General features: G+C 61.1%; 102 protein-coding genes and 1 pseudogene (2 of these 103 only partly in view). 60 read left to right on the top strand and 43 right to left on the bottom strand.

Features of this window, described 5'->3' with window-relative positions; translation table 11 throughout:
* The 6 genes from V1280_RS17770 to V1280_RS17745 all read left to right on the top strand — a co-directional run.
* On the top strand, nucleotides 1–1,523 hold the 3' portion of the coding sequence (locus V1280_RS17770) for an ABC transporter substrate-binding protein (RefSeq protein ID WP_334526526.1). It extends 79 nt beyond the left edge of the window; the window shows 1,523 of its 1,602 coding nt (coding positions 80–1,602); its start codon lies off the left edge, out of view; the stop codon is at nucleotides 1,521–1,523.
* Nucleotides 1,524–1,607: 84 nt separating this feature from the next.
* On the top strand, nucleotides 1,608–2,618 hold the full coding sequence (locus V1280_RS17765; protein WP_271576358.1) for an ABC transporter permease subunit: 1,011 nt from the start codon (nucleotides 1,608–1,610) through the stop codon (nucleotides 2,616–2,618).
* The gene (locus V1280_RS17760; protein WP_334526520.1) at nucleotides 2,615–3,523 is read left to right on the top strand and encodes an ABC transporter permease subunit; all 909 of its coding nucleotides are present in this window, start codon (nucleotides 2,615–2,617) and stop codon (nucleotides 3,521–3,523) included. Before V1280_RS17765 ends, V1280_RS17760 begins: the two co-directional genes overlap by 4 nt.
* A gap of 18 nt (nucleotides 3,524–3,541) precedes the next feature.
* Complete coding sequence (locus V1280_RS17755; RefSeq protein ID WP_334526517.1) at nucleotides 3,542–4,570, top strand: ABC transporter ATP-binding protein; 1,029 nt, start codon at nucleotides 3,542–3,544, stop codon at nucleotides 4,568–4,570.
* On the top strand, nucleotides 4,567–5,544 hold the full coding sequence (locus tag V1280_RS17750; RefSeq protein ID WP_334526514.1) for a peptide ABC transporter ATP-binding protein: 978 nt from the start codon (nucleotides 4,567–4,569) through the stop codon (nucleotides 5,542–5,544). The genes V1280_RS17755 and V1280_RS17750 overlap by 4 nt, the downstream gene beginning before the upstream one ends.
* A 1,083-nt stretch (nucleotides 5,545–6,627) precedes the next feature.
* Nucleotides 6,628–6,948, top strand: coding sequence for a hypothetical protein (locus V1280_RS17745; protein ID WP_334526511.1), 321 nt, complete (start codon nucleotides 6,628–6,630; stop codon nucleotides 6,946–6,948).
* Nucleotides 6,949–7,036: 88 nt separating this feature from the next.
* Here the strand turns inward: V1280_RS17745 and V1280_RS17740 are convergent, their stop codons facing one another.
* Together V1280_RS17740 and V1280_RS17735 are read right to left on the bottom strand one after the other, a co-directional pair.
* Nucleotides 7,037–7,219 (bottom strand): hypothetical protein, encoded by a 183-nt coding sequence (locus tag V1280_RS17740; RefSeq protein ID WP_135178334.1) that lies wholly within the window; start codon nucleotides 7,217–7,219, stop codon nucleotides 7,037–7,039.
* A gap of 425 nt (nucleotides 7,220–7,644) precedes the next feature.
* Nucleotides 7,645–8,079 (bottom strand): hypothetical protein, encoded by a 435-nt coding sequence (locus V1280_RS17735; protein ID WP_027548302.1) that lies wholly within the window; start codon nucleotides 8,077–8,079, stop codon nucleotides 7,645–7,647.
* 188 nt (nucleotides 8,080–8,267) lie between these two features.
* Here V1280_RS17735 and V1280_RS17730 point away from each other — a divergent pair, with 188 nt between their 5' ends.
* From V1280_RS17730 to V1280_RS17720, 3 genes are all read left to right on the top strand, one after another.
* Nucleotides 8,268–8,867, top strand: a complete 600-nt coding sequence (locus V1280_RS17730; protein ID WP_334526506.1) for a hypothetical protein — start codon at nucleotides 8,268–8,270, stop codon at nucleotides 8,865–8,867.
* Between the two features lie 113 nt (nucleotides 8,868–8,980).
* The gene (locus tag V1280_RS17725; RefSeq protein WP_334526503.1) at nucleotides 8,981–9,667 is read left to right on the top strand and encodes a glycerophosphodiester phosphodiesterase; all 687 of its coding nucleotides are present in this window, start codon (nucleotides 8,981–8,983) and stop codon (nucleotides 9,665–9,667) included.
* Between the two features lie 338 nt (nucleotides 9,668–10,005).
* On the top strand, nucleotides 10,006–10,299 hold the full coding sequence (locus tag V1280_RS17720) for a GYD domain-containing protein (protein WP_027548304.1): 294 nt from the start codon (nucleotides 10,006–10,008) through the stop codon (nucleotides 10,297–10,299).
* A gap of 204 nt (nucleotides 10,300–10,503) precedes the next feature.
* Here V1280_RS17720 and V1280_RS17715 read toward each other — a convergent pair whose 3' ends face one another.
* Nucleotides 10,504–10,704: a DUF6494 family protein gene (locus V1280_RS17715; RefSeq protein ID WP_027548237.1), complete on the bottom strand. Its 201-nt coding sequence runs from the start codon at nucleotides 10,702–10,704 to the stop codon at nucleotides 10,504–10,506.
* A 298-nt stretch (nucleotides 10,705–11,002) separates the two neighbouring features.
* A complete protein-coding gene (locus tag V1280_RS17710; protein WP_334526496.1) occupies nucleotides 11,003–11,818 on the bottom strand; it encodes a DUF3658 domain-containing protein in 816 nt (271 codons plus the stop codon).
* A gap of 569 nt (nucleotides 11,819–12,387) precedes the next feature.
* Here V1280_RS17710 and V1280_RS17705 point away from each other — a divergent pair.
* The 4 genes from V1280_RS17705 (at nucleotide 12,388) to V1280_RS17690 (ending at nucleotide 16,142) form a co-directional block, all read left to right on the top strand.
* Entirely contained in the window at nucleotides 12,388–12,699 is a 312-nt protein-coding gene (locus V1280_RS17705; protein WP_334526493.1) for a PilZ domain-containing protein, read from the top strand.
* A 346-nt stretch (nucleotides 12,700–13,045) separates the two neighbouring features.
* Nucleotides 13,046–14,386 carry an adenylate/guanylate cyclase domain-containing protein gene (locus V1280_RS17700; RefSeq protein WP_334526490.1) on the top strand — a complete coding sequence of 447 codons (1,341 nt, stop codon included), beginning with the start codon at nucleotides 13,046–13,048 and terminating at the stop codon, nucleotides 14,384–14,386.
* Between the two features lie 569 nt (nucleotides 14,387–14,955).
* Nucleotides 14,956–15,630 (top strand): thiaminase II, encoded by a 675-nt coding sequence (gene tenA / locus V1280_RS17695; RefSeq protein ID WP_334526487.1) that lies wholly within the window; start codon nucleotides 14,956–14,958, stop codon nucleotides 15,628–15,630.
* Between the two features lie 311 nt (nucleotides 15,631–15,941).
* Entirely contained in the window at nucleotides 15,942–16,142 is a 201-nt protein-coding gene (locus V1280_RS17690) for a hypothetical protein (protein WP_057848204.1), read from the top strand.
* 476 nt (nucleotides 16,143–16,618) lie between these two features.
* On the opposite strand, the gene V1280_RS17685 is transcribed toward V1280_RS17690, so the two are convergent.
* Together V1280_RS17685 and V1280_RS17680 are read right to left on the bottom strand one after the other, a co-directional pair.
* Nucleotides 16,619–19,906, bottom strand: a complete 3,288-nt coding sequence (locus V1280_RS17685; protein WP_334526482.1) for a UvrD-helicase domain-containing protein — start codon at nucleotides 19,904–19,906, stop codon at nucleotides 16,619–16,621.
* Entirely contained in the window at nucleotides 19,903–21,102 is a 1,200-nt protein-coding gene (locus V1280_RS17680) for a PD-(D/E)XK nuclease family protein (protein ID WP_334526479.1), read from the bottom strand. Before V1280_RS17680 ends, V1280_RS17685 begins: the two co-directional genes overlap by 4 nt.
* Nucleotides 21,103–22,123: 1,021 nt before the next feature.
* On the opposite strand from V1280_RS17680, the gene V1280_RS17675 reads away from it, so the two are divergent.
* The 3 genes and pseudogenes from V1280_RS17675 (at nucleotide 22,124) to V1280_RS17665 (ending at nucleotide 24,066) form a co-directional block, all read left to right on the top strand.
* Nucleotides 22,124–22,759: a hypothetical protein gene (locus V1280_RS17675; RefSeq protein WP_334526476.1), complete on the top strand. Its 636-nt coding sequence runs from the start codon at nucleotides 22,124–22,126 to the stop codon at nucleotides 22,757–22,759.
* Nucleotides 22,760–23,007: 248 nt separating this feature from the next.
* Nucleotides 23,008–23,775, top strand: a pseudogene (gene opgC, locus V1280_RS17670) (OpgC domain-containing protein); the annotation flags it as partial.
* A gap of 69 nt (nucleotides 23,776–23,844) precedes the next feature.
* Nucleotides 23,845–24,066 (top strand): hypothetical protein, encoded by a 222-nt coding sequence (locus V1280_RS17665; RefSeq protein ID WP_334526473.1) that lies wholly within the window; start codon nucleotides 23,845–23,847, stop codon nucleotides 24,064–24,066.
* Nucleotides 24,067–24,916: 850 nt separating this feature from the next.
* Here the strand turns inward: V1280_RS17665 and V1280_RS17660 are convergent.
* Nucleotides 24,917–25,660, bottom strand: coding sequence for a Crp/Fnr family transcriptional regulator (locus V1280_RS17660; RefSeq protein ID WP_334526470.1), 744 nt, complete (start codon nucleotides 25,658–25,660; stop codon nucleotides 24,917–24,919).
* Nucleotides 25,661–26,013: 353 nt separating this feature from the next.
* Here V1280_RS17660 and V1280_RS17655 point away from each other — a divergent pair, with 353 nt between their 5' ends.
* Nucleotides 26,014–26,916: a hypothetical protein gene (locus tag V1280_RS17655; protein WP_334526467.1), complete on the top strand. Its 903-nt coding sequence runs from the start codon at nucleotides 26,014–26,016 to the stop codon at nucleotides 26,914–26,916.
* A 496-nt stretch (nucleotides 26,917–27,412) separates the two neighbouring features.
* Nucleotides 27,413–27,844 (top strand): YybH family protein, encoded by a 432-nt coding sequence (locus V1280_RS17650; RefSeq protein WP_334526464.1) that lies wholly within the window; start codon nucleotides 27,413–27,415, stop codon nucleotides 27,842–27,844.
* 467 nt (nucleotides 27,845–28,311) lie between these two features.
* Here the strand turns inward: V1280_RS17650 and V1280_RS17645 are convergent, their stop codons facing one another.
* Nucleotides 28,312–28,551 (bottom strand): hypothetical protein, encoded by a 240-nt coding sequence (locus tag V1280_RS17645; protein ID WP_334526461.1) that lies wholly within the window; start codon nucleotides 28,549–28,551, stop codon nucleotides 28,312–28,314.
* Nucleotides 28,552–29,063: 512 nt separating this feature from the next.
* On the opposite strand from V1280_RS17645, the gene V1280_RS17640 reads away from it, so the two are divergent.
* A complete protein-coding gene (locus tag V1280_RS17640) occupies nucleotides 29,064–30,326 on the top strand; it encodes a c-type cytochrome (protein ID WP_334526458.1) in 1,263 nt (420 codons plus the stop codon).
* 21 nt (nucleotides 30,327–30,347) lie between these two features.
* On the opposite strand, the gene V1280_RS17635 is transcribed toward V1280_RS17640, so the two are convergent.
* On the bottom strand, nucleotides 30,348–32,318 hold the full coding sequence (locus V1280_RS17635; RefSeq protein ID WP_334526455.1) for a 4Fe-4S binding protein: 1,971 nt from the start codon (nucleotides 32,316–32,318) through the stop codon (nucleotides 30,348–30,350).
* Nucleotides 32,319–32,470: 152 nt separating this feature from the next.
* Here V1280_RS17635 and V1280_RS17630 point away from each other — a divergent pair, with 152 nt between their 5' ends.
* From V1280_RS17630 to V1280_RS17585, 10 genes are all read left to right on the top strand, one after another.
* The gene (locus V1280_RS17630; RefSeq protein ID WP_334526452.1) at nucleotides 32,471–33,226 is read left to right on the top strand and encodes a biotin/lipoate--protein ligase family protein; all 756 of its coding nucleotides are present in this window, start codon (nucleotides 32,471–32,473) and stop codon (nucleotides 33,224–33,226) included.
* Nucleotides 33,223–33,762, top strand: a complete 540-nt coding sequence (locus V1280_RS17625; protein ID WP_334526449.1) for a DUF6505 family protein — start codon at nucleotides 33,223–33,225, stop codon at nucleotides 33,760–33,762. The genes V1280_RS17630 and V1280_RS17625 overlap by 4 nt, the downstream gene beginning before the upstream one ends.
* On the top strand, nucleotides 33,759–34,766 hold the full coding sequence (locus V1280_RS17620) for a DUF6352 family protein (protein ID WP_334526446.1): 1,008 nt from the start codon (nucleotides 33,759–33,761) through the stop codon (nucleotides 34,764–34,766). Before V1280_RS17625 ends, V1280_RS17620 begins: the two co-directional genes overlap by 4 nt.
* Nucleotides 34,763–35,278 (top strand): DUF3305 domain-containing protein, encoded by a 516-nt coding sequence (locus V1280_RS17615; protein WP_334526443.1) that lies wholly within the window; start codon nucleotides 34,763–34,765, stop codon nucleotides 35,276–35,278. Before V1280_RS17620 ends, V1280_RS17615 begins: the two co-directional genes overlap by 4 nt.
* Nucleotides 35,275–35,907: a DUF3306 domain-containing protein gene (locus V1280_RS17610; RefSeq protein WP_334526440.1), complete on the top strand. Its 633-nt coding sequence runs from the start codon at nucleotides 35,275–35,277 to the stop codon at nucleotides 35,905–35,907. The genes V1280_RS17615 and V1280_RS17610 overlap by 4 nt, the downstream gene beginning before the upstream one ends.
* A gap of 126 nt (nucleotides 35,908–36,033) precedes the next feature.
* Nucleotides 36,034–36,813 (top strand): molecular chaperone TorD family protein, encoded by a 780-nt coding sequence (locus V1280_RS17605; protein ID WP_334526437.1) that lies wholly within the window; start codon nucleotides 36,034–36,036, stop codon nucleotides 36,811–36,813.
* 29 nt (nucleotides 36,814–36,842) lie between these two features.
* Nucleotides 36,843–37,061: a twin-arginine translocation signal domain-containing protein gene (locus V1280_RS17600; protein ID WP_334526434.1), complete on the top strand. Its 219-nt coding sequence runs from the start codon at nucleotides 36,843–36,845 to the stop codon at nucleotides 37,059–37,061.
* A gap of 2 nt (nucleotides 37,062–37,063) precedes the next feature.
* Nucleotides 37,064–40,006 carry a formate dehydrogenase subunit alpha gene (locus V1280_RS17595; RefSeq protein ID WP_334526431.1) on the top strand — a complete coding sequence of 981 codons (2,943 nt, stop codon included), beginning with the start codon at nucleotides 37,064–37,066 and terminating at the stop codon, nucleotides 40,004–40,006.
* Nucleotides 40,007–40,018: 12 nt separating this feature from the next.
* Nucleotides 40,019–40,615 (top strand): formate dehydrogenase FDH3 subunit beta, encoded by a 597-nt coding sequence (gene fdh3B / locus V1280_RS17590; protein WP_284260360.1) that lies wholly within the window; start codon nucleotides 40,019–40,021, stop codon nucleotides 40,613–40,615.
* Nucleotides 40,616–40,656: 41 nt separating this feature from the next.
* Nucleotides 40,657–41,670 carry a formate dehydrogenase subunit gamma gene (locus tag V1280_RS17585; RefSeq protein WP_334526421.1) on the top strand — a complete coding sequence of 338 codons (1,014 nt, stop codon included), beginning with the start codon at nucleotides 40,657–40,659 and terminating at the stop codon, nucleotides 41,668–41,670.
* A gap of 26 nt (nucleotides 41,671–41,696) precedes the next feature.
* On the opposite strand, the gene V1280_RS17580 is transcribed toward V1280_RS17585, so the two are convergent.
* On the bottom strand, nucleotides 41,697–41,819 hold the full coding sequence (locus V1280_RS17580; RefSeq protein ID WP_334526418.1) for a hypothetical protein: 123 nt from the start codon (nucleotides 41,817–41,819) through the stop codon (nucleotides 41,697–41,699).
* A gap of 387 nt (nucleotides 41,820–42,206) precedes the next feature.
* On the opposite strand from V1280_RS17580, the gene V1280_RS17575 reads away from it, so the two are divergent.
* Nucleotides 42,207–42,362, top strand: a complete 156-nt coding sequence (locus V1280_RS17575) for a hypothetical protein (RefSeq protein WP_279659340.1) — start codon at nucleotides 42,207–42,209, stop codon at nucleotides 42,360–42,362.
* A gap of 667 nt (nucleotides 42,363–43,029) precedes the next feature.
* Here V1280_RS17575 and V1280_RS17570 read toward each other — a convergent pair.
* Nucleotides 43,030–44,049 carry a hypothetical protein gene (locus V1280_RS17570; protein WP_334526412.1) on the bottom strand — a complete coding sequence of 340 codons (1,020 nt, stop codon included), beginning with the start codon at nucleotides 44,047–44,049 and terminating at the stop codon, nucleotides 43,030–43,032.
* Nucleotides 44,050–44,311: 262 nt separating this feature from the next.
* On the opposite strand from V1280_RS17570, the gene V1280_RS17565 reads away from it, so the two are divergent.
* The 4 genes from V1280_RS17565 (at nucleotide 44,312) to V1280_RS17550 (ending at nucleotide 49,931) form a co-directional block, all read left to right on the top strand.
* Nucleotides 44,312–46,984: a PAS domain-containing protein gene (locus V1280_RS17565; RefSeq protein ID WP_334526409.1), complete on the top strand. Its 2,673-nt coding sequence runs from the start codon at nucleotides 44,312–44,314 to the stop codon at nucleotides 46,982–46,984.
* Entirely contained in the window at nucleotides 46,981–47,640 is a 660-nt protein-coding gene (locus tag V1280_RS17560) for a response regulator transcription factor (protein ID WP_334526406.1), read from the top strand. The genes V1280_RS17565 and V1280_RS17560 overlap by 4 nt, the downstream gene beginning before the upstream one ends.
* Nucleotides 47,641–47,838: 198 nt before the next feature.
* Nucleotides 47,839–48,213 (top strand): response regulator transcription factor, encoded by a 375-nt coding sequence (locus tag V1280_RS17555; RefSeq protein ID WP_442895238.1) that lies wholly within the window; start codon nucleotides 47,839–47,841, stop codon nucleotides 48,211–48,213.
* 398 nt (nucleotides 48,214–48,611) lie between these two features.
* On the top strand, nucleotides 48,612–49,931 hold the full coding sequence (locus tag V1280_RS17550) for a sensor histidine kinase (RefSeq protein WP_334526401.1): 1,320 nt from the start codon (nucleotides 48,612–48,614) through the stop codon (nucleotides 49,929–49,931).
* 539 nt (nucleotides 49,932–50,470) lie between these two features.
* Here V1280_RS17550 and V1280_RS17545 read toward each other — a convergent pair.
* Together V1280_RS17545 and V1280_RS17540 are read right to left on the bottom strand one after the other, a co-directional pair.
* Nucleotides 50,471–51,928 (bottom strand): cytochrome-c peroxidase, encoded by a 1,458-nt coding sequence (locus V1280_RS17545; protein WP_334526398.1) that lies wholly within the window; start codon nucleotides 51,926–51,928, stop codon nucleotides 50,471–50,473.
* A gap of 123 nt (nucleotides 51,929–52,051) precedes the next feature.
* The gene (locus V1280_RS17540) at nucleotides 52,052–52,666 is read right to left on the bottom strand and encodes an NADPH-dependent FMN reductase (protein WP_334526395.1); all 615 of its coding nucleotides are present in this window, start codon (nucleotides 52,664–52,666) and stop codon (nucleotides 52,052–52,054) included.
* Between the two features lie 195 nt (nucleotides 52,667–52,861).
* On the opposite strand from V1280_RS17540, the gene V1280_RS17535 reads away from it, so the two are divergent.
* From V1280_RS17535 to V1280_RS17525, 3 genes are all read left to right on the top strand, one after another.
* Entirely contained in the window at nucleotides 52,862–53,413 is a 552-nt protein-coding gene (locus V1280_RS17535) for a cytochrome b (protein ID WP_334526392.1), read from the top strand.
* 1,128 nt (nucleotides 53,414–54,541) lie between these two features.
* A complete protein-coding gene (locus V1280_RS17530; RefSeq protein WP_334526389.1) occupies nucleotides 54,542–56,005 on the top strand; it encodes a catalase in 1,464 nt (487 codons plus the stop codon).
* A 122-nt stretch (nucleotides 56,006–56,127) separates the two neighbouring features.
* Nucleotides 56,128–56,865, top strand: a complete 738-nt coding sequence (locus tag V1280_RS17525) for an MIP/aquaporin family protein (protein WP_334526386.1) — start codon at nucleotides 56,128–56,130, stop codon at nucleotides 56,863–56,865.
* Between the two features lie 161 nt (nucleotides 56,866–57,026).
* On the opposite strand, the gene V1280_RS17520 is transcribed toward V1280_RS17525, so the two are convergent.
* Nucleotides 57,027–58,001 carry an AraC family transcriptional regulator gene (locus V1280_RS17520; protein WP_334526383.1) on the bottom strand — a complete coding sequence of 325 codons (975 nt, stop codon included), beginning with the start codon at nucleotides 57,999–58,001 and terminating at the stop codon, nucleotides 57,027–57,029.
* A gap of 430 nt (nucleotides 58,002–58,431) precedes the next feature.
* Here V1280_RS17520 and fdhA point away from each other — a divergent pair, with 430 nt between their 5' ends.
* The 3 genes from fdhA to V1280_RS17505 all read left to right on the top strand — a co-directional run bounded on the left by fdhA (nucleotide 58,432) and on the right by V1280_RS17505 (nucleotide 61,405).
* Complete coding sequence (fdhA, locus tag V1280_RS17515) at nucleotides 58,432–59,640, top strand: formaldehyde dehydrogenase, glutathione-independent (RefSeq protein WP_334526379.1); 1,209 nt, start codon at nucleotides 58,432–58,434, stop codon at nucleotides 59,638–59,640.
* Between the two features lie 117 nt (nucleotides 59,641–59,757).
* Nucleotides 59,758–60,144 (top strand): GlcG/HbpS family heme-binding protein, encoded by a 387-nt coding sequence (locus tag V1280_RS17510; protein WP_334526376.1) that lies wholly within the window; start codon nucleotides 59,758–59,760, stop codon nucleotides 60,142–60,144.
* Nucleotides 60,145–60,418: 274 nt separating this feature from the next.
* On the top strand, nucleotides 60,419–61,405 hold the full coding sequence (locus V1280_RS17505; protein ID WP_334526374.1) for an integrase core domain-containing protein: 987 nt from the start codon (nucleotides 60,419–60,421) through the stop codon (nucleotides 61,403–61,405).
* Nucleotides 61,406–61,453: 48 nt separating this feature from the next.
* Here the strand turns inward: V1280_RS17505 and tetH are convergent, their stop codons facing one another.
* The 3 genes from tetH to V1280_RS17490 all read right to left on the bottom strand — a co-directional run bounded on the left by tetH (nucleotide 61,454) and on the right by V1280_RS17490 (nucleotide 66,695).
* The gene (gene tetH / locus V1280_RS17500; protein WP_334526371.1) at nucleotides 61,454–62,236 is read right to left on the bottom strand and encodes a thiosulfate dehydrogenase; all 783 of its coding nucleotides are present in this window, start codon (nucleotides 62,234–62,236) and stop codon (nucleotides 61,454–61,456) included.
* 164 nt (nucleotides 62,237–62,400) lie between these two features.
* The gene (locus V1280_RS17495) at nucleotides 62,401–65,514 is read right to left on the bottom strand and encodes an efflux RND transporter permease subunit (protein WP_334526368.1); all 3,114 of its coding nucleotides are present in this window, start codon (nucleotides 65,512–65,514) and stop codon (nucleotides 62,401–62,403) included.
* Complete coding sequence (locus V1280_RS17490; RefSeq protein WP_334526365.1) at nucleotides 65,511–66,695, bottom strand: efflux RND transporter periplasmic adaptor subunit; 1,185 nt, start codon at nucleotides 66,693–66,695, stop codon at nucleotides 65,511–65,513. The genes V1280_RS17495 and V1280_RS17490 overlap by 4 nt, the downstream gene beginning before the upstream one ends.
* A 209-nt stretch (nucleotides 66,696–66,904) precedes the next feature.
* Between V1280_RS17490 and V1280_RS17485 the strand changes: the two genes are divergently transcribed.
* Nucleotides 66,905–67,165 (top strand): hypothetical protein, encoded by a 261-nt coding sequence (locus V1280_RS17485; RefSeq protein ID WP_334526362.1) that lies wholly within the window; start codon nucleotides 66,905–66,907, stop codon nucleotides 67,163–67,165.
* Nucleotides 67,166–67,654: 489 nt separating this feature from the next.
* On the opposite strand, the gene V1280_RS17480 is transcribed toward V1280_RS17485, so the two are convergent.
* Genes V1280_RS17480 through V1280_RS17460 form a run of 5 tightly spaced genes read right to left on the bottom strand, consistent with a single transcriptional unit; the run spans nucleotide 67,655 to nucleotide 72,971 of the window.
* A complete protein-coding gene (locus tag V1280_RS17480) occupies nucleotides 67,655–69,856 on the bottom strand; it encodes a xanthine dehydrogenase family protein molybdopterin-binding subunit (protein WP_334526359.1) in 2,202 nt (733 codons plus the stop codon).
* A 12-nt stretch (nucleotides 69,857–69,868) separates the two neighbouring features.
* Complete coding sequence (locus V1280_RS17475) at nucleotides 69,869–70,849, bottom strand: FAD binding domain-containing protein (protein WP_334526356.1); 981 nt, start codon at nucleotides 70,847–70,849, stop codon at nucleotides 69,869–69,871.
* Complete coding sequence (locus tag V1280_RS17470; RefSeq protein ID WP_334526354.1) at nucleotides 70,846–71,496, bottom strand: 2Fe-2S iron-sulfur cluster-binding protein; 651 nt, start codon at nucleotides 71,494–71,496, stop codon at nucleotides 70,846–70,848. Before V1280_RS17470 ends, V1280_RS17475 begins: the two co-directional genes overlap by 4 nt.
* Nucleotides 71,497–71,550: 54 nt before the next feature.
* The gene (locus tag V1280_RS17465) at nucleotides 71,551–71,958 is read right to left on the bottom strand and encodes a cupin domain-containing protein (RefSeq protein WP_334526351.1); all 408 of its coding nucleotides are present in this window, start codon (nucleotides 71,956–71,958) and stop codon (nucleotides 71,551–71,553) included.
* Entirely contained in the window at nucleotides 71,955–72,971 is a 1,017-nt protein-coding gene (locus tag V1280_RS17460) for an aldo/keto reductase (RefSeq protein ID WP_334526348.1), read from the bottom strand. The genes V1280_RS17465 and V1280_RS17460 overlap by 4 nt, the downstream gene beginning before the upstream one ends.
* Before the next feature lie 401 nt (nucleotides 72,972–73,372).
* Between V1280_RS17460 and V1280_RS46815 the strand changes: the two genes are divergently transcribed.
* A complete protein-coding gene (locus tag V1280_RS46815) occupies nucleotides 73,373–73,702 on the top strand; it encodes a hypothetical protein (protein WP_442895138.1) in 330 nt (109 codons plus the stop codon).
* 343 nt (nucleotides 73,703–74,045) lie between these two features.
* Here V1280_RS46815 and V1280_RS17450 read toward each other — a convergent pair whose 3' ends face one another.
* Nucleotides 74,046–74,291 (bottom strand): hypothetical protein, encoded by a 246-nt coding sequence (locus tag V1280_RS17450; protein WP_334526342.1) that lies wholly within the window; start codon nucleotides 74,289–74,291, stop codon nucleotides 74,046–74,048.
* 232 nt (nucleotides 74,292–74,523) lie between these two features.
* On the bottom strand, nucleotides 74,524–75,456 hold the full coding sequence (locus V1280_RS17445) for an NAD(P)-dependent oxidoreductase (RefSeq protein WP_334526339.1): 933 nt from the start codon (nucleotides 75,454–75,456) through the stop codon (nucleotides 74,524–74,526).
* A 395-nt stretch (nucleotides 75,457–75,851) separates the two neighbouring features.
* Here V1280_RS17445 and V1280_RS17440 point away from each other — a divergent pair, with 395 nt between their 5' ends.
* Both V1280_RS17440 and V1280_RS17435 read left to right on the top strand, forming a co-directional pair.
* Nucleotides 75,852–76,532: a response regulator transcription factor gene (locus tag V1280_RS17440; RefSeq protein ID WP_334538344.1), complete on the top strand. Its 681-nt coding sequence runs from the start codon at nucleotides 75,852–75,854 to the stop codon at nucleotides 76,530–76,532.
* 29 nt (nucleotides 76,533–76,561) lie between these two features.
* Nucleotides 76,562–77,977, top strand: coding sequence for a sensor histidine kinase (locus V1280_RS17435; protein ID WP_334526337.1), 1,416 nt, complete (start codon nucleotides 76,562–76,564; stop codon nucleotides 77,975–77,977).
* A gap of 23 nt (nucleotides 77,978–78,000) precedes the next feature.
* On the opposite strand, the gene V1280_RS17430 is transcribed toward V1280_RS17435, so the two are convergent.
* Nucleotides 78,001–78,540, bottom strand: a complete 540-nt coding sequence (locus V1280_RS17430; RefSeq protein ID WP_334526334.1) for a cytochrome family protein — start codon at nucleotides 78,538–78,540, stop codon at nucleotides 78,001–78,003.
* A gap of 363 nt (nucleotides 78,541–78,903) precedes the next feature.
* The gene (locus tag V1280_RS17425; protein WP_334526331.1) at nucleotides 78,904–79,641 is read right to left on the bottom strand and encodes a winged helix-turn-helix domain-containing protein; all 738 of its coding nucleotides are present in this window, start codon (nucleotides 79,639–79,641) and stop codon (nucleotides 78,904–78,906) included.
* Nucleotides 79,642–80,875: 1,234 nt separating this feature from the next.
* Here V1280_RS17425 and V1280_RS17420 point away from each other — a divergent pair.
* From V1280_RS17420 to V1280_RS17405, 4 genes are all read left to right on the top strand, one after another.
* Nucleotides 80,876–83,590: a PAS domain-containing protein gene (locus V1280_RS17420; RefSeq protein WP_334526328.1), complete on the top strand. Its 2,715-nt coding sequence runs from the start codon at nucleotides 80,876–80,878 to the stop codon at nucleotides 83,588–83,590.
* Entirely contained in the window at nucleotides 83,587–84,246 is a 660-nt protein-coding gene (locus tag V1280_RS17415) for a response regulator transcription factor (RefSeq protein ID WP_334526325.1), read from the top strand. Before V1280_RS17420 ends, V1280_RS17415 begins: the two co-directional genes overlap by 4 nt.
* A 112-nt stretch (nucleotides 84,247–84,358) precedes the next feature.
* The gene (locus V1280_RS17410; RefSeq protein ID WP_334526323.1) at nucleotides 84,359–84,748 is read left to right on the top strand and encodes a response regulator transcription factor; all 390 of its coding nucleotides are present in this window, start codon (nucleotides 84,359–84,361) and stop codon (nucleotides 84,746–84,748) included.
* Nucleotides 84,749–85,075: 327 nt separating this feature from the next.
* Nucleotides 85,076–85,267 (top strand): hypothetical protein, encoded by a 192-nt coding sequence (locus V1280_RS17405; protein ID WP_334526320.1) that lies wholly within the window; start codon nucleotides 85,076–85,078, stop codon nucleotides 85,265–85,267.
* A 5-nt stretch (nucleotides 85,268–85,272) separates the two neighbouring features.
* Here the strand turns inward: V1280_RS17405 and V1280_RS17400 are convergent, their stop codons facing one another.
* The 6 genes from V1280_RS17400 to V1280_RS17375 all read right to left on the bottom strand — a co-directional run bounded on the left by V1280_RS17400 (nucleotide 85,273) and on the right by V1280_RS17375 (nucleotide 89,291).
* The gene (locus V1280_RS17400) at nucleotides 85,273–86,106 is read right to left on the bottom strand and encodes an ABC transporter permease (protein ID WP_334526317.1); all 834 of its coding nucleotides are present in this window, start codon (nucleotides 86,104–86,106) and stop codon (nucleotides 85,273–85,275) included.
* Nucleotides 86,096–86,797, bottom strand: coding sequence for an ABC transporter ATP-binding protein (locus V1280_RS17395; protein WP_334526315.1), 702 nt, complete (start codon nucleotides 86,795–86,797; stop codon nucleotides 86,096–86,098). Before V1280_RS17395 ends, V1280_RS17400 begins: the two co-directional genes overlap by 11 nt.
* Nucleotides 86,798–86,805: 8 nt before the next feature.
* Nucleotides 86,806–87,021, bottom strand: a complete 216-nt coding sequence (locus V1280_RS17390; protein WP_334526312.1) for a hypothetical protein — start codon at nucleotides 87,019–87,021, stop codon at nucleotides 86,806–86,808.
* A gap of 33 nt (nucleotides 87,022–87,054) precedes the next feature.
* Nucleotides 87,055–87,339, bottom strand: a complete 285-nt coding sequence (locus V1280_RS17385; protein WP_334526309.1) for a DUF2158 domain-containing protein — start codon at nucleotides 87,337–87,339, stop codon at nucleotides 87,055–87,057.
* Nucleotides 87,340–87,495: 156 nt separating this feature from the next.
* The gene (locus V1280_RS17380) at nucleotides 87,496–88,845 is read right to left on the bottom strand and encodes a PQQ-dependent sugar dehydrogenase (RefSeq protein ID WP_334526306.1); all 1,350 of its coding nucleotides are present in this window, start codon (nucleotides 88,843–88,845) and stop codon (nucleotides 87,496–87,498) included.
* The gene (locus V1280_RS17375; protein WP_334526303.1) at nucleotides 88,842–89,291 is read right to left on the bottom strand and encodes a DUF2231 domain-containing protein; all 450 of its coding nucleotides are present in this window, start codon (nucleotides 89,289–89,291) and stop codon (nucleotides 88,842–88,844) included. The genes V1280_RS17380 and V1280_RS17375 overlap by 4 nt, the downstream gene beginning before the upstream one ends.
* 33 nt (nucleotides 89,292–89,324) lie before the next feature.
* Here V1280_RS17375 and fdhD point away from each other — a divergent pair, with 33 nt between their 5' ends.
* From fdhD to cydB, 3 genes are all read left to right on the top strand, one after another.
* On the top strand, nucleotides 89,325–90,368 hold the full coding sequence (gene fdhD, locus V1280_RS17370) for a formate dehydrogenase accessory sulfurtransferase FdhD (RefSeq protein WP_334526300.1): 1,044 nt from the start codon (nucleotides 89,325–89,327) through the stop codon (nucleotides 90,366–90,368).
* Between the two features lie 159 nt (nucleotides 90,369–90,527).
* Nucleotides 90,528–91,937 carry a cytochrome ubiquinol oxidase subunit I gene (locus V1280_RS17365; protein WP_334526297.1) on the top strand — a complete coding sequence of 470 codons (1,410 nt, stop codon included), beginning with the start codon at nucleotides 90,528–90,530 and terminating at the stop codon, nucleotides 91,935–91,937.
* Between the two features lie 2 nt (nucleotides 91,938–91,939).
* Nucleotides 91,940–92,926: a cytochrome d ubiquinol oxidase subunit II gene (gene cydB / locus V1280_RS17360; protein WP_334526294.1), complete on the top strand. Its 987-nt coding sequence runs from the start codon at nucleotides 91,940–91,942 to the stop codon at nucleotides 92,924–92,926.
* Between the two features lie 12 nt (nucleotides 92,927–92,938).
* Here cydB and V1280_RS17355 read toward each other — a convergent pair whose 3' ends face one another.
* From V1280_RS17355 to V1280_RS17325, 7 genes are all read right to left on the bottom strand, one after another.
* A complete protein-coding gene (locus V1280_RS17355; RefSeq protein ID WP_334526292.1) occupies nucleotides 92,939–93,901 on the bottom strand; it encodes a GlxA family transcriptional regulator in 963 nt (320 codons plus the stop codon).
* A 57-nt stretch (nucleotides 93,902–93,958) separates the two neighbouring features.
* The gene (hemH, locus tag V1280_RS17350) at nucleotides 93,959–95,002 is read right to left on the bottom strand and encodes a ferrochelatase (RefSeq protein ID WP_334526291.1); all 1,044 of its coding nucleotides are present in this window, start codon (nucleotides 95,000–95,002) and stop codon (nucleotides 93,959–93,961) included.
* A gap of 56 nt (nucleotides 95,003–95,058) precedes the next feature.
* Entirely contained in the window at nucleotides 95,059–96,360 is a 1,302-nt protein-coding gene (hemA, locus tag V1280_RS17345) for a 5-aminolevulinate synthase (RefSeq protein WP_334526288.1), read from the bottom strand.
* A gap of 124 nt (nucleotides 96,361–96,484) precedes the next feature.
* A complete protein-coding gene (locus tag V1280_RS17340; protein WP_334526285.1) occupies nucleotides 96,485–97,948 on the bottom strand; it encodes a catalase in 1,464 nt (487 codons plus the stop codon).
* Between the two features lie 154 nt (nucleotides 97,949–98,102).
* Nucleotides 98,103–99,056 carry an agmatinase gene (locus V1280_RS17335; protein WP_334526282.1) on the bottom strand — a complete coding sequence of 318 codons (954 nt, stop codon included), beginning with the start codon at nucleotides 99,054–99,056 and terminating at the stop codon, nucleotides 98,103–98,105.
* 88 nt (nucleotides 99,057–99,144) lie between these two features.
* The gene (locus tag V1280_RS17330; RefSeq protein WP_334526279.1) at nucleotides 99,145–99,786 is read right to left on the bottom strand and encodes a glutathione S-transferase family protein; all 642 of its coding nucleotides are present in this window, start codon (nucleotides 99,784–99,786) and stop codon (nucleotides 99,145–99,147) included.
* A gap of 195 nt (nucleotides 99,787–99,981) precedes the next feature.
* Nucleotides 99,982–101,229 (bottom strand): oxalate decarboxylase family bicupin, encoded by a 1,248-nt coding sequence (locus V1280_RS17325; protein ID WP_334526276.1) that lies wholly within the window; start codon nucleotides 101,227–101,229, stop codon nucleotides 99,982–99,984.
* A gap of 238 nt (nucleotides 101,230–101,467) precedes the next feature.
* On the opposite strand from V1280_RS17325, the gene V1280_RS17320 reads away from it, so the two are divergent.
* On the top strand, nucleotides 101,468–103,801 hold the full coding sequence (locus tag V1280_RS17320) for an FdhF/YdeP family oxidoreductase (protein ID WP_334526273.1): 2,334 nt from the start codon (nucleotides 101,468–101,470) through the stop codon (nucleotides 103,799–103,801).
* A 5-nt stretch (nucleotides 103,802–103,806) separates the two neighbouring features.
* A complete protein-coding gene (locus tag V1280_RS17315; RefSeq protein ID WP_334526270.1) occupies nucleotides 103,807–104,214 on the top strand; it encodes a thioesterase family protein in 408 nt (135 codons plus the stop codon).
* Between the two features lie 123 nt (nucleotides 104,215–104,337).
* Here V1280_RS17315 and V1280_RS17310 read toward each other — a convergent pair whose 3' ends face one another.
* The gene (locus V1280_RS17310; protein WP_334526267.1) at nucleotides 104,338–105,021 is read right to left on the bottom strand and encodes an AraC family transcriptional regulator; all 684 of its coding nucleotides are present in this window, start codon (nucleotides 105,019–105,021) and stop codon (nucleotides 104,338–104,340) included.
* A 58-nt stretch (nucleotides 105,022–105,079) separates the two neighbouring features.
* On the bottom strand, nucleotides 105,080–105,454 hold the full coding sequence (locus V1280_RS17305) for a DUF305 domain-containing protein (RefSeq protein WP_334526264.1): 375 nt from the start codon (nucleotides 105,452–105,454) through the stop codon (nucleotides 105,080–105,082).
* A gap of 303 nt (nucleotides 105,455–105,757) precedes the next feature.
* On the opposite strand from V1280_RS17305, the gene rpoH reads away from it, so the two are divergent.
* From rpoH to V1280_RS17285, 4 genes are all read left to right on the top strand, one after another.
* Nucleotides 105,758–106,660 (top strand): RNA polymerase sigma factor RpoH, encoded by a 903-nt coding sequence (gene rpoH, locus V1280_RS17300; RefSeq protein ID WP_334526262.1) that lies wholly within the window; start codon nucleotides 105,758–105,760, stop codon nucleotides 106,658–106,660.
* Nucleotides 106,661–106,881: 221 nt separating this feature from the next.
* Complete coding sequence (locus V1280_RS17295; RefSeq protein ID WP_334526260.1) at nucleotides 106,882–110,064, top strand: efflux RND transporter permease subunit; 3,183 nt, start codon at nucleotides 106,882–106,884, stop codon at nucleotides 110,062–110,064.
* The gene (locus V1280_RS17290; RefSeq protein ID WP_334526257.1) at nucleotides 110,061–111,326 is read left to right on the top strand and encodes an efflux RND transporter periplasmic adaptor subunit; all 1,266 of its coding nucleotides are present in this window, start codon (nucleotides 110,061–110,063) and stop codon (nucleotides 111,324–111,326) included. The genes V1280_RS17295 and V1280_RS17290 overlap by 4 nt, the downstream gene beginning before the upstream one ends.
* Nucleotides 111,327–111,628: 302 nt before the next feature.
* Nucleotides 111,629–111,853 carry a hypothetical protein gene (locus V1280_RS17285; protein WP_334526255.1) on the top strand — a complete coding sequence of 75 codons (225 nt, stop codon included), beginning with the start codon at nucleotides 111,629–111,631 and terminating at the stop codon, nucleotides 111,851–111,853.
* Between the two features lie 215 nt (nucleotides 111,854–112,068).
* Here V1280_RS17285 and V1280_RS17280 read toward each other — a convergent pair whose 3' ends face one another.
* Nucleotides 112,069–112,878: a hypothetical protein gene (locus V1280_RS17280; RefSeq protein WP_334526253.1), complete on the bottom strand. Its 810-nt coding sequence runs from the start codon at nucleotides 112,876–112,878 to the stop codon at nucleotides 112,069–112,071.
* Between the two features lie 748 nt (nucleotides 112,879–113,626).
* On the bottom strand, nucleotides 113,627–113,869 hold the full coding sequence (locus V1280_RS17275; RefSeq protein WP_334526250.1) for a hypothetical protein: 243 nt from the start codon (nucleotides 113,867–113,869) through the stop codon (nucleotides 113,627–113,629).
* A gap of 285 nt (nucleotides 113,870–114,154) precedes the next feature.
* Here V1280_RS17275 and V1280_RS17270 point away from each other — a divergent pair, with 285 nt between their 5' ends.
* The 3 genes in view from V1280_RS17270 to V1280_RS17260 are tightly spaced (at most 22 nt apart) and all read left to right on the top strand, a layout consistent with a single transcriptional unit that may run on beyond the window.
* On the top strand, nucleotides 114,155–114,442 hold the full coding sequence (locus V1280_RS17270) for a hypothetical protein (protein WP_334526247.1): 288 nt from the start codon (nucleotides 114,155–114,157) through the stop codon (nucleotides 114,440–114,442).
* 22 nt (nucleotides 114,443–114,464) lie between these two features.
* Complete coding sequence (locus V1280_RS17265; RefSeq protein WP_334526244.1) at nucleotides 114,465–114,872, top strand: CidA/LrgA family protein; 408 nt, start codon at nucleotides 114,465–114,467, stop codon at nucleotides 114,870–114,872.
* 20 nt (nucleotides 114,873–114,892) lie between these two features.
* A protein-coding gene (locus tag V1280_RS17260) for an LrgB family protein (protein ID WP_334526242.1) crosses the window boundary here: on the top strand, nucleotides 114,893–115,343 show its 5' portion. The gene runs 269 nt beyond the window's last position; 451 of the gene's 720 nt are visible here — the first part of the coding sequence; it begins with the start codon at nucleotides 114,893–114,895; the stop codon falls past the right edge of the window.

Genomic DNA, 115,343 nt, shown 5'->3' with positions numbered 1-115,343 from the left:
TTTACTGCTCGGAAGGCAGCCCGGAGAACTTCTATCCCGGCGTCAACACTACCGGCACGTCGTTCGACGGCAATGAGCCGATCTACAACCGCATTGTCGAATTCGAGCGCGGCGGCACGAAAGTGGTGCCGGGCCTCGCGGAAAAATGGACGATCTCGCCGGACGGCACCACCTATACGTTCAACCTGCGCAAGGGCGTGAAGTGGCACGCGATGTCCAAGGCGTTCAAGCCGACGCGGGAGTTCAATGCCGACGACGTCATCTTCTCGATCGAGCGGCAATGGAAGGACGACAATCCGTATTTCAAGGTGACGAGTCCGAACCATTCCTATTTCGGCGACATGGGCATGCCGAAATTGTTGAAGTCGGTCGAGAAGCTCGACGACTACACCATCAAGATAACGCTCAACCAGCCGGAAGCGCCTTTCCTCGCCGATCTCGCGATGCCCTACGCAGCCATCCAGTCGAAGGAGTATGCGGATGCCATGCTGAAGGCCGGTACGCCTGAGAAGATCGACCAGGATCCGATCGGCACAGGCCCATTCTATCTGGTGCAATACCAGAAGGACGCCGTGATTCGTTACAAGGCATTCCCTGAATTCTGGGGCGGCAAGGCCAAGATCGACGACCTCGTCTACGCGATCACGCCGGATGCATCCGTTCGCTGGGCCAAACTTCAGAAGGGCGAATGCGACGTGATGCCCTATCCGAACCCGGCCGACATCGACGCGATCAAGAAGGATCCGAACGTCACGATCCTGGAGCAGCCCGGCCTCAACATCGGTTATCTCGCGTTCCAGACACAGAAGAAGCCCTTCGACGACGTGCGCGTGCGCAAGGCCATCAGCATGGCGATCGACAGGAAGGCGATCATCGATGCCGTCTATCTGTCGACCGGCATCGCGGCCAAGAACCCGATCCCGCCCACCATGTGGTCGTACAACGACAGCATCAAAGACGATCCCTTTGATCCGGAGCAAGCCAAGAAGCTTCTGGCCGACGCCGGATACCCGAACGGCCTCGAAACCGATCTGTGGGCGATGCCGGTGCAGCGGCCCTACAATCCGAACGCCAAGCGCATTGCCGAACTGATGCAGGCCGACCTCGCCAAGATCGGCATCAAGGCCGAGATCAAGTCCTTTGAATGGGGCGAATACCGCAAGCGCTTGCAGACCGGCGAGCATCAGATGGGCATGTTCGGCTGGACCGGCGACAACGGCGACCCCGACAACTTCCTGCACACATTGCTGGGCTGCGCCTCGGCACAAACGGCGTCGGGTTCGAACATCGCCAAATTTTGCTACAAGCCATTCGACGACCTGGTCGTGAAGGCCAAGACGGTCAGCAATCAGGCCGAGCGGACCAAGCTGTACGAGCAGGCGCAGGTGATCTTCAAGGAGCAGGCGCCGTGGTTCACCATCGCGCACGCGGTGCAGCTGAAGCCCGTCAGCAAGAGGGTGATCGACTTCAAGCTGTCGCCGTTCGGACGGCACAACTTCTACGGCGTCGACGTCAAGGAATAGCAGGAGACAGGGGCGGAGTGGCTTGGCAGGCTCCGCCCATTTTTCTTTACCCTTTCCCTTCCGGGGAGGGTGGCAGGGAACGGCATGCTCCGGTTCATCTTTACCCGACTGAGCCTCGTGGTTCCGACCTTTATCGGGATTACGTTGCTTGTGTTCGTGCTTATCCGCCTGATCCCCGGCGATCCCATTGAGACGATGGCGGGCGAACGCGGCATCGATCCGGCCCGGCACGCGCAACTGCTCAAGGAGTACGGCTTCGATCAGCCGGTTCTGGTGCAATATGGCCTCTATCTGGCGCGGCTGGCGCATGGCGACCTCGGCCGCTCGATCGTCACCCATGAGCCGGTGATCTCCGAATTTGGGACGTTGTTCCCGGCGACGATCGAACTATCGGTCTGCGCGATCCTGTTTGCGTTAGGCCTCGGCTTACCAGCCGGGATCATCGCGGCGGTCCGGCGCAACTCCATCTTCGATCACGGCGTGATGGGCATCTCACTCACCGGATATTCGATGCCGATCTTCTGGTGGGGATTGTTGCTGATCCTGCTTTTTTCCGTGCAGCTCGGATGGACGCCGGTGTCGGGCCGGATCGCCGTGCAATACTACATCGAACCGGTGACCGGTTTCCTGACGATCGATGCACTGCTGGCCGGTGATTTCGGCGCGTTTCGCTCGGCCCTGTCGCATCTCGTGCTTCCGATGATCGTGCTCGGCACGGTGCCGCTTGCCGTCATCGCCCGCATGACGCGGTCCGCCATGCTGGAAGTGCTGGGCGAAGATTATATCCGCACCGCCCGCGCCAAAGGGGTGCCGCGTTGGCGGGTGATCGCGATCCACGCGTTGCGTAACGCTCTGATCCCGGTGGTGACGGTGATCGGGCTGCAGGTCGGCGTTCTCTTTACTGGCGCAATCCTCACCGAGACCATCTTCTCCTGGCCGGGTGTGGGCAAATGGCTGATCGAGGGCATCAACCGCCGCGACTATCCGGTGCTGCAGGGCGGCACGCTCTTGATCGGCGCGATCGTCATGATCGTCAATCTGCTGGTTGACGTCGCCTATGGGCTGATCAATCCCCGCATCCGGTACACAAGATGACCGCCGAAGTCCTCAACACTCCCGTCGTGGCGCAGCCGGGCGCGCCGCCGCATCCGCTGTTGCAGTTCTGGTCCGACTTCAAGGCGAATTTCGGCGCCGTGGCGGGCCTCGCCGTGATCGTGGTTCTGGTTCTGCTCGCGCTCCTTGCCGATGTCGTCGCGCCACATTCTCCGATCCTCACCAACAATGCGGTCTTTCTCAAGCCCCCGTTCTGGCAGCAGGGCGGATCGATGGCCTATCCGCTTGGTACCGATGCGATCGGCCGCGATATTCTATCCCGTCTCATCCATGGCGCGCGGCTGTCGCTTCTGATCGGCATCGCGGTGGTGACGTTGTCGGTGGTCGCCGGGACGATTCTCGGTCTGGTCGCGGGTTTTTTCCGCGGCGTGATCGAGATCACGATCATGCGGCTGATGGACGTCACGCTGACGCTGCCGAGCCTTTTGCTTGCGATCGTGATCGTTGCGATCCTGGGACCAGGCCTGATGAATGCGATGCTGGCGGTCGCGATCGTGCTGCTGCCGCACTATGTGCGGATTGCGCGCGCCGCCGTGATCAGCGAAGTATCGAAGGATTACGTCGTCGCGGCCAAGGTCGCAGGTGCCGGCCGGCTTCGGCTGATGTTCAAGGAGGTGTTGCCGAACTGTGCAGCCCCCCTGATCGTGCAGGCGTCGCTCGGCATATCGACCGCGATCCTCGACGCGGCCGCGCTCGGCTTCCTCGGTCTCGGTGCGCAACCGCCGCTGCCGGAATGGGGCACCATGCTGGCGGACGCGCGCGAATTCGTGCTGCGGGCCTGGTGGGTCGTCACGCTTCCGGGCCTGGCGATCCTCGTGACCGTGCTTGCCTTCAACCTTCTGGGCGACGGGCTGCGCGATGCGCTCGATCCCAAGCTCAAGCGATAGCATAGTGAAGTCGATCTGATGCCGCTGCTCGAGATTGAAAATCTATCGGTTGAGTTTCCATCCCAGAACGGGATGGTGCGCGCCGTGGATGGCGTCAACATCACGCTCGAAAAAGGCGAGGTACTGGGAATCGTCGGCGAATCCGGCTCCGGCAAGAGCGTCGGCATGTTGGCCCTGATGGGACTCGTGCCCTATCCGGGGCGTGTCCGAGCCGACAAGCTGCTGTTCGAGGGGCGGAATCTGCAGACTTTGTCCGACCGCGAGCGGCGCGCGCTCACCGGCAAGGACGTCGCGATGATCTTCCAGGAGCCGACGACATCGCTCAATCCCTCTTTCACGATCGGCTATCAGTTGGCCGAGACGTTGCACGTCCATGAAGGGATGGATCGCAAGGCCGCGCGGCGCCGCGTAATCGAGCTCTTGGAGCAAGTCGGCATTCCGGCCCCGGAGAGCCGGCTGTCGGCCTACCCGCACCAGCTCTCGGGCGGCATGAATCAACGCGTCATGATTGCGATGGCGATCGCCTGCAATCCGAAGCTCCTGATCGCGGATGAGCCGACGACGGCGCTCGATGTCACCATTCAGGCGCAGATCCTCGATCTTCTGCTGTCTCTGCAAGGCGATCGTGGCATGGCGCTGATCCTCATCACGCATAACATGGGTGTGGTTTCGGACACGACTGAGCGAGTCGCCGTCATGTATGCGGGACAGATCATGGAACAGCGCCCGACGCAGAGCCTGTTTGCGTCGCCGCAGCATCCCTATACAGCCGCGTTGCTGGCGGCACGCCCGGAGGCGAGTGATGGCGGACGGCTCGCCACCATTCCTGGCGTGGTGCCGGGGCTCCATGATCGACCGCCGGGGTGCCTGTTTAGTCCGCGTTGCATCCATGCAACGCCGCTGGCCGACAAGGTGCGTCCCGATCTGCGCCCCTGGATGGACGGCCTGATCCGTTGTCATTATCCGCTCGGCGATCCGACACGGGATGAGCGCATCGCGGCCGATGGGGGCGGCGCGTCGATCCTCAAGCGCGAGTCCGTGTCATGACGGCGCTTGTCACCGCCACCGATCTGAGGCGCAGTTACGAGATCAAGCAGGGCTGGTTTCGCCCACCGGCGCATCTGCAGGCCGTGGGCGGAGTATCGTTCGCGCTTGAAGCCGGCAAGACGCTGGCGGTCGTCGGCGAATCCGGTTGCGGCAAGTCGACGCTCGCAAGGCTTGTGACTCTCATCGAGAAACCGAGCGCCGGCACGCTGATGCTCGACGGCGTCGATGCGGTCAATCCTCCGGCCAGCGCTGTGAAGACATTGCGCCGCACCGTGCAGATCGTGTTTCAAAACCCCTATGGGTCGCTCAACCCCCGCAAGCGCGTTGGCCACATACTCGAAGAGCCGCTGATCATCAACACCAGACTTTCCAAGCAAGACCGGCGGGCGCAGGCCCTCGACATGATGGCGAAGGTCGGGCTGCGACCGGAGCAATATGGCCGCTATCCGCACATGTTCTCGGGTGGCCAGCGTCAGCGCATCGCAATCGCGCGCGCCTTGATGCTGCGGCCGAAGCTGCTCGTTGCCGATGAGCCTGTGTCCGCGCTCGACATGTCGGTGCAGGCGCAGGTTCTCAACCTCCTGGTCGATCTGCAGCGCGAACTGGGGCTGGCTTATCTCTTCATCTCGCACGATCTCGCCGTGGTGCGTCACATTGCCGAAGACGTGATGATCATGTATCTGGGGATCGCAGTGGAGCATGGGCCGAAAGAGCGCATCTTTGCGCGGTCGTTGCATCCCTATACACAGGCCTTGCTTGACGCGACGCCGGGCCTCGGTCGCAAACGCCAGCGCATCGTTCCGAAGGGCGAGTTGCCTTCGCCGCTCGATCCGCCGAAAGGCTGCGTGTTCTCGACCCGCTGTCCCTATGTGACGGATCTCTGCCGCACGCAGCGTCCGCTCTTGCGCCCGCTCGACGGCCGCCTCGTCGCCTGCCACTACGCCGAGCGTTTCCTGGAAGTACAGGCGGCTTAGAGCCGATTGGCCGTGCCAAGCGATGAACTGAGCGTCCGGTTTCGCAAGCCGCTACGCCGGACAAGCTACGCTGCTTCGTGCGAGAGAACGAAGACGGTTGCGCTGCGCCGCTATGACGTGGCGAGCAGGATGCCCAAAGAATGCGTCTGGCGATGTCCGTTCGCGAGGATAAAGCAGACGTAGGAGCCGGACGGCCTGACTTCCGAGTTTGGCCCGCTGCTGACCTCAGCTTAGGGTGCCGCGAGGTCCGCTTCCTGAAGGTGACCCGAACAGCGCCATGTGTGCCGCCCAAGGCAGCCGTTGACGCGTGTGAGACATGCCGGGGCGGTCTGACGATGTCCGTTCACAGGGGTAGACCGGAAGAGAACGGCACGCGGCCAAAGTGACGATTGGACCCATTGCGGACGCGTTCCCGCCCATTGACCCGAGGTTGTCTGATGACCCATATGCAGGTCGAGGGGGCAGCACATGGTCACTCGCGCATAACCCATCGAGACCGCAGCCTTCGGGTTCTCCAGATGGTTGGCGACTATCTCTCCATGGTGTCAATGATCGCATCAAGCTGGCGAACTAACGTCGATCTATCTCGCCCTTAAGGGGCTTCCCTTTCCACTGTGCTCTCGCTTCCCCCTGATACTGCTCTGAGAGCTTTGCCCTCGGGCGTTGTGGTGGATCAGTTGTGATCTTGATCGCTAATGATCATCGAAAGGGCGCTCAATTGAAAACCTGCTTTTGCCATTTTATCGAATGGGACAGCATCGCTGGCTTGAAGAGCATCGCCGCCAGTCACATGTGATTAAAGATCGGGGATCGTTGACCCGACACAGTGGCAACGCACCCACCGACCTCATTGAAGGTCGTGTGCGTCCAAATAAGAGCGAGCACGGGCTGCGTTCGAGCACCGCTCGACGCAGTACCTCTACGCAAACGCAACGGCACGAGCCGTCGAGGGAAACCTTGGCGGCTTTTTGCGTGTGGCCAGAGTAACCGGAGCGAGTTTGGAAATGGTGATATCGTTGGGGTGTTGAAAGCGTGTGAGGCCGCCCAAGTGAGGCTGGTCTAGCTGGGAGGAAGGGCCATGGAATGGTTTGGCCGGAAAACATCGATAGTGGGTATCCAAATTTCCAATTGGATAGTCGTTCTGGTGGCTCTCGTCGTAATTTGGATTATCTATCGCTCTGCAACGTGATGGTGGCTGCTTCCCCTACGCCGTTGCTCACGGCGCTCCAGCCATTTTGCGATTTCGCCATCGATGCAATGGATCACGCTGGCAAGGTGCGTGTCGGCGGGCTTGACGTTGCCGTAGCAGACGATGACGTCGACAGTCGGCAGCGTAGCCGACCGATGTCTGCCTTCGGGGGTAATACAGACATCCCATTTCAGGGGCGCCACGACCGTTTTTGACCCATCTGCGACATTGGGCAGCACTCAAGAAAGTGTACGACCTCACTTGATCGGCGGAATGGTTCGCCCAGGCGGCGATGTCCTGAGCTTACCCGCTAATGTTCAACTGCCGCTGCACGTCAGCGATGAGTTGCTTCACGTCCTGATGGCCACCGTTGTTGAGGGTGATGCGCGTGCCTTGTCCGTCGGGCAGTGGCGTGGCGGTCACGATCCTATCCGTGTTGATGACGATGGGCTGATCGTCCGGTTGCGTGAACTGCACGAATGCCATGAAAGATGGATCCTGTCTGGTGGGCGCGAGCCGCGCGCGGCGCCCCGAAACCTGCGACGCGCGGGCGTCAAGGTCAAGCCCGTGTAACCGAAAACGTAAAGGCGAGGCGCTTCAAATAGCTTGCGGCGTTTATGCCCGCTCCACCCGACGCGCCGCCTCGCTTCCCGTTGAGGGCAGCACTCATCTACGGGGTTGCGGAATGACCGCTGTTGGCACAGATGCGAAGTGCGCGATGTCCGCTATTTGGTCGCTGTCAGGAAAAGCGGACGTCGCGGACATCGCGTTTTTGTAGATGCGGAGGTCATACGAGGCGGGTCGCTGCTAGAGGTGGCGTGGCGGGCGCGGTAGAGAAGCTTGGCGAGCCGCCCAGGTTCCGCGCGGTTGCTGTGAGCGCATTTCGTCCCGCACACAATCCGCGGGCGATTTTACTGCGTCAGATATCTATATGCGACAATCAGAGCCACCATGCTCGCGAAAATCAGCAGTGCCGAGAGGGATTTTCGGATCATTGGCCTCGTCGAATGGCGCGCAGCCGATGGAGCGGGCTGAGGTTTAGGCCGTCTCTGGAAGCGCACGACTTTGCCCTCTGTCGTTGGTGTGCGGGCCTTTGGTTCCGGGGCCGCGCCCACGCCTCCCATCTCGCTGTAATAAGCGCTGTAGACCTCGCGAACGGCCAGGGCCGTGGACTCGGCCTCGCTCATCGTCTCGAGTCGGGTTCGATAGTTAGTCAGAAAGCCCTGTGCGTTTGACGGAAGGTCATCGAAACCACCGAGCTTGGCCATCATGAGCCAAGTGGCAAAATCCGCCTCGGCCTTCGTGCGAGCTTTCTTGGCGATACTGGCGTTGGAGCTAGAGGACATGGTGGTCCGATTGGTTCGCCCGCCCAAACTTGCCGGCGTTCATGGCTATCGTTGGACAGTTCGCTTAGGTATCTCGGTTGACGTCAAGTGTCCCGCCTCGCGCCTGGTTTGGCGCGCCAGTGATTTGCCCTGACGCCGAAGCCGCCAAGCGCGCTGGACCAAATTAAGGGGCTTGCCCGCCGGCATCGTTGATCCGACCAATCTACTCCTTTGCCGAAGTCGTGTATCTTGAACGAGCCGAAAAGCTCGCTCATAAAACCGTCATTGAAAGGTTGGTGGCCGTGGTCCGAAGCAAAAATGCCTCGCCAACTTGGAACGATGTTAGGACCGTGCTCTTAGACTTCGATCGCGCAGGCCTTCGGGGACTGGTGCAAGACCTCTACACTGCGAGCAAAGAGAACCGAGCATTCTTGCACGCCCGCTTGGGCTTGGGTCATGATCAGCTCCAGCCCTTCAAAGCAAATATTTCTACCTGGATATGCCCAGTCTTAATGAACAACCAGGCCGTGTCGGTTTCAAAAGCCAAGAAGGCGATTGCGGACTACAAGAAAGCGATTGGTCGCCCGGAGGGGATGGCGGAGCTGTCGATATTTTATTGCGAAGAGCCATTCGGCTTTCTAGAATCCTGCAGCATGGAAGATGAAAGCTACTTTGCCGCTCTGATCCCCATGTATGGACGGTCCCTCGAATTTGTATCGAGCTTACCTGCTGCCCAGCGCGCCACCTACCTCGAGCGTCTCGACAAGCTTAGATCACGCGGGAGCCACGTCGGGTGGGGGTCAGGATGACTCAATAGCCTTTGGCACGCTGCCGCTCTGGACGAGCAACAGAGTGAATGACGGCTCCTTCTGTTGGATGAGGTAATCGACGAAGCGCCGCGAACATTCTACGGGGAGATTGCATGGCGCGCGAAGCTTGGCTTTACGGACTCGTCATGAAGCTTATTGCGCATCGTGGATGGTCCGCGGGTCCGGGTGAAAACTCGCTCGCCGCGTTCGCACGTGCCGCCCATGACGGCAGAATATCTGGTGTCGAATTCGACGTCTGCCTTGCAGCGGATTCCGACACATTGGTGGTGTCACACGACCCGCCGCGTCCTGTCGAGAATGCGCTTACCCTTGATGCGGCACTGTCGCTTCTTTCACCAACTGACTTTGAACTGTTTGTGGAGGTGAAGGAGACGGGACTTGTCTCTAGAGTCATCGAGAGGCTGGTTGCGCGCAACGTGGCCGGTCGCTCAGTCGTATTTGCCTTTGCCGCCGTCGCAAGATCCTTTCCGTGGGAGGCTGCGCGACCGGTGCGCCTGAGCATCATCGTCATGTACCCGTCGAACCTGAATCGTGCAGTGCGCAGGTATGCGCCGGATGTCCTCCTGCTCGGCTGGGACGCGCGCGCTTGGACGCGAGTCGCTTTTCGCGCCTGGTGGTCCGTTTTCTCGCTTGAGCAGCTTGCGCGACGCCACCACGTGCCGGTTCTGGTAGGAATCGTGCAACGCATGGACGACCTTCATTGGCTCTCGCGGCAGCGCCTCTACGGGGCGGTTGCCGACGTCGACCGCACTATCGGCCGCAGCGCCAGACCTGATTAGGCCGGCGCAAACCCGTTCTTCGCCCGTGAAATATTCGAAAGCGGCTGACAGATCGGCCTGATCTGGCGTGGTCGGCTTTTTCGGTGACGTCGCCTTTTGGCCCTAAACGACGGTTTGCGCGACGCCTGAATATTTCCGAAGTTGAGGGTAGTCCGCACTTTGGCTGCTAACGGCGCTAAACCGGACGCCACGCGGATAGCCCAATTCGGTCGAGAATGACCCCGCCACTTCGAGGCGCCCTGAGGGGATCTTGGTGGTTGGGCGGGGTCAGGCAGTGTGGCATAATCCACGACGTGGACCCGTTAAGTCCATTGCTTCTTTGTCAAAGGAGAATCGCCATGTCCACGTACATGCTTCTCTGCAATTTCACCGAGCAAGGTGTTCGGACCATCAAGGAAATGCCGCAGCGTCGAGCGGCCGCCAGGGAGTTGGGCAAAAAGTTTGGCGTTGACATCAAGGCCGGCTATCTCGCCATGGGAACATATGACCTCATCATCCACACCGAGGCCACCGACGATGAGGCCATGGCCAAGTTTCTCTTGTCGCTGGCCGCCATCGGGAACGTACGGACGACGTCGGTCAAGGTGTTCCCGGAAGCGGACGTTGACAAGATCATCGCGGGACTTGCGTAAGCTTAACGCAAATCAAAACGAAGGTCAGCTGTTGGCACATAACGTCGGCCAGCGCAGCGACATGTCTGAAGTTGACGGTAGACCGGAAATGACAAGCCGACCTTCAAAACAACGCTAATGACCCGAAGGCGACGTTCGGCCGGCGCCCGCAATGATAGCCTTCGTGAGGATCAGGGCCATGACTTCCCACAGCCGGGACAATCGTCAGAGCGCGACTGTTTCCTCGACCACATGTTTCAGCGGCGTCCCCTCAGCTGACAGGGTCATTCGCAGTTTGAGCTTGCCACCCTTCACCTCCCCGCTACGCACTAGGTTCTCAATTTCACGCTGCGATGTAACTCCGACATGCTTCAGAAATTTACGGATAGCCATATTGAAGCGGTCTTCATCGAACTCGGCGGTCATGGCTGTTCTCCCTGGTCGGGCAGGCAAAGTCTAACACGAGGCGAGCAATGACGAAACATCGAGGCCCCGCTCGCGTCGCCGCCGACTTCCTCCTCAACCTGATTGCCTGCAACCTCGGCCCGAAGCTGAAGACTACACCTGGAAGCGAAAGTCTCACTCAGTGGAGTGCTTCCGCTCGTGGCCCATCAGCGAAGTGGCGGCACGCCTCCTTGAGGTCCGTTCAACAGGGCATAGCGGACGGAATTTGCTCAGGTTGAGTTTTTCGCATTTTGACCCATCAGCGACATGAGCCCTTCAGTTATGAGGAGCCCGACTGATCGGATAACCGCAGTTCGCTATTCTGAATGTTAGATAGGTCTCCCCGAAATTCTAGACGGCCAGCGCCAGCAAGTGCGCGGGCACGCGCGCACAAGACTAGATCGCCGGTCTGTAGCACTGACGTCTCCCAGAACTCTGAGAGCGCTTTTCCTATGACCCTTGCCGCCTTTTGCCATTCGGGCGTTGAGCACGACAACAGGAGCGGGTCAAAGAATGAAAGCGGCGCGGACACAAGTTCACCTTCGCTGAGGATGCGCAGTGGTGCATTTTCGGTCCTAAGGCGTCCCCATAATTCTCGATACTGAGCGCGTAGGACCGCCGTGAGTGTTTCAGTGCGATCAAGCAGTTCGTATTGGAGGATCTTGTGTGGAGGCAATGTCCCGAGGCTAATTGCGAAGTGTCGCTCGGTCAGCCCAGCGCCATTTCCTGCCACCGTGACGTCGGTGAGATCGACAACTTCGATTGGCTCTTCGTCAAGCCGCCACAGCCACTCGAGGAAACCCGCATATTCTTGCGCTGATCGTCTCGACAGCCACGCGACCCTTCGACTGCTGGTCGACAGCGCCGCGGACCAGAAGGAAGTTGCTTCGCTGACAACGTTCTCCCAGCCCGCATAGTCGAGTTCCGTTTCAACCCACTCCCTGCGCAACTCGGGATCGGGTGGGTTGATCGGGCCGAAACTGAGGCAGTCGGAAAGGCCGACCACGCGTTCGTCGCGGCCTGCCCGTCGTAGTGCGTCGCGCAGGCCAGCCGCCGCGGACGAATTGAACACGATATGAAGCGTTGAGGCAGCCATTGCGAGCCTCTCCCGAATGATGGGGTTCTGACATTCTAGAATAGTGCATTGTTACGTGTGCTCTTTTGTCACAATTTAAAATTGGTAAAGAGAAACAAAAAGCTCATGTCTGCCTTTGGCCCATCGCTACCGTTGAAGCCTTGCCATTACATGTCGGTTCAGAGGGGTAAACCGGAAGTTTGCCGCTGGGCGCCAAATCGACGCTTGTGACCCGAAGGCTGACCTTTTGGTCGTTCTGGTCTATCGGCCTGTCAGACGAACCGGCCCAGCAAGATTGCTAACTGTGCATTTCCGAGCCAAAGGTGCTCTCGGTGGCGTGCTTCCCCCCGCTTCGGAGGCAGGACCGTCGCTTGTAAGGTCGGCGGCGAGCCGCCCGAATTGACCACCAATTCCGATCCAATTTTAACAAGACAACAGCGCTGCTTGTTAGCGTAAGCCGCGCAGATCAACGTGCAGGAATTGCCGTTTTCCGGACGTCGGCGGGACCGGGAAACTGACTTCGTAAGTGCGATCGCGGCTGCTGCGATCGTTCGGTTGGGAAGTTACCATTTCATTTGGAGCACCTCGCCATGATCGAACGTCGTGCAACGAAGCGCATACCGCTTAACCTGGCGGCCCGGCTTTCGTTTGGTGAAATTCGCGGGACTCGTCCATGCATGGTGCGCGATATAAGCGCCTTGGGCGCCTGCATCTCCACGCCGTACTACATATTTGCCAAAGAGTTTGTGCTGTCGTTCGACGGCCATTCCGGAATTTTCATCTGCCGCGTCGTGTGGAGAAAGGAGACGCTATGCGGGGTCTCCTTCCTCTTGCGCCGTCGTTCGCCAACATCGGGAACGATCCCGGCGCGCCCACAAATATGGTGCGACTTGATTGCATGATCGGGCGCCGCGACCGGCGTCTCTAGCTTGGAGTTGTCGGCCAAACTCCTTGCGCGCCGACGGGGCTATCTGAAGGCGGCCCATCAGCGAAGTGGCGGCACTTTCAATGAGGTCCGCTCCGTGGGCTATTGCGGACTTGATTTGCCTAGGTTGACTTCTTCTCATTTTGACCCGAAGCAGGCGTCGCGGTCGTACGCGGCGTCACCATCGATTCCCCCAATCGCTGCGGATACCTACCGGCCGTGCGGCGGTCGAGCGCATCAAACTTTCGACTGAATTTCGCTGGCCTGGCGCGGAACGAGGTGCGACACTCGCGCCGCGCGGTCTTGTCACGCAGTAGGCCAACATGGCTGACATCCCGGCCACTCGCTACGTTAAAAGTGACGACGTCCATATTGCCTATCAGGTGGTTGGCGACGGTCCGCGCGACTTGCTGTTCGTCCCGGGTTTTGTCTCCAATGTTGAAGCGCTCTGGCAATCGCCGGCGCGCGCCGCCTTTTTCCGCAGGCTTGCAACGTTTGCGCGGGTCATCATGTTCGATAAGCGCGGCACCGGAATGTCCGATCGTGGCTCCCAGATCTTCACGCTTGAACAGCGGATGCACGACGTGCAGGCGGTGCTGGATCAGGTTGGCTCCCAACGGGCCACCTTGTTCGGAATATCTGAGGGCGGTCCGATGTCGTTGCTCTATGCAGCGACCTATCCCGAGCGCACGTCGGCTCTGGTGCTTTATGGCACCTATGCGCGACGCTCGTGGGCGCCTGACTATACATTCGCATGGACAGATGCGCAGTGGAGCACTTTCCTGGATGACATTGAGCACCACTGGGGCACGACTGATGCAATGAGTTTGCTGATGTGGGCACCCAGCGTTGCCGGGAACAAGCACGCAGTCGAGCAAATCGCTGCCTACTTCAGGGCCTCAGCAAGCCCAGGCGCGGCATCTGCAATCATGCGCATGAACCGGGACATCGATGTCAGAGATATCCTGCCTGTCACGCGCGTACCGACGTTGATTTTACATCGCACCGACGAGCGCGTCATTGACGTGAAGCATGCCCGCTACATGGCCCAGCGGATTCCTGGCGCCAAACTGATTGAGCTCAACGGCGAGGACCATATGGTCTGGGTTGGCAATCAGGATGCAATTCTTGATGAGGTCGAAGAGTTCGTCACCGGGCATCGGCAAGCAGCGGAGCCCGACAGGGTGCTTGCGACTGTGCTGTTCGTCGACATTGCGGGATCGACGGAACGCGCCGCCGCACTCGGCGACGGCGCCTGGCGCGTGCTGCTCGATGCGTTCTATGCCAAAGCTCGGGGCGTCCTCGGCCAGTATCGAGGGCGCGAAATCAACACCGCCGGCGACGGTTTTCTTGCCACGTTCGACGGCCCAGCGCGCGCCGTGCGTTGCGCCAGCGCAATCGGTGATGCGGTGCGCCCGCTCGATCTGAAGGTCCGTTGCGGTTTGCATACTGGCGAGTGCGAATTCGTCGCACACGATATTGTCGGCATTGCCGTACATATTGGCGCGCGTGTAGCGGCACTAGCTGCCCCGGGTGAAGTTTTGGTCTCACAGACGGTTCGCGATCTCGTAGCAGGCTCCGGCTTGACGTTTGAAGAGCGCGGCCGTCACGTTCTCAAAGGCGTGCCCGACGAATGGCGCCTGTTTCGTGCGGTAACGTCTTAGCACGCGTTCACCGCCATGCGGTCAGTGCGCTGAACGACCGCTTCTGGCCCATTGCCAACAACCTAGGCCCGAAAATCTATTTCCGAGATTGAACCCTTAGCGGACGTAGCATTTACCGCGAGGGAAACGCAGCAGTGGACGCGGAGCGCTAATCGTCTTCACGAACGAAAGTGAACGTATCTGGTGCGGTTTCTGGTGCGGCGGTCGCGCCGTGGGCGACGAGAACGAAGTAAGCTATTGATGACGCTGGTGGGCCCGGCAGGACTCGAACCTGCAACCAGACCGTTATGAGCGGCGGGATAATGGCCGCCGCCGTTGATTTTCCTGCGCTTTCCGTGAAATTCGACCACGTTCGTTGCGCTTCGTGCGGGTTGTTTCTGGAGTGAAACTGGTGCGCTTCGTCCGCAATCGAAACTTGGACTTAGAGCATGTGCCTTCTGTTGGTGATAACGTGAGTCGTGCCGGCTGATCGCGGCAGCATGTCAAGGTCAGCGTCCACCCGATTCGCAATGCGCTATCGGTAGTGAGCCAAAGACGGTTATGGAAAAGCAAGCCAGGCGAAAAAGATCGTGAGTTTCTTCGAGCTTTTAAAAACAGAAGCATCCGCTGAGTGGCGGGCCTACACCCAGCATCCCTTCACGAACGGATTGGCAGACGGCTCGCTCCCCGAAGCGGCGTTTCGTCACTACCTCGTTCAGGACTACCTGTTCCTCATCGAGTTTGCTCGCGCCTACGCGCTCTCGGTCTACAAGTCGCCCAAACTTGCCGAATTGCGTGAAGCAGCGGCCGGCCTTTCGGCCATCCTTGATGCCGAGATGAACTTGCATGTGAAGCTCTGTGCAGGTTGGGGTCTATCCCTGAGCGACCTTGAACAAACCCCTCCGGCGGTCGAGATGCTGGCCTATACACGCTACGTGCTCGACGCAGGAATGCGCGGCGATCTGCTGGCACTCAAGGTCGCGCTTGCCCCCTGCGTGATCGGGTACGCGGAGATCGCAACGCGGCTCGCCTCGCAACCCGATGCGGATGCTGCGACGAACTCCTATCGCGTTTGGATCGCCGAGTACGCCGGCGTACCGTACCAGGAGGTCGCGGCAAAAGCGCGGGCGCACATGGAACATCTCGCCGATCTCTACGCCACGCCGGCCCGCGAGGCGGAGCTGATTGCGATCTTCAAGGAAGCCACCCGACTCGAGGCAGACTTCTGGGAGATGGGCTGGCGCGCGGGCCAGCGTGTTGAATAAGTTCGCCAACGCGCCAGTAAGTCATTCGGAAGACGTTAAGCGGGGCTTACTTCAATTGACTTGTGGGCGTCCGGCAACGTTTTGAGCCATACTCTCAAATCGTCCGGCAGGATGATCACCGCTGCTGATCGCCTCGCGAATGGAGGTCAGCCCGATCCCGGTGAGGGCGCTTGCCTCCTCTGGTGAAACCGACAGCCGTTCCGAGAGCGGTACCTTTCACGGATCGGACCAGCATATTGAGTCAACTCATAGAGAGTTGCGCCTCAATGCGGCTGTGCTAGTACGCCCACTCTCGAATCGAGGAGCTAAAAGTGGCGAAGAAAGCAAAGAAGACGGCTACGAAGAAGAAACCTGTGCGTCGCGAATACACAAAGGCTGACGTGAAGGAGCTGCGCGCTCATTCGAAAGCGAAGACTCCGGTTGCAAAAATTGCGAAGCTCACAAAGCGCTCCGAAGGCTCTCTCCGCCAAAAGGCGCTCAAGCTTGGAATCCGGCTCGGTCACCAGCGCTAGAAGGCGGCATCATGACGCTCTTCAATAGAGTGTTCTCGACCAGAATGTTGTTGCAAATCATCTGCGTTCTCGTCGCTGTTGTCGCAATGAAGTTGTTGAGCGCTCATTATGACTTCAGCTGGGCAGCTGCAGTTGGCGGTTGAGTCAAAGAACACCCTGGAAGGTTGAGCAGAAAAGAAGCCCACCAAGTGCGAGCTATCACGCGGCGTTCAAGCGTACGAAGTAATGGCGCCCTTCAGAGCCGCAGGGTGAAGGAGACTACTCAAAAATCTAGCGCGGGCGATTTCCCCATATGTGCGGCAGGATTCGAATCTGCAACCAGACCGTTATGAGCGGCATGGTCTCCCTCACGGACGGCAGTTACCCAATCGGGAGGATCGCCGCTAGAAAGCCATTCTCCAGAAAAAACGGTTCGCCTCAGGCGTTAGCGCCGGGGGGCGCGTCGTGCTTGAGAGGCCGATGTGCGGTCGTGGTCGCTAAGTAAGGCCGATCCAATCGACCTGGCCGGTCGTCATGTACACAATGGCGCCTTTGTGCGCGCCGATGGCCCGAAGATACTGGCCGAGCTGGTTGCGGTAGGCGGCGAATTCGGCATCTTTTGGGGCGACATCGCTTTTCCAGTCGAACACGACGCTGCCTTCGTCGTCGCGCGTGACCGCATCGGCACGGCCCGAGATGAGATCGTCGGCGGATGCGGCCGCGTAGATTGGCACTTCCGCGACCAGCCGCCTGCGATACCTGACGATATCCGGAAGGCGCAGCGTCCTCAACGCGGTCGCGGCGATTTCACTCGCATCGATGGTGGCTCCGGTCGGCGACATTGATACCAATTGAGCGAGCAACTCCGCGGACCTGTTGGTGACGACAGCCGCGTCCTCCTCGATTTCCCCGGAGATCAGCTCCTCCATGACCTTGTGGAGAAGAATGCCGCGAATTCGGCCGCCTTCGATCGCGGCGGCAGGACGGAGCGGCTCGTCCTCGCCTGCGTCCGGCGAAAGGCGCGCGGTGATCACGTCCAGATCGCCGTCGCTGGGCTTGATCCAGCGCACGCGCGGCGCGCCTTCGATGCGCGAGCGTTCTTCCGCGAAGACCTTCGCACTCTGGAGGTTGACGGCCGGGGGCTGCAGCGCGATCGGCGAGCGCGCGAAGCGGCCGATGTCCAGATCCGGGATCGTGTCGAACTTGAAATCCAACAGTTTCGCCCAGGAGGCGTCGTTGCTCCATGTGAAGTCAGGTATCACCAGAAGCTCCATCGCACGCGTACACGCGACGTAGAGCAGCCGCACGTTCTCGTCCTTCTTTTCGGCTTCCTCGGTCCGAAGCGCTTCCCCCAACCCGGGCGGCGCGATCTGACCCAAAGCCCAGTGCAGGCTCTCGTCCCGCCGCCGATGGACGAACGCCTCCGCCCGCCGCGGCATGGAAGAACGGTTGATCGGGATGACGACCGGCCATTCCAATCCCTTCGAACTGTGCACCGTGACAATCTCGATCGATTGGCCGTCGGCCTCGATCATTCCTTCCGGAGACGAAGAACCGCTCGACCATTCGTCGTTGACCTCTCTGGCGAACTGAACGAAGCCGCGCACGTCGTAGCTCCGCGCCCGTTCGATTAGGTCGTCGACGTTTGCGAGAGAGCGTGCGGCCTGATCGGCGCTGCGAGCCGCGACGACGGCGCGAATCCGCAGGCGCTCGATTGCTTCAGCGAGAATCGTCGCCGGCGTCGTCCCGTTGATTCGTCGGCGGAGGTCTCCCAGGATCGACAGCACTTCGCTCGCCACGGGATTTCTGATCGCGGCCAAGTCGGTCCGCAGGGAAAGGCCGGGGACGCGGTCGTCCACCACGGGCAGGTCGACGGAGATATCCAGCAAGTCCTGTTCGGTTAGACCCACGAGCGGACCCCGCAGCAGCGCACCGAGGGCCAGCGTATCCCGCGTATCAGCCAAAGCGCGTATCAAAGCCACGAGATCCTGAGCTTCCTGGCGCTTGAAGAGGTTCTTGCCGGCCTGCGAGGCAAACGGCAGGCCGGCTTCTTCCAGCGCGCGTTCGTATCGCCACAGGTCCGTGGAGACCGGAGCGAGCAGAGCGATGTCGCCCGGTCGCAGGCGCCGTTTCTCGCCGTCGTTGAGCTCGATCTCGAGATTTCCGATCAGTCGCGCGCACACCTCCGCCACGACCTGGGCCTCCTCGTCGCGCGCGCCGTCGACGTTGGTCAGCGGCGGAAGCTGCACGGAGACTTTCGCCACGCACGGAACGCATCGGTCGGCGGCGGCTCTGGTATTGCGAAGCGCGACATACCCCGCGTCCTGGGACGACAGCCGCTCCTCGAAGCAGCGGTTGACGTGGTCCAGTATCTGCCCCCGAGACCTGAAGTTCGCGGTCACCCGCAGGATGTTATCCGGAAATTGCGCCGAGATCGCTTCGCGCACGAGGAGATAAGTCGCCAGATCGGCTCCCCGGAAGCGATAGATGGCTTGTTTCGGATCCCCGACGAGAAAGAGATTCCCGGGGACCAGCGCCCGTTCGTGCCAGGCGCGGTCGTCGTCGGCTTCTCCGCACAGCATGAAGATGATCTCGGCCTGGGTCGGATCCGTGTCCTGGAATTCGTCAACCAACAGATGCTTGAAGCGCAGCGCGGCGGTCGTCCGCACGATGGGATGGCCACGCAGCACGGCCCGGCACGTGAACACGAGATCGTCGAAATCGAGCACGGCCGCCCGCCGCTTGAACGCCTCGTATTCCGTCATGACTTCGTCGAGCTCTGCGGAGAACGTTCCGATGACAGCGGTTGCGATCCGCCCCATCAACGTGCCGTAGGCCTGCCGGCATCGCGCGAAGTGCTCGTCCGCCTCGTCGGCCAGCCGATCGCCGTTCTCCTTGCCGCCCGCCTTCTTCCACAACGTCCGCCGCTGGTATTCCCGGAGGTCGAAGGTTCCTTTTCGCATGATCGGAAGCCAGGCCGGATGCGCCAACTCCCACAGACCTTCGAAATCGGGTAGGGGCTCGAAGCGTCCGCGGAAATGCGTGCCCAAGGACTCTAGCGCGACGATGTCCGGATCGGCTTCGGGCGGCACGTCGACTTCGTCGCACCAGCGGCGGAATTCGCGCACGGATTCCGCGAACTCGAGGTCGGCGTCGGAATCGAGGTCGGCGGGGAGAGGGCGCCCCGACCGATAGCGCCGGCGGAATTTGGCGAAGGTCCGGAGCAATCCTTCGGCGCCGATCGGATCCCGGCGCGCGACGGATGCGATGGGATCGTTCGCCGACGTCGGCGCGTCGCGGTCCAACCTTCCGCGCCACCATCGGTCGAAGATCGCGTCGAAGACGAAATCGGCCTGATCCCCGTCGAGGATCTCCGCGCCGGGATCAATCGCGGCTTCTACCGAATAGGTGCGGAGAAGATCGTGGCAGAAGGAATGTATCGTTCCGCACGTAAGCTCGTCGAGCCGATCCGCCGCGGCGCGCAGCATGGCCTTCTGGCCGTCGCTCGGACCGGACGGCATGGCCGGCCTGAGTTCGTCGGGAATCCGCCCCTGAAGGATTCGCTCGAGGTAGGACGCGATGCGTTGGCGCAGTTCGCCCGCGGCGAGTTCGGTGAAGGTGATGGCCGCGATGGAGCCGGGATCCGTCCCCGCCGCGAGCAGCATCACGACGCGGCCCGCGAGCAGCGACGTCTTTCCGGTGCCGGCCGCGGCCTCTATCAGAAGACACGATTTCAGATCGGTCAGAGCCCTCAGGCGCTCGGCCTCGTCGGATATCTCCGTCACCGGGCGCTCCAGAACCGGGAGATGGCTTCGTTGGCCTTGTTGCTCGCGATCAGCTTGCGTCTTTCGTACCCGGGCGATGCGGGGAGCGCCAATCGTAGATCGTTGGATCTGTCGAACGACAGCCGGCCCGGCGTGACGGTACCGCTTCGGATCATGGCGACGGCAACGTTGATGAAGGCGGCGATTTGCTCGATAGCGGCGTCGAGATCGGGAAGCTTCCGCGGTATCGTTTCGCCGCGCAGGTAGAGCAGTCTGGCGACGATCGCGGGCTCGCCTTCGAGCAATTGCCGGCAGGCGAGACCGTACAGCGCCCGTTGCAGCTCGGAGCCGCCGTCGATCACGATGCGTCCGACGTGCCGCGGTTCTTCGCTGGTCTTATAATCGGTGACGCGGACTGCGTCGCCGGAACTTCGGAGATCCAGACGATCGATGGTACCACGCAAAGTGACAGGCGTGCCGGGCACAGTGACCGGGATCCTCGGGTCCCAAGGCAGCTCGCGCCCCGCGACGAAGGATTCGGGCTGTCCGAACGGCACCTCCGTCCAGCTACGGGTGCCGGCGTCCGATATTTCCTTCCGCATCAATCCCGCAAGGGCCAGAGTCGCGGCGAAGTCCACGGTATTGCGCCATAGCATTGCCGGGGGCACCTGCTGCCGGAGTGGCCATTCGTCCCGCACGGTCCCGACCGCTTCGGCGAGGGCGTTCTCAATCTCGATCTTGGAAGCCGCCGTGTATCCCGGGCCTGGTTCGAGCAGGTCGACTGTACAGCGGAGAAGCTCGTGTACGAGCCTTCCGAAGTCATCGGCTGATATCGTCATCGGCTGCTCGCGGTCGCGCGGCGCGTTCCATCCCAGCGCGTAGCGCCACACGAAACCCAAAGGATCGCGCAGCATTTGACGCAAAGACGTGGGAGACTGAACGCGCTCGATCGCCTTGACGATCGCGGGATGGTTCGCCTCGAACTTGCCGTCGTTGAGCGTAAGCTGCGCGACGTGCCAGTTGCGCCAGCACGTGTCCGCCGCCTTCAGCCGATTCACCTTGGCCGCGTCCTGCGGACGCGCCATGATGCGGTCGGCTTCGTTCCAAGCGTGCTCCGGAACGCGGGCGCGCGAAAGCTGCGTTTCCGACCGATCTTCCAGCAAAGGGCTGCGCCCGACGCGGCTGCCTTGCGCGCTCCGACGGCCGCGCGAGAGCATCGCTCCGCCGGTCGCCGCTTCGAGAACGATATGGAAGTGCCTCCGGTCTGCCTTTGCGACCGGATCGAAGTCCACGATCTCGGCCGACAGGACGTGCTCGGGTAGGATGGCATCGTTGCCCTGACGCCGAGGCCAATTGCGATTGGTCAGGCCGAGCAGCCGGACGAACGGGCGTGGTGCCGCCGCCAGGTCTTTCGCCGAGCACCAGACCACCGAGTCTGCGGCATCGTTCTCGGATTCGAACTTCGCGGACCGTAGCGAGAGCTCGATGGCTTCCGGCGGAGCGCTGCGCAAGGCGGCCTGCCAGAGCTGCAGCGCCCGTCCTTGCAGCAGAAGGCTGGCGGCGTCGGCCGCCGCCGATATTCCTCTTTCGAGCACCCTCGATGATCGGTAGCATCGCTTGCACGCCCGTCAACGCGGCATCGCCCGCTACGGCGGCAGAGATCGCACGCCGCCATTCGTCCGTGCGCGACAAGGTCGCGCCGCGGGGCAGTGCGGTCGGCCATCGTTCGGGCAAGGAATCGAGCGCATTGCGCTCGCCCCGGCAGAGCGAAACGAGGCGTCGCACGCGCTGCTGGTTGAGCCCGCGCTGCAGGACGTCGGCCAACGCCGCGCATCGCTGCCCGTCGCGAGTGGAGAGTGCCGGTATGCCGTGCGGAAAAGCGATCGGGAAACCGGCGTCGGCGGCGAGTGCCCGGAAATAGTCGTCCCAACTCGAGGTCGCGGCCGATACGATCGCGATCTGGCAGGCCCTGGCGGTCCCGGCCGCGATCAGCTGGCGCGCCCACCGTAGGCTCTCGACGACTTCGTGGCGCGGATCGGCGCAGGAAACGACGCTCGGCGCGGCCGGCTCGCCGTCCCTCGGACGGAGGATGTTGCCCCCGAACCATCCGGTTTCCGCGTGTTGGGACGCCAGCCATTCGACCCGGACCTCTCGCGCGAGCGCAAGTATCAGCGGACGCCACAGCGGCGGGATCATGGATAAACGTTCGATCGTCGTCGGGCCGATCAGGCGGCCGGCATGCCGGATCCTAGCGAGCGCCGCGTCGCGCAGATCGACGGGAGACGCCATGGCCATCGGAAGCGCGCGGCGCACGCGGGACTCGATCGTGGCCAGGTCGTCGAGGCGAGCGACCGAGGTCTCCGCCGACCGGATGTGTACGTCGGCGTCCCAGACCTTGCGCAGTGCCCGCGAAACCGCCCGTGTCATTCCCGGCAGGTCCCGAACCGCTTCGATCTCACGGAAACCGCCCTCTTCGAGAGCCGCCTGGACGGTACGGTCGAGGTGCTCGGAGGTGATGGGCGATCGGAAGCCTCCGGCGAGCCGCGCGGCGAGCTGGGGAAGCGTCAGGATCTGCAGCCCGCTTTCGCCGGAACGCGCGGCGTCGGCGCGCCGCATCTGAAACCCCAGCGGGCTTCCGACGATGGATGTGCGGATTTCGACCATATGGCTGCGCAGACCCTCGCGACTCGTACCGGCAGCGTCATCCTATCACTCCGGACTTTGCCGAAACCCGGAAACGGCACGGATTTCCGTCGATCCAGCGATCGCTTGCTTGCACGCGCGGGACCGGTACGAACAAAAAGCGCACGTGCTTGGTGCGGTGTCTGGTGCGGTCGTCGCGCAGCTAGCAACGAGAACGCAGCAAATCATTGATTCTCTGGGCCCGGCAGGAGTCGAACCTGCAACTAGGCCAACCTGACCTCGTACAGGGCAGGGCCCTTACTCAGCGGTTGAGCCAAAAGGCACTTTTGCGCACGAAATGCACCTCGACTCGTCTTTGACCTCTGTAACCCATTGAAATCGCGGAAAATGTGAACGCCCTCCGAGCGCACCAGAAACCCACGTTTGCCAGTCGACCGTATCCGCACAAGCGACACACAGAGCCGCGTGAGTTGATAGCCAACGGCCACTGGTTCTTCAATCCGCTGGCCTGGCAACTGCCGCTTGTGCTTGGCGCGTGGTGGATCATCGAGGGCAAGAGCTTCCGGCCGTGGGTGACCTCACGCGCCGCGCTTGCGCCTGCCGTTCTTTATCTGGTGTTCAGCCTCATCATCGCATTGAGCTGGAGCATCAAACCGCTGGAAGCGCTGGTCCCCCAGGCGCTGCTGACGCTGCTTTACCCGATCGACAAATCGAATCTAGCTCCATTGCGACTGCTGCATTTCTTGGCCCGTGCGGTTTTGGCCGTATGGCTCGTGCCTCGCGATTGGCGAGGGCTGACGACGGCGGTCATGCATGGCGCCATTCGCTGCGGCCAGAACTCGCTGCCTATCTACTGCCTCGGCGTTCTGCTGACGCTGGCCAGCCACCTGGCGCTGCTCGACATCTCGGATGGGCTGACGATGCAGATCGCGCTCAGTGTTGGTGGCGTCCTGGTGATGATCGTGGCGGCGACGCTGCTGAATTTGATCAAGATCAAACCCAGGCAGCAGCCGTACGCGAAGGCCGTCGAACGGCCAACCAGGTTTGAGCTGGTCATCAATCCCATGACAGCCCGGGCGCTCGGCGTTGACATTCCGCCCGCGCTACTCGCCTGTGCCGACGAGGTTGATCAACTAAAGATGCTGTTTGCTCCGGTGCGCGAGTCCGGCTGCGGCGCTGATCCAGTGCAAGCAATCGCGCACGCCTTCGGGCCACCAGCGAAAAATCTGGGTCAGGATGTGAATTAGATCACAAGGACCACAAGGACTGCGGAGCCTGCCCCTTAATCTTCCGGCCATCGTACAGGAGCCAAGGCCATGATTTCCCACCCCAGGACCCACAAGGGAGCGGTGCTGATCGCGGCGTGCGTGACGTTTGCCTGCGCAGCGGCAGCATTACTGTCGGTCAACCTGACGTCACCCACCAGCGCCGCGCTTGGCACTGACTCGCAGTGCAGCCGGTTTGCGCTCGTATTCACGACCTGCACGCCGGTGCGTGCACACGAGACCGTTTTCACTGGCCTGCGCAAGCGGACCTAGTACACCACAAACCGGACACCATGCTGCGAATGTCTGCTTAAATCAGCGGACACACCCTGCGAGGGCTCCGTTCCTAATTTGAGTCGGTCTGCCGAACGCTCGGCCAACTCCAACAGCTGCTTGGTCTGGCGCTCGGTTGGAAACTTCGGCGGATGAAATGATATGCCATCTTGGTCAGGAATTCCTGGAACCAACGATCCCATGCGTGGCCGCACCGATCATGAGAACGCAACGTTGGCGCGGTGCATGGCCGGCGACTCCGGGTTCTTCACCTTGGTTCAACGCGGTGATAAGCCAGCCCGATAAGGCCGATCCCGGTGCTTGGAGACCAAGTTCAATGCCTGCTACTGCTCGGGTCCAATTGCCCGAACGCATTATCCACCTGCCGCAACGCCTCGACTTGCTCGCAAAGTAACCTCAAACCTTGGCCTGCATTGCTGCACTCCGGCACGATAGCACCTTCGCGCTGGCACAACGGCCCGAACATCAGCTCCAGCCGCTTCCAGGCAAGTGTGCAAGACTTGCCTGGTTTCAATGATTATCCAAATGTCGTCTGTGTCGCTTCATGGCCCGAAGGTGAAGAGGTCCGGAAAGTCGCATCAGTCCGCCGGGTAGACAGGAAATCGGCGGTGTAGCCTTCGACCGGCGCTCCTGACCCTGAGCGGAAGTCCTTTCCCAAAAGTCTGAAAATGATCAGCTCTATCGACTCTCCTTCTCGCTGGCTCCGCGCTGCAACACGGGGGTGCAGCCTGATCGGCCCGAACCGCTATTCGGCGAAGCGGCGGAGATTTCAGCACCGTCTTCTCCGACTTCACCGGCCGCGCCGAAGCGGCTACTTCGCCCGTTTCATTTACTGCGTCGGCAGAACCAAAACGCGAGATAGGGCTGCATTCATTGAGAAGATCCCCTCAACCTCGAAACGCATGGTGTCGTGGCATTCGCACGCCACCGCTGCGAGCCGCGATGGGTCGATCTCGATTTCGCCTCGCCGTTCAGATCTGATCGCTCCGGAAGCGCGCAGATTGCGCATCAGGAGCGTCACTGTCGTTCGTCGTACACCCAGTATTTGCGAAAGCGCCTCCTGGGTGAGCGGGAGGACGTCGTGGTCGACGCGGTCGCGAAGATGGAGCAGCCAGCGTGCCATGCGGGCTTGGACCGGATGCAGCGCATTGCAGGCCCCGCCGATTTGTAGCTGTATCAGCATCGCCTTGAAGTGAATCTGGACTGCGTGGCGGATCGCGGGGCTCCGGCTAAAAGCGGCGTGGAATCGCGATGCGGGGATCCGCGAGGCGGTGACCGCGGCACGAACGATGGCGGTAACGGCCCCAGGGGACGGCCCCAGCACGGAAAGAGTGCCTACTGCGCCCTCGCGCCCTATTGCGGCGCTGGCGACCGTCTGCCCGTTGGCCATGTCGATCATCACAGAAATGGCGCCACTATGAGGGAAGAGGACGTGCTCGGTCTGGTCACCCGCCCGCGAGACGACAGCATCCCGATCGAGCGCAACCATCTCTAGCTCGGGTGCCAGCAGATCGAGGTCAGCCGCCGGTAGTGCTGCCAGAAGTCGGTTACCAATTCCGCTGGGAAGCGTCACTGCGGCCTGCCGCAAACCATCCGCCGCATCGCATTTCGAGCGGCATAGGGCGGCTCCCTCAAACTTTGTTTGAATCCGCCTACGCTTCGCGTTCCGAAATCCAATTCAGCTGCGGAAGCTCTCAATGTCAAAAATAGAACTCCAAAAACATGCGACTGCGAGGCGAATTTTTGTTCGCGGGATCATAGAGGAGTTAGATCCCAGCGCCACGCTGCACAATTGCAAAATGCGTATGGGTAATACCATAGGGAGTTCCAATTTCCTGGGCGCGGCAAACGCCGCGGCGATCTCGGAAGAGTGGTGCACGAATCGTCCCTCGCCGGGACCGGCTCGATCATGACCAGCGCGCGATAGTGGATGCCTTTCGCACTGCTGCAGGGGCTTGCTCACGGGCCTGGATCTCGTTTCCGGGCCAGAATGAATCCATCGCATTGCCGGATTTGAGCCGCATTGTGACCCAGGTCGCAGCCAAGGCTCGTGCCGGGGGGGCGCAACACCGGGTTTTCATGGCCGGTCCTTTGCGATTTTGCTTCGGCGCTTTTGTTCTTCTCGCAGGACTTTCAACGGCGCCCGCGTCTTCGAATCCGTTTGCAGACTTCTTCAATGTCGCGCCCCAGACAGCCGCTGCGACCGCTTCCGCGGAAAGGGAGTGCTTGCCGCGACCCGGCAAGTTGACGGCGGACGGTCAGCACTGGGTCTATCGTCTGGATGGCCAACGCAAGTGTTGGTTTCTGGCTGCCGAGGGGATCGCGACGGTGCGGAAGCGGGTTCATCATCACGCCGCAAAGGATCGTGTCGCCGCTCCCGCTGAGAACGAGTCCGCGTGGCGCAAGCAGGAGGCGCTCGTGGATACGCGTGCGGAGCAGCTGCGCTCCGCACCGGCGACGTCTGAAGCGATGCCGCCCGCGTCCAAGCTAAAGGTGGTTGATGCCGCTTCTGTGGTCGCTATCGGGGCCGCGGCCCCGGTGCTATCGGCACCCGTCGCCAACCGCGCGACCGATCAGCTCACGCCTGACCACCCCACGCGGCGCCATGTGGACGTGGAGGCGCTTCTCGCAGCCGCGCCGGCCGCCAGCGACGCGGTTGCCGTCTCTGTGGCTCCGGCCTCACTGGTCGCCTTTCCTATTGCCGAGGCGAGCGATCACGGGCGGGGCTGGACGGCAAACTGGCTTGGCCTGGTGCTGATGGCTCTGGGGCTCGTTTCCGTCTTAAGCTCGAGCCGAACCGTTCGGGAGGCGATGCTGTTGCGCGATTGATCCAACGAGCGGCCAGCGCGGACGACGCATTCCGGAACTGCCTTTGGCTTTTGGTCCAAATCTGCAACCTGCCGCTGGCCAAGCCGAAGATGATGGCGGCACAGCTTCGCGTAGACCGTGCTCTTGGCGAGACCGAGCGCAGACTGATCGCGACCACATTCTTTTTGCACGAACGTAGCATCCGCGCGATCGGGTCCCGCTTGGCGGACTCGGCCAGCGAAAGGTGCGGTATATGTTCTCGGGGGAGACGGGTCGTCTCAAGCAAATCTGATGGCGTCGATTGCACACCGACACTTGTCACCAAAAGACTTTCGATATCCGAGCGTGGTTCAACGATGTTTGGACCAAGTGCACCGGCAAGCTGGGCGAGGTACTGCGTTGCTCCGGTTCGTCAACGTTGCTGACGGTAATTTCCCGGAATTGCTGTGGCGCCAAACGCGGTCTGAGATGTGGCATTTCAACGCATCCACTTCGACGTCAAGATCCGGAATGGGAGATGATGATGCGCAGCACAGCACTGGTGATTGCATGCGTGATCTCATTGACCGCGCCGGCTTCGGCTCAGAAGGCCGAGATTGAAGCGATCAACACGAAATGGATTGAATTGTTCAACAAAGGGGACTTCTCTGGGGTTGCGTCACTCTACAGCACCGATGCGACCGCCTTCCCGCCCGGTTCTGCGATGGTACACGGCCGAGCGGCCATCGAGGCAATGTGGAAGGGCATGGCCGACCAAGTTGGCGATCCAAAGCTCACAACCGTTGACGTCAAGCCGCTCAGCCCTTCTGCGGCACGCGAAATCGGGACCTTCACTTTGAAAACCAAGGGACCGACACCGCAGGAGGTGACCGGAAAATATGTCGTCGTTTGGGAAAAGGTCGGAAACGACTGGAAGCTCACCACTGACATATGGAACGACGGCAAATAGGCACATCTCGTCCTTTCCGCTCGGCATCTTCAATCCGAAACGCTCAGGTGGAGGCAACTTGGCGCGAAGGAGTGGAACTCCGATCACTGATGCGAGAGATGTGAGGTAGCACACATCTGCCCCTCGTATGGGGCGCTAATCAGACCTCCGGCTCACGCATCAGCCAAGGAGTTACCATGAAGCGCCTAATGCTTTGCGGTCTGATTGCCGTCGCATCGCTCGTTGCGGCAACAACCCTGTCGCGATCGTATATATGGCCGATCAATGGGACCGTTGGAGCGACTCGACTAGCCGGCGTGCAAACGTCGCAGGCCGGAGTTCAGACAGACAAACTTCCGATCCAGGATTTCGATGATCGTTCGTTGGTGTTTCCACGCGAGACGATGCCACGCTAGCCGAGCAATAGAAGTGACCTTTGCTTGCGGAGCGGCGCTCCGATCGGTTGAATGGAAAGCATCCTTGACCCATCAGGGGCCCGTGAAATTGGGTTGCGTACCGGGTGGATCGCCGAGCAGTCCCAAAGACTGGAGCGCCGCACTGTGCTGATCGACTTCCAGTATCGCCAGCAGCAGGGCCAGCAAGACCGCGACGAAAATGAGCATCAATGAGGGCTCTTTGGTCGCCGGATCATCGGTCCACGAAAGCAAGGCACGCAGGCCTCGCAAGTGCGAAATCATCTGCAGATACGCTTTGGATCGTATTTGCATGACCGAGGCCCTCGCAGCCTCAAATACAAACTAGAACCCGGCGAGCCGTTGTTCAAGCTGGCGCGTCATTGTGCATCATGGAACTGAGCAGATCGTCATTCGTTGAGCTGCATCAAATCGAGCGGGTTTGCGTCATGCGGCAATTCGCAATCCTTGTAGGCGTGGCGGTGTGGTCCAGCTGCGGGTTGGCGCTCGCCCAAACGGATCAACGCATTGAGAAGCCGGCCACTGTTGGCGCGGGACGAACTGCTCCGGAGGATAAAGGCCAGTTGCAGCCGCAAGGCTGGACCGGCCCGGTCGACACCCGATCGGGTGGTGCGCCCGCCGAAAGCCCGCAAGGACAGAGCCCACCCGGCATGCAAGCCGCTCCGGACGGGTCGAACAAGGCTGTCGTCGCGCCGGACAAATGACTCGTTTGTTCGAAGCACGAATTAAGGCAGAATGAGAAGCGGTTCCAGTTCGTTCGGCGCTGCCCCGGATCGCTGATGAATTCCTCGCGTCTCGCCCCGCTGATGCTCGCCGCCTCGCTCCTCATCTCGGTGCAGACAGCTCGTGCGCAAATGATGGGACACGGCGGGCCGGTAAGGACCATTGCTGTTTCGGCCGATGGGACGAGCCTTTTGTCTGGCGGGTTCGACACCGCCGCCATCAGATGGTCGCTCGCAAGAGAATCCGCGGAACAGGTGTTGCGGTTTCATACGGACGCGGTGAACGCGGTTGGTTTCCTCACTGACCGACGGATGGTGACCGCCGGCGCGGACGCCCGCATCGCGATCTGGACGGCCGGTCAACAGCAGCCGGACACGGTGTTGCTGGGACATCAGGCGCCTGTCGTCGCATTGGCGGTTTCGCCCGACGGTGAGATGATCGCTTCTGGATCCTGGGATCACTCGGTGCGGCTCTGGTCACTCATCGACGGCGCGCAGCGTGTGTTGGAAGGTCATTCGCAAAACGTCAACGGCCTTGCTTTTGCGCCCGACGGCAAGTCGCTCGTCAGCGTCGGCTACGATCTCACGCTGCGGATCTGGCATTTGCCGAGCGCTATTGTCGAAACAATTGCGCTGCCGGCCCCGTTGAATGCCGTCGTCATCGCGGCGGACGGCGAGATCCTCGCCGGGGCGGCCGACGGCAAGCTGCGCATGCTGAGTGCTGAGGGCAAGGATCGTGGCGAGGTCGCCGCCGGGGCCACGCCGATCGTGGCTCTTGCCATCTCCAACAATGACGCATTGATCGCGGCCGCGAGGGTGGATGGCGCGGTGGCGATCATCGATCGCACAACTCGTGCTGTGTTGCGCACGCTGATGGGACTGGGCGGACCTGTCTGGTCGGTTGTATTCCTGCCTGATGGCGAAACCCTGCTGACCGGCGGTGCTGACGGAAAGATCCGGCGCTGGAATGCGCGTACCGGCGAGCCGATCGGCTCGAATTTGCTGGGCACGCCGGCCGATCCCATGGCGGCCTACGCCGGCGATCCCGGCGCCGAGGTGTTCCGCGCCTGTGTGGCCTGTCACACACTATCGGAGAAGGAAACGCAGCGCGCGGGGCCGACATTGGCGGGATTATACGGCCGAAAGATCGCGTCGCGGCCGGGCTATCGTTTTTCCGATGCACTCAGGGCGATGGACATCGTCTGGACGCCCGAGACGGTCGCAAGACTGTTCGAGATCGGTCCGAATGCCTATACGCCCGGCACTAAGATGCCGGAGCAGCGCATCGGCTCTGCCGAAGATCGCCGGGCGCTCACGGATTTTCTGGCCCGCGCGACCGTGAAATAGTCCATTGCGGAATATAGCAATCTAGTTCTTGTTGTCTCGCTGGCGCAAATAGTCGTCGGTCGTCCGTGGCGGTGCACGTTCGTGGGCGCCGACGAACGGATCGAACTGCTGCTCGCTCATGGTGATAACACGGCAGTCGGCACACATCCTGAGCGTGTCGAGTCGCTTGTCGCCGGCTGGATACATCCAGTGCCGGCCTTCGAGCTTCGCCGTGATACGATCGATCGTGCTCTTGACGCCAAACGGCTTGCCGCATCGGACGCATAGGGCGGGCTCTTCCTCTTTGATTACCCGGGCCGGGGCACGAGAGGCGCGGAAGTCGATCTGCGGATTCAGCGTGATCACCTTTTCGGGGCAAGTGCTTTGGCACAATCCGCATTGCACGCAGGCATCCTCGATGAATTTGAGGACGGGGCGCTCGGGATCATCGCGCAACGCGCCAGTCGGACAGACCGAAACGCAGGACAGGCACAACGTGCATCCATCCGTGTTGACGCTGATCGCGCCGACGGGTGCGCCTTGCGGCAGGGCGACTACGTCGACCTGCGTCGGCGCCAGGCGGTGCAATTCGCTCAAGGCAAATCGGAGCAGGTCACGCCGCTTGCCGACGGTCTTGAAGGTTGCGGGCGTCTCGACCGCCGCAAGCATCTCGATCCCACCCAGTTGCGTAGCCAGCGCGTCGGGATCGTCCGTTTCGATCGTGGCTACACGGCATCCGTCAAATCCGAGCCCGATCAGAATGGCATCGGCCATGGCGATCGTTTGCGATAGTCCGGTTACTTCATGCCGTGGTTTTGCGCGCAGCAGGAACCGCACGGCGGACGTGCCATAGGCGAATGCGCCGATGACCGCTTCCAGCCCGACCTGCGTCAGTTCGTTGACGGCGAGCGGAAGCACGTTGGCCGGAAGCCCGTCGCCGTGACGGGCGAGCGCGTCGATCAGCGGCGTGCCGTTCGGGCGGTCATGCAGCAGCAGCACCGGATGCATGCCACCGGCCTCGCGATAGGCGAGCAGCAAGGCGCGAAGGGTGTGCAACTGGGTGTCGGCGGGCGGCAGCGCGTAGGATGCTGCTCCCGTGGGGCATGCGGCCGCGCATTGCCCGCAACCGGCACACACTTCCGCGTTGATATCGACATGATCGCCAGCGGGCGTGATCGCCCCGGTCGGGCACAGATCGAGACAGCGATGGCATCCGGTCAGCTTCGAGCGCGAATGAGCGCACAGACCGGGCGTGAACTCGACATATCTCGGCTTGTCAAAACTGCCGACGAGATCGCGCGCGGAAAGCACCGCGCGCAGCACGGCGGCGGGATCCTTGGGATCCGCACGCAGATAGCCGTCGCGCAAGTCGTGCGCGGGAAACAGCGGCATCTCGCCGGAGAGGTCGAGCACGAGGTTGCAGCGCGAAGTTGCCCCGTTGCGCGGAGCTTCGAACAGGAAGCGATCGCGCGACGACGGGCGGGGCTGCGCGTAGTCGTCGATCGTGAGCTCGAAGGCGCCGAAATGTCCCCGCGCGCTGCGGATCGTGCCCTGCACGATCGGGAAGACTGTCGCTGCAGGCGGCGTGATATCCGTCGGCTGCTTGAGCATGACCGTGACATCGAGGTAGCCCGCGAGCATCCGGCCGGCTTCGATCGCCGCCTCATCGCGCCCATAGATCAGGATGATGCCGTCGCTTGTCAGCGTGACCAGCGGATAGTCCGGTGCGGAAATTGCAGCCGCTGCAAGCAGCGCCGCCATCTTCGCGCCCGCATTCGCGCCGTCGCGCGACCAGCCCGCGGTCTCGCGGACGTTGACGAAGCAGATTCCATCAGGACGTTCGCCGGCCTCCTCGGTAAACTGCGCCGCCTGCTGCGTGCAGGCGACCGTCAGCGCGCCGTCCGCCTTTGCGGCACTGCGAAAATGTTCGAGTTCCGCGCCGCAGAGATTACGAAAGGTCTTGATCTCACAGTTGGGGCATCCACGCCGGATCGCGGCCGCGTCGAGGCGCATCGTGTCTTCACACGAGCAGATCAGGACGGTCTTCGCTGGATGCTCCAGGTGAATCCCTCCGTCAGTGCGGCGCGGACTCAACGGACTCGCGCCGATCCTTTGCCTCGTATAGATATTCCCTATTGGGAAGAAAAGGAAAGTGGAGGACGGCCTTGCCGTCGACCCCTGCGACCCATGTTTCCCTGGCGGAACCGATCCATCTGCCGCCGCCATTCACGCTCGTCCGGCTGCGTGAGAGCGGAGACGCCTTTGCCCACGCTTGCCGCATTGCACCCAAAAGCGGTGCCGGCACGCTGGTGTATGTCGGGCGGTTCGACCTTGCAGAATTCGCCGTGGTGCTTGAGCCGGGCGAGCCCCTGGGCACCGCACGGCGCGCCTTCTATGCGGGCATGATCGCGCTCACTGACGCTCTTCGCGCCTATGCGCCGCCGAACAAGACGGTCGCGATCCGCTGGCCCGACGCCGTCGAGATTGACGGCGGGCTGGTCGGCGGCGGGCGGATGGGATGGCCGTCGCCCGCGCGCGAGGACGAGCCTCCCGCCTGGCTGGTGTTTGGCGCCATGATCCGGACGGTCGCAATGGCCGATCAGGGACCGGGCGTTCATCCGCTCGCGTCTGCGCTGGAGGAGGAGGGGTTTGGCGAAGCAGGGGCTGTGCAGGTGACCGAGAGCTTTGCGCGCCACCTGATGCGGGTGAGCGACGGTTGGCAGGTCGATGGCTTTGACGGCGTCGCGCGCGACTATCTCAGCCGCGTCACCCGCGAGAGGCAAACGCTCCTGCGGATTGACGATCGCGGCGATCTCCTCACGCGGCTACTCCGCACCGACACGACTGAGCGGGGTGGGCTCGTGAAGGCGCTCGCCGCGCCATCCTGGCTCGATCCAAAGCTCGGAGGGCCGCGGCTGTGAAACTGCTGCGCACCATAGCGCTCGATCCCTCCGACACCTTCGTATTCGATGCGGCGGCCGTACCAGGCGAATGGACCGTCTCCGGCGCCTTCCGCTTCTGCGATCAGGATCCGGCCAAACTCAGCGGCAAGGCGCGCGCGGCCTTCCGCAGCGGCTTCCTCGGCGTGCAATCCTGGGGCTGGTCGACGCTTGCGCAAATCGTTCCGGCGACGGAGAATGATCGTGAGGTGCTGGTCGATCTCCTTGCTAGGCAGCTCGTCGACCTCTTCGGCGCGCCGGACGCTGCAAGGGCACGGGCCGCCGCAGAAGACGAAGTCGCCTTCGTGCAATCGCTCTGCGCGCATCCGATCAGTTCGCTCATCGCGGTGCACCGCGCGGCCAATGACGGCGAGGTTCGCGAGACCTTCCGCAGGTTGCAACTGCGGAAAGGGCAGGGCCATGGCAAGGCGTTCTCGTTCATGGAGGTGGAGGACGACGTCGAGGCGGACAGCGATCTCAACCTTGCAGATATCGCCAGGGAGCCGCAACACCGATGAAGGATTTCTGGATCGCGTGTGGCCATCACTTGCTCGATCGCGATGCGAGCGGCGGGCTCCGTGCGACCGATGAATTCCTGAAGGCCTATTTTTCCCGTCCCGAACTGATGCCGCCGGACGATGCATGCCCGGTTGAACGAAGGCTGCACCGCGAGCTGCTCGCTGATCCGCGCCAGCCGGTGGGCGATGACGAGATCGCTGCGATCACCGATCAGGACGCACGCGAAAACTGGCGGTTCGTGCTCGCTTTTCGTGATCTCCTGCTGCGGCATCCGACGCTCGAGGCTGCCTACCTTGCAACCGTCCGGTCGCGGACCAACGATCTGCCGCCGGTGTTCGTGAATCAGCTCGTGCACGTGATCCTGCGCAACGCGCTCGATGGCTGCGATGATCCGTTCGCGCTGCGTGCAGCCGAGCTGTTCTTTCGCTCGCAGCGCATCCTGCCACATGAACAGGCCTTGCTTCTCGGCGATGAAGAGGTTGTCGGTGGGCAGAGCCCGACCCCGGTGCTCTCGTTGATATCGATGCTGGGGGTTGCGGCCGACGCCCGGCTGGACGTGTTGAGCGAGGCGAACGCCGAAGAGTATTGGCGACGCAGCGACGATTTCGACATGGCGTTCGACCTCACTCCGGGGGGCCGCGGACGAACGGCGCTGGCGCAGGCGATGGCGCGCTGGATCTCCCATCTGCTCGGGATCGACGTTGCCATTGAGCCGTTGCGCGAGCTCCATGATGCGCAGCTCACCTGGTATGTCGGGCTCGATGCCGACGCCACCAGTCTCGGCGACCGTCTCTGGCATGGCGAGCAGCTCGACGAACGCAGCGCCGGACGTGTGCTCGGGCTGTTCCGCCTGACGTTTGCGGACATCTGCGCGGCCAAAGTGGATATGCAGGGCGAGCCGGTCTATCTGCTCCTGGCGATGACATCCGATCGGAAGCTCAGGATGAAGCCACAGAATTTGCTGACGGGGCTGCCGATCAAACGCCTGGAGATGGTGACGTGAGCCCCGCCGCGCTGCCAGTCCTGAGCATTCCCGTCGGCATCGTGGTCGAGCGGTGCAGGGCGGATTCGCAATGGGCCGACTTCGTCTGGCGCGCTGTCGCCGTGCTGCCCGATGAACCCGAGACAAAGCCGTGGACCGTGCTTCGCGAAGAGCACGGCGCGACCCTGTTCTATGCAGGCAGCGCCACAGTCGATCTCTATCCGTCCGAGACGGCGCGCTATCGCGACAATCTCACCTCGGGCAGTGCAAGCATCTGGATCGTGTTGTCGCCAGCGGAAGGTGCCTGGCCCTATTCGGTGACGGCCGCTACCGCCGATCCCGCAGAAGGCGAGGCCTTCACAGAAGCCGGCGGCAATCTCGTCGAGGCTGTGGCCATGCCGGAGATGCTGCGCCAGGCGATTGAAAGTTTCGTCGCTGAGCACCACGTCGAGCGTGAGTTCTTCAAGCGCGCGCGGCGGCAAGCCGACCCGGAGGCGATGGCGCGCCGTCAGCATGAAGGCGGACATGAATGAGTGAGGACAAGTTCCTGAAACGGTGGTCCCGCCGCAAGCAGGAGGCAAGGGCGAATGCTACGCTGCCGGAGGCGGCATTGCGCGACGACGTGCAATCTGCGCCGCCGCCCGCCATCAAAGATGAGGAGTTCGAATTCGACCTGTCGAGTCTGCCGCCGATCGACTCGATCACGTCCGCGACCGACATCAAGGCATTTCTGCGCAGAGGGATTCCGCAGGAGCTGACGCGTGCGGCGCTTCGTCGCGCCTGGAACGCTGATCCTGCCATTTGCGAATTCGTCGGGCTCGCGGAGAACGCCTGGGACTTCAACGATCCGACCGCGATGCCGGGCTTCGGCCCGCTGGACTGCTCTGAGGCAGAATTGGCCGCGCTGGTTGATCGGATCGTCGGTGGCTTGGGCAAGGCGGCTCAATCCTTGCCGGATCTATCCGTCGAACCCGAGGATTCTTCACGAGAATTGCATCAGGAGGAAGAACCTGCCGCAGTCACGGACGCGGCTGACCGACCTGCCGCGGCCGAGCTCGCGTCCGCTCCTGTTGCAGCGCAACCGGCGGTGACTGAAGACACCAAAGGTGAAACCGATCCTGTGCGGCGATGCCGAACGCATGGTGGCGCGCTGCCATCCTAGATGCTCGACCAAAGGCTTATAGCCTCCGGCTATGGGCAAGCGTTGACCACCCGCGGAGCCAGGACTACGCTTCGCTGTTGCTTTGTTACAAAAGCAAAAAATCAAGCACCTGGATGGGAGGTCCACGTGCGTGATGATGGCCTTGATCGCGCCATTGACGCCGCTGGCGGCGTTGCCCAGCTTGCGCGCAAAAGCGGCATCAGCCAGCCCTCCGTTTCGAACTGGGGCAACGTGCCCGCACAACGGGTGATTGCAGTCGAAGCCGCGACCGGCATATCGCGCGGCGAATTGCGGCCTGATCTCTTTAGTAAGCAGCCTCTGTCCGTGGCGCCGGTGGATCCCGTCGACACGGCGCGCTCGCACGAATATTGGCTCCTGGCCACGCTCCTGTCCGCAGCGCCGTCAGGAAAGCTGCTTGATCAACTGGCTGCATTGACCGGCGATGCGACGCCGCTCGGGCGGGCGCATATTGCACTGGCCGCGGCCGCTGCCGGCGCGGTCGCAGCGAGGGTCGAGCGCGAATATTTCGATCTGTTCGTCGGCCTCGGACGTGGTGAGCTCTTGCCGTACGCCTCGTACTATCTGACCGGCTTTCTCAACGAGCGGCCACTGTCGCGCCTGCGCGCCGACCTCGCCGCGCTCGGGATCGAGCGTGTTGCGAACGGTTCCGAGCCGGAAGACCATGCGGCCATCCTCTGCGAGATCATGGCAGGTCTTGCCGGGGGCCGCTTCGAGGCATCGTCCGATGCACAGCGCGCCTTTTTCGAGAAACACGTCGCCCCCTGGATGGGGCGCCTGTTCGCCGACATCGAGGGCGCAGAGCACGCCACCTTCTATCGTGCGGTCGGTGCGCTCGGTCGCGCCTTTATCGAGATCGAGATGGAAGCATTCACATTCGCCAACTGACCTGCTCGCGTAGGTCCAGGAGAGATGCGATGAGTGAAGATGAGAAAGCCACAGTCGGGCGTCGCGGCTTCCTGCGCAAGGTCAGCATTGGCACGATCGGTGCCGGCGCGACACTCGCGACACCGCTGGTCGGGTCGGCACAGGCCGACAGCGAAACCAACGATGAGAAGCGAAGGGCACGCTACAAGGAGACCGATCACGTCAAGGCCTTTTACCGCGTCAATCGTTATCCGGCTAAGGGAGGCTGACCGTGTTGATCAAGCGAACAAACCAGCATTCCCTGCGCCACGGCTCCGTCGCGGAGTCCCTGGCGGGTCAGGGCGGCGGCCTCGACCGCCGCAGTTTTCTGCGCAAATCCGGCCTCGTGGGCGGCGCACTCGCAGCACTTGGCACCCTGCCGCTCGGCAGCGTGCGCAAGGCTGAGGCGGCGATGGCCGGCCCGCTCACCGTGGGCGCGACCGTCCGCAAGAGCGTCTGCACGCATTGCTCCGTCGGATGCACGGTCACAGCGGAGGTCTTGAATGGGGTCTGGATCGGCCAGGAGCCGAGCTGGGATTCCCCAATCAATCGCGGATCACACTGTGCCAAGGGCGCCTCCGTGCGCGAGCTCGTACATAGCGAGCGACGGCTGCGTTATCCGATGAAGCTTGTGGGTGGGCAGTGGACGCGTGTCTCCTGGGATACCGCGATCAACGAGATCGGCGACAAGCTTCTCGCCGTGCGTGAGAAGTCGGGCCCCGATTCCGTCTATTGGCTCGGCTCGGCAAAGATGACCAACGAAGGCGCCTATCTGTTCCGCAAGCTCGGCGCCTTCTGGGGAACCAACAACACCGACCATCAGGCGCGCATCTGCCATTCAACAACCGTCACCGGCGTCGCTAACACCTGGGGTTACGGCGCGATGACCAACAGCTTCAACGATATCCGCAATGCCAAGACCCAGGTCATCATGGGCGGCAATCCAGCCGAGGCGCACCCTGTATCGTTGCAGCATCTGCTCGAGGGCAAAGAGCTTCAAAGGGCCAACTTTGTCGTCATCGACCCGCGCCTGACGCGAACCGCGGCACACGCAACCGAATATGTGCGGATGCGGCCGGGCACCGATATCCCGGTGCTGTACGGCATGATGTGGCACATCCTCCAGAACGGGTGGGAAGACAAGGAGTTCATCCGACAGCGGGTCTATGGATTCGATGATCTCCGGAAAGAAGTGGAGAAGTGGAATCCGGAAGAAGTCGAGCGTGTCACCGGCATTCCCGGCGAGCAGCTCAAGCGCGTCGCCAAGTTGTTTGCCACCGAGAAGCCGGCAACACTGATCTGGGCCATGGGCCAGACCCAAAAGACCGTTGGCACCGCCAACGTGCGGGCCAGTTGCATCGCGCTGCTGATGACCGGCAATGTCGGCGGAGCGGGTATGGGCGCCAACATCTTCCGTGGCCATGACAACGTGCAAGGCGCGACCGATGTCGGGCTCGATATCGTCACGCTGCCGTTCTACTATGGGCTCGCCGAAGGCGCGTGGAAGCACTGGTCGCGGGTTTGGGACGTCGACTATGAGTTCCTGAAGTCGCGCTTCGACTCCAAGCAGATCATGGAAACGCCCGGCATCCCGCTGACCCGCTGGTTCGAAGCGGTGACGCTGCCGAAAGATCAGATCGCGCAGAAAGACAATGTGCGGGCGGTATTCGTGCAGGGACACGCTTCCAACAGCATTACCCGCATTCCTGAATCCCTGAACGGCCTGAAGGCGCTCGAACTGCTCGTCATCGCCGACCCGCATCCGACGACCTGGGCCTCGCTCTCGGTCGAGGCGGGACGCAAGGATGGAGTCTACATTCTCCCGGTCGCGACGCAATTCGAATGCAAGGGTTCACGCGTTGCCTCGAACCGCTCGCTGCAATGGGGCGAGCAGATCGTGAAGCCGATCTTCGAATCGAAGGATGATCTCGAGATCATCTATCTCTTAGCGAAGAAATTTGGCTTCGCCGACAAGATGTTCAAGAACATCAAGGTCGAGAACGATCTGCCGGAGGCGGAGGATGTGCTGCGTGAGATGAACCGCGGCAGTTGGTCGACCGGTTATTGCGGGCAATCGCCGGAGCGCCTCAAGGCGCACATGAAGAACCAGGCGAAGTTTGACATGCTGACGATGCGGGCGCCCAAGGACGATCCCGAGGTCGGCGGCGACTATTACGGTCTGCCCTGGCCTTGCTGGGGATCGCCGGAGGTCAAGCATCCGGGCACTCCTCTACTCTATAACACTAACCTGCATGTGATGGACGGCGGCGGCACGTTCCGGCCGCGTTTCGGCGTGGAGCGCGAAGAGAAGCTGCCGGACGGCACGACGCGGAAAGTAAGTCTGCTCGCGGACGGCTCGTACTCAAAAGGTTCGGCGATCGAGGACGGTTATCCGGAATTCACTCTGGCGGTCCTGAAGAAGCTCAGCTGGGACACGGAGCTCACGGAAGCCGAGATGGCGACAATCAATAAAATCAATCCGGCCGCTCCGGACACCGTATCGTGGTCGCTCGATCTCTCGGGCGGCATCCAGCGCGTTGCGCTGGCGCATGGCTGCGTGCCCTACGGCAACGGCAAGGCGCGCATGAATGCGTTCGGCCTGCCAGATCCCATTCCGGTTCACCGCGAGCCGATCTACACGCCGCGCGTCGACCTGATCTCCAAATATCCGACGCTGCCCGATGCCAAGCAGTTCCGAGTGCCCAATGTTGGCTTCTCGGTGCAAAAGGCGGCAGTGGAGAAGGGGATCGCCAAGCAGTTTCCGCTCGTCCTCTCGTCCGGCCGGTTGGTCGAGTACGAAGGCGGCGGCGAGGAGACGCGGACCAATCCCTGGCTCGCCGAATTGCAGCAGGACATGTTCGTCGAGATCAATCCCGCCGACGCCGTCGAGCGCGGCGTCAGGGACGGCGGCTGGGTCTGGGTCACGGGTGCCGAGAACAATTCCAGGGCGAGGATGAAGGCGCTTGTCACCGAGCGCGTCGGCAAGGGCGTGGCCTGGATGCCCTTCCATTTCGGCGGTTGGCTCGCAGGCAAGGACCTGCGTGGCAACTACCCCAAGGGCACCGATCCGATCGTGCTCGGCGAAAGCGCCAACACGATCACCACCTATGGATACGATCCCGCGACGAACATGCAGGAGACCAAGGTTACTCTCTGCCAGATCGCAGCGGCATAAGGAGCAACGACGATGGCACGTATGAAGTTTCTCTGCGACGCCGACCGTTGCATCGAGTGCAACGCCTGCGTGACAGCCTGCAAGAACGAGCATGAGGTACCCTGGGGCATCAACCGGCGCCGCGTCGTCACCATCAATGATGGCAAGCCTGGCGAACGCTCGGTCTCGATGGCGTGCATGCACTGCACCGATGCACCCTGCGCCGCCGTGTGCCCGGTGAATTGCTTCTACACCACCGCCGATGGCGTGGTGCTACATTCCAAGGATCTCTGCATCGGCTGCGGCTATTGCTTTTACGCCTGTCCGTTCGGCGCGCCGCAATACCCGAAGATCGGCAATTTCGGCTCGCGCGGAAAGATGGACAAATGCACGTATTGCGCCGGAGGGCCGGAGGCCGACGGCAGCAAGGAGGAATACGAGAAGTATGGCGCGAACCGGCTTGCCGAGGGCAAGCTGCCACTCTGCGCCGAGATGTGCTCGACCAAGTCGTTGTTGGCCGGAGACGGCGAGATCATTGCTCAAATCTACAAAGAGCGCGTCATGAAACGGGGCTACGGCTCAGGTGCATGGGGCTGGAAGACGGCTTATCGCGAGACGATCGAGTCCTGAGTTGCGGCTTCGGCAAGGGCGCGCACGACCAGGGAGGGTTTATGAGCTCATTTGCAAGAGTCATTCGTCTGATCGTCTGCGCGTGCGCTTTGCTCGTGTTGCTCATGGCTGTGCCGCCGCCGGCGAGCGCGCAGCAGATCAACCCAACGGCAAGCTCTGTCAATGAGCGGCAGTTGCTCCAGGAGATGGACCGGATCCAAGGCCGCGTCAGCATTCCCGACCAGCGCTCCAGTGTGCTCATGCAGCCGGCGGGGCGCGACTGGCGCGAATTTCGTAACGTCACACTACGCTGGATCGGCGGCGTTGCCATTCTCGGCATGCTTGCAGTGCTCGTGATCTTCTATTTGACGCGCGGCATGGTCCGACTCGAAGGTGGTCGGTCCGGTCGCACCATCGTGCGCTTCAATACGTTTGAGCGGTTCGTGCACTGGATGACCGCGACTTGCTTCATCATTCTGGCAATTTCCGGTCTGAACATAACCTTCGGCCGGCCGCTGCTGCTCCCGCTCGTCGGTTTTGAAGCATTCTCCGAATGGTCCCAATGGGCGAAATACGCTCACAACTACCTGAGCTTCCCCTTCACTATCGGCGTGGTGCTGATCTTTCTGACGTGGATCGCTGGCAACATCCCGAACAAGGTGGACATTGATTGGCTCAAACGGGGAGGCGGCATGGTTGGGCATGATCATCCGCCAGCCTATCGCTTCAATGCCGGCCAGAAGGCGATCTACTGGATCGTCGTGATCGGCGGCGTACTGGTTGCCGCGAGCGGCTACATCCTCATGTTTCCGTTCTACGCCACGGGGATTGAGGGCATGCAGACGGCTCAGATCGCTCATGCCATCGTCGGGGTTCTATTCATCGCCGCGATGCTGGCGCACATTTACATTGGCACGATCGGCATGGAGGGAGCGTTCGAGGCCATGGGCTCAGGCGAGGTCGACGTCAACTGGGCGCGCGAGCACCACAGCCTGTGGCTGGACGAGGAAATGGTGCGCACGGGGCCGAACGGCAATCAACCGCAGCCGCGCCACACAGCCTCCGCGGCGGAGTAGTGGCGGAGAGCGCCCTTTGCCGTTCCCTAGAGACGCACGCCGGTTGTTGCAAAGGCCTGTGCGACGGGCTCCTGAATGCTGCTAAGCACAGCGGCCGAGGCTGCCGCGATCGCGACGGCTGTCACGCAGGCGAGCAAGAAGGCTTTCATTCGGATCCTTTACAAATTAGGCCTGACGAACAGGATCCCGACAGATCGTTCGCACGCCTAGGGGACGATAGAGGGATGACAGTCATAGCGGCCGACCACTACTGGCTGGTTAGCAAAACAATCCGAAGGCTTGGAGACCGTAATCCCAAAAAGCAAAACGCTCTATTGAAACCATGCACTGACGCAAGCAAAACGGGCCGCACGATAAGCGCCGCATTGGCTTGATGATCGACTGCCGAGCGCCGGCTGGGAGATCGAGCTGAGGGCGAAGCCGAAGGGCTGATCTGCGCTCTAACCCGCGCCCGGGCGGCTTAGGCGCTTAGGAACGTTTTGGCTCTCCGGGCGTCCTAATGGCAACCTCGTCTGTGCTTTACGTGCGGGGCGCCAATGGAAAAAGCGATCGCCTTCGCGATCTCAGCCGGAATTGCCTGCTTCGGCGCTTGGATCCTTGTTGCCGCCCTCTACTCCAACACACCCGTTGTCGTTTGCCTCGCGCTCCTCCCCGTAGCCATCGGGCTTATGAGCGCTTTTGGCGACTACTGACGGACTGGGGAAAACGAGCGTTACGCCAGCGCCTCTGCGTTTTCCCAATCGGCGCGCGGTGTTCACCGTCCTCGCTCCAGAACGCCGCAATGAAATCGCAACGAATTGGCTGAAACGAGCGTGAACAAAACGGACGGAAGGGCCCGTCACAGCAAGAAAAATCAACAGCTTAGAAGATGCTCACCGCGTTCGGGACGCGGGGCCGGAGGTACGGGAAATGCAACCGGCCAATTTACATTTCCGCTGTAACCTATTGATCTACGGAGGCTCTCTGTGAGTATCTTTTACACGCAAGGCATTGAATTCATTAGTCAAAGAGTAGACTCTTAATCAGCGGGTCCCAGGTTCGAGCCCTGGTGCGCCCACCACCCTTAAGCGATTGGCCCGCAAGGGCTTTTTTCATTTCCCTGACAGAACAAATCGAGTCTGGTGCGACGCCTTTGGTAGTCGCACGTCGCACACCGTGCGACGTGTCCGATATTTGGGGCGTTATTCATCGCACCGGGCGCAGACGGTCATTGTTTGCGGACGGCGCGGGCAGAGATGGAGCGTACGCCTCGCCGTAGGAGGCGGAAAGCGTGGCGGGATTGATTGCGCGACACACCGCCTCCTGGCGACCTGCGAGCTTAAGGCGCAACCGGGCAAACGAAATTCTGCCGCTGTCCGTTCAGCCCTTCATCCCTTCCTTTCGAACCTGCAGTTCGAGCCTGTCGATGCCGGAGTCAGCACGAGCCGCATTTCGAGCCCGGTAGTGCTTCACGATGGTCTGCGCACTTCGATATGAATGCCCAGTGATGTCGCAGATCGTCAGTAAGTCGCAGCCAGCCCGATCGAGCAGCATGACGCAGGTATCCCGCAGGTCTTGGTCGTGCTTCTGGTCGAGGTCGCCGGCGCCATTGACGAACATCAGAGCGGGGCAAGGCTTTAGACGCCATGCGGTCTCATCGCCATTGCTGTCGCGCGCGGCCTGCGCATCCAGCCATTCTGACAAGACGCGCTTACGCTGATCAACCGTCCGAGCGCGCTGCGCCTTGTTCTCTTCATCGAGAGGAAATGGAGCGAATAGCTTGTCGGAGATCTTGATCAGTTCGGCATTCAGTCGCTCCGCGCGGACAATCGCTTGGCGCGCGCTATCGCGCGCGAGAAAGCCGAAGACCGCGACGGCTCGGGCGGTCGACACCCAATGCCGATAAGTGCTCTCGTCATAAGGCTCACCATTGTCCTCGTTGACCACGAGCTCGGGAGGCACCTTATCCAATTGAAGCCGGAGCTTGAGCTCCTTTACGCGTGCACGCGAGGAATTCAGCCGTGCGCTGAGTTGGGGCGCCTCCTTGATGTCGACAAGCTCGCCTGTCTTGCTCTGGCGGAACGTGTGGCGGCCTTCGATGTCGCTCTCATTCCGCATGATTAGACGGTCAGTCTGGCGCTGCCCAGTAAACAACGCCAGATGAAAGCTGTCGCCGATCGAAGGCCGATCAATCGCATCAGCTGCAGCGACCCAGGGAGAAAACGCGGCCGGGCTGCTTGTTTTAAAAACTAGTCCCGGCCGACCGGTGGCCCCATTAAACAGAGGTTTATTGGCACTAAATTGAAGTTTGGCCGGTTTGCCCTTAACGGCTACGTTCCGCAGCGCTTGGTCAACCCGGTCGAAATCAGAACGCACCGCCAGCCAGGATTGCTTACGCAAGGTTGTGGTGCCTGGTTCGATCTTGTGCCGATCTGACCTGTGTTTGCGCGGCCTCGACTCCGCGGAACGGCGCCCACCGGAAGCAATCGAATTGCCGAATTTGCTCAAAATGCTCTAATCTTCCCGGCCGGAATCCCGGGACGCTCCGCGATGATAGAACGCTAGTTCAAAGTCTCCGTAAATCCGCCGCGCATCGTCGGCGGGACGAGCACACAGAATGATAAGACTTGGTTTCACGGGACGGCTGACAACGTGTTCTGCGATGTCTCGCTACGCGGCAGCTGCCCTGTCGGTCGCGGTCGCGATCGTTGCTGCTGAGCAGATCACACGCTTACTGAGCGCCGAGGCCATCGCATCTTCAATGCTTTGCGCAGTTATTTTCGCTGCGTGGGTTGGCGGGCTTGGCCCGGGACTATTGTCGGTCACGCTCGCTCTCTTGGCCTTTCATTATTACCTGGTGCCTCCGAGCAGTTTATTTACCTGGAAGCGTGACCTTTTCGCTGTAGGCATTTCGGAGATGCCGCGTCTAATCCTGTTCTCCATTACATCTCTCGTGGTTGCATTCCTGATCTCGACGCAGAGGAAGGCAGCAGAAGAACTTCGGCGTTCGGCCCATGACCTGCAGATAGCGATGGCTGATCAGAAGCGGATTGATGCCGCGCTCCTGCACAGCGAAATGTATTTGACCGAAGCGCAGAGATTGAGCGGTACCGGAAGCTTTGGGTGGAACGTCGCCAGCGGAGATATTTTCTGGTCAGAACAAACTTTCCGAATCTTCGGGTGCGACCGGACCACGAAGCCGACCGTGGAATTTATTGTCCAGCGCACCCATCCGGAAGATCGCGCTGCAGTGCAAAACACTATCGATCGCGCGACCCGCGAGGGAAGGGAATTTGACGATGAATATCGACTGCTGATGCCGGATGGATCGGTTAAACATGTTCACGCCTTGGCGCGCCTCGCAAGAAATGCTCCAGGGGGCATCGAGTTTGTGGGCGCGGTAACGGATGTCACGGTAGCAAGGGAGACAGAGCGAAAACTGCGACGTAGCGAGGCTTATTTGGCCGAAGCCCAGCGCTTGAGTCACACAGGCAGTTGGGCCTGGGATGCGCGGCAGCGAGAGTTCGTGTTTCGGTCCCCGGAAACGCACCGCATGTTGGGACTCGATCCGAGTGAGGGCGCTGTACCACAGCAACCCCTGTGGGATCGCGTTCACCGCGAAGACCGAGACCGGGTTATCGAAATGGTGCGGCAGGCTCTCCGAGAGAAGACGGGCTTCGAAGGCGACTATCGCATCGTTCTTCCGGACGGTGCGACAAGATATGTGCATTCCGTGGGACATACCGTTGTCGGTCACGACGGTGAAGTGACCGAGCTGGTTGGTACGCATATCGATGTCACCGCGCAGCACCTGTCCAAGGAGGCGCTGCAAAAAGCCTTTGACGAAATCAGGAGATCCGAGGATCGGCTTCGACTGGTGATCGACACGATCCCGACGTTGGTTTGGCGCGCCGGACCGGACGGAGTCCCCGATTTCCTCAATCAACCGGCGCTCGATTACACCGGCCTCTCACCAGATCAAGTCGAAATTGGCTGGCCTCGCGCTTTTCATCCTGACGACAAGAAAGGCATGTTGGTGAAGTGGAGCGCAATACGGGCGTCCGGTATGCCCGGTGAGCTTGAAGCTCGCCTACGGCGTTTCGACGGTGAATACCGCTGGTTTTTGTTCCGGGGCGTGGCGCTGCGCGATGACCAGGGCAACATTGTCAAGTGGTATGGGTCGTCTACCGACATTGAGGACCGCAAGCGGGCCGAGGAAGAATTGCGGCGAAGCGAAGCCAAATTAATCGAAGCACAGCGAGTGAGCCAAACCGGCAGCTTCGTCTGGAATCTCTTCACTGGCGAACGCGTGGGCTCCAAGGAATTCTTCCGGATCCTCGGATACGACGAGCCGCGTTCTGTCACTTTTGAAATGGTTCTTGACCGCGCTCATCCGGAGGATCGTGCTCGCGTGGAGACGGCGATCGAACGCGCAGCCCGCAACGGAGAGGATCTCGACTACGAGCATCGATTGCTGATGCCGGATGGTTCTGTCAAATATGTCCATGTTGTCGCCCACTCTGTTAGAGACCAGGCGGACCAATTGGAGTTCATTGGGGCGGTGGTGGATGTCACCGCGACCAAACAGGCAGAGGAGAAGCTGCATAAGGCGCAGATGCAGCTCGCGCATGTTATGCGCGTGACTACGCTGGGCGAACTGACAGCCTCGATCGCGCACGAGGTGAACCAACCGCTCGCTGCCATCATCACTAACGCTGAGGCCTGTTTGCGCTGGCTCGACCGCGAAACTCCCGACCTGCCCGCTGCGCGCCGTTCGGTGGAATGGGTCATCAATGGTGGCAATCGGGCAAGTGAGGTGATCCGGCGTGTCCGGTCGCTCGCGAAAAAATCCGACATTGAGAAAGTGCCGCTCGACGTCAATGACGTCGTCAAGGAGGTTATCGTGCTGGTACAGCGTGAGTTGAGCAGTCACCTAGTCTCATTGCGAACCGAGTTGGCGCCTGCTCTCCCTACGATCCTTGGTGATCGGGTTCAGTTGCAGCAGGTGATCATCAACCTGGTGATGAACGGTATCGAAGCAATGCTGCCGATCACGGATCGGCCGCGCGAACTGGTAATCCGATCTGGCCGGGACGAGGCACACCGCCTATTCCTGAGTGTGACGGATTGCGGCGTCGGTATCTCCGCCGAGAATGCAAATCGGCTATTCGACGCCTTCTTCACCACCAAGTCCAGCGGCATGGGAATGGGGCTCTCGATCTGCCGTTCGATCGTGGAGGCCCACGAGGGGCGCCTATCGGCGTCGCCCAATGAGGGGCGGGGGGCGACGTTTCAATTCGCCCTGCCCTCGCAACCTCAGAAGGAGGCGTCGTGACCGAGCGCCCCAAAACACCGCGTGAGTCTATCAGCGCGAGAGAGCCGCTCGTCTTTATTGTCGAAGACGACGAATTGATGCGTGAAGCGCTCGGCAATCTCTTTGCATCGATCGGACTGGAGGTTGAGGTGTTCGGCTCGGCATCCGAAATGCTGCGAAGCAAGCTTCCAGATGTCGCCAGCTGCCTGGTCCTGGACATCAGATTGCCAGGAATGAGCGGCCTAGACTTCCAAGGTGAACTGGCCAAGGCGAACATTCATATTCCCGTTATCTTCATGACCGGCCATGGCGACATTCCGATGAGCGTGAGGGCCATGAAGGGCGGGGCGGTCGATTTTCTGACCAAACCGTTTCGCGATCAAGACATGCTGGACGCCGTGATGGTGGCGATTGAACGGGATCGCAAGCGGCGCGAGGCCGACAAGATCGTCGCGAACTTGCAAATCCTTTTTGAGAAATTAACTCCTCGCGAGCGTGAGATTCTGACTTTGGTATCGTCTGGCCTCATGAACAAGCAGATAGCTGCTGAACTCGGACTTGCCGAGATTACCGTCAAGATTCACCGCGGCCACATTATGAAGAAGATGGATGCGAAATCGCTGGCCGATCTGTTGCGAAAAGCAGGAATGCTCGGAATTCGTCCCGCCAAGCCTTAGCGCTTTGTCTCGCAAGTACCGAGCGAAGCAAACCTCCGCCTTCAGAGTTTCAGAAGGACGAATGCGCCTGATTGCGCACCCAGGTGCGCACGGACAAACCTAAGTATGATATCAGAATCCTGATTGACGGCTCATGTTTCGAACTAGGGCGGTGCTAAGGAGAGCGTCTTGCTCCCGCGCCTGGAGGCCGTCTTGTCAATGCTTCCGATGATTTCAGTTATTGACGACGATGAACTCGTCCGTGAAGCAACCGACAATCTCCTCAGCTCAGAAGGATATCTGGTCCGCACATTTGCGTCGGCCGAAGAGTTCCTGCAGTCACCCCAGTTGCACGGCTACGCATGTGTCGTTTCGGATGTGCAGATGCCCGGTATGAGCGGGGTGGACCTCCTCACCCATATGCGCGCGCAAGGACATAATACGCCGTTCATTTTCATTACGGCTTTCCCTGAAGACAGCGCGCGGAACAGGGCGCGGAAGGCCGGAGCCGTTGGCTTCCTGGCCAAGCCCTTTGCGGGACCCGACTTGATCAGATACGTCGAGGTCGCCATCCGCCGCGGGGATGCCAGCTAAGATCGCAAGAACCGGTTCATGACATTTGTGCGGCCTGCGCTAACTCGTCACGGTCCTCAGCATGCACGAGGCGTTTCGTACGCATAAACCAAAGGTATGGGGTCTCTCAAACCAAGACGACAGTCGGAACAACATCCGTAGGATCGTGCCGCTCGTGCTGTCCGGGTTAGGCTGGCGCCCGTAGCTGGAATCAAGGATGCGCCAGGCGGTGCGGGCAGGCGAGCGAAATGCGAAGAATGCATCCATGTCGACGAAGTCATGCGAGTTTTTTTTCGACGCTTCGCGACCATTCCCCAGGTCCCGCGGAAGAGTGGAGCAATTCTGCGATCTTTCGGCGAGACAACGTGATGCAGTGGCCTGAGTTCATGCGATCTAACAGGCTGCGGTGGACCGTATTGGTGACCTGCATCTTTGCGGCATTTACCGTTGCTCTACTCGGGTTCGTCTACTTGAAGACGAAACGTGACCTGACGTTGCGATCCGACCGCGCGATCGCTTCGGAGATGGAAAATCTTGTTGCCTTGCCGTCCGGTCAGAGGCTCGATGCGATCAACGAGGGACTGCAGTACGATCCAGGGCGTCATCGGATGGTGGGATTGTTTGGTGCGCACGGCGACAGGATCGCGGGCGACATGGAAGGGCAGCCAACCGATCTCCAGATCGATGGCATGGCACAAAACGCGGTGGCCGATAGAATAGACGGACTTGGTCGGGAGCAACAGGCCGTGCGGCTGATCGCGCGAACGTTGCCCGACGGCAATGTGTTGCTGGTCGGACGCAATGCGGATGAAATCGAGGAGATTGCACGGGTCGTTGGGGGAGCGCTCGCGATGGGACTATTTCCCGCGGTGTTCCTTTGCATTGCAGTCGGCGTGGCGCTGAGCGCGCGCGCCCGAGAGCGCATCGTGGAGGTCAACGAGCGAGTGCAGCGCATCGTCGCCGGCAGCCTGCGTGAACGGCTCCCGCTTGGGAACAGCGACGATCCCTTCTCGCAACTTGCGACGATAGTCAATGGCATGCTTGACGAGATGGAGACTCTCATCGAGTCTCTCGCAGGCGTCGGTCGGGACATCGCGCACGACTTGCGTACGCCTCTTACCCGTGCGCGTTTGATGCTCGAGCGCGGTCGCAGCAACGCCACGACACTGGAGCAATTGCAGGCAGTTGCGGACAAGACGACGGAGGCGCTCGATCAATCGCTATCCATCATCACCGCCATCTTGCGTCTTGCCGAAATAGAAGTAAGTCAGAGATCAGCCGGCTTCGGCCACGTCGCACTTGCAGATATTATAAGGGAAGTCGGCGACATGTACGAGCCGATAGCGGAAGATAAGGGAATCAGCCTTGTCGTCCAATCACCAAACGAACTTACCGTTCATGGTGACCGTGATCTTCTGATTGAGGCAGTCGCCAATCTGGTCGACAACGCCGTTAAATTTACGCCGACCGGCGGGCGGGTGGAGATCGGATTGGTACGCAGTCACGACGAGACCATCGTCCGCGTCAAGGATACCGGCTCGGGCATAAGCGAACAGGAGCGCGACGCTGTCTTGAGGCGCTTCTATCGGTCGGACAAGATAAGGCACACGCCAGGCTTGGGCCTCGGCCTGAACCTGGTTGCGGCAATCGTGAAGCTGCACGGATTCCGATTCACCATTCATCCAGGGGCTGGTTGCATCGTCGAGATCGCTTGCACTTATGCTCCGACGCTAACGTGATATAGGATCCGGCAAAAGCTGTCTGTCAGCTGATAGACCTGCTGAAGCAATACCTTCGTGTCAGCCGGAATACCCGCCCCGTATGCCAAACAGCAAGCCATCGCGGGCTCGGAAGTCACGCTGCGACGCAGCGTCTGCATGAGCTTGCACATCTCCCTCGCTGAATAAACTGTTAGTGGTGACGACTTTGTCGTGTCCTATCTGAGACATGTGCGCCCCAAAAGGAGACGGCCATGGAGTTGACCGTAACAGCATCACACACCGCGTTCCTGATCGATCACGATGAACGGATCAGCTGTCTCAGTGGGGCATGTTTCCGACGCGGCGAGAATCGCCGCACTCGTACGACGAGGCCCGAGAGGTTTCCCCAAGGAGCCTGCGCTGAAGTCAAGGTCTGGCGCCGATCCACATTCCAAGTTTCGTCATAGCCAGCGCATTTTCGTTTCGTATGGCCGCGCGAAGAATGCTATTGCAGCGAGCTTATGTGTCCCTACACAGAGATGAACAAGGCAATCAACGGCTGGCCCATCAAGACGCGACTAGTGCATAAACCCATCCGTCAGCGTCTGCATAAAGCGAACGAGCGCGTCCTCTTCTGCGTCGGACAGACCCAGATGACCAACTTTGCTCGAGTTCATATTGGCAGTCGACTCCGGCGCCGGCCAGCAGGTCGTACCTTCACCCGGATCAAGAGGCTCGCAGCGCGGCAGCACATCGCGCGTGTTGTAGAAATGCACGATCTGCTTCAGGCTGGTGAAATATCCATTGTGCCCGTAGGCCTTCACGAAGGCCGGATCGGGCCGCTTGTCCACGTTGCGCAGCGTTGGCACCTGTATTCGCGCCTGGTTGCCCGGCGCCAGCTTGAGCCATCGCGCGTCGACCGCCGAGGGCTGGCTGAGCAGATGTCCGTTGCTGAGAAAAGTACCGACACCCCCATCGACGAAGGACGATCCCAGCGGATTGGCGACATAGCCCAACGCGTCGGGCCGATCTTCGCCATAGTAGGGAAGCCTCGGGTTGGCGGGAGTGCCGATATTGCTGGCGGTGAAGTCCGTGAATAGCGGATCCTCTCCGGGCCCGCCGTCGCGGTGACATTCATTGCATCGCGCCTTGCCGCGGAACAGATCGTAGCCCTGCTGCTCCTGCGGCGTAAACTGCGCCTTCTTGGCGAGCACCGCGTCGAATTTCGAAGTGAACGACGTCACCTCGGCCGAGGCTTCATAGCCGGCGATGGACTGTGCCATCTGATCGAAGGTCGCGCCGACCCGGCCGCGATCGATCGGGCTCAGATGGACCGGCAGCGGATCGGCCGCCGCCGGCGGGCTGGGCCTGTTGCAGACCTGCTCGACGTTGACCGACCATGCGATCGCAAAACTCTGCGGTCCCCATACGCTCTCGAACAAGGCGCGATAGGGCCGCTGTGAGGCGCGATAGACCGCGCAGGCGATATCGGGCAGTGCCATTTCCACCGGATTGGTCGGCGGCCCTTGCGCCTGCTCGGCGGCCGGATTGCCGAGCCGTCGCCCGGTCGCGCGCATGTCCCAGAAATTGCCGCCGACGAGATCGCCCTGCGCGGCATTGTAATGCAGCACCGGCGACAGCGGCGCGTAGGCGTGCGACTGCGGCTTGCGATCGCTGAATCGCGTGCGCACCGACCCCGGATAAGCGCCCATGGTCCGGTTTAGCTCCGACACCGGACCGGTAAAGCCGGTCTCGGGCATGTGGCAGAAGGCGCAAGCCTCGTTGCGGTTTACCGACAATGCCTTGTCATACAGCATCAGCTTGCCGAGCAACTCGATCTGCTGGATCTGATTGTCCGGCGGCGCCGCAAGCCGTTCGATCGCCTGCGCCTCGGTGCGGTCAATCTCGGCCTCGACCTTCGCAATTTCCTGCAGCACCTGAGGCGGGAGATTTGAGCTTCTCTCCTGCGCGTCCGCGCCCATAGTGACTGCGAGTGCCGCCGCCGCGATCGACAAAATCGTGCGGTGTATCTCCATTTCGGATCGTCCTCAAGAGGGCGCCGTATAGCCTATGCGCCGACATTTTAGGAGTTTGCAACACTACGTGCCAATAGGCGACACGCACATCGCCACCGGGCAGCGGCGTAACGGCCGTCACATTCAGGCTGCCGCTCGAACAAAGTGCGCAGTCCGGATCTCCTCGAGGAGGTCATCGACGCCCGCCAGCGCAAAGCGCAGCGTGGCTTCGTCGACGAGGCGCCCGTCGCGGACCCTCTCATGCACGCTCCCGATCACGATCTGGGGCCGAAGCACAGGGCGTACCGGGATCGATGCGAGTGTCTCGTTCATCTGCTGCTGTGCACGCACGCCACCAGTGAAGGCGGGCGAGGCCGTCATCGTCAGTACCGGCTTGCCCCGCAGTACCGAACGTCCATAAGGCCGGGAGGCCCAGTCGAGCGCGTTCTTCAGGACGCCGGACATGCCGTGATTGTACTCGGGCGAGACCATGACCACGCCATCCGTTGTCTCGATTGCCGAACGCAGGGCGCGCACCGATTCCGGCGCGTGCTCGCCGTCTTCATCCTCGTTGTAGAGCGGCAACCCGTACAGGGAGAAAATGTCGAGCCGAGCCGTGGGCGCAAGCGCGTCCTGAAGACCGCGAAGCACCGCGGTGCTATTGGAAGCCCGGCGCAGGCTGCCGGAGAGGCCGAGAAGGCGGAGTTGGGTCATCGGGCGCAGTTCCTGATGGCTTGGATTTCGCGCCACGACGAACATCACCCAACCTCGGTCAGCTCAAGTAAATTCGAGTTTAATATTCGACTTATGGGCCCTCAGTCGCCGTCGTGCGAACGCCGACGATTTGCCCAATACGATTGCGCAATCTTAACGGACTTTGTGGCGCTCAGCTCTTGAGGTTTCGAAAGTGCCAAATAGCTTCCAAGGGGTGGGTGCAGTCGGAGTTGGATTGAAATGCAATTGCGCAATAGCAGCAGCCGGTATGGGGCATTGGCGCTTGCCGCACATTGGGTGACGGCCCTGCTCGTGCTTGCCTCCTGGCTGCTGGGAACCTACGGCGATTTGTTACCGCGGGGTACGCCTGGTGAGGTTGGGTTCATAGTTCACATGTGCATGGGTTTGACTGTTCTCATGATTTTGCTTCCGCGTCTGGCGTGGCGGCTAGTCGACCAACAACCAATTCCCGAGCGGACGCATCTCGGAGTATGGGGTGAGCGGGTATCGACAATCGTGCATTACACGCTCTATGCCTTGCTTTTCGCGGTGCCCATCCTCGGAGTTCTGACGCAATTTATGCGCGGGCACCCACTGCCGATCTTTGGACTGTTCGAAATTGCTTCCCCTTTATCGGCCGATCGAAGCCTTGCCCGAACTTTGAAGGACGTCCACGGATGGCTCGCAGATGGCATTCTGATTTTGGCAGCACTGCATGCGGGCGCTGCGATCCTACATCATTGGGTTCTTCGAGATAATACGCTGCGTCGAATGCTTCCTATGTCACGCTAGACGTCAACAGGAACATTGGCTCTGTTCATGCGACGAAGTTGCTGAACGAGCTTGCACTTTTCCCCATCGCTAAACAAAGTTTTAGTGGTGACGGTCTGGTCGTCTCTTACCAGAGAAATGCTCGCATCATAAAGGAGGCAACCATGAAGTCGACGATAAACGCATCACGCTCAGCGTTCACGGTCGATCACGATGAATGGATCAGCTATTCTCACTAGGGCCTATTTCCGGTGCGGCGGAAATCCTCGAACTCGCGCGGCCAGGCATGACCTCAATTTGGTTTCCCACGGAAAAGCGCGCTTGGTTGTGAAGGCCGGTCGAAATCCGCACTTAGACGGCGCATCCATCTAACGAGGGTAAAACGCCGTAACTCCCCGACCTCCGCCCCGATCGGCTCGAAAAGCTACAATGCGGTTGCTGCCAAGCGCGGAGACCGTACGGTCGTCGGCCGGGGTTTCTGTATTTGACATATGGCGCGGCCGTGACCTCCGGCGGGAGTTCATCGATACGCTAGGCCAACCATTCCCCCAAACGCTCCGGCCGAACTGCCACTGCAATCTTCAACCAGGGGAAAAATCGTCTCTGTGGGGAATTTATCCAAAATCAATTCCGGCCCAGCATACGGATCACGAACATATCCTGGATGTGCCAGTGATTGACGTGAGGCTCCATGGCAATCACCATTCCCTCTTCCAGGCAGCGCGGGTGATCGCGTGAGATAACGGGCTCCTGCTGGTGTCCACCAGGCGCCGAGGCTGTGACCGGCCAGCATCGACTTGTACTGCCGCGACACAAGATACCGTGCCCATCGGAAAAATCTGATAGGCACGCTACGCTATCAATCTGAAGCAACAGATATCCTCTGGCGAGCGCATCGCGACGTGATCGACTGGGATTCGTCCTTTCAGTTTTGACGCCGCCTCCGGCTTCCGAAGATTGGCGCAAGACCGCTACAATTGCAGCAATAGACCCTAAGTCGTTGCCAAGTAGACCCATACATTTCCGTTGTACCCGGCTTCTCGCGAACGCAATTCCGTCAACAACCGACGTTGCGAACGCAAGAGCGGTTGCCACAAAGAGCGGCGGCGCTGCTGGGGATCTCAATGTCTCGCGATACAGGAGCAATCCGTGGCCAAACACCCTACACTTACCACCGACAGCGGCATGCCAGTTTCCGACAACCAGAACAGCATCACGGCGGGGCCACGCGGCCCGTTGTTGATGCAGGACTTCGTTCTATTCGAGAAGCTTGCCCACCAGAACCGGGAGCGGATTCCCGAACGCGGCCAGCACGCCAAGGGCTCGGGTGCCTATGGCACGCTGACCATCACTCACGACATCTCGAAATACACCAAGGCCAAGGTATTGCAGAAGGGCGCAAAGACCGAAGCGTTCCTGCGCTTCTCGACGGTAGCGGGCGAGCGAGGCGCCGCGGACGCAGAGCGTGACGTGCGCGGCTTCGCGCTGCGCTTCTATACCGAGGAAGGCAATTGGGACATGGTCGGCAACAATACGCCGATATTCTTCGTGCGCGACGCCCTGAAGTTCCCGGACTTCATCCACACGCAGAAGCGGCACCCGAGGACCAACATGCGCTCGCCGACCGCGATGTGGGATTTCTGGTCCCTGTCGCCGGAGAGCCTGCACCAGGTGACCATCCTCATGTCGGATCGCGGCCTGCCGCAGAGCTATCGCAATATCGACGGCTTCGGCTCGCATACCTACTCGTTCATCAATGGCAGGAACGAGCGCCATTGGGTCAAATTCCACTTCAAGACCATGCAGGGCATCAAAAACTGGACGAACGCCGAAGCCGCCGAGAAGGTCGCCCACGATCGCGAGACCCATCAGCGCGACCTGTTCGAATCGATCGAAAAGGGCGATTTTCCGAAGTGGAGATTCTCCATCCAGATCATGCCGGAGAGCGATGTTGACAAGCCCTGGTACAACCCGTTCGACCTTACCAAGGTCTGGCCGCACAACGATTACCCGCTGATCGAAGTCGGCATCCTCGAGCTGAACCGCAATCCGCAGAACTATTTCGCCGAAGTCGAGCAGGCCGCGCTTTCACCCGCCAATATCGTGCCCGGCATCGGTCACTCACCGGACAAGATGCTGCAGGCGCGCATTTTCTCCTATGCCGACGCGCACCGCTATCGCGTGGGCGTCAATGCGGATCAGCTTCCGGTCAACAGGCCCCGCTGCCCCGTCTACACCTACAACGTCGATGGCACCATGCGGCTCGCAGGCAATCCGAATCCTGATGCCTATTACGAGCCGAATTCGTTCAACGGTCCGGTGCAGGACGAGCGTTTCCGCGAGCCGCCGCTGAAAATTTCCGGCGATGCCGACCGCTACAATCACCGCGACGGCAACGACGACTATCGTCAGCCCGGCGACCTGTTCCGGCTCATGACGGCCGCCCAGAAGGAGCAACTGTTCCAAAATTACAAGGCGGCGATGCAAGGCGTTCCGGTCGAGATCGTCAAGCGGCAGATCGCCCACTGCTACAAGGCCGACCCCGAATACGGCGCCGGCGTCGCGAAGGCGATGGGCATCGATTTCCAATCGCAGACGATCGCCGCGGAATAGGGGCGCTCGCTTCGCCTTCCGACGGCGCTCCCCGTGCCGTCGGCCATCCCCAAAGCCAACGGATCGCTTCCGGCGCAAACCTGATCGCCAGCCGGGCGGTCAACAACACACTGGAGTCAACGATGTCCAACCGGATTGCACCAAAACTCCTGGCGGAGTTCATCGGCACCTTCGCGTTAATATTCATCGGCGCCGGCGCCGGGGCCGTGGTCGGCGATGGTGTCGGCCTGCCTGGTCTCGCCGCGATTGCCTTTGCTCACGGCTTGACCGTCATGGTCTTCGCCTTCGCCTACGGCTCCGTGTCGGGCGGCCATTTCAACCCCTCCGTTACTGTGGGTGTGCTCGCCGCCGGCGCCATGCGTGTCGGCGAGGCGGCTGGTTATATCGTCAGTCAGCTCGTTGGCGGTATCGTCGGCGCACTCTTGCTGCGGGCCGTGTTGGGGGGTGCGGAGACCGGCCTTGGTGTGCCCGCGCTCGCGCACAACGTGGCTTTGGGTGCCACGACGCTCACGGTCACCGCTTGGGCCGGCTTCGTGACCGAGGCCGTCCTCGCCTTTTTCCTGGTCACTGTCGTGCTCAGCACCGCGGTGGCGGGCCGCGCCGGCATCCTCGCGCCGTTGGCGATCGGTATGACCCTGACCCTCAACATCATCATGGGTGGCGCGCTCACGGGCGCCGCCTTCAACCCGGCGCGGGCGCTTGGCCCGATGGTCGCGACCGGCAATTTCAACGATGCCTGGCTGTACCTGACGGCCCCGATCGTCGGCGCCATCGTCGCTGCCATTCTGCACACGGGCCTCGCCCGGCTCGTCCAGCAACGGATGCCGTCGCCCGGCGCCGCCCCGACGCCGGCCGAATAAGTCTCGTTACGAAACGCATGTTAAGATCAGAGGAAATCGCGCCTGCTGCCGATCGGCAGCAGGCAATGTCCTTCGACCATGTTGTCGTTTACGAGCTGCGTCGCGCGCCGGGGCGACCCGGTCGGTGCGTCGTATCGCGCGGCGTCCGCAATCCCGACCGCTTAATCGAGACGGCGACGGTAATAGCTCGGAGTTTCGCCGGTCAGCCTGTGAAACGCGCTGGTGAATGTGCTGGTATCGCTGAAGCCGACCTCAAGTGCAATCGCCGTGACCGACCGTTCGCGATTCGCCAATAGCTGCTTGGCCCGTTCGATGCGCCGGGTCGCGTGATATCGGTGTGGCGGCAGGCCGAAAGAACGTTTGAACGAGCGGGAGAAATGATATGGACTGAGCTGCGCCAACTCGGCCAGCGTCGCGAGCGGAATATCGTTGGCGACATGCTCCTCGACATACGCGGCCACCCGCTTCTGTTGCCAGGCGGCAAGGCCGCCACGACTGACCGGCTCGTGGGGGTCCGTGCCACCGTTGAGGCGAACGAGCTCATGGGTCAGCACGATGCCAAGCGCTTCGGCGTATTGCCGATGCGCCGTGTCCGCGTTCTCGATCACCGACTTGAGCTTGAGAGCGGTTTGCCAGAGATCCCGATCGTAAAAGAACAGGCGCGGCTTGAATTTGATCTCCTCAAACCGCAGCGCGGGATCGGCGAGAGGTCCGAGCGGATCAATGTAGAAGTAGGTTGTGTGCGTCAATGCGCGCGGTCTCTGCCATCCGCGGAAGTCGTGCCCGGCGGGAACGAAAGTCAGCTTGTGCGTGAAATCGCGCAAGGTCGACCGCGGCAGGCCTTCAACAAACGACTCCCCATCGTAGCGCTCGGCGACTTCTGCCGCAATGAGCAGGTGCCATGAAGCCCGGAATCCATACTCAAACGGCGCGTGCCGCATGATCTGGACCGTCTCCCCGCGAAACCCCGACCAGGTCGTGGAACGGCGCTTGGCGATCTCAGGCGGGGAGATATTGACGAGTGGGCGAGATTCAAAATGCGGTTGCGGCCGTGCCTGCGGGTGCTCGGCGATCTTACATGGGAGAAGTGGAAGGGCAGCGGGTTGATTCAAGGTCGATTTGGTGGAAGTGGCCATTATTCGATCTCACTCGCTTTGATACCCGTCCAACCTCAGACGTTATTAGTAAGGCGGTCGCGACGATCAACAAGATGTGGAGTCGGCCCCGCTCACGCCGAGTTGAGAATCGACCGTCACGATCGATTGAGTCTCGCGTGTTTCGCCCGCAATTTTCGGACGAAGCCGCGGAGCGCGAATTTGCCACAAGACCAAGGCGTCGAGACATTGGCGCGATGCGATCGAGAATTGACGCAAGAAAAAAGGCGCGATGAAAGACAGAATTTGCGCAAGATTGGGGTAATCGCAGCAAGACGACCAAAGTGGTCTTCAAGATCGTCCATACCTCAAGGGTGACCGAGACTATCTGCGCGGGCCGAAAGCGCCTGCGTCCAGCAAAGAACCTATCGCGTCGACACGACGCACAGCGTGAGACCTAAGGAGATTGCAGATGCCTTCCAACTCCAATCGCGGCGTCGTTTACCTCAAGCCCGGCCGCGTCGAAGTCCAAAACATCGACTTTCCGACCTTCCGCAATCCGGCAGGAAAGACGATCGATCACGGCGTCATTCTCAAGGTCGTAACGACGAATATCTGCGGCTCCGATCAGCACATGGTCCGGGGCCGCACGACAGCGCCGGCGGGCATGGTGCTCGGACACGAGATCACCGGTGAAGTGATCGAGAAAGGCCGTGACGTCGAGTATCTCGAGGTCGGCGACCTGGTGTCGGTTCCTTTCAACGTTGCATGCGGACGGTGCCGGACCTGCCGAGAGGGTGACACCGGCGTCTGCCTTCATGTCAACTCCGACCGTGCCGGGGGCGCCTACGGATATGTCGATATGGGTGGATGGATCGGCGGGCAGGCCGACTACGTCATGGTGCCCTATGCGGACTTCAATCTGCTGAAGTTTCCGGACAAAGCTCAGGCGATGGACAAGATCCGCGATCTGACCTGCCTCTCCGATATTCTGCCCACGGGATTCCACGGAGCCGTCACCGCCAAGGTTGGGGTCGGATCGACGGTCTACATCGCCGGGGCAGGGCCGGTTGGGCTTGCGGCGGCCGCGTCCGCGCGCATCCTTGGCGCGTCGGCCGTGCTGATAGGTGACATGAACAAGGAGCGGCTCGCTCACGCCAAGAAGGTCGGCTTCGAGCCGATCGACCTCACTAGGCACGATCGCCTCGGCGAACTCGTTGCTGACGTCCTCGGCGTTCCAGAAGTCGATTCCGCGATCGACTGCGTCGGCTTTGAAGCGAAGGCGCAAGGAACAGACGGCAAGGTCATCGAAGCGCCTGCCGTCGTGCTCAACAGTCTGATGGAAATCACCCGGGCAGCCGGCGCGATCGGCATTCCCGGCCTGTATGTGACCGACGATCCTGGCGCGAAGGAGCAGGCTGCCAAACATGGCAACCTCAGTCTTCGTCTCGGTCTCGGCTGGGCAAAATCGCACGCGCTCCATACCGGCCAGACGCCGGTGCTCAAATACAATCGGCAGCTCATGCAGGCGATACTTTGGGACAGACTGCCCATCGCCAACATCGTAAATGTCAAGGTGATCGATCTTGAGCAGGCGCCGGAGGGCTACAAGAACTTCGACGCCGGCGTCGCGAACAAGTTCGTCATCGATCCGCACCGGCAACTCCCTAGGGCGGCTTAAGTCAGCTCGCTATGACCAAACCTGGAATTGGCGCTGCAGTGTTGGCAACGGTCTCCTGCCTGTCTGTCGGGGCACAGACCATCAATGTAACGACCCTCGACCAAGCGGGGGGCCCAGATGGTTCTGCAAGCGGCGAAGGCAAGCGCACAGCAGCGCCACGCGCCCTCGGCAATCGCGGTGGTTGATCCGGCCGGGGATCTGCTTGCTTTTGAGCGGATGGACAGTGTCCGGCCGGCAAGCGCCGACCTCGCAATCGGGAAGGCACGAACGGCCGCGCGGCTACAAAGACCAACGGCGGAGATCGAGGACAACATCAATCGGGGTCGAACGGCGTTCGTCACCACCAACATCGCGGCGCTGCTCGGCGGCATGCCGATACACGTAAGGGGCGAAGTCGTGGGCGCGGTAGGCATAGCTGGCTTGAGCAAGGAGACGGACGTGGACATCGCGAACACCTCAGCGGCAGCGCTGGGCCCGTTGCCGGAGACAACCGGGCATCATTGAGAGAGTTGCTGTTCGTGTGGCCAATGGGCGCCGAAGCTATCGCAACCCGGCCTATGGAGCGGCCCGGACGAGACGCGACCGTCTTCGGACGTGCCAGCGGCGAACTTCGGCGCAGCCCGCGGTCAGTTCATTCCGGAGACATGGGTTGCACAATGGGGCTTTTGCGGGGAGCGCAAAATGCTGTCCCTGTCGGAAACCTGATCCGGCTGGTACGTGAGATCGAATCGCGCGATGCTTCTGCCTTATGAGAGAAGCTTGCAGCCTGGTCTGGTCGGTGCTGGCGTTGTTGTTCCGGTCGCGGGTCTCGCTGGAAGCTGAGATCCTGGTCCTTCGTCATCAACTTAACATCCAGCGACGGCATCTGCCGAAGAGACTGGCCTTCAGTGACATGGATCGCCTGATCTTTGTTGGGCTGTATCGTTTGGTCCCAAACACCATCAAGGCGTTGACGATTGTGAAGCCGGAAACGGTCATCGGCTGGCACCGCGCCGGTTTCAGCTTGTATTGGCGCCGGAAATCGCGACGCCGCTGCGGTCGACCAATTGTGCCGTTGGAAATTCGCCGGCTAATCCGCGAGGTGAGCATCGCCAACCCGTTGTGGGGAGCGCCGAGAATCCATGGTGAACTTCTCAAGCTCGGCATCGATGTCGGCCAGACTAGCGTGGCCAAGTATACGGCACGGAGGAGGGGCTCTCCCTCGCAGGGATGGAAGACGTTTCTTCGTGACCATGCGGATGGCATGGTCGCGATGGACCTTTTCGTGGTGCCGACAATTTCGTTCCGGCTGCTCTATGGATTGCTGATCATGGGCCATGGCCGGCGGCAGATCCTATGGCTTGGAGTCACCGCGTATTCAAGGGCCGATTGGATCGCCAATCAGCTCACTGAGGCCAGCGGCTGGGAGCAAACTCCTCGTTACCTGATCCGGGATCGCGATCGAGCTTATGGCGAGATCTTTGTCCGCCGGGTTCGGTCGATCGGCATTCGAGATCGTCCGACGTCTCCTCGCTCACCCTGGCAAAACGCCTACGCAGAACGGCTGATCGGTTCAATCCGCAGGGAATGTGTTGATCATATTGTGGTGTTCGGCGAGCGCCATCTACGTCACGTGCAGCTGTCGTACATGGACTACTACAACGCCACGCGCACTCATTTGTCATTGAACAAGGATGCCCCGCTCCCTCGCGGCGCCGAGCGGGCCGGGACTATCGTCTGCCGCCCGATCCTGGGCGGTCTCCATCATCAATACGCCCGGATTTGATTTGCGAAGGACAGCCGTGGCGAGAGCTGTTTTGCGCATCTGATCAGCTCATGCGGCGTAGTGGAAGCCGGTCTGCTGTAGCTCTGGAATGGTCGCAACTATTCCGGGCGTGAGCACGATGCCGTCGATGAGATGGTTGGTCAGCTCGGCGGCGACCGCCTCGTGCGAGGCGTGATCCGGATTCTTGCCGGACGCGAGGAGCTTTGCCGTCACCTCCCAGATCGCGTTGTGGCAAGCCAGGAAGACGACGCCGCGCTCCTGCAGCGCCGGGATGGTGTCGCCGACCGGTCCGAATACGCTCGCGGGATCCTCGTTCCGCGCGAGGGCGGTCGGGGCCGGTTTCGGCGTTGCCAGCGTGTTGGTCTTGAAGCCGTTGCCGGCCAGCGCCGCGAGCTCATACTTCTCCCACATCGCTTGGCCGAACAGTGCCAGGTGCGCCGTACCATGCGTGGCGGAGACCGCCAGAAAATCCTTGTGTTCGAAGGCAAAGATCTGCGCGTTGATCGAGTTGCGCATCAGGTTGAGCCAGGGACCCGCGAGACTGGTATTGTCCCACACCTGCTTGCGCGTGCCGCGATAGGCGATGATCTCCTTGAGCGCTTCATCGTCCCAGAAGCCGGGTTGCTGGAGTATCATCGGCACCGTCTTGAAATCGCGTCGGCGCGGCGCGCGGCGCAGCCGGCCCATCAGATCGGCGAGGTCTTGGGCACCGGGCAGGATGATCTGGGCGGTCGTGGCGGCATGCGAGGGACCGGCTACAAGTGCAGCGGTCCCGGCCGCCAACGCGCCCAAACTGACGAGGGCGGAACGCCGTGAGTTATCGAGCGTCATTCAGTATCTCCTCAATTGGCCTGCCGGTGAACCGATCGAGCAATGCTCGAAGGGCTCATCTTGTTACCTATGAGGTAAGAACGCCGCGATGGCGGACCAACGCAATATTCAGATCGATCCAATCACGAGATCTAATGAATAAGATGCGATGGACGTTAACCCGCTCATTCGGCAGGCGCCGGATGGACGTCGCGTGACGGCGCTTGATGCCCTCGCGTGCCGAATAGCCAATTCTGCAACCGATCGAGGTAGAGGTAGACGACTGGCGTGGTGTAGAGCGTGAGGATCTGCGACAGAGCCAGGCCGCCGACGATCGCGTAGCCCAAGGGTTGACGGATCTCAGATCCCACGCCGGTGCCGACCATCATCGGAACGGCGCCAAGAAGCGCTGCCATCGTCGTCATCAGGATGGGACGGAAACGCTTGATACAGGCCTGGTAGATCGATTGCTCCGGTGTAAGGCCGTCGTTCTGTTCGGCCTGAATGGCGAAGTCGACCAGCATGATGCCGTTCTTCTTGACGATGCCGATGAGCAGGATGATTCCAACCACTGCGATCACGCTCAGATCGTAATGAGCGGCCATCAGCAGCAGCAGCGCACCGACGCCTGCCGAAGGGAGCGTGGAGATGATCGTGATCGGATGAATGATGCTTTCATAGAGCACGCCGAGGATGAGGTAGATCACGAACAGCGACGCTGCGATCAGGATCGGCGTGCTGTTCAGCGAGGCACCGAAGGCCTGGGCATTGCCCTGGAAGCTCGTCTGCAGCGACAGCGGCGGATGCAGCTCCTTCTGGATGGATTGTATGCCGCTCACCGCCTCACCGATCGCGGCTCCGGGCGCCAGGTTGAACGAGATCGTCACGGAGGGGAATTGCCCCTGGTGGTTCACGACGAGCGGCGAGACCTTCACCACCGAATCGACCAACGTCGATAGCGGCACCTGCTGACCGCTGGATGATTTGACATAGATGTTGTTGAGCGCCTCGGGCCCATACTGGAATTTCGGGTTGACCTCGAGGACCACGTGATATTGCTGCAGGGGTGTGTACATCGTCGAGACGATCCGCTGTCCGAATGCGTCGTCGAGCGTGTTGTCGATCGTGTACGGGAGAATGCCGTAGGATGAAGCGACCTCGCGCTTGATCGTGATGTCGAGCAGCGGCCCGGCATTGAGCTGGTCGGTGGTCACGTCAGCGACCGTGGGCAGCGTCTTGATCTTGTCGAGGAAAAGAGTGGCCCAATGGCTGAGCTCGCCCGGATCGGCATCGTTCATGGTGTACTGGAACTGGGTCTTGTTCAGCCGCGCGCCGACGGTGATGTCCTGCGCGGGCTGCATGAAAAGGGTGATGCCCTGAATCTTGGCAAGATTGGTGCGAAGTCGTGCGATCACCTTCTCGATCGGATCGCGCTGGTCGGCCGGCTTGAGTTGGATGAACACGCGGCCATCGTTCACCGTGTAGGTGCCGCCGCCGGCGCCGACCGCCGAGCCTACCGATGCCACGGCGGGGTCTCGCACGACGGCATCGAGCATGGCTTTCTGGCGCTCGGCCATCGCCTGGAACGAGATGTCCTGCGCGGCTTCCGACTGGGCCAGGATCAGGCCGGTATCCTGCTGAGGAAAGAAGCCCTTGGGGATGATGACGTAGAGATAGCCGGTGAATACGATGGTGCTGATCATCACCATGAGAGTGATGAAGCGATGCCGAAGCACGACCTTCAGGCCCGCCTCATAGGCATTGAGCAGGAGATCGAAACCGCGCTCGGACCAGCGGTAGAGCCGGCCATGCTCCTTGCTCTCGGGCTTGAGCAGATACGCGCACATCATCGGCGTCAGGGTGCGGGAGATCACCAGCGACAAGACCAGCGCGACGCTGACCGTCATCGCAAACTCGCGGAACAGCAGCCCGACATAGCCGCTCATCAGGAAGAGCGGAATGAAGACGGCGATCAGCGAGAACGTGATCGCCATGACGGTGAAGCCGATCTCGCCGGATCCCTTCATCGCGGCGTCGTATGGAGACAGGCCTTCCTCGATATGTCGCGTGATGTTCTCGATCTCGACCACTGCGTCGTCGACGACGAATCCGACCGCGATCGACAGCGCCATCAGCGACAGATTGTCGAGGCTGTAGCCCATTTCGTAGAGGATCGCGAAAGTGCCGATCAGCGAGAGCGGCACCGTGACGGCTGGAATGATGGTTGCCCAGAAGCTGCGAAGGAATATGAAGATCACCATCACGACGAGGGCAATGGTCAGGAGCAGCGTGAACTGCACGTCCGCAACCGAAGCCCGGATCGTCTGAGTGCGGTCCGAAATAACGTTGATCTTGATGTCGGCAGGGATCGACGCCTGGAGCGTCGGCATCATCGCCTTGATGCGCTGCACCGTCTCGATGACGTTGGCCCCGGGCTGGCGCTGCACGGCTAGCATGATGGCGCGGTTGTTGTTGTACCAGCCCGCGATCAGATCGTTTTCGCCCGCGCTGACTGCGCGTCCGATGTCGCGAATACGGACCGGCGATCCGTTGCGATAGGCGATGACCAGATCGGCGTATTGCTCCGGGTGAAACAGCTGGTCATTGGTGTTGAGAGTATAGGTCTGGCGCGGGCTGTTCAGGGTTCCTTTGGCCAGATCCACGTTAGCCTGTCCAAGGACGGTTCGTACATCCTCCAGATTGATTCCGCGTGCGGCCAGCGCCTGTGGATCAACTTGTACGCGAACTGCGGCCTTCTGCTGGCCGCCGATGCCGACGAGACCCACGCCCTGGACCTGCGAGATCTTCTGCAGCAGGATGTTCTCGGCATACGCGTCCACAGTAGTAAGCGGCAGGCTGTCCGAGGTGAGGCCGAGGACGAGGATCGGCGTGTCGGCCGGATTGACCTTCCGGATCGTCGGCGGATAGGGCATGCCAGTAGGCAGATACGGGCTTGCCGCGTTGATGGCCGACAGGGTATCGCTGACGGCGCCGTCAATCTGGCGGTTCAAGTCGAATTGTAGCGTGACCTGGGTGTAGCCGAGCGCGCTCGCCGACGTCATCTGCGTGAGTCCGGGAATTTCCCCGAATTGGAGCTCGAGCGGCGAGGCGACCGATGAGGCCATCGTCTGCGGGTCCGCGCCCGGCAGCTGGGCGGTGACCGTCAGCGTCGGATAGTTGACGTTCGGCAGGGCGGCCACCGGCAGCAACGGATACGCGACAAGTCCGGCAGCCAACAATCCGATCATCAGCAGCGCGGTCGCGATCGGTCGACGGATGAAGGGTGCGGAGATGTTCATGGGATGGGTGCCTGCAATGCGTCTTGAGCGGTGGCTTCCTCTGCAGCCTTGCCGTGTAATGGAACGACGTGTGTTCCCGGCCGCAGCTTGTATTGTCCATCGACCACGACCTGCTCATCGGCTTTCAGACCGGAATCAATCAGCGCCTGACCGTCACTGACCTGCGCGACCTTGATCTGGCGGAGAGAGACCGTGTTGTCCGGATTGATGACGTAAGCATATGGCCCGTTCGGTCCTTGCTGGACAACGGCGGCGGGAACGGTCAGGCCGTTCTGCCGCGTATCGAGCAGCAGTCGTGCATTGACGAGCTCGCCGGGCCAGAGGCTGTTCTGCTTGTTGGGAAAGTTCGCCTTGAGCTGGATCGAGCCAGTGGTCTGCAGGATCTCATTATTGACAAGCCCGAGCTGTCCCTCGCCAAGCCGAATCGTATTGTCCTGGTTGTAGGCCAGAACGGAGAGAGGCGTTTTCGTTTTCCGCTGCTGTTGCTGGATCTGCGGAAGAACGGTCTCAGGCAGGGTAAAGATCAGCGAGATCGGGTCCAGCTGGGTCACGACACAGAGGCCATTCGTGCTTGACGGGCTAATGATGTTGCCCACGTCGATCTGGCGAATGCCAACTACCCCGTTTATTGGAGACGTAAGCCGCGTGAAACTGAGCTGTACTTTCGCAGCATCGATCAGGGCCTGGTCGGCCTTGATCGCTGCCTGCAGCTGGCTGACCTGCGCGTTTTGCGTTTCAATCAATTGCGGTGTGGCCCAGCCTTTGTCGCCGAGCTGGTTGTAGCGGACTTGATTGGCCCGCGCATTTGCGAGCTGCGCCTGATCGCGTTCCAGATTGGCGGCATACTGATCGATCAAGGCCTGGTAGGGCCGCGGATCGATCTGTGCGAGCAGATCGCCAGCATGAACCTGCTGGCCCTCGGTAAAGTTGATGCTGATGATCTGCCCCTGGATCTGGGCCCGCACGATATCCGTGTTGTAGGCAATCACCGTACCGACGCCGGTCAGATAGATCGGTACGTCGTGCTGGGTTACCGTACCGGCGACGATCGGAACAGGTGACACCGGAGCCGGCGCAGCGGCGGCCTTCTGCAAGGGGTCAAGATGCGCAAAGTGCAGCAGGGCGGCACTCGCGATGACCGCGGCCGATATGGCGGCTGAGATGACAATCTTCATTTTCATGGATGTTGCTCCGGAAGGAAGAAGCTCAGCAGCCGCCCGTGGATGCGGATGCGCATCCAGGTGTCGCGATCGAAGCGGGCGCCGTAGTGGGGGCGGTTACAGTCGGCACTGTCGGCACGATGCTGCCCGTCACGAGCGGCACGGCCGCCGTGGGAAGCAGTGCCGCAGAGCTGACACCGAGGTTGCCAATCTCCGTCGAGTCGAGGGGAATGCCGATCTTGGGGCTGCCGCCGAGCGTTGTCGGTGCCGTCGAACTCGGGCTCGAAGATGCGGCGATGCTGCTCGAGCCGGAGCCGCACGTGCCCGACATGCCGGCGGTATCGAGCGTGCCCGATGTGGTCGACATCCCGGAGCTCATCCCCGATGTCGCCGCTATCCCTGACGACATGTCTATTGATGCCGCCGTGGTCCCGGCTGCGCCGCCGGCGACTGGTGTCGACCCAGCCATCGCCATTCCGCCGCCGTCATAGGTCGACGTCGAGCCGTACATTCCGCTCGGCGAGAGACCGAGGGTTGAGCATGCGGTGCCGGTGGACGGAATGGCGATGCTGCCGGTGACCATAGGGGCCGGGCTGATGCCTGACGAAGGAAGTTCAGTTGCACCAAGGCCGATCCCCAGGGGCGAAATCGCCGCTCCCGTGCTGCTGCCAAGCGGGGAAGTCGTTCCCACCGTCGGAGTCGGGAGCGCCATCCCTGTCACCTGTGCAAGCGCTCCGCCACCCGCGAGGAACGCAAGGCAGGCGGCGATCAAGCGATATCTCACGGGCGTGCTCCATTGCAGGGAAGCGGTGCACTGAACTTGACGATTGCTAGACGGATGCCCTTGCGGTTTTGCACGAAAATCGCGTGACGGCGGCCTCCGACAGCGGCAATCCCAAAGGGAACAAAGAGAAAGACCCGCCGAGGCGGGTCGATTCGTCTTTCAAGTGCGGCGCAGATCAATGGCGTGCAACAAACGCTCAGGCCTGTGTCGGCAAATGGGTAAGAATCTTGTCGAGTGTGATCGGATAGTTCCTGATCCTTGCGCCGCAGGCGTTGTAGATCGCGTTGGCGATCGCAGCACCGGCACCGCAGATCCCGAGCTCGCCGATCCCCTTGCTCTTCAGCGGATTGGAGCATTCGTCCAGCTCCGGAAGGAAGATGGCTTCTACGCCCGGCGGGATATCCGCATGCACCGGCACGTGGTACTCGGCCAGGTCGTGGTTGACGAAGTAGCCAAAGTGAGGATCGAGCACGAGGTCCTCGTGCAGGGCCGCGCCTATGCCGAACACCATTCCGCCAATGGCTTGCGAGCGTGCCGTCTTTGCGTTCAGCACGCGTCCGGCAGCGAATACGCCCAGCATTCGCCGTAGGCGCACTTCTCCGGTGTCCCGGTCAACGCCAACCTCCGCAAAATGAGCGCCATAGGACTGCTGAGAGAAGTCCTGATTGTTGCGGCCAGGGCTGATTTCGCCCTCGGCTTCAATTCCGGAGCCGACAAGTTCTTTGAGGCTGACAGTGCGCTCTGCCGTTGCAATGTGGCCGTCGCCAAAGCGCGCTGTATTGGGATCCATGCCGGCGCGCACCGCCAGTTTCTCGCGCAAGGCCTGACACGCCTCGAACAGTGCCGATCCGGAACTCGCCGCGCCGAACGAACCGCCTGAGCCGGCCGCTTCCGGAAAGATCGTGTCGCCGAGATCGACCCGCACTTTTTCAATCGGCAATCCCAGCATTTCGGCGGCGATCTGTGCCAGGATCGTGTAGGTCCCTGTGCCGATATCGGTCATTGCCATTTTCACGGTGGCCACTCCATCGGGATCCAGCCGTACATTGGCTCTAGAGAACCGGAGCGGATTGCCTCTGGTTCCGGCGGACATGCCCATTCCGACCAACCAGTGTTCGTTCCTAACCTGACCGGGGACCGAATTGCGCTTGTCCCAACCGAACCGACGTGCGCCCTCGTGCATGCAGGCAACCAGATTGCGACTGGAGTAGGGGATGTGCTTTTCAGGATCCTCGGCGGGCTCATTCCGGATTCGCAGCTCGATCGGATCGAGCTTCAGCGTTTCCGCAAGCTCGTCCATGGCGCACTCCAGCGCGAGCAGGCCGACCGCCTCGCCGGGCGCGCGCATGGAAGATGCGACGGGAATGTCGAGCGGCACCAGGCGATGCCGCGTCAGCCGATTGGGGCCGGCATAGAGCGACCGAGTCTGAAGCGCTGCAGCCTCGTAGACCTGTTCGGACGAAAAGTTGCCGGAGAAGACGTCGTGGCCGATCGCGATAATCCGGCCGTCGCGGTCGGTACCGAGGCGGATGCGCTGGATGGTGTCCGAGCGATGCGTCGTGACATGGAAGGTCTGCTGCCTGGTGAGCGCGACCTTGACGGGTCGCTTGAGGTATCGTGCTGCAATTGCGGCAAGAATGGCATCGGCGTTCACCCATAGCTTGCCACCGAAGCCGCCGCCGATGAAGGGGCTGACCAGTCGGATGTTTCCGACGGGGATATTCAAGGTCCGGGCGATGACCCGCTGGCCCTGATTCAGCATCTGGTTCGCCGTATGCAGAATCAACTCGTCGTCGTCCCACATCGCGAGCGTCGCATGCGGCTCCATCATCGCGTGGTTTTGCAGCGGGGTGCTGTAGGACACATCGATCTGCACGGGCGCGCTCGCATACGCGTCCGAGAAGTTTCCGACTTCGCTGTCGGCCGGCGCACCGTCCGTTTGGTGCGGCACGCGGGCCAGGTCGAGATGTTGGGGCAGAGCGTAGTGTCCTTTGTCCTGATCATACCTCACGTTGACCAGAAAGGCGGCGGCCCTGGCCTGCTCGAATGTTTCGGCGACGACGAACGCGACCGGTTCGCCGTAGCGGGACACGACCGGGCCCGTGAGCACAGGATGCGCCTCACGATGATTGCCGGTGCCCTGCTTGGGAGCGTTGCGATGGGTGAGGACGAGTTTGACGCCCGGCGCCCGCTCAGCCGCGAGTGTTTCGATCGAGGCGATCCCCCCTTTTGCGATCGAAGCTTCAACGACAAACCCGTAGAGTGCGTCCTGTTGCATCTCGTAGGCGTAGCGTGCGCCGCCGGTGACCTTCAGTCGTCCGTCGACACGATCGAGTGGTTTGCCGACAATCTTCTCGGCATCCAGCGCATTCGGGCCGACCGGTGCATCCATGTCCATTTCGATGTTCCCTCAGATACGGGTGGTCTCGCCGAGCACGGCATGCAAGGTGCGGCGGGTCAGCGCAATCTTGAAATCGTTGGAGCCGGCTCCATGCGCGCCCTCGAGAACCGCGTCCGCGGCTGCATCGAACGAATTGGCGCCGGCAACCGCATTCGTGAGACCTTGTTCGGCGGCGGCGACGCGCCATGGTTTGGGGGCGAGACCGCCGAACGCGAGCCGCGCCGAGCGGATTCGACCGTGCACGCTGTCGACGATGGCAGCCACCGAAACCAGCGCAAAAGCGTAGGACGCGCGGTCGCGCACCTTTCGGTAGAACTGGGCGCCCGGAGGTGGCGGAGGCAGCGTCACAGCCGTGACGATCTCGCCGGACCCTAGAGCCGACTCGATTTGTGGCGTGCGGCCTGGAAGCCGGTGGAAGTCGGCGATCGGAATCGCGCGGGTTCGGCCTTCGTGGTCAATTGTCTCGACCTTTGCATCGAGTGCGCGCATGGCAACGGCCATATCCGATGGGTGGGTCGCGATGCACGCCTCGCTACCACCCAGGATCGCATGGATGCGGTTGAAGCCGGCGATCGCCGAACAGCCCGAGCCGGGTACACGCTTGTTGCACGGTTTTGTGACGTCGTAGAAGTAGTAGCAGCGCGTCCGCTGCAGCAGATTGCCGGCCGTCGTCGCCTTGTTGCGCAATTGAGCGCTCGCGCCGGCGAGCAGGGCACGGCTTAGCACGCCGTAGTGCTGCCGCACCCGTGGATCTGCCGCGAGGTCGGTGTTGCGGACCAACGCGCCGATGCGCAAGCCGCCTTCCGAGGTCTCTTCGATCTTGTCGAGCGGCAGCCGGTTGATGTCGACCAGGGTCGATGGCGTCTCCACCTGCAACTTCATGAGATCGAGCAGGTTGGTGCCGCCGGCAATGATCTTGACGCCGGGCTTGCTCGCCGCGATAGCTGCATCCGTGACCGATTGCACGCGCCCATAGGAGAAGGCCTTCATGTCTGTTCTCCCATTGCCTGCTTGATAGCCGCGACAATGTTCGGGTAGGCCGCGCAGCGGCAGATATTACCGCTCATACGCTCACGAATTTCATCGTCGTTCAGCTTTGCTTCCGGCTGGGCGAGATCCGCGGTCACATAGCTCGGCACACCCTCGCGGCTTTCGGCCAGCATGCCCACTGCTGAGCAGATCTGGCCCGAAGTGCAGTAGCCGCACTGAAACCCGTCATGCTCGACGAACGCGGCCTGCATGGGATGCAGATCGTCGCCGAAAGCAAGTCCTTCAACAGTGGTTATCGATTGACCATCGTGCATGACCGCAAGCGTAAGGCATGAATTGATGCGGCGTCCCTCGACCAGAACGGTGCAGGCGCCGCACTGGCCGTGATCGCAGCCCTTCTTCGAGCCGGTGAGCGCCAGATGCTCGCGCAAGGCGTCCAGCAAGCTCGTACGGGGGTCGAGCGCAAGATTGTGCAGGTGGCCGTTGACCCGAAGTGCGATTGACGTGGGAGAGGGGTCAACCTGATCGGTGCTGGCGGCAAGCGCGCCCCGTGGAAGGCTGCTCAACAGGAGCGCGGTGGTGCCGGTCTCGATGACCGTGCGGCGCGTGACCCCCACGGTTGGAAAAATGGCGTGTGTATCTTCCATGTCTGTTCCGTGTTTGCAGGGCAAATCAAAGATGTCGGGGGCAGGTCGCCTCGCTCATGGCCAGATCGCGTCCGGCAGATTGACGACGATAGGCACAGGCGTGCTGCGCACCACGACCCACCGGAAAGGAAGAAGCCGGGAGGGATTGATCTCCATATGCGGAAGAAACGCGGGAACGTGAATGAAGTCGCCGGCCTTCGCGCGTGCAGAGAACTCACCCTTGTCGCCCCAGCGAACTTCGCACCGGCCTGACAGGACAAATGCGATCGTGTCCTGTTCGCCATGATGGTGGATTCCGGTTCGCGCGCCCGGTTCAACTTCGAAGAGGCCGCCCCAGATGGTCGAACTGATGCCTAGCGACGGTCCGATCGCGGCGAAGCGATGGGAGCCCGATGTTTGCGCCGTCGTCGCGTCGAAGCGGTCCCGGCTCACGATTTGGATTGTGGATCTCGTGTCCATCATGCCGCCTCCCGATCCGGAGGTGCCATGAATTCGGGACCGATGGGATCCTTGATCGTCTCCTGAAGAATTCGATCAATTTCGGCCATGGCTTCGGCATCGATCCGCCACCCGAGCACGTCCGCGATCGGCGAAAGCTGCTCGGCGCGCCGGGCGCCCCACAGCGCGATGTTCCGCTCTCCACGATCGAGCACCCAGCGTACCGCCAATTGGATCACTCGTCTGTCGAAGCGTTCCCGCGCGAACTGGTCGAGCCGCGCAACGGCGTCAAGATATTGCTGAAAGCGTGGCGATTGAAATTTGGGGTCGCTCTTTCGCAGGTCGTCGCCGGTGAATTGGCTGGATGCGGACATGCTGCCGGACAAGAGGCCGCGGCACAGCGAGCCGTAGGCAAGGAGGGCGATCTTCTTCTCCTGGCAATAGGGGAGGACGTCCCGCTCGACGGCACGTTCGAACAGATTGTACGGTGGCTGGGCCGCATGAAGCGGCGCGACCTTGCGGAATTCATCCATCTGTGCCGGACTGAAATTGCTGACGCCGACTGCTCGAATTTTCCCATCGCGGTGCAGCGCGCCGATGGCTTCAGCGGTTTCCGCAATCGGTATGCGCGGATCCGGCCAGTGCACCTGGTAGAGATCGATGACATCCGTCCGGAGCCGCCTTAGCGAATTCTCGACCTCTTCGACAATGCGCGCCTTGCGCGCGTTGCGGAACGGCTTGCCGTCCTTCCAGTCGAGTCCGGCCTTTGTGGCGATGACCGCCTTCCAGCGGCGGCCGCCGGCGAGGGCTGTTCCGACGATTTCCTCCGAACGACCGAATCCATAGACGGGCGCGGTGTCGATGAGATTGATTCCGCTATCGAGCGCTTGCCGGATCGTCTTGACGGCATCGCTTTCGTCGGTCCCGCCCCACATCCAGCCGCCGATCGCCCACGTCCCCAGTGCGATGCGGGATACGCGAATGGATGTGCCGGGAATGTCGATGAATTCCATGTTCTTCTTCGGGACGGCGTTCATTGCTTGCTCCTTAGTCAGCGTCCGCTTGCATGAGACGACGCTCGGGATGGCCGCGCGAGCTGATGTCGATGCTTCGCTGTGTTCCGTGCCCATCTCTGGATATCGAGAGCTGCAGCGGCGCATTGGCGGCGCTGAATGGACGAACCGGCCAATCCGGAGGTAGGGCCGCTGGCGATAGGGCGCCAGTAAATTGGATTTCAGAGCCGTCACTTTGAATTGAGGCTTCTGATCGGGGCTCGGTCCGGATGGCACAGGCCATCCAGACCGAACGTAAGGGCTACAGTCTAGCTGCAGCTTAGCGGCAGCGGTTGATCGGGATGCAGGACGTACCAGTCGTAGCAGTCAGAATCGCCGTAAGAGTAGCCGTAACCGGGCCGGTATCTGCCGTAGTGATGCATGGCGTGGTCGTGGATGCCTACGCCATACGGATGGGGATGATCGCCAAGGCCGAGATGATCGCCACCTATCCGGGCCATGTCGCCATGCATCGCCATGCCGCCGACATGAACGCCTCCGCCGAAGCCGCCCACATGCGCACCGCCACCGAAGCCGCCGATGTGCGCGCCTCCACCAAATCCACCCATATGCCCGCCACCACCGAAACCTCCGCCGTGACCGCCACCACCGAAACCTCCGCCGTGACCGCCACCACCTCCGCCCCCGCCTCGCGCATCGGCCGCGCCGACGGCCAGCACGGAGGCAAGCGCGGCCGTGGCCAGGATCATCAATAACCGTTTCATCAGAACACTCCTTCTACTTGATGCTTCGCAGATCAGCGCAGGATCCGTGTGGCTGCGTGATCGAGCTTTCGCGATAATGGAAAGAGTAGGGACGCTTGACGCCCGTGCCATTCAATTTGCGTTCACAAGAGTTGGAATGCTGTTTGACTCGCGGCAAGTTGAGGACCGCCGAGACCAAGAGACGCTCGATTGATGTTCGCGTCCGGAATGATCGTAAAAGAAAAGGCGGGCTGGAACGGAGTCCAGCCCGCTCTTCTCGGGGCGGTGACCGACGAGCCCGCACGCGCAAAAATGCGAGTGGAATGGTCGAGCCAGGCGATGCAGGGTGTGCTGACTAGAACGCGCCCGTGCCCGGTTCGCAGGGAACGTTGTTGCCGGTCCACGGCGCCGTCGCAAATGCGCCGACGCGCGGCGGCTGAACGCAGGCATGGCCAGCCGAGTAGATCGACGCGGCCGGCCCGGCAGCATTGGCTTCCACGGCGGTGCGCCGAGCGAGGCTGCCGTTTTCGCGCGCCATGGCGGGCGTAGCGAGCATTGCGACCGCGATCAGTCCAGTCGACAGCAGTTTGAGGTTCGTCATTGAGCTTCTCCGTTGAAAACAGCAGGCCGGGTGAAAGAGTGGCCCGTCGGAGCAGGTGGGATGGATCACGGATCAGCCAAACGCACAGATATTTCACGGGACTTCAATGGAGCGTGATTCACGAGCAGAAGGAATGGGACCGCAGTCAGTGCCACCGCGCGGGCGGCGCGGGGAGCCTGACGCAAGACACCCTTTTGACGATGATGCTACGCCGCCGCGCGGACCGGCGCGCCTATAGTCCCGCTTCCTCCGAAGCCACCATTCCGAGTGCCGTCCAGTCGAGTCCGCCATGGCCGCGAGCGATGCCCGTGATCAGCCGGTCGCGAACGACACCAACGGATGGCATCGGAGCGCCGGCCAGCTCCGCCTCGGCGAGCGCCAGGCGCACGTCCTTGAGCGCCAGCGGCATGGTCAAGCCGGGCTTGTAACTGCCCGCAATGAGCCGGCTACCATAGTTTTTGTGGACGCGGCTGTCGAACATTGTGCGGGTCATGATGTCGACGAATTGCTGAGGGTCCTGTCCACGCTTCCGCAGCACTGTCACGATCTCTCCGAGGACCTCGAGAGTTGTCGCCGTCATCATATTGCCGAGCAGCTTGATCAGATTGGCTTGCGATGGATCCGTCCCAATGACGAAAGTCTGCCCGAGCGAATCCGTCACCAATCGGCAACGTTCACAGGACGCCGGATCGCCTGCCACGATGACGGCCAACTGGCGCGCTTTGGCTGCGTCGGGGTTGCCGAAGACGGGGGCAGCAACGTAGCCTTGACCGCGACGCTCGTGCTCGAGCAGGAGCGCGGCCGAGGCTCCGGTGCTAATCGTGCTCATCGACAGATGGATCACGCCGGGCCGTAACGACTCCGAAATCCCGAATGGTCCAAAGAATACATTCTGAACGGCAGCGTCATCGGGCAACATGGTGATGATGATGTCGCTGTCGAACAAGTCTGGCCGACGAGTTGTGGCCGCCACGCCGAGCGCCTGGAGGTCGTGGATGCGCTCCGGCCGGCGTACATAGGCACATACGTTGCGACCGTCGGCCGCGAGATTGGCGGCCATGGCTGTACCCATCAGGCCGAGCCCGATAAATCCGATTTTGGAGGACATCCGCGGATCAACCTGCGGATTGCCATTCGTGTTACGTTCGTCGACGTTGTCCAGCATGCCGGCTCGCTCTTTTGATCGCGTGTCCGGGAACGTAAGCAGCCGTCCGGAGGATTTCGTCTAAAATCGATTTCAGTGTTGCGAGGAGCGGGGCGTGGACCGCGCGGCGGCGCGACCATGCGCCGGGCGGCCCCCGATCAGCTAAGCTCTTTAAATTGCTATTTAATGGCGACGCCTCGGCAGAGAGTTTATGTCTTTCATCGAGGGCCCTGCCGCGCTTTGCCAAGGCGGCGTGCCAAGCCGAAGCGGGCGGCGCTAAGCCAAGTACTTGGGTAGCGCGGTCCGGCTCATTCTAACTCGACCATTTGGACGGGTAGCCTATGACTTTGCCAACGAGCGAGCATATGATTTCCCGCCGGCCGGCTGGGCACTTTGGCACACTTGAGATCGAGCTGATGATGAAGGTTCTTCTGATCGAAGACGACGCCGAAACGGCCGAGGAGATCGTGGCCGAGCTCAACGAGCTTGGGTTTGAGGTCGAGTGGGCGTCAAACGGAATTGACGGCCTCGACAAGGCCCGAGCCCTGCATCCCGACGTCCTGATCGTCGATCGCATGCTGCCCGGCATGGACGGGCTTACAATCATCGAGGCGTTGCGCAAGGAGCAGGTTAGCACCCCGGTCCTGGTGCTGAGCGCGCTCGGCGCCGTCGACGATCGGGTGCGGGGCTTGCGAAGCGGTGGAGATGATTACCTTACGAAGCCCTTTGCAGTCGTGGAACTCATCGCAAGAATAGAAGCCCTACTTCGTCGTCCCGCGGACAGCCGCGGGACGACCTTGCGAGTCGGCCCTATCGAGCTCGATCTGATCGAGCGTACCGCTCGGCGCGGCGAACGGGAGATCGATCTGTTGCCACGCGAATTCCGCCTCCTCGAATACATGATGCGGCGAAGCGATCAGTTGTTGACCCGCGCAATGTTGCTCGAAGAAGTCTGGAACTACAAATTCGTCCCGGCCACGACCAACCTGGTTGACGTACATATGGGCCGGCTGCGGCATAAGGTTGACGGTTCCGGGGAATCCCAGATGATTCACAATGTCCGGGGCTCGGGGTTCATTCTGCGGGCGCAGCAATAGGCGCGCCAGCGCCGTGGCCCGGTGATTGGATGAAGTACGAACAGCAACCGGCCAGATCGATGCGCCAGCTCCAGCTCATACGCTCGAATACCTTCCGGTGGGCTACGGCGGTGGCTGTTGTATTCGCCATCTTCATGATCGTGCTGTTCGGTTTCATCTACTGGAAGATCGACGGCTATCTCATTGCGCGTTCCGATCGCATGATCGCTCAACAGCTCAATTTCATGGCGACCCTGCCGCGCGATCGCCGCGCTGACGCTATCTCGGACCATCTCGGCCAGGACTCCCGAGGCGTTCAGTATGCGGGATTGTTCGATTCCGCCGGCAATCGGCTTGCCGGCAATCTCAAACAGCTGCCGCAGGACCTCAGGGTCGATGGAGCGGCGCAGGCCACGAGGGTGGCGCGGGTTGGCCAATCGCCTGCTGGCGATCCCCTGATTCGGGCGGCGGGCCAGCGTCTGGAAAACGGCGATGTCCTCGTGCTGGGGCGGAACGTCGACGAGACCCGCGAGATATCGAGCGTCGTGGGACAAGCCCTCGCGCTCGGGCTGCTGCCGACGCTGTGTCTTTGCCTGTTGGCCGGAGCCTGGTTGAGCGTGCGCGCCGAAAGGCGTGTCGAGGAGGTCAATCAGCGGGTGCAGCGCATCATCGCCGGGGACCTCCGGGAGCGCCTTCCACATCGAAATGTCGACGATCCGTTCTCCAGATTGGCCATCATCGTGAACGGCATGCTAGATGAAATGGAAACGATGATTAATGCGCTGGCCGGCGTAGGCAACGATATTGCGCACGATCTACGAACCCCGCTGACGCGCGCCCGATTGTCCCTGGAGCGCGGGCGTACACATGCAACCACCCTGGAGCAGCTTCAGACCGTCACGGACAAGGCGATCGGAGGCATTGATCAGTCACTCGCGATCATTACGGCTCTCCTGCGACTGACTGAGATTGAGAACAGCCAGCGTTCGGCCGGGTTCGGCAATGTTGCGCTTCATGAAATCTTGCGAGAGGTGTGTGACGTCTACGAGCCGATCGCCGAGGACAAGAGCCTCGCGCTTGGTGTGGATATCGACTGCAAGCTGCACGTTTGGGGTGACCGGGATCTTCTCTTCGAAGCCGTGGCGAATCTCGTCGACAACGCGATCAAGTTTACGCCGGCCGGCGGGAAGGTCGGCCTGGAGCTCTTGCGGGGCGACAAGGAAGCCACCGTGCGTGTGACCGACACGGGGCCAGGTATCGGCGAACAGGAGCGAGAAGCCGTGCTGCGGCGATTCTACCGCTCCGACAAGATGCGCAACACGCCGGGTGTCGGGCTCGGACTTAGCCTGGTGGCGGCCATCATCAAGCTGCATGGTTTCCGGCTGGTCATCCATCCCGGTTCCGGAGGGCAGATCGAGATCGTCTGTCCCGACAAGGCAAATGGACTGAATTTGCCGCAGAGATGATCGATGCTCTGGGCGGCGCGGCGCTACCGTCCAGCTTTGCCCAAAATCAGGTCTGATTGGGACGCGCCGGTCGGTCGGCCAATCACGATCGTGCCGTGATTCAGCGCCTGGTGACAGGAGTTGCAGGCGTCGCTGAGTTCGTCATAGGCCTTGCCAAAATCGGCGTCACCTCTCCGATGGATGGCATCCTTTAGGTCATCGAGCGGTTTCTTGGTAACGGACTCGATCATATCGGTAAACGGGGTGTTCTCTTCCATTGGATGAGCGCGTCCGAGTCGGCCGAATGCACCGCGGAGATTGCCCAGCTCGTAGGCGGCAAAATCCCAATCGCCGGCCTGCACGGCACGCCAAATCCGCTCGTGCCTGGGTTGAATCGTGCCGATCATCATGTCGCTGATGCTCGGCAGATACGTCGCCGATTGTGTGGAGGAGATGCCTGCCGCGCCGGCATGAGCTCCGGGCAGGCGTACAAGGGTGGCTGTCAGCGGGATCACAATGGAAGCCGACAGCAGGCCGAGGGCCAGCGAACTCTTCGATACGGCAGAAAATGGACCGATTTTCATGGCGAGTGTTCCGAACGAGCAGGCCGATTGAAAGTGAATTGGGGCCGGTGCCATCGACGGACGGGAAGCCCGCTCCGCCACGAAATCGCGCAAACGGCCAGTCAGTCGGCCAGAAGCCCCTAACGAGCGTCCCGTGAACCATGTGCACGGTGTGATCTCAAAGCCAACGCTGGCACCGGTGAGGCTGTCAAGATCTGGAACCAAATCCAAGCGGTCATGAGAGGTAGGAGGATCATCTGCTCGCCTCGCGGATTGCCATCACTCGAGAGTTAGAACTAGGCTCTCAAAGAGCTGAGGCCTTTCGCAATTGCACGATGCCGTCGCTGACGCCATGGCGCGATCGTTCGCAATTCACGTTGAATGTTATGGAAATGGTGTCGCACTCAGAACGAAGCCTGCGCCGCGCACGTTTCGGATGAGAGCAATCTCATTTGGGCCGTCAACCTTGCGACGCAACTTGCTCATGTAAACGTCGACGAGATTGGTCTCCGGTACGAATTTGTAACTCCAAACCTCAATCAGGAGAGTCGCCCGCGAAAGTAACGTGTCGCTGCGTTGCATCAGGTACTTGAGCAACTGAAACTCGCGCGGTCTCAGATCGATATGGCGATCGCCGCGCTTCGCAGTGCGGTCAAGGAGGTCGAGCTCCAGCGTTCCCACCCGCAACACGGTATCATTTGGTGGCGGAAGCCGACCCGAATGCTCCGCGCTCGATGCCGATCCGACAGTCGCGAGCGCCAGTTTTGAAGGAGCGTGATGTTGCAGCGGCAACGCGCCCATCGCGTCGATCAGCTTTGCGACCACAGTCGATAGGAGCGAATGAAAATCTGTCTCAGTGGAGACAAAACGGGATTGCATTTCTGCGAGTATATCTGCGATGAGAAGGCGTGCCGGCACGGATAGGCCGTCGATACCCGCCGGAATCTCTGCGCCTTCATTTCGTAGCTTTGTCGCGGTCTGTGGGCCCGGGACAAAGCTACGATGCTGGCGGCGTGCAGTTGGAAGGTGTCTTGACGTCGACTGCAAGATACTTGGCTCAACACTAGTGAATGTCGATTCCTCGCAGCTTGGCCTGTTGCGGACCGTGGTGTGAGTCGTCATGCGACGTCCCTTCCGCCGCTCGTTGGCGAGTAAATGTTCATGATACCACTGCCCGGCTTTCGAGCAGCAGAATGGCACTATTGCAGTGCTCTGCGTAGCAATCGTGATCGCAGTAGGTGAGGCGTGTTCCGATTTCCCGCAGGTAGCCTGGGGAGATCGGCTTCTCGCACATCACGCAGACTGGCTGAGTGCAGGGCATTCGACCATTGACCAGGACGAATCTCATGTCGCGCCTCTCCGTTAGATGCATTGCCCGATTGGAGTGTTCTCAAGCCGCTCGATACCAGGATAACCACTTGCGGTCGGCCTCCCGACGGGCCTTGAACCGATCAACGCACCGTTTGGAACAAAGCGCAGTCTTCCAGCAATAGTGCCGGATAAGGCCAAATCGGCCGTCGCAGATCGGGCAACGCTTGGTGGCCACGTCATGACGATGTTGAGAGTTGTTGCACATTTACGCCTCCTCTTCGTATCCCGTGGATGGCAGATTGCTTCTGGCTCGTTCGCCGTTGATTTTCCGTACGGGCGATCGATTGATGGCGAGGCTAAGAGGAAACGAATGCTGCCTCAAGCATGCGCGGGTAAGCGTCCGATATTCAAAAAGGGTCGGAAGAATTATACGCAGGGTTAAGGCGCCTTGCTCTTCACGCACCCGAATGAGTGGCAACGCTGAAAGCTCGCGCAAAAGGGTTGGAGAGCCGCAGGGCTTGCCAATCGCTGTGGCGGGTCGATGAAAGGTCCGAAGAAGCCTCGTAGCGTTTCGGTCGTGCTGCGATTTGGTGAGTCGCCACGGGCGAGCGGGATACGAGAAGAGAATCTGAAAGGCCCCGCAATAGCGCTTCGGCCAATCGACAAAGCGACGGACGGCTTCTCGCCGAGGGCAGAGGAGGCGACGTGAAACCGTCCGCTTGGCAGACAGGCGGTGCGCGCCAGGGAGGAAAACGCGGCCGTGCTGCTTGATGTGAGAATAAGTTCGGCCAACCTGCACTTCAATTAAACGGAGGTTTAGATGTCTTATCTCGCGGGTTAGTTGGATTGCCACCGCGGAACCCTCTCGGATCGCAGCCGAATTTGCCCGGACTCCTTCCATAAAATGTACTAATGTTGATTTGCTGAGAAGCCCGAATGCGTATGAACGCCGCGCAGCAAGAACACGGATTTCTAGAAAGCGGCCGCAGCATTCGTTCTTCTGCGAGATGCTGTCTAAATCACCTGAAGCGGACGAGCAGGCGGAATGACGAGATCTGATATTCCCCGACCGTGGTCAACCTCGCTTGCGACTTCGTTTGCGCTGGCGGTTTTGTCTGTTGCCGTTGCAATCATCGCCGCTGAACTCCTGACACGTCTATTGAATGCCGAGGCGATCGTATCCCTGCTGCTTTGCGCGGTCATTTTCGCGGCATGGTTCGGCGGTCTCGGCCCTGCGCTGCTGGCAGTCCTCCTCGGCGTATTGGCATTTCATTTCTACCTTGCGCCACCGAGCAGTTTGTCCGTATGGAAACATGATCTGTTCGCCACAAGTATTTCCGGGGAGGTGCCGCGCCAAATTCTCTTCGTTCTCACAGCGACTGTCGTAGCACTCGTAATCTCGGCGCAGAGGAAGGCTGCCAATGATCTTCAGCGTTCGGGCAGCGACCTGCATGTGGCGATGGAGGATCAAAAGCGGACTGAAGCGGCGCTGCGGCGCAGCGGAATGTATTTGACTGCGGCGCAGAAATTGAGTGGGACCGGAAGTTTTGGCTGGAATATCGAAAGCGGAGAGATTCTCTGGTCAGATCAGACCTTTCGAATCTTCGGATGCGATCGCACGACGAAGCCGACCGTCGAGCTTATTGTTCGGCGCACCCATCCGGAAGATCGCGCTCCCTTGCAAAGGATTCTCGATCGCGCGTCTTGTGACGGCGAAGAGTTCGACTTTGAGCATCGCCTGCTGATGCCGGATGGCACGGTGAAATATGTCCACGCTGTCGCTCAGGCTGGCAAGAGCAAGTCGGGAGGTATCGAGTTCGTCGGCGCCGTGACGGATGTCACGGCTGTAAGAGAAACGGAACGGAAGCTTCGACGCAGCGAGAGCTACCTCGCCGAAGCCCAACGTTTGAGCCGAACGAGTAGCTGGGCCTGGGATGCTCGCCTTCGAGAGTTCGTGTATTGGTCCCAGGAGGTGTACAACCTGTTTGGACTTGATCCGAAAAACGACACCGTGTCACCCCAGCCCTTCTATGATCGTATCCTACCGGGGGATAGGGAGCGGGTCATCGAAATGGTGCAGCAGGCCGTTCGAGAGAAAGAAGACCTAGAAGTCGACTTCCGTATCGCGCTTCCGGACGGATCCATTAGATACATACATTCCGTCGGACATCCGTTCCTTGGAGAAGACGGCGAAGTGGAGCAACTGGTTGGTACGCATGTCGATGTCACCGAGCAGTACCTCGCCAAAGAAAAACTGCAAACGGCCTTCGACGAAATCAAGAGGTCGGAAGATCGCCTTCGACTGGTCGTCGATACGATCCCGGCGCTGGTCTGGCGCTCTACCCCGGAAGGTATGCCCGACTTCCTCAATCAACCAGCCCTCGACTACACCGGCCTCGCCCTGGAACAGGCCGAGACCGGCTGGCCTCGTGCCTTTCATCCTGAAGACAAGAAGTGCATGCTGCAGAAATGGAGCGCGATAAGAGCCTCCGGCCTGCCAGGCGAGCTCGAGGCCCGGCTTAGGCGGTTCGATGGTGAATATCGCTGGTTCCTGTTCCGCGCCGTACCGCTACGCGACGAGTCGGGCAACATCGTCAAATGGTACGGCTCGTCCACCGACATCGAGGACCGCAAGCGGGCCGAGGAGGAATTGCGCCGAAGCGAGTCCAAATTGGTCGAAGCACAGCGGGTGAGTCAAACCGGCAGCTTCTTCTGGAATATCTCCACCGGCGAGCGCGTGGGGTCCGAAGAATTATTCAGAATTCTTGGATATGACCAGTCGCATTCTCTCACGTTCGACATGATCCTCGAGCGAGTTCATCCGGAAGATCGCGCGCTCGTGGCGCAAGCACGCGACAGCGCGTTCAGCGAGGGACAAGATCTTGACTATGAGCATAGATTCCTGATGCCCGATGGGTCCGTCAAGTTTGCTCATGTTGTCGCTCATGTTGGCAGAAATCACGCAGGCCAGTTGGAGTATGTTGGCGCCGTGGTCGACGTCACCGCGACTAAACAAGCCGAGGAGAGGCTACAGAAGGCCCAGACGGAGCTCGCGCATGTGACGCGCGTGACGATGCTGGGAGAAATGACGGCGTCGATCTCGCACGAAGTGAACCAGCCGCTTGCCGCTGTCGTCAATGCCGCCAGCGCCTGCCTGCGTTGGCTCGACGGAGTCCCGCCAAATCTGGACGAAGCGCGCCGCGCTGCCGAATGGATTATCAAGGAAGGGAACAGGGCGGCCGAAGTAATCCGGCGCGTTCGCAATCTCGCGAAGAATGCCGATTCGCAAAAGGAACAGCTCGATATCAACGGCATCATTGATGAGGTGATAGCGTTGGTACAGCGTGAATTGACCACACGACAGGTGCGTTGGAGGCTGGAGCTGGCGCCGGCGCTTCCCATTGTTCTGGCCGATCGGGTTCAACTGCAGCAGGTGATCATCAATCTGGTCATGAACGGTGTTGAAGCAATGCAACCGATCATGGGCCGAGTGCATGAGCTGGTTATCCGGTCCTATCAGGACGAAGCGCGACGGGTCGTGGTCGACGTCGCCGACTCGGGCGTTGGAATATCAGCCGACAGTGCCGACAAATTGTTCAATGCATTCTTCACGACGAAATCCGGTGGGATGGGCATGGGACTTTCGATCTGCCGCTCGATCATCGAGGCTCATGGCGGGCGGTTGGCGGCCGCCAATAATGCCGGCCCCGGCGCGAGGTTCCAATTCACGTTGCCAACGTATCAGCAGGAGGCTGCGTGACCGCTAGCTCCAAATCGCAACGTGACCCCGCAGCCGCGCCTGAACGTGTCGTGTTTATCGTCGATGACGACGTGGCGATACGAGAGACACTCGGCAGCCTGTTCCGGTCCGTGGGACTATGGGTGGAGCTCTTTGGCTCTGCCCGCGAATTCTCGCAGATCAAGATGCCTGATGCAGCCAGTTGCCTAGTGCTCGATATCAGGCTGCCGGGAGTCAGCGGTCTCGACTTCCAGGCCGAATTGGCAGAGGCCGGTATTCGCGTCCCGATCATCTTCATGACCGGTCACGGCGATATCCCGATGTCGGTGCAAGCGATGAAGGCTGGTGCCATCGACTTCCTGACCAAGCCATTTCGCGACCAGGAGATGCTGGATGCCGTCGTCAGAGCGCTCGAGCGAGACCGGAAGCGACGCGAGAGCGAAAAGGCTGTTGCAGAAATCCGAGCTCGGCTCGACTCCCTGACATCACGCGAGCGAGAGGTGATGGCGCTCGTCGTCGAGGGTCTTATGAACAAGCAGTCCGCGGCAAAACTGGGAGTTAGCGAGATTACGGTCAAGGTCCATCGTGTCAACATGATGCGAAAAATGAAGGCTCGATCGGTCGTTGATCTGGTGGGAATGGCTGACTCGCTCGGAATCCGGCGTCCGAAAGGCTGAGGGCTGGGATATATACGCAGGTATCGTTTACGATCTCAATCAATGGTGCAATCTGAAGTCGCCGCGACGGTGACGCTTTGGAGCCCCGTCTCCGCACCGAGGAAAGATCGTTGTGTCGAAGCTTCAACTTGTCGCCATCATCGACGATGACGAATCCGTGCGCGTCACGACCGACAGCCTCGTGAGGTCGCTCGGATATATCGTGCGTACATTCGCATCGGCCGAAGAGTTCCTGCGCTCGGGACGCATTGACGACTTCGCGTGCGTAGTTACGGATGTCCAAATGCCTGGTATGAGCGGGGTCCAATTGCAGGATCACTTGCGTGCCCAGGGGAGCCGCGTTCCTTTCATTTTTTTCACCGCGTTTCCCGATGAGAAGACCCGTGCGCAGGCGCTTGCGGCTGGGGCGATTTGCTACTTGACGAAGCCATTCGACGGAGACGGCCTTGTCAAGTGCTTCGACGCGGCTCTAAAGACGCATGACGGCGAATCCGAAAACTGAGACCTCTCTGTCGGGTCGCGAAGTTGGACGTCGCTCGGAGAAGTGTGCCGAGGTCTCGGAGAGAATAGCGATACCTGGGTAGCGGGTACCCCTGCAAAGAACCTATTCAATCGAAACGGCGGCAGAATGGAGCGTCTCATGGCTCCCGCTATTGTCTATCGCACGCGCCGGATCTCTCGACAAAAATACAGAGACCTCGAATCGTTCGGCTGGCTGCGCTTGCGGCCGTGAACTATCGCTCACGAGCAAACTGCGGTGATCGTGCTTGTTATACTCATCGCCATTCCCTGCAAGGCCAAGGATGCCTGGAGAAAGTTGTAACCGATCATGTTGATCAAGGAGTATTTGCTGAAGGTGCAGGCCGCGTCTCGCGAGTCCCGAAATGCGCTTGACCAGGCCGTCGCATATCGGCTTGAGGCGCTTGCCGAAGATTGCGAGCGCCTGAGCAAGTCGCGCATACTGATCCGGCTGGTGCCTCAGCCCTGCGGGCTGGCGCGGCAAGAGTCTGCCGAGAGATGACTTGATCAGCGTGCTCGCCCGGACGCGCGGTTCGAGACTGTTGTCTCCGCCGGCCGAATCGCGAGTTGCGCCGCCGCGGAGAAAGCGCGCGAGCGCATGAGAACCGTTGCAACAAGACCTGTAATGCCCGATGCGGCCAGGATCATCGCCACGACGATGAACTGGTAGATGCCCGCATAGACCGGACTGACGCCCGAGACCACCATGCCGGCCATAACGCCCGGGATCCACACCAGCCCCAGTGATTTCATCATGTCGAGCCGGGGCAGAAGGCTTGCATACACGGCACTCTGCAGATAGGGCGCAACGGTAACGGCGGGCTCCGCGCCCAGCGACAGGCCTGCCTCGATCTGGCCGACATGGGCAAGGATTTCGGCTCGGAGACGCTCAATTGCCTGTGCGCACGCATTCATCGCGTTGGCAATGATCATGCTGCCCACGGGGACGAGCATTGAAATGTCCGGCCGAAGACTGCGGGTCGCGAGCATTACTGCGATGACGGTGCCTGCACCTGCGGCAATCGACCAGAAACAGAGTAAAAGTGCGCCATCCATTCCCTTGAGACGTTGGGCCGCCGTGATCGCTGCGGCGATCGCCATCATGAAGAGGATGAGGCCGCCGATCAGCAGGCGACCGTGCAGCAGCAGGGCCAGCACCAAGCCGACCAGAACCATCTGTACGAGGCCGCGTGCCATCGCTACGATCGCCTCGCGCCCCACATGCACAGATTGCCAGCCACACAACGCGACGACGGCGGCGCATAGCGCGATCGCCCCGCCGGCCTGCGCGAGGCCTGTCAACACGTCGTTGCCGATACTGTTCTGAAGTTCAGCCAACATGCAGAATCTCCCCGGTGGGGCCGATTGCGACTAGCCGGCCCGCTTGCATGACCATCGTCCGCTCCGCGAGCCTCGCCGCCTGGGCGCGATTGTGCGTGACGATGAGGCATGTCATCCGTCGTTCCCTGACGATGCCGAGAATGAGCTCTTCGATGCCGCGCACTGACGCATCGTCCAGGGCGGAGGTCGGCTCGTCCAGCAACAGCACCTCAGGCTCGTTCGCAAGCGTCCGCGCCAGCGCGACGCGTTGCGCTTCGCCGCCGGAGAGATTGCTGACGTCGCGGTCGGCAAGTCCGGGCAAGCCAACGCGCTCCAGGAGGCGCTCGACCTGGACGGGCGCCAACATCTGGCCGCGTTGGAATGGTCCGAACGCAACGTTGGCGGCGATGGTGCCTGGAAAAAGATAGGCCGTCTGCATCACCATGCCAATCCGGCGCCGCAATTCTTGTGGGGAAATGGAACGAAAATCCTGCGACTTGAGCAGGACCGTGCCGGACGTAGGCTCGTCCAGGCGATTGAGCAGCCGGAGGAATGACGACTTTCCTGCCCCGCTCGGTCCGACGATGGCGAGTATCTCGCCAGCCGAAACTTGCACACTGACGTCCTGGACGAGAACGCGCCCAGCCACCTTCCGCGACAGATATCTGGTTTCGAGGCCGGCGATTGCGGCAAGCGGCTCGATGGCGAACACCTTGACGTCTAGGCCGGTCGTTTTGGGGTATATGGCCCAATCACGCACTTGTAGCCGTGTAGCGTCCACTGGCTGTACGGGCCATGCGAGAGCCAGTCGGCGATTCCAGTCTGGGCATTGGTCTCGCACGCGCTCATGCTGATCCCGGATTGATCGCTATTGGTGACGACCTTTTCAAGGCAGAGCGGTCCGTTGCAGAGAATCGCAACCAAGGTAATCAGCATTCTCACCTCCAGGATAATCCTAAAACCGCTTGATCAAAATCTCTGCAGCACATCGGCCGGGAAGGTTGCATCGGCGGGTTGGCCGTCATCATCGGTCCAAACGCATTTGACCTGGTCGCCTTTGACCGTGGATACGGTCATCATGGGTCCTCCTGACCGCAACCTGACGAGCTCGCCACGCCCGAATTGGACCGTCACATCGCGTTGGACGGAAGCCTGCGGGAATACAGGTGCTGTAGCGGCGAGTGCTGGACACGAGGCGCCAATCGCAAAAAACAGCGTCGCAACAACGATGCGCCGTTTGGTTCGCAGATACATGTGAGCCTCCATCCGTCCTGATTTTGAGATAGGCGCTCGCTGCGTCGATCCGACTAAATTCGATGACAGGCATATCTCACGCATCGACCGAGAGCTTGAGCGAGTGGGAAGGCAGGCCCGTTTCCAGGCCGCCTGGCCCGCACATCGGTGTGATCGCTACGAGGCCGGCTTGGGCGCAGCCGTGACGTCAGCCGATGAGACCCGCCACACCGCGTTGCCGACGTCGTCGGCAATCAGCAGTGCACCACTGCGATCCACGGCGAGGCCGACAGGTCTGCCATGGGTGTGGTTGTTTGCATCAAGGAAGCCAGTGACAACGTCCTGGGCCGAGCCGGAAGGCTTGCCATCCTTGAAGGGTACGAAAACGACCTTATAGCCATTAAGCGGGGTTCGATCCCAGCTGCCGTGCTCTCCGACGAAGGCGCCGCTCTGATAGTTCGCAGGCAGATTGTGGCCGGAGGACATGGCAAATCCCAAGGGAGCCACGTGGGAACTGAGCGCGTAGTCCGGCACGATCGCTTTGGCAACCAGATCGGGGCGTTGCGGCTGAACGCGTGGATCGAGATGGTGTCCATAGTAGCTGTACGGCCAGCCATAAAATCCTCCATCCTGCACGGAGGTGAGATAGTCCGGCACGAGGTCCGGACCGATCTCGTCGCGTTCGTTGGCAATCGCCCACAGCTTGCCGGTCGTGGGCTCCCATTGTAGCCCCGTCGGATTGCGCATGCCGCTGGCGAAGATGCGGTGAGCACCGGTGGCGCGATCAACCTCCCAGATGGCGGCGCGTTCGTACTCGGCTTGGAGCCCGTTTTCTGCAACATTGCTGTTCGATCCGACGCCGATGTAGAGCTTGGATCCGTCTGGGCTGGCCAGAAGGCTCTTCGTCCAATGGTGATCGATCGGGCCGCCCGGCAGATCGGTCAGCTTGGTACCTTTGGCGCTGATGCTGGTCTGCCCGTCCTGATACGGGTAGCGCATGATCGCGTCCGTGTTTGCGACGTAGAGATCGTGACCAACCAGCGCTACGCCGAACGGAGAATTGAGGTGATCCAGAAACACCGTTCGCATGTCGGGAACACCATCGCCATTGGTGTCGCGGAGCAATGTGATTCGGTTGGCGTCCTTCGCCTTGGCGCCGGCGAGCAACTCCACCACCCCGGTGATCAGGTCCTTGGGACGGAAAATCGGCGCCTTCGGACCGTTGCTCTCGACGACCAGCACGTCGCCGTTCGGCAGGACGTAAACCGATCGCGGGTGCTGCAAGCCTGCGGCAAGCGCATGGACCTGCAGCCCCTGCGGTACCTTGGGTGTCTCGGATCCCCACCCCACCGGTGTCGCAATCCGGATCGGTGGCAGCAAATATTGATGCAGCGGCGGCAGCATCGGATTTGCGCCGATCTGCAGTTTCGGATCACCTCCGGTATCGTTGCAGCCGGCCAGACCCAATCCGGCGACAGCGGCCATGATGGCAGCAACCCGCGGCAAGCTCGTCCTGACTTCGGTCATGCCTTTGCTCCGATGAGATAGCGATGGGTCAACGTCCAGCCTGGGGACATCGCGAAAAGCAGAACAACGAGGACGACGCCCGAGAGCGTTAGCCCCGTGGGAACGACCGCGGTATAGCCGTCCCGGCTATGGACAAGGACATTGAGAATGGACAGCACGACCGCGGCCGCGTAGGCGAGTGCGCGGATCCATGCCGGTCTTTGGTTACGAAAGAGATCGAACACCGCGGCCAGCGCGACGAGCGCGGCCACGACCAGTCCCCCCGCGATCAGCCAGACGGAAAACCGGTACCACATCACCTCGGCGGTCCTCCAATAGGCCAGGTCGGTCGCGAATGCCGCCGCAAAGTAAGCGACCGGGAACGGCACCAGGATCTGGTGAATAGGTTGTCCGAATGCACCGGCCCGTGGTCGACCGGTGAGGCCAGTATTTTCCGGCTTAGTCATACTCGTGCGCTCCGTGCATTGAGTTCGCTGTCCTTGAGCCCAGAATGGCGACGCGGCCTTATCGGCCTGATTGGGCTTGCCTCCGATATCGTTGTCGACCACCGAATGATCTTTCGAATTCGCACGCTGCAGCGCGAATCGATCGCCCAGAAGCGCTGTCGTGCGATCAAGAAAATGCGATCGTGGGACGAAAACATCTGTCGGCAAGCGAGGCTATCTGAACGGGTACGGTACCTGAAAGGAGCAGCAATGATCGCCGATGGTCCGCTTCAGCAGCGTGCGAAGCTTCTCTGGCGCGGTGGAAACCCCACGCTTTCATCGAGATATGTGGCCGAGGAGAGGGCGATTGCGCTCACCTTTGGCGGATCTACCAACGCAGTGATGATGGCCACGCCGGCCGATCTGGAGGATTTCGGAGTTGGTTTTGCCCTGACGGAAGGGATCATCGAGCAGGCGGACGAGATTGCGAGCATCGAGATCGTGGAGAGCAGCCTCGGGATCGAGGTTCAAATGTGGCTGGACCGATGCCGGGCGGACGAACTCTCGGCGCGTCGCCGGGCCATGATCGGTCCGGTCGGCTGCGGATTATGCGGAATCGAGAGCCTGGAGCAGGCCTGTCCCACGCCACCGCACGTATCCAGCACGGCGACCTTTCGCGCGCGCGACCTGCTGAACGCCATGAGCGCTCTGGCGCCTTTGCAAGAGCTCAATCAGAAGACACGGGCTGTGCACGCCGCGGCCTTCTGGCAACCGCAAAAAGGCATAGGTCTGGTACGGGAGGATGTCGGCCGTCACAACGCACTCGACAAGCTCGCCGGTGCGCTCATGCGAGAGAACATGGCGCGGGCAGGCGGTGCGATCCTTCTGACAAGCCGCGTGTCGGTTGAGATGGTGCAGAAAACCGCGCGGATCGGTGCTCCTGTCCTCGTCGCGGTCTCGGCGCCGACCTCGCTCGCAGTCGAGACCGCCGATCAGGCAGGCATCACGCTGATCGCGGTCGCCCGTGCGGATGGATATGAGATCTTTACCCATCCCAATCGCCTCATCTTTTCCGATTGTCCGACGATCGCAGCATGAAGGCTGATCGCGCACGTGGGATCACGCCGCCGCTTCGGCCGGATCCGGCGTGCAAATGCGCAAAATCCATTCGCGCTGGAAAATGCCGTCGTAAAACGCCCCCTACCTGCACCACAGGCGGGATCAGCACGAGGCCCGTGAGGGGAAAGGATAGCTCACATGGATGCAACGGCGCTTCTGCTGTCGCGGATACAGTTCGGCTTCACCATTTCATTTCACATCATCTTCCCAGCCTTCACGATCGGTCTTGCGGCCTGGTTGACCGTGCTCGAAGCTATGCACATGCGAACGGGCCGCCCGGTCTATCAGGCGCTGTTCGAATTCTGGCTCAAGATTTTCGGCGTCGCCTTCGGTATGGGCGTCGTCTCGGGAGTCGTTATGGGATTCCAGTTCGGAACGAACTGGAGCGTCCTGTCGAAGATGTCCGGGCCGATCCAAGGTCCGCTTCTCTCCTACGAGACCTTCACGGCGTTCATGTTGGAAGCCAGCTTCTTCGGAGTGCTCGTGTTCGGACGCAAACGGGTGCCGCCAAGGTTCTATTTGTTCTCCACCGCGATGGTGTCGCTCGGGACCGCGCTATCCGCGTTCTGGATCATGGTCAACAACAGCTGGATGCAGGTGCCGGTCGGCTATGTCCTCCAGAACGGCTACTTCGCGCCAGACGATTGGACGAAGATCATTTTCAATTCGGTCGTATGGTCGCGCTTTCCGCACATGCTGCTGGCGGCCTATCTCACGGGTGCATTCTGCGTTGCCGCGACCGGCGCATGGTACGTGTTGCGTGGCGACCACTACGCCGAGTCCAGGGTGATGCTGAGGATGGGACTGTTCCTCGCAGCGCTTCTAATCCCCGTCCAGCTCGTGTTCGGCCATCTTGTCGGCGACTACGTTCACGACTACCAGCCGGTAAAGTTCGCGGCCATCGAGGGGCGCTGGCATGACGAGCAGCCTGCGAGCGAAGTGCTGATCGGGCTTCCCGATCCGGCTACTGAAAGCAACAAATACGAGATCAAGGTGCCGATTCTCGGAAGCATCATCGCCAGCTCGAGCTTGACCTCGAAAGAGGTGGGGTTGGCCGATTTCGCGCCGCGGGATCGCCCACCGGTGTTGATACCGTTCGTAACGTTCCGCATCATGGTGGGCTGCGGGCTGATCATGCTCGCGATCGCGTGGTTCGGGTCCTATCTGAGCATCAAACGACGCCTGCGCCGAAACCGCGCTATGCTTTGGGCAATCTTCCTCAGCTTCCCGCTTCCGTTCATCGCCATTCTTACCGGCTGGTATGTTGCTGAGGTGGGACGGCAGCCCTGGGCGATCTACGGACTGCTGCGGACGGCCGACGCCGTGACGCCGTTCCTGACGGCGCCGGCGGCGATGATCTCGCTTCTGTTGTTCGGAGCGGTTTATCTCTTCATCTTCTCGTTCGGCACATTCTACATCTATCGGCTTCTACGCACCGGTCCGACGCGCCTCGTCGTCGAGCCGCCGCTCGGCGCCTCTCCAAACCGCCCGATGTCGCTCGCCGACCCGGAACTCATTCAGTCAAATTACAGGAGCGCAGGAGAATAGAGATGGTTTTGTTCTGGGTTGCTCTTCTGGCCATTAGCATATTGATCTATCTGCTGCTCGATGGATTCGATCTCGGGATCGGCATGTTGTTCGGTCTCGCCGGCAGCGAGGCGGATCGCGACACGATGCTCGACACTGTCGCGCCGGTCTGGGATGGCAATGAGACTTGGCTTGTCGTTGCCGGCGTGATCCTTTGGGGCGCGTTTCCACTCGTCTATGCCACGCTGCTGTCGGCCTTCTATCTGCCGGTCATCATCATGCTGCTTGGGCTGATCCTGCGTGGCGTTGCCTTCGAGTTTCGCCACAGGGCGGCGCGGCATTTTCGCTGGATCTGGGACGTGAGCTTCGTGGGCGGGTCGTTCGCTGCGAGCTTCATGCAAGGCGTGACGGTCGGAGCCCTGGTGCAGGGCCTGAAGTTCACCGACGGGGTCTATGTCGGCGGTGTTTTGGGCTGGCTGAGCCCGTTCTCGCTGTTGTGCGGCATCGGGCTGTGTCTGGGCTATGCACTTCTGGGCGCAAGCTGGCTGGTGCAAAAGTGCCGGTCGGGCGTCCGTGACACGGCTCGTCGCCAGATTCCCGGGCTGGCGCTCGCCGTCCTGGCGTTTCTGATCATCGTTTTTGCGCACGCCCTGATCAAAAACCTTCCGATCATGCATCGCTGGCTCGATCGGCCCTATCTGTTTGTATTTCCAGCCGCCGGAGCCGTGGCTGCGGTCGTGCTGGCCAGCAGCATTCTCCATCACAACGATCGCTGGCCGTTCGCCGCTGTCGCCGTCATCTTCGTCGCGGCGTTTGGCACGCTGGCACTGTCCTTCTGGCCTTACATGATCCCGTTTGCCATCACGGTCGAGGAGGCGGCGGCGCCTCACGCCAGTCTCGCCTTCATGTTCTGGGGCGAGGGCCTCTTCGTCTTCCCCTTGATGGTGCTGTATGTCGCGATCGGGTATCGCGTGTTCAGAGGTAAGGTGGGGACGACACCCGGCCACTAAGACCGTGCGGCCTCATCTGCGGAAGCGCTCGCGATACTCGCTGGGACCGGTGCCAATGCGCCTCAGAAAGGCTCGGCGCATCACGTCGGGATTTGCAAAGCCGCAACTCGATGCGACGCGCTGCAACGGCTTGTCGGTATCCTCGAGCAGACGCCGCGCCGAATCCACGCGCGCCATCTCGACGAAGTCGGCCGGCGTCATCCCAGCCTCCTCTTGAAAGACGCGGGTAAAATTGCGCACGCTCATTGCGGCCCGTGAGGCAAGGATCTTTACCGTCAAGTCGAGGGGCAAATGATCGAGGATCCAATGCTGGATCGCCTGGATGCGCCCCTCGGTCGCGACCTGTGCGGCAAGATGGGCGCTGAACTGTGACTGGCCGCCCGGTCGCTTCAGGAAGACGACCAGCCGGCGCGCGACGGAGAGCGCGACTTCGCGTCCGTGATCGTCCTCTATCAGCTTCAATGCGAGGTCGATTCCGGCGGTAACGCCGGCAGAGGTCCACAGAGGACCGTCCTCCACGAAGATCTGATCGGGCACCACTGTTGCGGCTGGAAATCTCTCCGCCAGTTCCCCAGCATGCTGCCAATGTGTCGTCACGTTGAAGCCGTCAAGCAATCCTGCCGCGCCGAGAAAGAAAGCGCCCGTGCAGACGGAACCGTAGCGGCGACTGCGCGGCGCCTGCCGTCGAAGCCAGGCATGCAGGGCCGATTCCGTGAAGGCTCGAGCGTAATCGGGTGTGCCGGCGATCAGCAGTGTATCGATCGGTTGGTCGTCCTCGACGATCGAGCCGTGGGTCAAGATCGACATCGCTCCGGCCGTCACGGCTCGATCCGGACCGATCGACAACAGACGCATCTCGTAGTTGCACCTGCCGGGAGCCTGCCGATTGGCCTCCAGAAAGGCGTCTAGAGGGCCGGAAACGTCCAGCGATTGTGCGTTCTGCGGCACAACAATTGCGATCGGCGTGGCAGACATTTCGTTCTCCCCGTCGCACGGCACGGGCGCCCCGCAGGTCGCCTCAGCCCCGTAACATCAAATCCAGCCGCTCAATTCTCGGCGCACAATCGCCTCGATCACGCGCATTCCACGGCTGCTGTCGTTCAGACAGTCGATGCGAGCGAATGCTTCGCCGCCCTCGGCAAAGAAGTATGCCGCATTCTCGCTCCCGATTTCCTCGATCGTCTCGAGACAATCGGCCGAGAAGCCAGGGGTTATGACCGCGATCCGTTTGGCGCCTCTTGCCGCGAGTGCCTTTATGGTCTCGTCCGTATGCGGTTTCAACCATTCTGCCCGACCGAAGCGTGACTGGAACGTCACAATGAGTCGTTCCTGCGATAAGCCCAACCGCGATCGAATGAGATCCGCTGTCCTGTGGCAATGTACGTAGTACGGGTCGCCTTCGATACGCGTATCGAGCGGCATGCCGTGGAAGGACGCCACGATAACGTCCGGCTCAAAGCCCGCGCTTGAGAGACGGTCAGACAATGAGCCCGCGATCGCGTCGATGTAGCTGTCCTCGTCATAATAGGGCGCGGCTATTCGCAATGTCGGCTGATTTCGCATCAATGCAAGCAGATCGAAGAGCTTGTCGCATGCGGTTGCGCTCGTGGCGGCCGAATATTGCGGATAGAGCGGAACGAAAAGGATGCGCGTGCATCCCCGCGCCGTCAGGCGCTCGATGGCGGCCTTCAACGAAGGATTGCCGTAGCGCATCCCCCAGTCGACGATGACATCGGAGTTCGTATCGCCAAGAAGCCCATCGCGGATGGACTGCTGCAGCTTCTCTGCCTGTGACCTCGTGATGGTCTTGAGTGGGCTCTCGTCGCGTCCGCGATTCCAGATCGTTGCGTAGTCCTTGCCCTTTCGCCGCGGCCGCGTGGTGAGGATCACTGCATTCAGGATGAAAAGCCAAAACAGTCTGGGCGCTTCGACCACCCTTCGATCGGATAGGAACTCGGCAAGGTATCGTCTCACGGACCAATAGTCCGTCCCGTCCGGAGTACCGAGATTGCTCAACAGCACCCCGATCTTTCGGGAGTTCGTCTGCCCGCCGACGTCGGAGTGCAGAATGGTCATATCCACCTCCTCATAGGCTGATCCCTTGCCAGGCGAGACGCGCGGCGGTTCTGAGCCTAGAAAGGTTGACCGTGCGGTGATTCCGGCAGCGCTCGGTAGCCGGGCGCGGTCACTGTCAATCCGGGCCGGTCCGAAGGTCGATGCCGCCTTGCGAGGGGGAGACCGAGCTCCTGCCAGACCCGGACCATAGAGTCGGTCAATTGTTCGACCAACCGGGCATCGTGTGCCGGGGTCGGTGTAATTCGCAGTCGTTCGGTGCCCCTGGGGACGGTCGGATAATTGATCGGCTGGATATAGATGCCGCAATGGTGGAGCAAAAGGTCGCTCGCCCGCCTGCATAGCTCGGGATCCCCTACCATGATCGGGACGATGTGCGTTTCGGTTGGCATCACGGGCAAGCCGGCTTTGCGCAGAGCGGATTTGGTGGCTGCTACGGACATGCGCTGCGCGGCGCGTTCGCAATGCGACGCCTTGAGGTGAGCGATCGACGCTTTGGCCGCCGCAGCAACGGCCGGCGGCAATGCTGTTGTGAAGATGAATCCAGGCGCATGGGATCGCACCGCATCGATGACGGCGCCCCGACCCGCAATATAGCCGCCAAGCGTACCGAAAGCCTTGGCGAGTGTCCCTTCGACGATGTCAATCCGATCCATGATGCCATCGCGTTCGGCGATGCCGCCACCGCGCGGGCCGTACATCCCGACCGCGTGCACCTCGTCGAGATACGTCATTGCCCCGTAACGATCGGCGAGATCGCAAATCCGCTTGATCGGCGCGACGTCTCCATCCATGGAGTAGACGCTTTCGAAGACAATCAACTTAGGGCGGATTGGTGCTGCGCGTGAGAGCAACTGCTCCAGGTGTTCGACATCGTTGTGGCGCCAGATCTCCTTGTCACAACCGGCCGTGCGCACACCCTCGATCATGGAATTGTGATTAAGGGCGTCGGACAGGATAAGACAGTCCGGAAGAAGCTTCGCAAGCGTCGCGATGCCAGTCTGGTTCGAGACATAACCCGACGTGAAGACGAGCGCAGCCTGCTTGCCGTGCAAGTCCGCGATCTCGGCCTCCAGTTCGACGAGTGCACGATTTGTCCCCGAGATGTTGCGTGTACCTCCTGCGCCTGCCCCCATGCTGCGCGCAGCGCGGCACATTGCCTCGATGACTTTCGGGTGCTGACCCATTCCAAGGTAGTCGTTCGAACACCACACGACGACGTCTCGCTTGCCGTCCGGTCCATTCCAAACGGCATGGGGAAACTGTCCCGCCCTGCGTTCCAGATCGACGAACACCCGATATCGCTGCTCGTGCTTGAGAGCACTGATGGCGTGTTCAAAGCTGCCAATGTAGTCGAACATCCTCGAATTCCTCCTGAGAGCATCCAACCGGACGCCACGCATGAACAGACCGGTGCCTCCCGTTGCTCGCGCCGATCGCGCGGGCAACGGGTTTCAGCGAAGTCGCGCTGCTTTCCGACGATGGCTAGAGCTTGCCCTCGGCGAACCTGGCCAGCGCGTCGGCGACGCCTTTGCCGTAGGCCGGGTCCGCCTTGGCGCAGTTGGCCACGTGGCGTTCCTGGATGTGCCTTGCCGCCTGACCCACTTGGCGTGCGGTGTTGTCGAACAGCGTCTGCTTCTGCGCCGAGGTCATGTTCCGGAATAGATGGCCCGGCTGCTGCCAGTGATCGTCGTCCACGCGGTGATCCCAATGCGCGGCAGCGCCGGTGATCTCGAGCGGCGGCTCGTTCAGCTGCGGCCGGTCCGTCCATTCGCCACGGCTGTTTGGCCAATACGTCGGCGTACGGCCAAGATTGCCGTCAGTCCGCATTGCGCCGTCGCGGTGATAGCTATGGAACGGGCATTTCGGCGCGTTGACCGGAATGTGGTGATGGTTGACACCGAGCCGGTAGCGCTGCGCGTCTCCATAGGAGAACAAGCGCGCCTGAAGCATCTTGTCGGGCGAATAGCCGATACCCGGCACAATATTGGCGGGCGAGAACGCTGCCTGCTCGACTTCGGCAAAGACGTTTTCCGGGTTCCGATTGAGCTCGAAATAGCCGACCTCGATCAGCGGATAATCGGCCTTCGGCCAGACCTTGGTGAGATCGAACGGATTGAAGGCAAATTTCGTCGCCTGCTCGTCCGTCATCACCTGGATGCACAGGGTCCAGCGCGGAAACTCGCCTTGCTCGATGCTGCCGAAGAGGTCGCGCTGGTGGCTCTCGCGATCCTTGCCGACAAGAGCCTCCGCCTCTGCGTCAGTCAGGTTCTGAATACCCTGCTGGGTGCGGAAGTGAAATTTCACCCAGACGCGCTCATTGTTGGCGTTGAGCAGGCTGTAGGTGTGACTACCGAAGCCGTGCATGTGACGGTAGCTTCTGGGGATGCCGCGCTCGCTCATGACGACGGTGACCTGGTGCAGCGCCTCGGGAAGCAGCGTCCAGAAGTCCCAGTTGTTGTCGGCGCTCCGCATGCCCGTATAGGGATCGCGCTTGATGGCGTGGTTCAGATCGGGAAAGCGCAGCGGATCGCGAAAGAAGAAGACGGGCGTGTTGTTGCCCACCATGTCCCAATTGCCCTCTTCCGTATAGAATTTGAGCGAAAACCCGCGGATGTCGCGCTCGGCGTCCGCCGCGCCGCGCTCGCCCGCGACCGTCGAGAACCGCGCGAACATCGGTGTCTGCTTGCCAATTTTGGAGAAGATCCCGGCTTTGGTGTAACGGCTGATGTCGTGGGTCACCGTGAATGTGCCGTGAGCGCCCGAACCCTTGGCGTGCATTCGCCGCTCAGGAATGACTTCCCGGTCGAAATGCGCGAGCTTCTCGATCAGCCAGACGTCCTGCAGCAGCGCCGGTCCGCGCGGTCCAGCGGTCTGTATGTTGACGTTATCCGTGACCGGCGCGCCGGACGCGTGGGTCAGAAACGGTCTTCCAGTCTTGTCGTTCATTGGGTTCTCCTGTGATTGGTCTTGGAAAATGCTTGTCACCCAACCCTTCGATGGGTGATTGACAAGAGTGCTCTCGGATCGAGAGGTGGCACCTCACGATCGAGCTTGATGGGCCAGCGCGTCCGAGGGCTACGCTTGCGAAGCCAAGGCGCCGTCAGCGTTGCCTTTTCGTGCGCTCGTGGAAGATCGAGCCGATGAAATCGAGACTGGTCCGCGCCGCGAGCAGCGACGTGATTCCCGATGGATCGTAGGGCGGCGAGACCTCGACGAAGTCGACGCCGACCACCTCGAAGCGCCGCGCGACCTCCCTGAGAAGATCCTTGGCTTCATAGTAAGTGAAGCCGCCGTGGCTTATCGTCGCCGTGCCAGGCGCGATCGAGGGGTCGAAGCTGTCGATGTCGATCGAGACGTAAACCCGCTCGCCATCGCCGATGTGGGAGAGAGCTGCGGCCGCGCCCATCGATCGGAATTTTCGCAATGGGACGACGTGCGTGCCGTAAGCCTTCGCCGCCTCATAGTCCTTTCGGCTCACGGAAGCCATGTTGTGCGGACCGAGCGTCGTGATGCCCTTCACATGCGCCATCTCCGAGGCACGGCGCATCGGGCTGCCGTGCCCCCAGCTGATGCCGTTGCGCTCGTCGATGAAGTCGAAATGCGCATCGAGATGGATGATGTGGATCGGCTTCTCGTTCGAATATGCCGCCACCGTCGCCATGGTGATGGCATGGTCGCCGCCGAGGATGTAGGGCATCGTCTTGGCGTCGAGCAGCGCCCGAACCGCCAGCTCGGCGTTGGCGAGGCTGCGCCTCGTGTCGGCATAAATGACGTCGCTGTCGCCGGCGTCGACGATCTTGACTTCTTCGGCGCCGAGATAGGTTACCTCGTCCTCGAAATCGAAGACGCCTTCCGGGCCAAAGCCGTGGAACATGGACACTTCGCGGATCGCGCGCGGCCCGAAACGTGTCCCGACGCGATAGCTCGAGGCTGTATCGATTGGGATGCCAAGGACGGCGACATCAGCGCCATCGAGCTCGTCCCAGTTGGTACAGGCGGGCTGGCCCGCAAAGGTGGCCAGGCCCACGAAGGGCAGATTCATTCGCTCCGGCATGTTTCGACTCTTGGATTGCGTTGTCATTGCAGCGATCCTTCTCGAGATTGGGAAATTACGGTGCGATCACCGCGCCGAATTGCTGCGTTCAGCAGATTTCGCCGGTGACGCCTTCACCCTCATAGGCACGGCGGACTGCGGGTAGGGCCCCAACCATGTCGAGCAGCCGCGCGATGTGCGGCCGCGAACGAGGCGGATTGGACATCGGGCGGGCCCAGCGGGAGAGCATCACGAGGTAGAAGTCGACGGCGCTCAGCTTGTCCCCCAGGAAGAGAGGGCCGTTCGCTTTCAAGTGCCGATCGATTACATCGAGGTAGGCGCCGGCGCGCTTCTCCGCGCCGTTCCTGACGATCTCGGTCGCGGCGGCATCGGTGCCCGTCAGGCGGTCGGGGTACTGCCAGATCATCAGCTCTTCCTGTAGCGAGTTCGTCAGGAAGGTGATCCACTGATAGAACCTGGCACGTTCCGGCGTACCGACCTTGGGTGCAAGGTCTGCCTCCGGATGTCGATCGACTAGGTGGAGAACAATCGCGGCGGCCTCGAACAGCACGAGTTCACCGTCGACCAGGGTGGGAATGCGACCGTTCGGATTGATCTCCAGATATTCTTTTGACTTCTGGGTATTGCTGGCGCGGTCCACGAGTACGAGCTCGTATTCGTGGCCGATTTCTTCGAGCACCATATGAGGCGCAGCGTTGGCGTTACTGGGGAAGTAGTGAAGTTGGTACATCGCATCTCTCCGAATTTGTGCGTCCATGAACGGAAAACTAGAAGTCACACCGATTGGCCACAATGAGGGAGGTCCGTCGATGTCGGCCAAAGGTCCGTCGATGTTGGCCAGCGCCGTGCTGGACGCACGAATACGGATGAATCGGTGGCTTGCGCGTGTTCGGCACTCACCAACCGATCCAAGGTCATGCCTGCCTCACCGCTTCGGCATCACGCCTGGCGCGTTTTCGGGCCAGCTCGCGATCGTTGCCTCATCTACGTTGAGATGCTGCGCCACGAGTTTCGGCGGCGTGTGCGCGAGCCAGTTGGAGAGGGAGACTTCCTCGTAGTGCGGCGCGCGAAAGACTCCGATGAACTGGAGATCGGTATCGCCGACGTTCTCGACATAATGGCCGAGGTTGCGCCGGACATAGCCGATGTCGCCGGCATTGAAGTCCATCGTCAGTGCGTTCGGGCCGGTGTCGAACACGGTCATGCGCGCCTTGCCCTTGAGATAATACTGCCACTCGTCCGCATTGGGGTGCCAGTGCATCTCCCTTACGCCGCCGGGACGAACCGTGACCAGCGCGGCGGCCACAGCGGTTGAAACCTTGAAGTTGCTGCTGTCGGCGACCCGGATGCTTCCCGTATCGGACGATTTGAACGGCTGGGATGATCCGAGCGGGAATATGAAGGGATGCGTGGCGATGGGCGCGTCCTTCTGGATTGCGGCGCGATCGCCGGCAAGGTCGCCGGGCACGGTGCCTTGGAAAATCCAGAGATTGTGCAGCGGGATCTTTGCGAATGCGTCTGCCGGAACGCCGAAGTTCTTGGCCAGTATCTCGGGCGGTGTGTGGGCAAACCAGTCCGACACGAGCAACGTGTTGAATTCGTCAGCATGCCCGTCGTCAAAGCAGATGACGAATTCGCATCCATCCGGGCCCAAGCCCTGCAGTGAATGCGGCGCGCCCGGGGGGAAGTACCAGAGGTCGCCCTCCTTGACGTCTGCGACATAGGGACGACCGTGCGCATCGAGCACCGTCACACGGCAAGTGCCGTAGGTCATGATGGCCCACTCGGCGGCCTGGTGCCAATGCAACTCGCGGATGCCCCCCGCCGTCAGGCGCATGTTGACGCCTGAGATCTCCTTGGAAATGGCAAAATCGGCAACGGTGACCTGTCGCGCCCATCCTCCATTCTGAATTCGCTTCGGTGCGTTGTTGAAGGAGGCCCACGGTGTCGGCATGCCGCCGACATCGGTTGCCGGGGGAGATTGCGCGGAAGGAAATTGATTGCCAAGAGCCTCACTCTGCGGGCCCGGATCGCGTAGATTTCCCGGCCCCTTCCCGTTGATGGCGCCCTGGGGCGGCTCGTCCGGATTGCCGAAGGATCCGGCCTTCGCTGCGGACACCGTCATGGCCGCGCCCATTGCCGAGGCCGCCAGCAGGTTTCGTCTCGAAATCATGTTTGTATCTCCAAGCGGATTGCACTGCGGAGCCGTCAATAGCGGTCTCTCTCCGTGGAGTTAGGAAAGCGCCGATGTGAGCCAATCCAGAGAGGACGTCAGCCTTTCCAAAATGCACTACGACATCTGCTGATCGGACCCTTCGGTCTGCCGCGCCGGCAGAATCCGGCAATTTCGAAAGAAAGCCCGCGGCTGAAATCACAACTGTTTCGTATCGGTACCTGCAGAGGTTCTCGCGATGTCGGAACGAAAAGAAATTCGCCCCTATCATCATCCGGCCGGCGGGTGGGGTGCGCTCAAGGCCCTGAGCGAGCACCTGATCGAACAGCGGATTCCGATCAAGGGGGCGAACACGCTCCGGTGCATGAACCAGCCCGAAGGGTTCGACTGTCCCGGCTGCGCCTGGCCAGATCCGAAGCACACCTCATCATTCGAATTCTGCGAGAACGGTGCGAAGGCCGTGGCGTGGGAAGCGACCGCCAAGCGTTGCACGCCAGAGTTCTTCGCGGAGCACTCGGTGGCCGAACTCGCCACCTGGAGTGACTACGATCTCGAAATGGTAGGCCGCCTCACGCATCCGATGGTCTATGATGGAGCAACTGACCGCTATCTCCCGGTGAGCTGGAGCAAGGCGTTCTCGATCATCGGTCGGCATCTGAAGGCACTGCCCGATCCGAACATGGCGGAGTTCTACACTTCCGGCCGCACCTCGAACGAAGCTGCTTTTCTGTATCAACTCTTCGTGCGGGAGTACGGCACCAACAATTTTCCCGATTGCTCCAACATGTGTCACGAGGCAACGAGCGTCGGCTTGCCGCAGTCCATAGGCGTGGGCAAGGGCACGGTCCTGCTGGAGGATTTCGACAAGGCTGATTGCATTTTCATCTTTGGCCAGAACCCCGGCACCAACAGCCCGCGCATGATGACCAATTTGCGCGATGCCGCCCGCCGCGGTGCTTCGATCATTTCGTTCAATCCGTTCCGTGAGCGCGCCCTGGAACGGTTTCAGGCCCCGCAGAGCCCGATCGAAATGGCGACGTTGAGCTCGACGCAGATCAGTTCGCGCCTCTACCAGGTTCGAGTCGGTGGTGACGTTGCCGTGATCAAGGGCCTTATGAAGGTTCTGGTCGATGAAGATGCTGCGGCGCGGGCGAGAGGCGAGCAGCCCGTTCTGGACTGGGATTTCATCGGTGACCACACCCACGGGCTTGATGAACTCGTAAGCGATCTGAGGGCCGCACAATGGACTGATATCGAGCGTTACTCGGGGCTCAGCCGCGAGGAGATCGAATATGCCGCGCAAGCCTACATGAAAGCCGAGCGCGCGATCATCGTCTACGGCATGGGAATTACCCAGCATCGGCGTGGTGCCCAGAACGTTCAGCAATTGGCCAATCTCGCTCTTCTTCGCGGCCACATCGGCCGTGAAGGAGCAGGCATCTGCCCGGTCCGCGGCCATTCGAACGTGCAGGGGGATCGTACGGTCGGCATCACCGAGACGCCGTCCGGAGTTTTCCTCGATCGGCTGGAATTCCGTTTTGGTTTCAAGGCACCTCGTGCGCACGGTCACAATGTCGTCACGGCGCTCGAAGCGATGATCCGCGGTGACGCGAAGGTGTTCATCGCGATGGGCGGCAACTTTGCTGCTGCAATTCCCGATTGGCAGCTGACGCAAGATGCGCTCAGGCGGCTCGATCTCACGGTCCACATCTCGACCAAACTCAACCGCAGTCACCTGATCCACGGGCGCGATGCCCTGATCCTGCCCTGTCTTGGCCGCACGGAGATAGACATCCAAGCGACCGGGCCGCAGTCCATCACCGTGGAGGACTCCATGTCGATGGTGCACGCGTCGGCCGGTCGCAACCAGCCCGCGTCCGAGCATCTTTTGAGCGAGCCCGCGATCGTTGCCGGCATGGCCCGGGCGACCTTGGGGCAGTCCTCCGTCGTCGACTGGGACGGCTTCGTCGCCGACTACGATCTTGTTCGCGACGCGATCGAGATCGTATTGCCGATATTCCAGGCCTACAACGAACGAATTCGCGTGCCCGGCGGCTTCCATCTCGTCTCGACCGCGCGCGAGCGCATCTGGGCGACGCCCAGCGGCAAGGCCAATTTTCTGGTCTTCGAGGGCCTCGGCGAAGATCCGAACGACGATCATCCGGAGACGCTCTGGCTAAGCACAATTCGCAGTCATGATCAGTACAATACTACGCTCTATTCGCTGTCCGATCGCTACCGGGGCGTCTATGGCCAGCGCGACATCGTGTTTCTCAATCAGTTCGAACTGGACAAGCGCGGGCTCGCGGACGGCGATCGCGTCGATCTGGTGACCGTGTCGACGGATGGACGCGAGCGGCGGGTACGCAACTTCCGCGTGGTCGGATACTCGTTTCCGAACGGTTGCTGCGCGGCCTACTACCCGGAGACCAATCCGCTGGTGCCGCTCTATGCGCACGATCCCATCAGTTTCACGCCGTCTTCGAAGGGCATCCCGGTCCGAATCGAGCGCACCGGCGCCAACGTCACGGACGAGTCCTCGCATCAGGACGAGAGCGATCAGAGGAGTTGAGACGGATGAATCCGAGCACGAACATCGCCATCGGCATGGCTGCCGCCGTGTCGATTGTGGTCACCCCCGATATGACGGTCGGGCATTTCGTTCCGGGTATGCCGCAAGTCTACGCGACCCCGATGATGATCCTGCACATGGAAATGGCCGCCGGCCTCGCGGTCGCAGCTGCCCTGCCGCCGGGATACGTCAGCGTTGGCATGTCGGTCGATATCCGGCATCTGGCGGCCACGCCGGTCGGCGGTCGGGTACGCGCGCTTGCGCGCGTCAAAAGCGTCGGCGCAAAGAGCCTCCTCTTCGAGATCGAGGCGTGGAATGATCTCGGAAAGATCGGTGCCGGAACTCACCGCCGGGGGATCGTGAATGTCCCCGAGTTCGAGAGGCGGTTCGGCGTTCACCAGGTCGTGGCCTGACGCCCCCGCCCGTTGCCGGCAGAAGCGCGGTCATCTCACATATCACAGGGCAGGCAGCTCGAAATCGACGGCGCCCGTTCCAGCTGCCGTCGACCGTTCATATCGGCAGATAGCGCAGGGCCGTCACAGCTCTATGGCAGCCTGCTCGAGCTCGCACCGCGGGGGCATGTCATTGCCGACGCGCCAGCACCGGGGAGTGCATCCCGTGAACCGCTTGAAGACGGTCGTAAAGTGGGCCTGGGTCTGGAAGCCGACCGTGAGCGCGATCTCCATGATCGGCATCGTGGTGTCCCTCATCAACTCCGCGGCCCGCCGAATTCGCCGCTGCAGCAGGAATTCGTGCGGGCGCAAGCCTGTCGCCACGCGGAACTGAGAGGCGAAGTGCATGCGGCTAAGCCCCGCGACCGCAGCCAGATCGGGCGAGGTCATCTTCGACGACATGCTGGCATCGATGTAGTCGACGACGCGTTTGAGCCGCCATTTCTGCAATCCCTGGACATGGCGGCCGCGAACGGAGGCCTGATCATTCCCGGCCGGTCGCTCCGCGGCAGGCCGCAGACCGAACTGCCTGACCGCGATCGCGAGCCGAAGCGCTTCCATGCATTGACGATCATTGTTGTGCGTGGCGACCTTCAGGGTCTCAAACAGCGACTGAACGACTTCATCTCTGGACTCCATCTCGGAGGGGGCCGACGGTAGATTCGACAGGCGACCACTTGCAATCGAAGCTGAACGTCCTGCCTCGTTCTCGCTTGGGGCTGCATGCGCGAACAATTGCCGAAGGGGATCGTGGGTCTGGACGGACATCTTGAGTCGCTCCGGGATGAACAATGCTGTCAGGTCTTCACGATGTGGCGAGATGCCGTCAACTCGGTGCGAGCGAGGCGATCTCGGCGCCGGTCGACGGCATCAAATTGGCGGCGGCCGGCCGCGCGTGACGCAGGGAGGAGATTTCCTGCTCCTGCCGGCTCACCATCCTCTTTGCGAGCTGCCGAAGTTCGTCGTCGTGGCCGTGCCTGATCTCCGCACGCGCCATGTCGATCGCGATCCGATGGTGAGGGACCATCACATTGACGAAATCGCGACCGATGTCGTCAGTCGGCGTCATCATCATGCTGCGGCTTATGTTGCTCATCGCAAGATCGTTATCGAACAGAAACTGCTGCTCGTCCGCATCCTTCACCGTACGTGCTTCAGAACCGTGCTTCGGATCCTGCGCGAAGGCGAATGATGTCGCCATGACCGATAGGCTGGTTGCCAGCGAGATGGCACGTCTGCGCACGAATCGGCGGGAAAACAAGGGCACATCGAACTCCAGGGCAAGCTAATGTGATCAGTGTCACGCAGACGGTTGCGTGTTGCTGTCTTGAAGATGCCAAGGGGGATCGATCAGCTCAATTAAAAATGGTTTTAAGGTTCGGTGAGCGAGACGAGCGCCGGCGCCGGCTAAACCCGAATTCAGATTTCTTAAGCCCAATTTAGTGGCCGCCCCATCCACGCTCTCCCTACAGTTGAGGTGCCGGACCCAACGTAGGAGCAGTCAATGCAGGCTCAAAAGGCCACCGCCAATGTCACCGGAGTGCCAGCTCTGCAATCGGCTGGTATTCTCGCCTATTCCGCAGCCATCAAGCGCTTCGATCTACTCGAGTGCGACCGGGAGCAACAGCTCGCGCGGCGTTGGCAGGAGCGGCGCGACAAAAGCGCGACCGACGAACTGGTTACGAGCCATCTTCGCCTCGCCGCCAAGGTGGCACGGGGCTACAAGGGATACGGTCTTCCGATCGCCGACCTGATCGCGGAAGCCAATCTTGGACTCGTGATTGCAGCTTCTCGTTTCGAACCCGGACGCGGCGCGCGGTTTTCGAGCTATGCCATGTGGTGGATCAAGGCGACCGTCCACGAGTACATCTTGCGCTCTTGGTCCCTGGTCAAGATCGGCACGACGGCCGCGCAGAAGAAGCTCTTCTTCCGGCTGCGTGGTGAAATAAGGAAACTCGCGGGCGAGACAGCAGCCCTGACGCCTGAAATGGCGCAGGTCATTGCGACAAAGCTCGAAGTGACCGTTCGCGACGTGGTTGAAATGGATAGTCGGCTCTGTGGTGATCGTTCCCTGAATGCCCGGGTCGGCGACGGAGATCAATCGGCGGAATGGGAGGCGACGCTCGTTGATGAGTCTCCCGACGCAGAGGAGATCGTCGCGGAGCACGACGAAGCAACACGCAGGTCAAGGGCCCTGCGCGGCGCGATGGAGGTCTTGACGGAGCGCGAGCGGCGCGTGTTCGAGGCGAGACGGCTCGCAGAGCCCCCGTTGACCCTCGAGCAACTCGGTTGCGAGCTATCGATCTCGAGCGAACGGGTGCGGCAGATCGAGACGTCTGCATTCGCCAAGGTCAAGCGTGCGACGATACAGGGGACCAGGGCGGGCAGTGACGCACTGGCTGCGTGAAGTGCACGAGCATCGAGCCGGTGCTCGGTTGGCAGGTTCGGCTCGATTGAACAGGAAGCCGCGGACATCACGGCTGCGCGAAGCCTGACCAAAAGGTGAAGTTGCGCGATGGCTTTGTCATTTCCTGTCGGAGCGACTGAATTCCAACTTGATTGACGCGGCTGGCCAATCGACGTGATGCCTCGCCGAGCGTTTTGAACCGACGGGCGCAGGGGTCTTGAATGGGAATTGTTCGATTTGCACTGAAGTTTCCGTACACCTTCTACGTGGTGGCGGCTCTGATCCTGTTTCTGGGTGGTGCCGCGCTGTGGTCGATGCCGACGGATATCTTTCCGGAGATACGTATCCCGGTGGTGACTGTCATCTGGCAGTACACCGGGCTGTCCACGCCGGAGATGGAGCAGCGCGTCAGCACATATAGCCAGTATTCCATCAGTGCCAACGTCAATGGCATCAAGAACATGGAGTCCCAGACTCTTAACGGTCTTTCGGTACAGAAGATCTATTTCCAGCCCGACGTCAATCTCGACCTGGCTATCGCGCAGATCGTTTCCGCAACCAACTCCATTCGTGCGTTGATGCCGCCGGGCATCCAGCCGCCGATTGTCGTGCAGTTCAATGCGTCGAGCGTCCCGGTGCTGCAGCTCAGCCTGAATTCGGACAATCTCAACGAGCAGCAACTCTACGACTTTGGCATCTATCGTGTTCGGCAGCAGCTTGCGCCCGTTCCCGGCGTCACCCTGCCCACACCGGCCGGCGGAAAGTATCGCCAGATCATGGTGGACATCGATCCGGACAAGCTGCTGTCCCGAGGGCTGACGCCGCTCGACATCGTCAACGCGGTCAACACTCAGAATCTCACGCTGCCCTCCGGCACTGCGAAGATGGGAGACATCCAGTACACGGTGCGGACCAACGCGACTCCGGCGACCATCGACGATCTCAACAAGATCCCGGTCAAGTTCGCGAACGGTGCCACCATTCTGCTGAAGGACGTCGCCCAGGTCCGCGACGGTGCGATGGTGCAGCAGAACATCGTCCGCGAGGACGGTCGTCGCTCGGTCCTTCTCGGCATCATCAAGAATGGCAATGCCTCGACGCTGGCAGTCGTCAATGGTGTGAAGAAGGCGCTGACCGCCGTTCGCGCTGCCGCGCCTCCCGGACTCAAGATCACAGAGCTATTCGACCAGTCGGTCTTCGTGACAAATTCGGTGAATGGCGTGCTCCGCGAAGGGGCGATCGCGGCGGGGTTGACCGCCATGATGATCCTCCTGTTCCTGGGCTCGTGGCGCTCGACCCTGGTGGTGATGATCTCGATTCCGCTAGCGATCCTGTCGTCGCTCGTCGTGCTCTACTTCCTCGGGGAAACGCTGAACACGATGACGCTGGGCGGACTCGCCCTGGCGGTCGGTATCCTGGTCGACGATTCGACCGTCACGATCGAGAACACGCATCGGCTGTGGACAGAGGAGGGGATGTCGCTCGCGGACGCGACCTTGCATGGAGCGGCCGAGATCGCGGTCCCCACGCTGGTGTCCACCCTTGCCATCAGCTGCGTGTTCACGTCGGTGGTGTTCCTCGAAGGGCCAGCCAAATACCTATTTACGCCGCTGGGACTCGCCGTCGTGTTTGCGATGCTTGCGTCCTACGGATTGTCGCGAACGCTGACACCGATCACGATTGGGCTGCTGTTGAAGGGCGAGCGCCGGCATGTCTACGGCGAGGTCCCCACCGGGCTGTTTTCGCGCCTGTCCGCCGCCTTCGAGCGCAGCTTCGAGCGGCTGCGCGACGGCTATTCCCGGCTTCTCGGGATGCTGCTTCGACGCCGCGCCGTCGTGCCGATCGTTGCGGTCCTGATGCTCGGCCTGGGCGCGGCGATGTTGAGCCTCGTGGGGCGGGATTTCTTCCCATTGATCGATGGAGGCCAGATCCAGCTCCATGTCCGCGCGCCGGCAGGTACCCGGATCGAGAGCACGGAAGCCATCTTCCAGAAGGTCGAGGACAAGATCCGCGAGGTCATTCCCGAGAAGGATCGCTCGCTCATCGTGGACAATATCGGGCTGCCTGCGCGGGCGTATAATTTGGCCTTCGCCGACGGCTCGACCATCGGCATCAACGACGGTGTCATCCTGGTCTCGCTCCGGGACGGCCACAAGCCGACCGCGGAGTACATCAAGAAGCTGCGTCAGGTTCTGCCGGCGTCGTTCCCGGAGGACACTTTCTATTTTCAGGCCGCCGACATCGTCACACAGATTTTGAATTTCGGACTGCCGGCGCAGATCGACGTTCGAACCGTCGGCTATGGCACCGACAATCTGGCAATTGCCAAGAAGCTCCAGAAGCGGCTGGCCGCCATCCCGGGTGTTGTCGATGCCCATCTCCAGCAGGAGATCGATGGCCCGGCGTTCTATGCGGATATCGACAGGACCCGTGCCGCCCAGCTCGGGCTGAACGCCAGCACGGTCGCGACCAACATCAATGTCAGCCTCAGTTCGTCAGTGCAGGTCTCGCCGAATTTCTGGACCGATCTGAGCTCCGGTATTCCCTACTATCTCGCCGTGCAGACACCGGAATACAAGATCAATTCTCTGAATGCGCTGGCCAATACGCCCGTGTCCACATCGATGGCCGCGAGTGGCCAGACGGTACCCGGCATGCTCAGCAACGTCGCGACCTTTAAGCGCGACACGGTGCCGACCAATGCCAACCAGAGCAACGTCCAGCCGGTCTACGAGGTCTATGCGAGCGTGCAGGGCCGCGATCTTGGTGGCGTGGCAGCCGATATCGGCAAGGTCACCGCCGATCTTCAAAAGCAACTCAAGCCCGGCAATTCCATCCAGGTCCTGGGCCAGATCCAGAGCATGAACGACTCGTTCCGGGATCTCGGTATCGGCCTCGTGTTCGCGGCCGTGTTCGTCTACCTGCTGATGGTCGTCAACTACCAGAGCTTTGGTGAGCCCTTCGTGGTCATCCTGGCGTTGCCAGCGACGTTGTGCGGCATCGTGACCATGCTGTTCATCACCGGGACCACGCTCAATGTCCCGTCGCTGATGGGCGCGATCATGTCCGTCGGAGTCGCATCGGCGAATTCCATTCTGCTGGTGACGTTTGCGCGCGAGCAGCAGCTCAAGGGCCATTCCGCCTTGGAGGCGGCACTGAGCGCCGGACGCACCCGGATCCGGCCGGTGCTGATGACAGCCGCCGCGATGGTGGCCGGCATGATCCCGATGGCCATCGGCGGTGCCGGCGAGGAGCAGAACGCGGCACTCGCCCGCGCCGTGATCGGCGGACTGCTGTTTGCAACGCCGACGACCCTGCTCATCGTCCCCTATCTGTTTGCCATGCTGCGCAAGGGTAATGACGGAAAGCCGCAGCATGGCGTGTTCGAGGAAACGCAGGCATGACTGAGATAGATCTGCGGCCCGATCGGCCGCTCCACGACCTCGATCTTCCGGACGATGCGGATGAGCCTTTGCTGCGGGTCGAGGGCCGGCAGAGGCGACGGTCCGGAGCGACCGTGTTCGGGTCAGCGGCGCTGCTCTTGCTTGCCGGAGGGCTCGCTGTGGGTGGCTGGCGCCACTATGAAGCCGAGCGCGCGCTGGCCGCGACGTCCGAACAAGCGCATACGTTTGTGCCCGAGGTCCGTCTCGCGACCGTCCGCGCCAATGACAGCAAAATAAACGTCACCTTGCCGGCGACGACGGCAGCCTTCGAAGCTGCCAACATATTTGCCAGGACCAGCGGCTACATCGAAAAGCGCTACGTCGATATCGGCGATCGGGTGAAAGCGGGAGCGCTGCTGGCCGAGATCGTCGCGCCCGAGCTGGACCACCAGATCGCGCAGGCCCAGGCCACATTGGCGCAGACCCAGGGAACCCTTCAGCAGACGCAGGCGAGCCGTGAACTCGCCGAGGTCACTAACGCGCGCGACAGCGGCCTCGTCAAGCAGGGATGGCTGACCGCCCAGCAGGGCGACAATGACCGTCTGACACTGCGCGCACAGCAGGCGGCCGAGGCCGTGGCGAAGTCGAACATCGCCGCTCAGCAAGCTCAGATCAAGGTTCTGGAGCAGGACAAGGCTTATCAGCGCGTGGTGGCTCCGTTCGACGGCGTGGTCACCCAGCGCAGTATCGACAATGGCAGCCTCGTGCAGGCCGGTTCGACATTCATGTTCACGTTGATGCATGCGAATGTCATCCGCACGCAGGTGTTTGTGCCGCAGGACGAGGCGATCGGAGTTCAGCCGGGTGTCGATGCGGTCATCCGCGTCCCGGAGCTGCCGGGCCGGGCGTTTCCGGGAAAGGTCACGCGGATTGCCACCGCGCTCCAGCCCGGCAGCCGTACGTTGCTGACGGAGATCGACGTCCAAAATCCGGATGGCGCGCTTCAGCCGGGCATCTATTGTACCGTCGAGCTGTACATTCCGCGCAAGACGCCGTCGTTGATCGTACCGGCCGACGCCGTTGTCTTCGATGAGAACGGCCTGCATGTCGCGGTCGTGAAAAATGGCGTTGTTCACATGCAGAAGATCTCGATCGCACGCGATTTCGGCACGCAGGTCGAGGTGCACGATGGCGTCAAGCCGGGCGATCAGGTGATCCTCAACCCGATGCTGAGCCTGGCGGAGGGTAGCCGGGTTTCTGCTCACGGGCCGCAGACGAGCTAACTCGCTGCCAAACCCCGACGAGCCGCCGATCGAGAGCACGGCGTGCTGGATCAGCCTCGTATTCCAGTCTACGAGCACGCGTCCGCGAACCGCCTATGGTGACCGCAAGGCGAGTGCTTCCGTCTCCGATGCAAGCGAGGCACTGCGTGCCCTGGCCGCTCCTGGTTTTCCGGATTAACGAATCGTAAGCGGCTCACAGCTAATTGGGCGCCTGTGAGCAAGTCTTGCATTCGCCTCCGCTGCATCGATCCGCACCTCCTTCATAGGGCAACACGTTCGTTGCATTTGAATGGAGAAGATTGATGACGATGTTGAAGATCTTGTCGGCGGGACTGATCGCGACCGCGATGTTCACGACGGCCGCCAGTGCACGCGAGACTTACACGAACCAACGACACATCCCTGAGCGCGCTCATCACGCGAGCGTCTTTCCGTTTGCACGATCTTTCGGCGCCTACACCGCAGCGCCGTCGGAGCAGCAGCCGGACGGAATTTGCGATCACGGTGACGATGAGCAGATTTGCTGAGGGGCAGACGAAGGAGGCCCGGCGGCACAAACGGGCTTCGCAGTCGCCGTCTCCCATGTATCTGCGGCGCGCGAGGACGAGGTACTGTCCACCAAACCGTACAAATGTTTGGCTCGCTCAGCGCGACTCGGCCCGGTGCGGCGTCCCGGATCGCGCCGGCGAGCCTGACCACTGGGTTCAGTCGACCGAGTTGTCGAGGATTGCAGGAATTCCGCTTAGCAGCCCGCAGGCGGGGATGCGCTCGCCGCCGCAGCAGGGCCGCCGGTGATGGGGCTGGCCGGGGCCGGATTGGCGAGGTCCATCGAAATGCTTTCGGGACACGCGCTCGTGTTCGGGGTGGGCATGACGCTCGGCGCGGGGCTGATGCTGGTGTCGGCGGTGTCGGCGTCGATCGCCGGCGGTTGAATGGTGCCGGGGGCAGGGGCTGGCGGGATATCAGGCGTTGACGCCGGCAAGGCCGAAGCATTGGTGAGGGTGCTTCCGGGTGCCGACGTGCAGGAGCTCCCGGGAGTGGAACTGCCGAGTGCGCTCGCCGGCGCCACCGTGCCTGTCGTGCTGCCAGTGACTGTGCCGACGATGGTCACTGGCATCGCCGCCGGCAAGGTCGGCGGCAGGGTTGTAACGGTCATCGGCGTAGCCAGCCCGGACATGCCGGTGATGGTCCCCATTGCGCCCATCGTGCCCATCGCCACGGTGGGGCTCGCAGAAACGCTGCTGCTCGTGGCGGTGACGCTCTCCACCGATGGCGAAAGCTCCACCGCGGTCGGCGCGCAATTCACGCTCGTTCCTGGAAGTGTCGGGTCCAGCGCCAACGGGGGAGAAGCCAGCGTGGTCGCCGGCGCACCGGGAACGGTCGCGGCCGAGAAAAGGCTCGTGAACGGGCTCGGTCCTGCCAGCGGGGACGACACAATCGCGCCCGGTGTCGTCGGAATAGCCATGGCGGTCGTTCCCATGGTCGAGACTTGCGCCAGGCATCCGTTGCCGCCCAGCAGCAGAACGGCCGTCGCGCAGATGAGCATACGCATTTCAAGATCCCGGACGTTTGACTGTCGAGATCAAATGTAGGTACTGGGGCCCGTAGATCCAATTCACGTTCGAGAGCAGAGATTGACGGCTCCAAGCAGCCGGGTGCCGACCGCGCCCGTGACGCGAGATGCGCGCCAAGTTCGGATCGAACAAATTCATACCAGCTCTCGATCGCAGATTCTCAACTCGCCGTCATGGTCCTTGCCGGAGCGCCTCTAGCGCCTAGTCTTTATCCACGACGATCCGATCGTCGGGAGGCGCTTCCGAAAAGAGCTGCCGTTTGCGAAGGTGCTACATGCGACGAATTCCATTCGTACTTGTTTGCATGGCGGTCTCGGGGTGGGCGGCGCCGGGCTATGCGGTGCCGGTCGTCCCCCCTGATCCGCCGATGAGTGCCGCGAGGATCGCTGACCTTCCGCCCGGAATCAGGAGTGTCGTGTTGTCCAGATGCGGCGCCGGCGCCGAGGCCGGACACTACTTCGCGACATACGACGACAACTCAAACGTCGTTCGGCTCGACTACTCGCTCTTGCAGTGCCCGAATGCATCTGAACATTGCGCGGGCTCCAGCTGTGTGCAGACGTTCGTCCGCCACGCCGGCCGGTATGTACCGTCCAGGTCCATCCGCAATCACGTCCCGCGACCGCGACACGAGTGAGCCAGGATTGCTGCGGGACCTTCGAACAGCAAACAGGGTGCGCCGCAGGTTGCGGCAGCACCCCGTATGACGCTTCGCGAGGCCTGCGCTCAGCAATATCTCGGCCCGATACGGACGTTGCGGCCGGCGAACACGGGAGCGGCGCCGCCGGCGCGCTCGAGGCCCATCCTGCCTGCAGGCGTCAGGGCGCCGCCGTTCAGGACGTCCCGGTTCGGATACATCGATGCGTACGTCGCAGGCTCCTGGTCCGCGAACGACCACGCCGCAAATGCGGATGGGATTGACGCCGTCGAGATCAGCGCCGCAGCCATCAGTGCCTTGAACGCAGTCATCATTATTCTCCATTGTCTCACTCGTGCGGAGAATTCACGGCTCGCGATCACTGCTGCTCACCTAGTGGCGTTTCCCGAACTGAATATTGTTGATGTGTCTGATGTAGGCATTTCCGTCCGCGACCGTGCATCGTCGCGGGAAGACGAAATGCGGTTGGGGCCGGTGAACGCGCCGATGCCGAATCTGTATTCTTTGTCACGATCGCTCTCGTCATCGTGCTCGGCGCCGGACGTGTCTGTCGCCTACTTCGAGTTCAGGTCACCTCGACGCCCGGAGTATGAATCATGAGGCTGTTGTCCCTGCTTTGCTTCGCACTTTGTCTCGTCCTCTCCGCCACCACGGCATTCGCTCGCGGCGGCATGGGATCGATGGGATCGCACACGTCGATGGGTGGCGCGCTCGGCACGAGCGCTGCTACGCCGGGAACGAATTCGCTTGGCACCGCGCTGCCGTCGTCCGGTGCCGTCGGTCATGCCATGAAAGGCCCGATGCTCGGTACGAACCCTGCCATCGACCAGGAAGATGCGCGGGTTGAAAAGATGCTGGAAGGATCGATCTGCCGCGGATGTTGAACCGTGCATGTCGCCAGGCCAAATGATGATACCCGCTTTTCTTGTTCTTCTGGCGTGTGAGCTTGGCGGCAACGCGCTGCGCCAAATGCTTGGGCTTCCCGTACCGGGACCGGTGATCGGCATGGCAATTCTGGCGGCCGGACTGGCCATCAGAAAAGCAGGGCCATCCCCGAGGTCGTCGATCGCCGGCAGCCTGGAACTCACCGCCGAAGCCCTGATCCGTCACATGGGGCTGCTGTTCGTGCCGGCGGGTGTCGGCCTGATCGCGGAGATCGGCGTGTTGCGGTCGGAATGGTTGCCGATTGCCGCCGGCCTGATCGGATCGACGTTGCTGAGCCTCGCCGTGACTGGCCTCGTGATGCACTGGAGCATTCGCCGCCGCGCCTCGCGGCGACCGCCAGACACCGTGCACGGTCTGGAGCGGGGTTGATCCAGGTCGGACCGCCGCCAATGATTGTAATTGATCATCTCTGGAATTCGCTTGGCACGACGCCGTTGCTCTGGCTCGTCGTAACGTTGGCCGCCTACACGGCCGGCAACGCGCTGCAGCGGGCTTGCGGGGGGACGACGTTCGCGAGTCCCGTGCTCATAGCCATCACCATCGTGGCTGCGATCCTCGTCGGGACCCGGACCGACTACAGGGACTATTTTGCGGCGACCCAGTTCATCAATTTCCTGCTTGGGCCGGCAACCGTCGCCCTGGCCATTCCTCTGGCGCGAAGCACTCGCCTCGTGAAGGAGAATCTTGCGGGCATCGGGCTTGCGCTGTTGGCGGGCTCCGTAACGTCGACGATCAGCGGCATCGGCCTGGTGTGGCTATTCGGTGGTTCACGCACTGTTGCGCTGTCGATGGCGCCGAAGGCCGCGACCACTCCCATTGCTGCCGCGGTGTCCAGCCAGA

Origin of the sequence: Bradyrhizobium sp. AZCC 2230 (assembly GCF_036924495.1) — a bacterium.
Lineage (GTDB): Bacteria > Pseudomonadota > Alphaproteobacteria > Rhizobiales > Xanthobacteraceae > Bradyrhizobium > Bradyrhizobium rifense.
Note: the sequence above shows the minus strand (reverse complement) of the source record. Positions and strands in the feature narration are given on the sequence as shown.

Bases quoted from the DNA above. Each gene is read 5' to 3' on its own strand.
- V1280_RS17420 (WP_334526328.1), top strand. From the start codon at position 80,876: ATGACGAGATCTGATATTCCCCGACCGTGGTCAACCTCGCTTGCGACT.
- V1280_RS17740 (WP_135178334.1), bottom strand. From the start codon at position 7,219: ATGGCATTCGTGCAGTTCACGCAACCGGACGATCAGCCCATCGTCATC.
- V1280_RS17525 (WP_334526386.1), top strand. From the start codon at position 56,128: ATGTCCAACCGGATTGCACCAAAACTCCTGGCGGAGTTCATCGGCACC.
- V1280_RS17390 (WP_334526312.1), bottom strand. From the start codon at position 87,021: ATGCTGATTACCTTGGTTGCGATTCTCTGCAACGGACCGCTCTGCCTT.
- V1280_RS17275 (WP_334526250.1), bottom strand. From the start codon at position 113,869: ATGACTGCGTTCAAGGCACTGATGGCTGCGGCGCTGATCTCGACGGCG.
- V1280_RS17725 (WP_334526503.1), top strand. From the start codon at position 8,981: ATGGCGCGCGAAGCTTGGCTTTACGGACTCGTCATGAAGCTTATTGCG.
- V1280_RS17465 (WP_334526351.1), bottom strand. From the start codon at position 71,958: ATGATGGACACGAGATCCACAATCCAAATCGTGAGCCGGGACCGCTTC.
- V1280_RS17620 (WP_334526446.1), top strand. From the start codon at position 33,759: ATGAAGGATTTCTGGATCGCGTGTGGCCATCACTTGCTCGATCGCGAT.
- V1280_RS17485 (WP_334526362.1), top strand. From the start codon at position 66,905: ATGCCGATCTTGGGGCTGCCGCCGAGCGTTGTCGGTGCCGTCGAACTC.
- V1280_RS17380 (WP_334526306.1), bottom strand. From the start codon at position 88,845: ATGACCGAAGTCAGGACGAGCTTGCCGCGGGTTGCTGCCATCATGGCC.
- V1280_RS17720 (WP_027548304.1), top strand. From the start codon at position 10,006: ATGTCCACGTACATGCTTCTCTGCAATTTCACCGAGCAAGGTGTTCGG.
- V1280_RS17320 (WP_334526273.1), top strand. From the start codon at position 101,468: ATGTCGGAACGAAAAGAAATTCGCCCCTATCATCATCCGGCCGGCGGG.
- V1280_RS17510 (WP_334526376.1), top strand. From the start codon at position 59,758: ATGGTTCTGCAAGCGGCGAAGGCAAGCGCACAGCAGCGCCACGCGCCC.
- V1280_RS17580 (WP_334526418.1), bottom strand. From the start codon at position 41,819: ATGAAAGCCTTCTTGCTCGCCTGCGTGACAGCCGTCGCGATCGCGGCA.
- V1280_RS17705 (WP_334526493.1), top strand. From the start codon at position 12,388: ATGATCGAACGTCGTGCAACGAAGCGCATACCGCTTAACCTGGCGGCC.
- V1280_RS17385 (WP_334526309.1), bottom strand. From the start codon at position 87,339: ATGTATCTGCGAACCAAACGGCGCATCGTTGTTGCGACGCTGTTTTTT.
- V1280_RS17540 (WP_334526395.1), bottom strand. From the start codon at position 52,666: ATGTTCGTCGTGGCGCGAAATCCAAGCCATCAGGAACTGCGCCCGATG.
- V1280_RS17490 (WP_334526365.1), bottom strand. From the start codon at position 66,695: ATGAAAATGAAGATTGTCATCTCAGCCGCCATATCGGCCGCGGTCATC.
- V1280_RS17445 (WP_334526339.1), bottom strand. From the start codon at position 75,456: ATGCTGGACAACGTCGACGAACGTAACACGAATGGCAATCCGCAGGTT.
- fdhA (WP_334526379.1), top strand. From the start codon at position 58,432: ATGCCTTCCAACTCCAATCGCGGCGTCGTTTACCTCAAGCCCGGCCGC.
- V1280_RS17760 (WP_334526520.1), top strand. From the start codon at position 2,615: ATGACCGCCGAAGTCCTCAACACTCCCGTCGTGGCGCAGCCGGGCGCG.
- V1280_RS17650 (WP_334526464.1), top strand. From the start codon at position 27,413: ATGATGATGCGCAGCACAGCACTGGTGATTGCATGCGTGATCTCATTG.
- hemA (WP_334526288.1), bottom strand. From the start codon at position 96,360: ATGTTCGACTACATTGGCAGCTTTGAACACGCCATCAGTGCTCTCAAG.
- V1280_RS17425 (WP_334526331.1), bottom strand. From the start codon at position 79,641: ATGACGACTCACACCACGGTCCGCAACAGGCCAAGCTGCGAGGAATCG.
- V1280_RS17355 (WP_334526292.1), bottom strand. From the start codon at position 93,901: ATGTCTGCCACGCCGATCGCAATTGTTGTGCCGCAGAACGCACAATCG.
- V1280_RS17680 (WP_334526479.1), bottom strand. From the start codon at position 21,102: ATGCTCTCGCGCGGCCGTCGGAGCGCGCAAGGCAGCCGCGTCGGGCGC.
- V1280_RS17280 (WP_334526253.1), bottom strand. From the start codon at position 112,878: ATGCGTATGCTCATCTGCGCGACGGCCGTTCTGCTGCTGGGCGGCAAC.
- V1280_RS17450 (WP_334526342.1), bottom strand. From the start codon at position 74,291: ATGACGAACCTCAAACTGCTGTCGACTGGACTGATCGCGGTCGCAATG.
- V1280_RS17305 (WP_334526264.1), bottom strand. From the start codon at position 105,454: ATGGCGACATCATTCGCCTTCGCGCAGGATCCGAAGCACGGTTCTGAA.
- V1280_RS17710 (WP_334526496.1), bottom strand. From the start codon at position 11,818: ATGGCTGCCTCAACGCTTCATATCGTGTTCAATTCGTCCGCGGCGGCT.
- V1280_RS17645 (WP_334526461.1), bottom strand. From the start codon at position 28,551: ATGCAAATACGATCCAAAGCGTATCTGCAGATGATTTCGCACTTGCGA.
- V1280_RS17715 (WP_027548237.1), bottom strand. From the start codon at position 10,704: ATGACCGCCGAGTTCGATGAAGACCGCTTCAATATGGCTATCCGTAAA.
- V1280_RS17435 (WP_334526337.1), top strand. From the start codon at position 76,562: ATGAAGTACGAACAGCAACCGGCCAGATCGATGCGCCAGCTCCAGCTC.
- V1280_RS17750 (WP_334526514.1), top strand. From the start codon at position 4,567: ATGACGGCGCTTGTCACCGCCACCGATCTGAGGCGCAGTTACGAGATC.
- V1280_RS17735 (WP_027548302.1), bottom strand. From the start codon at position 8,079: ATGTCCTCTAGCTCCAACGCCAGTATCGCCAAGAAAGCTCGCACGAAG.
- V1280_RS17440 (WP_334538344.1), top strand. From the start codon at position 75,852: ATGATGAAGGTTCTTCTGATCGAAGACGACGCCGAAACGGCCGAGGAG.
- V1280_RS17315 (WP_334526270.1), top strand. From the start codon at position 103,807: ATGAATCCGAGCACGAACATCGCCATCGGCATGGCTGCCGCCGTGTCG.
- tetH (WP_334526371.1), bottom strand. From the start codon at position 62,236: ATGACGCTCGATAACTCACGGCGTTCCGCCCTCGTCAGTTTGGGCGCG.
- V1280_RS17285 (WP_334526255.1), top strand. From the start codon at position 111,629: ATGACGATGTTGAAGATCTTGTCGGCGGGACTGATCGCGACCGCGATG.
- V1280_RS17585 (WP_334526421.1), top strand. From the start codon at position 40,657: ATGAGCTCATTTGCAAGAGTCATTCGTCTGATCGTCTGCGCGTGCGCT.
- V1280_RS17365 (WP_334526297.1), top strand. From the start codon at position 90,528: ATGGATGCAACGGCGCTTCTGCTGTCGCGGATACAGTTCGGCTTCACC.
- V1280_RS17290 (WP_334526257.1), top strand. From the start codon at position 110,061: ATGACTGAGATAGATCTGCGGCCCGATCGGCCGCTCCACGACCTCGAT.
- V1280_RS17610 (WP_334526440.1), top strand. From the start codon at position 35,275: ATGAGTGAGGACAAGTTCCTGAAACGGTGGTCCCGCCGCAAGCAGGAG.
- V1280_RS17270 (WP_334526247.1), top strand. From the start codon at position 114,155: ATGAGGCTGTTGTCCCTGCTTTGCTTCGCACTTTGTCTCGTCCTCTCC.
- V1280_RS17430 (WP_334526334.1), bottom strand. From the start codon at position 78,540: ATGAAAATCGGTCCATTTTCTGCCGTATCGAAGAGTTCGCTGGCCCTC.
- V1280_RS17535 (WP_334526392.1), top strand. From the start codon at position 52,862: ATGCAATTGCGCAATAGCAGCAGCCGGTATGGGGCATTGGCGCTTGCC.
- V1280_RS17325 (WP_334526276.1), bottom strand. From the start codon at position 101,229: ATGATTTCGAGACGAAACCTGCTGGCGGCCTCGGCAATGGGCGCGGCC.
- V1280_RS17405 (WP_334526320.1), top strand. From the start codon at position 85,076: ATGTTGATCAAGGAGTATTTGCTGAAGGTGCAGGCCGCGTCTCGCGAG.
- cydB (WP_334526294.1), top strand. From the start codon at position 91,940: ATGGTTTTGTTCTGGGTTGCTCTTCTGGCCATTAGCATATTGATCTAT.
- hemH (WP_334526291.1), bottom strand. From the start codon at position 95,002: ATGACCATTCTGCACTCCGACGTCGGCGGGCAGACGAACTCCCGAAAG.
- V1280_RS17475 (WP_334526356.1), bottom strand. From the start codon at position 70,849: ATGAAGGCCTTCTCCTATGGGCGCGTGCAATCGGTCACGGATGCAGCT.
- rpoH (WP_334526262.1), top strand. From the start codon at position 105,758: ATGCAGGCTCAAAAGGCCACCGCCAATGTCACCGGAGTGCCAGCTCTG.
- V1280_RS17640 (WP_334526458.1), top strand. From the start codon at position 29,064: ATGCTCGCCGCCTCGCTCCTCATCTCGGTGCAGACAGCTCGTGCGCAA.
- V1280_RS17575 (WP_279659340.1), top strand. From the start codon at position 42,207: ATGGAAAAAGCGATCGCCTTCGCGATCTCAGCCGGAATTGCCTGCTTC.
- V1280_RS17470 (WP_334526354.1), bottom strand. From the start codon at position 71,496: ATGGAAGATACACACGCCATTTTTCCAACCGTGGGGGTCACGCGCCGC.
- V1280_RS17555 (WP_442895238.1), top strand. From the start codon at position 47,839: ATGCTTCCGATGATTTCAGTTATTGACGACGATGAACTCGTCCGTGAA.
- V1280_RS17520 (WP_334526383.1), bottom strand. From the start codon at position 58,001: ATGGCCACTTCCACCAAATCGACCTTGAATCAACCCGCTGCCCTTCCA.
- V1280_RS17545 (WP_334526398.1), bottom strand. From the start codon at position 51,928: ATGGAGATACACCGCACGATTTTGTCGATCGCGGCGGCGGCACTCGCA.
- V1280_RS17675 (WP_334526476.1), top strand. From the start codon at position 22,124: ATGCCGGATCCTAGCGAGCGCCGCGTCGCGCAGATCGACGGGAGACGC.
- V1280_RS17335 (WP_334526282.1), bottom strand. From the start codon at position 99,056: ATGCCGGAGCGAATGAATCTGCCCTTCGTGGGCCTGGCCACCTTTGCG.
- V1280_RS17310 (WP_334526267.1), bottom strand. From the start codon at position 105,021: ATGTCCGTCCAGACCCACGATCCCCTTCGGCAATTGTTCGCGCATGCA.
- V1280_RS17400 (WP_334526317.1), bottom strand. From the start codon at position 86,106: ATGTTGGCTGAACTTCAGAACAGTATCGGCAACGACGTGTTGACAGGC.
- V1280_RS17495 (WP_334526368.1), bottom strand. From the start codon at position 65,514: ATGAACATCTCCGCACCCTTCATCCGTCGACCGATCGCGACCGCGCTG.
- V1280_RS17755 (WP_334526517.1), top strand. From the start codon at position 3,542: ATGCCGCTGCTCGAGATTGAAAATCTATCGGTTGAGTTTCCATCCCAG.
- V1280_RS17330 (WP_334526279.1), bottom strand. From the start codon at position 99,786: ATGTACCAACTTCACTACTTCCCCAGTAACGCCAACGCTGCGCCTCAT.
- V1280_RS17635 (WP_334526455.1), bottom strand. From the start codon at position 32,318: ATGCGCCTCGACGCGGCCGCGATCCGGCGTGGATGCCCCAACTGTGAG.
- V1280_RS17665 (WP_334526473.1), top strand. From the start codon at position 23,845: ATGATTTCCCACCCCAGGACCCACAAGGGAGCGGTGCTGATCGCGGCG.
- V1280_RS17480 (WP_334526359.1), bottom strand. From the start codon at position 69,856: ATGGACATGGATGCACCGGTCGGCCCGAATGCGCTGGATGCCGAGAAG.
- V1280_RS17295 (WP_334526260.1), top strand. From the start codon at position 106,882: ATGGGAATTGTTCGATTTGCACTGAAGTTTCCGTACACCTTCTACGTG.
- V1280_RS17340 (WP_334526285.1), bottom strand. From the start codon at position 97,948: ATGAACGACAAGACTGGAAGACCGTTTCTGACCCACGCGTCCGGCGCG.
- V1280_RS17700 (WP_334526490.1), top strand. From the start codon at position 13,046: ATGGCTGACATCCCGGCCACTCGCTACGTTAAAAGTGACGACGTCCAT.
- fdh3B (WP_284260360.1), top strand. From the start codon at position 40,019: ATGGCACGTATGAAGTTTCTCTGCGACGCCGACCGTTGCATCGAGTGC.
- V1280_RS17375 (WP_334526303.1), bottom strand. From the start codon at position 89,291: ATGACTAAGCCGGAAAATACTGGCCTCACCGGTCGACCACGGGCCGGT.
- V1280_RS17765 (WP_271576358.1), top strand. From the start codon at position 1,608: ATGCTCCGGTTCATCTTTACCCGACTGAGCCTCGTGGTTCCGACCTTT.
- V1280_RS17600 (WP_334526434.1), top strand. From the start codon at position 36,843: ATGAGTGAAGATGAGAAAGCCACAGTCGGGCGTCGCGGCTTCCTGCGC.
- V1280_RS17565 (WP_334526409.1), top strand. From the start codon at position 44,312: ATGTCTCGCTACGCGGCAGCTGCCCTGTCGGTCGCGGTCGCGATCGTT.
- V1280_RS17460 (WP_334526348.1), bottom strand. From the start codon at position 72,971: ATGAACGCCGTCCCGAAGAAGAACATGGAATTCATCGACATTCCCGGC.
- V1280_RS17745 (WP_334526511.1), top strand. From the start codon at position 6,628: ATGGTTTGGCCGGAAAACATCGATAGTGGGTATCCAAATTTCCAATTG.
- V1280_RS17265 (WP_334526244.1), top strand. From the start codon at position 114,465: ATGATGATACCCGCTTTTCTTGTTCTTCTGGCGTGTGAGCTTGGCGGC.